At 32.8% G+C, this 115,343-nt stretch carries 99 protein-coding genes and 1 pseudogene (2 of these 100 running past the window's edge); 56 read left to right on the top strand and 44 right to left on the bottom strand.

Annotated elements, in window-relative coordinates:
- The 11 genes from GQR97_RS09025 to GQR97_RS08975 all read right to left on the bottom strand — a co-directional run.
- Positions 1-582 carry the 5' portion of a ThuA domain-containing protein gene (locus GQR97_RS09025; protein WP_158847614.1) on the bottom strand. Its footprint begins 171 nt before the window's first position, so only the first 582 of its 753 coding nucleotides appear in the window; the start codon lies at positions 580-582; the stop codon falls past the left edge of the window.
- 16 nt (positions 583-598) lie between these two features.
- Entirely contained in the window at positions 599-1,873 is a 1,275-nt protein-coding gene (locus GQR97_RS09020; protein WP_158847612.1) for a sugar phosphate isomerase/epimerase family protein, read from the bottom strand.
- 6 nt (positions 1,874-1,879) lie between these two features.
- Complete coding sequence (locus tag GQR97_RS09015) at positions 1,880-2,869, bottom strand: hypothetical protein (RefSeq protein ID WP_158847610.1); 990 nt, start codon at positions 2,867-2,869, stop codon at positions 1,880-1,882.
- Between the two features lie 98 nt (positions 2,870-2,967).
- Positions 2,968-4,644: a glycoside hydrolase family 43 protein gene (locus tag GQR97_RS09010; RefSeq protein WP_158847608.1), complete on the bottom strand. Its 1,677-nt coding sequence runs from the start codon at positions 4,642-4,644 to the stop codon at positions 2,968-2,970.
- An 11-nt stretch (positions 4,645-4,655) separates the two neighbouring features.
- Complete coding sequence (locus GQR97_RS09005) at positions 4,656-5,741, bottom strand: endo-1,4-beta-xylanase (RefSeq protein WP_158847606.1); 1,086 nt, start codon at positions 5,739-5,741, stop codon at positions 4,656-4,658.
- 94 nt (positions 5,742-5,835) lie between these two features.
- Positions 5,836-7,191 carry an endo-1,4-beta-xylanase gene (locus tag GQR97_RS09000; protein ID WP_158847604.1) on the bottom strand — a complete coding sequence of 452 codons (1,356 nt, stop codon included), beginning with the start codon at positions 7,189-7,191 and terminating at the stop codon, positions 5,836-5,838.
- A 37-nt stretch (positions 7,192-7,228) separates the two neighbouring features.
- The gene (locus tag GQR97_RS08995; RefSeq protein ID WP_158847602.1) at positions 7,229-8,476 is read right to left on the bottom strand and encodes a carbohydrate binding domain-containing protein; all 1,248 of its coding nucleotides are present in this window, start codon (positions 8,474-8,476) and stop codon (positions 7,229-7,231) included.
- A gap of 55 nt (positions 8,477-8,531) precedes the next feature.
- The gene (locus GQR97_RS08990) at positions 8,532-10,022 is read right to left on the bottom strand and encodes a RagB/SusD family nutrient uptake outer membrane protein (protein WP_158847600.1); all 1,491 of its coding nucleotides are present in this window, start codon (positions 10,020-10,022) and stop codon (positions 8,532-8,534) included.
- Positions 10,023-10,035: 13 nt separating this feature from the next.
- Positions 10,036-13,032 (bottom strand): SusC/RagA family TonB-linked outer membrane protein, encoded by a 2,997-nt coding sequence (locus GQR97_RS08985; protein ID WP_233267630.1) that lies wholly within the window; start codon positions 13,030-13,032, stop codon positions 10,036-10,038.
- A 23-nt stretch (positions 13,033-13,055) separates the two neighbouring features.
- The gene (locus GQR97_RS08980; protein ID WP_158847598.1) at positions 13,056-15,704 is read right to left on the bottom strand and encodes a glycoside hydrolase family 3 protein; all 2,649 of its coding nucleotides are present in this window, start codon (positions 15,702-15,704) and stop codon (positions 13,056-13,058) included.
- Between the two features lie 559 nt (positions 15,705-16,263).
- On the bottom strand, positions 16,264-20,418 hold the full coding sequence (locus GQR97_RS08975) for a two-component regulator propeller domain-containing protein (RefSeq protein ID WP_158847596.1): 4,155 nt from the start codon (positions 20,416-20,418) through the stop codon (positions 16,264-16,266).
- A gap of 371 nt (positions 20,419-20,789) precedes the next feature.
- On the opposite strand from GQR97_RS08975, the gene GQR97_RS08970 reads away from it, so the two are divergent.
- The gene (locus tag GQR97_RS08970; protein WP_158847594.1) at positions 20,790-21,101 is read left to right on the top strand and encodes a hypothetical protein; all 312 of its coding nucleotides are present in this window, start codon (positions 20,790-20,792) and stop codon (positions 21,099-21,101) included.
- A 104-nt stretch (positions 21,102-21,205) separates the two neighbouring features.
- Here GQR97_RS08970 and GQR97_RS08965 read toward each other — a convergent pair whose 3' ends face one another.
- Positions 21,206-22,555 (bottom strand): exopolysaccharide biosynthesis polyprenyl glycosylphosphotransferase, encoded by a 1,350-nt coding sequence (locus GQR97_RS08965; RefSeq protein ID WP_158847592.1) that lies wholly within the window; start codon positions 22,553-22,555, stop codon positions 21,206-21,208.
- A 681-nt stretch (positions 22,556-23,236) separates the two neighbouring features.
- On the opposite strand from GQR97_RS08965, the gene GQR97_RS08960 reads away from it, so the two are divergent.
- From GQR97_RS08960 to GQR97_RS08945, 4 genes are read left to right on the top strand one after another with little or no spacing between them, the layout of a single operon-like run.
- Complete coding sequence (locus GQR97_RS08960; protein WP_158847583.1) at positions 23,237-23,599, top strand: fructose 1,6-bisphosphatase; 363 nt, start codon at positions 23,237-23,239, stop codon at positions 23,597-23,599.
- A gap of 14 nt (positions 23,600-23,613) precedes the next feature.
- Entirely contained in the window at positions 23,614-24,432 is an 819-nt protein-coding gene (locus tag GQR97_RS08955) for a cell envelope biogenesis protein OmpA (RefSeq protein ID WP_158847581.1), read from the top strand.
- Positions 24,419-24,907, top strand: a complete 489-nt coding sequence (locus GQR97_RS08950) for a Rab family GTPase (RefSeq protein WP_158847579.1) — start codon at positions 24,419-24,421, stop codon at positions 24,905-24,907. The genes GQR97_RS08955 and GQR97_RS08950 overlap by 14 nt, the downstream gene beginning before the upstream one ends.
- Positions 24,908-24,911: 4 nt before the next feature.
- On the top strand, positions 24,912-26,429 hold the full coding sequence (locus GQR97_RS08945) for a hybrid sensor histidine kinase/response regulator (protein WP_158847577.1): 1,518 nt from the start codon (positions 24,912-24,914) through the stop codon (positions 26,427-26,429).
- Positions 26,430-26,489: 60 nt separating this feature from the next.
- Here GQR97_RS08945 and GQR97_RS08940 read toward each other — a convergent pair whose 3' ends face one another.
- The 8 genes from GQR97_RS08940 to GQR97_RS08905 all read right to left on the bottom strand — a co-directional run bounded on the left by GQR97_RS08940 (position 26,490) and on the right by GQR97_RS08905 (position 48,763).
- Positions 26,490-28,511 carry an OmpA family protein gene (locus GQR97_RS08940; RefSeq protein ID WP_158847575.1) on the bottom strand — a complete coding sequence of 674 codons (2,022 nt, stop codon included), beginning with the start codon at positions 28,509-28,511 and terminating at the stop codon, positions 26,490-26,492.
- Positions 28,512-28,522: 11 nt separating this feature from the next.
- Positions 28,523-29,440, bottom strand: coding sequence for a type IX secretion system membrane protein PorP/SprF (locus GQR97_RS08935; protein WP_158847573.1), 918 nt, complete (start codon positions 29,438-29,440; stop codon positions 28,523-28,525).
- 48 nt (positions 29,441-29,488) lie between these two features.
- Entirely contained in the window at positions 29,489-42,994 is a 13,506-nt protein-coding gene (locus tag GQR97_RS08930; protein ID WP_158847571.1) for a PKD domain-containing protein, read from the bottom strand.
- Positions 42,995-43,581: 587 nt separating this feature from the next.
- The gene (locus GQR97_RS08925; protein ID WP_158847569.1) at positions 43,582-44,223 is read right to left on the bottom strand and encodes a response regulator transcription factor; all 642 of its coding nucleotides are present in this window, start codon (positions 44,221-44,223) and stop codon (positions 43,582-43,584) included.
- Positions 44,210-44,962: a sensor histidine kinase gene (locus GQR97_RS08920; protein ID WP_158847567.1), complete on the bottom strand. Its 753-nt coding sequence runs from the start codon at positions 44,960-44,962 to the stop codon at positions 44,210-44,212. The genes GQR97_RS08925 and GQR97_RS08920 overlap by 14 nt, the downstream gene beginning before the upstream one ends.
- Positions 44,935-45,261, bottom strand: a complete 327-nt coding sequence (locus tag GQR97_RS08915; protein ID WP_158847565.1) for a hypothetical protein — start codon at positions 45,259-45,261, stop codon at positions 44,935-44,937. Before GQR97_RS08915 ends, GQR97_RS08920 begins: the two co-directional genes overlap by 28 nt.
- A gap of 349 nt (positions 45,262-45,610) precedes the next feature.
- On the bottom strand, positions 45,611-46,330 hold the full coding sequence (locus GQR97_RS08910; RefSeq protein ID WP_158847563.1) for a hypothetical protein: 720 nt from the start codon (positions 46,328-46,330) through the stop codon (positions 45,611-45,613).
- A gap of 120 nt (positions 46,331-46,450) precedes the next feature.
- On the bottom strand, positions 46,451-48,763 hold the full coding sequence (locus GQR97_RS08905; protein WP_158847561.1) for a hypothetical protein: 2,313 nt from the start codon (positions 48,761-48,763) through the stop codon (positions 46,451-46,453).
- A gap of 132 nt (positions 48,764-48,895) precedes the next feature.
- On the opposite strand from GQR97_RS08905, the gene GQR97_RS08900 reads away from it, so the two are divergent.
- Positions 48,896-49,255, top strand: coding sequence for a hypothetical protein (locus tag GQR97_RS08900; protein WP_158847559.1), 360 nt, complete (start codon positions 48,896-48,898; stop codon positions 49,253-49,255).
- A 72-nt stretch (positions 49,256-49,327) separates the two neighbouring features.
- Here the strand turns inward: GQR97_RS08900 and xylA are convergent, their stop codons facing one another.
- From xylA to GQR97_RS08860, 8 genes are all read right to left on the bottom strand, one after another.
- Positions 49,328-50,644 carry a xylose isomerase gene (gene xylA, locus GQR97_RS08895; protein ID WP_158847557.1) on the bottom strand — a complete coding sequence of 439 codons (1,317 nt, stop codon included), beginning with the start codon at positions 50,642-50,644 and terminating at the stop codon, positions 49,328-49,330.
- A 143-nt stretch (positions 50,645-50,787) separates the two neighbouring features.
- Complete coding sequence (locus GQR97_RS08890; RefSeq protein ID WP_158847555.1) at positions 50,788-52,272, bottom strand: xylulokinase; 1,485 nt, start codon at positions 52,270-52,272, stop codon at positions 50,788-50,790.
- Positions 52,272-53,258: a GntR family transcriptional regulator gene (locus GQR97_RS08885; RefSeq protein ID WP_158847553.1), complete on the bottom strand. Its 987-nt coding sequence runs from the start codon at positions 53,256-53,258 to the stop codon at positions 52,272-52,274. The genes GQR97_RS08890 and GQR97_RS08885 overlap by 1 nt, the downstream gene beginning before the upstream one ends.
- Positions 53,259-53,410: 152 nt before the next feature.
- Positions 53,411-53,680 carry a hypothetical protein gene (locus GQR97_RS08880; RefSeq protein ID WP_158847551.1) on the bottom strand — a complete coding sequence of 90 codons (270 nt, stop codon included), beginning with the start codon at positions 53,678-53,680 and terminating at the stop codon, positions 53,411-53,413.
- Between the two features lie 142 nt (positions 53,681-53,822).
- Complete coding sequence (locus tag GQR97_RS08875; protein WP_158847549.1) at positions 53,823-54,221, bottom strand: rhodanese-like domain-containing protein; 399 nt, start codon at positions 54,219-54,221, stop codon at positions 53,823-53,825.
- A gap of 6 nt (positions 54,222-54,227) precedes the next feature.
- Positions 54,228-54,542, bottom strand: a complete 315-nt coding sequence (locus GQR97_RS08870; protein WP_199269919.1) for a rhodanese-like domain-containing protein — start codon at positions 54,540-54,542, stop codon at positions 54,228-54,230.
- 131 nt (positions 54,543-54,673) lie between these two features.
- A complete protein-coding gene (locus GQR97_RS08865; RefSeq protein ID WP_158847547.1) occupies positions 54,674-55,294 on the bottom strand; it encodes a thioredoxin family protein in 621 nt (206 codons plus the stop codon).
- A 6-nt stretch (positions 55,295-55,300) separates the two neighbouring features.
- Positions 55,301-55,846, bottom strand: a complete 546-nt coding sequence (locus GQR97_RS08860; RefSeq protein WP_158847545.1) for a TlpA family protein disulfide reductase — start codon at positions 55,844-55,846, stop codon at positions 55,301-55,303.
- Positions 55,847-56,501: 655 nt separating this feature from the next.
- Here GQR97_RS08860 and GQR97_RS08855 point away from each other — a divergent pair.
- The 21 genes and pseudogenes from GQR97_RS08855 (at position 56,502) to GQR97_RS08760 (ending at position 74,706) form a co-directional block, all read left to right on the top strand.
- A complete protein-coding gene (locus GQR97_RS08855) occupies positions 56,502-57,908 on the top strand; it encodes an anthranilate synthase component I family protein (RefSeq protein ID WP_158847543.1) in 1,407 nt (468 codons plus the stop codon).
- 201 nt (positions 57,909-58,109) lie between these two features.
- Positions 58,110-58,673, top strand: coding sequence for an anthranilate synthase component II (locus tag GQR97_RS08850; protein ID WP_158847541.1), 564 nt, complete (start codon positions 58,110-58,112; stop codon positions 58,671-58,673).
- 101 nt (positions 58,674-58,774) lie between these two features.
- Positions 58,775-59,767 (top strand): anthranilate phosphoribosyltransferase, encoded by a 993-nt coding sequence (gene trpD / locus GQR97_RS08845; protein WP_158847539.1) that lies wholly within the window; start codon positions 58,775-58,777, stop codon positions 59,765-59,767.
- 15 nt (positions 59,768-59,782) lie between these two features.
- Positions 59,783-60,568: an indole-3-glycerol phosphate synthase TrpC gene (gene trpC, locus GQR97_RS08840; RefSeq protein ID WP_158847537.1), complete on the top strand. Its 786-nt coding sequence runs from the start codon at positions 59,783-59,785 to the stop codon at positions 60,566-60,568.
- A gap of 42 nt (positions 60,569-60,610) precedes the next feature.
- Positions 60,611-61,150: pseudogene (locus GQR97_RS19890) on the top strand (phosphoribosylanthranilate isomerase); the annotation flags it as partial.
- A gap of 105 nt (positions 61,151-61,255) precedes the next feature.
- Positions 61,256-62,437 (top strand): tryptophan synthase subunit beta, encoded by a 1,182-nt coding sequence (gene trpB / locus GQR97_RS19885; protein WP_306799999.1) that lies wholly within the window; start codon positions 61,256-61,258, stop codon positions 62,435-62,437.
- Positions 62,438-62,617: 180 nt separating this feature from the next.
- Positions 62,618-63,382: a tryptophan synthase subunit alpha gene (gene trpA, locus GQR97_RS08830; protein ID WP_158847533.1), complete on the top strand. Its 765-nt coding sequence runs from the start codon at positions 62,618-62,620 to the stop codon at positions 63,380-63,382.
- A gap of 1 nt (position 63,383) precedes the next feature.
- Positions 63,384-63,608, top strand: a complete 225-nt coding sequence (locus tag GQR97_RS08825; RefSeq protein WP_158847531.1) for a hypothetical protein — start codon at positions 63,384-63,386, stop codon at positions 63,606-63,608.
- A gap of 80 nt (positions 63,609-63,688) precedes the next feature.
- Positions 63,689-64,969, top strand: a complete 1,281-nt coding sequence (locus GQR97_RS08820; RefSeq protein ID WP_158847529.1) for an NAD(P)/FAD-dependent oxidoreductase — start codon at positions 63,689-63,691, stop codon at positions 64,967-64,969.
- Positions 64,970-65,080: 111 nt separating this feature from the next.
- Positions 65,081-65,473, top strand: coding sequence for a DUF805 domain-containing protein (locus tag GQR97_RS08815; protein ID WP_158847528.1), 393 nt, complete (start codon positions 65,081-65,083; stop codon positions 65,471-65,473).
- 69 nt (positions 65,474-65,542) lie between these two features.
- Positions 65,543-66,001, top strand: a complete 459-nt coding sequence (locus GQR97_RS08810; protein ID WP_158847526.1) for a tRNA (cytidine(34)-2'-O)-methyltransferase — start codon at positions 65,543-65,545, stop codon at positions 65,999-66,001.
- Between the two features lie 109 nt (positions 66,002-66,110).
- Positions 66,111-66,428, top strand: coding sequence for an EF-hand domain-containing protein (locus GQR97_RS08805; RefSeq protein WP_158847524.1), 318 nt, complete (start codon positions 66,111-66,113; stop codon positions 66,426-66,428).
- 133 nt (positions 66,429-66,561) lie between these two features.
- Positions 66,562-67,326 carry a ParA family protein gene (locus GQR97_RS08800; protein ID WP_158847522.1) on the top strand — a complete coding sequence of 255 codons (765 nt, stop codon included), beginning with the start codon at positions 66,562-66,564 and terminating at the stop codon, positions 67,324-67,326.
- Between the two features lie 2 nt (positions 67,327-67,328).
- Positions 67,329-68,243, top strand: a complete 915-nt coding sequence (locus GQR97_RS08795) for a ParB/RepB/Spo0J family partition protein (protein WP_158847520.1) — start codon at positions 67,329-67,331, stop codon at positions 68,241-68,243.
- Positions 68,233-68,871, top strand: coding sequence for a DUF5683 domain-containing protein (locus GQR97_RS08790; RefSeq protein ID WP_158851685.1), 639 nt, complete (start codon positions 68,233-68,235; stop codon positions 68,869-68,871). Before GQR97_RS08795 ends, GQR97_RS08790 begins: the two co-directional genes overlap by 11 nt.
- A gap of 1 nt (position 68,872) precedes the next feature.
- Complete coding sequence (gene dapB / locus GQR97_RS08785; protein ID WP_158847518.1) at positions 68,873-69,577, top strand: 4-hydroxy-tetrahydrodipicolinate reductase; 705 nt, start codon at positions 68,873-68,875, stop codon at positions 69,575-69,577.
- A gap of 67 nt (positions 69,578-69,644) precedes the next feature.
- A complete protein-coding gene (gene lepB, locus GQR97_RS08780; RefSeq protein ID WP_158847516.1) occupies positions 69,645-71,225 on the top strand; it encodes a signal peptidase I in 1,581 nt (526 codons plus the stop codon).
- A gap of 16 nt (positions 71,226-71,241) precedes the next feature.
- Positions 71,242-72,546 (top strand): ATP-binding protein, encoded by a 1,305-nt coding sequence (locus tag GQR97_RS08775; RefSeq protein WP_158847513.1) that lies wholly within the window; start codon positions 71,242-71,244, stop codon positions 72,544-72,546.
- Positions 72,546-73,775 carry a tetratricopeptide repeat protein gene (locus GQR97_RS08770; RefSeq protein ID WP_158847511.1) on the top strand — a complete coding sequence of 410 codons (1,230 nt, stop codon included), beginning with the start codon at positions 72,546-72,548 and terminating at the stop codon, positions 73,773-73,775. Before GQR97_RS08775 ends, GQR97_RS08770 begins: the two co-directional genes overlap by 1 nt.
- Positions 73,775-74,398: a WbqC family protein gene (locus GQR97_RS08765; RefSeq protein WP_158847509.1), complete on the top strand. Its 624-nt coding sequence runs from the start codon at positions 73,775-73,777 to the stop codon at positions 74,396-74,398. The genes GQR97_RS08770 and GQR97_RS08765 overlap by 1 nt, the downstream gene beginning before the upstream one ends.
- On the top strand, positions 74,398-74,706 hold the full coding sequence (locus GQR97_RS08760; protein ID WP_158847507.1) for a DUF6122 family protein: 309 nt from the start codon (positions 74,398-74,400) through the stop codon (positions 74,704-74,706). The genes GQR97_RS08765 and GQR97_RS08760 overlap by 1 nt, the downstream gene beginning before the upstream one ends.
- Positions 74,707-74,797: 91 nt before the next feature.
- On the opposite strand, the gene GQR97_RS08755 is transcribed toward GQR97_RS08760, so the two are convergent.
- From GQR97_RS08755 to GQR97_RS08720, 8 genes are all read right to left on the bottom strand, one after another.
- Positions 74,798-75,514 carry an endonuclease/exonuclease/phosphatase family protein gene (locus GQR97_RS08755; RefSeq protein WP_249755391.1) on the bottom strand — a complete coding sequence of 239 codons (717 nt, stop codon included), beginning with the start codon at positions 75,512-75,514 and terminating at the stop codon, positions 74,798-74,800.
- A gap of 489 nt (positions 75,515-76,003) precedes the next feature.
- Positions 76,004-76,855: a rhomboid family protein gene (locus GQR97_RS08750; protein WP_158847503.1), complete on the bottom strand. Its 852-nt coding sequence runs from the start codon at positions 76,853-76,855 to the stop codon at positions 76,004-76,006.
- Positions 76,855-77,586: a rhomboid family intramembrane serine protease gene (locus GQR97_RS08745; RefSeq protein ID WP_158847501.1), complete on the bottom strand. Its 732-nt coding sequence runs from the start codon at positions 77,584-77,586 to the stop codon at positions 76,855-76,857. Before GQR97_RS08745 ends, GQR97_RS08750 begins: the two co-directional genes overlap by 1 nt.
- 3 nt (positions 77,587-77,589) lie before the next feature.
- Positions 77,590-79,440, bottom strand: a complete 1,851-nt coding sequence (gene mutL, locus GQR97_RS08740; protein ID WP_158847499.1) for a DNA mismatch repair endonuclease MutL — start codon at positions 79,438-79,440, stop codon at positions 77,590-77,592.
- 4 nt (positions 79,441-79,444) lie between these two features.
- Positions 79,445-79,732 (bottom strand): riboflavin synthase subunit beta, encoded by a 288-nt coding sequence (locus GQR97_RS08735; RefSeq protein WP_158847497.1) that lies wholly within the window; start codon positions 79,730-79,732, stop codon positions 79,445-79,447.
- Positions 79,733-79,761: 29 nt separating this feature from the next.
- The gene (locus GQR97_RS08730; RefSeq protein ID WP_158847495.1) at positions 79,762-79,995 is read right to left on the bottom strand and encodes a hypothetical protein; all 234 of its coding nucleotides are present in this window, start codon (positions 79,993-79,995) and stop codon (positions 79,762-79,764) included.
- A gap of 178 nt (positions 79,996-80,173) precedes the next feature.
- Positions 80,174-80,659 carry a 6,7-dimethyl-8-ribityllumazine synthase gene (gene ribH / locus GQR97_RS08725; RefSeq protein ID WP_158847493.1) on the bottom strand — a complete coding sequence of 162 codons (486 nt, stop codon included), beginning with the start codon at positions 80,657-80,659 and terminating at the stop codon, positions 80,174-80,176.
- 14 nt (positions 80,660-80,673) lie between these two features.
- Positions 80,674-81,444 carry a tetratricopeptide repeat protein gene (locus GQR97_RS08720; RefSeq protein ID WP_158847491.1) on the bottom strand — a complete coding sequence of 257 codons (771 nt, stop codon included), beginning with the start codon at positions 81,442-81,444 and terminating at the stop codon, positions 80,674-80,676.
- Between the two features lie 135 nt (positions 81,445-81,579).
- Between GQR97_RS08720 and recF the strand changes: the two genes are divergently transcribed.
- The 4 genes from recF (at position 81,580) to GQR97_RS08700 (ending at position 83,964) form a co-directional block, all read left to right on the top strand.
- Positions 81,580-82,659 carry a DNA replication/repair protein RecF gene (recF, locus tag GQR97_RS08715; RefSeq protein ID WP_158847489.1) on the top strand — a complete coding sequence of 360 codons (1,080 nt, stop codon included), beginning with the start codon at positions 81,580-81,582 and terminating at the stop codon, positions 82,657-82,659.
- Between the two features lie 373 nt (positions 82,660-83,032).
- Positions 83,033-83,329, top strand: coding sequence for a DUF721 domain-containing protein (locus GQR97_RS08710; protein ID WP_158847487.1), 297 nt, complete (start codon positions 83,033-83,035; stop codon positions 83,327-83,329).
- A gap of 99 nt (positions 83,330-83,428) precedes the next feature.
- Positions 83,429-83,620 (top strand): cold-shock protein, encoded by a 192-nt coding sequence (locus tag GQR97_RS08705; RefSeq protein ID WP_034044451.1) that lies wholly within the window; start codon positions 83,429-83,431, stop codon positions 83,618-83,620.
- A gap of 152 nt (positions 83,621-83,772) precedes the next feature.
- Positions 83,773-83,964 carry a cold-shock protein gene (locus tag GQR97_RS08700; RefSeq protein ID WP_158847485.1) on the top strand — a complete coding sequence of 64 codons (192 nt, stop codon included), beginning with the start codon at positions 83,773-83,775 and terminating at the stop codon, positions 83,962-83,964.
- A gap of 153 nt (positions 83,965-84,117) precedes the next feature.
- Here GQR97_RS08700 and GQR97_RS08695 read toward each other — a convergent pair whose 3' ends face one another.
- Positions 84,118-84,537, bottom strand: coding sequence for a nucleoside-diphosphate kinase (locus GQR97_RS08695; RefSeq protein WP_158847483.1), 420 nt, complete (start codon positions 84,535-84,537; stop codon positions 84,118-84,120).
- A gap of 51 nt (positions 84,538-84,588) precedes the next feature.
- Positions 84,589-85,626 (bottom strand): alkaline phosphatase D family protein, encoded by a 1,038-nt coding sequence (locus GQR97_RS08690; protein ID WP_158847481.1) that lies wholly within the window; start codon positions 85,624-85,626, stop codon positions 84,589-84,591.
- Positions 85,627-85,705: 79 nt separating this feature from the next.
- On the opposite strand from GQR97_RS08690, the gene GQR97_RS08685 reads away from it, so the two are divergent.
- The 5 genes from GQR97_RS08685 to GQR97_RS08665 are packed head-to-tail and all read left to right on the top strand — an operon-like array spanning position 85,706 to position 89,866.
- Positions 85,706-86,725, top strand: coding sequence for a DHH family phosphoesterase (locus tag GQR97_RS08685; protein ID WP_158847479.1), 1,020 nt, complete (start codon positions 85,706-85,708; stop codon positions 86,723-86,725).
- Positions 86,718-87,263: a gliding motility-associated peptidyl-prolyl isomerase GldI gene (gene gldI / locus GQR97_RS08680; RefSeq protein ID WP_158847477.1), complete on the top strand. Its 546-nt coding sequence runs from the start codon at positions 86,718-86,720 to the stop codon at positions 87,261-87,263. The genes GQR97_RS08685 and gldI overlap by 8 nt, the downstream gene beginning before the upstream one ends.
- A 1-nt stretch (position 87,264) precedes the next feature.
- A complete protein-coding gene (locus GQR97_RS08675; RefSeq protein WP_158847475.1) occupies positions 87,265-88,392 on the top strand; it encodes a peptidylprolyl isomerase in 1,128 nt (375 codons plus the stop codon).
- Between the two features lie 54 nt (positions 88,393-88,446).
- Positions 88,447-89,373: a prolipoprotein diacylglyceryl transferase gene (gene lgt, locus GQR97_RS08670; protein ID WP_158847473.1), complete on the top strand. Its 927-nt coding sequence runs from the start codon at positions 88,447-88,449 to the stop codon at positions 89,371-89,373.
- A gap of 1 nt (position 89,374) precedes the next feature.
- Complete coding sequence (locus GQR97_RS08665) at positions 89,375-89,866, top strand: DUF192 domain-containing protein (RefSeq protein ID WP_158847471.1); 492 nt, start codon at positions 89,375-89,377, stop codon at positions 89,864-89,866.
- Positions 89,867-89,959: 93 nt separating this feature from the next.
- On the opposite strand, the gene GQR97_RS08660 is transcribed toward GQR97_RS08665, so the two are convergent.
- Complete coding sequence (locus tag GQR97_RS08660; RefSeq protein ID WP_158847469.1) at positions 89,960-90,541, bottom strand: NUDIX hydrolase; 582 nt, start codon at positions 90,539-90,541, stop codon at positions 89,960-89,962.
- Positions 90,542-90,668: 127 nt separating this feature from the next.
- Here GQR97_RS08660 and pyrE point away from each other — a divergent pair, with 127 nt between their 5' ends.
- Together pyrE and GQR97_RS08650 are read left to right on the top strand one after the other, a co-directional pair.
- The gene (gene pyrE, locus GQR97_RS08655; protein WP_158847467.1) at positions 90,669-91,313 is read left to right on the top strand and encodes an orotate phosphoribosyltransferase; all 645 of its coding nucleotides are present in this window, start codon (positions 90,669-90,671) and stop codon (positions 91,311-91,313) included.
- A gap of 82 nt (positions 91,314-91,395) precedes the next feature.
- The gene (locus GQR97_RS08650; RefSeq protein ID WP_158847465.1) at positions 91,396-91,791 is read left to right on the top strand and encodes an SRPBCC family protein; all 396 of its coding nucleotides are present in this window, start codon (positions 91,396-91,398) and stop codon (positions 91,789-91,791) included.
- On the opposite strand, the gene GQR97_RS08645 is transcribed toward GQR97_RS08650, so the two are convergent.
- A complete protein-coding gene (locus tag GQR97_RS08645) occupies positions 91,788-92,519 on the bottom strand; it encodes a biotin--[acetyl-CoA-carboxylase] ligase (protein ID WP_158847463.1) in 732 nt (243 codons plus the stop codon). The two genes, GQR97_RS08650 and GQR97_RS08645, sit on opposite strands and share 4 nt — an antisense overlap.
- Before the next feature lie 93 nt (positions 92,520-92,612).
- On the opposite strand from GQR97_RS08645, the gene rsfS reads away from it, so the two are divergent.
- The 6 genes from rsfS to GQR97_RS08615 all read left to right on the top strand — a co-directional run bounded on the left by rsfS (position 92,613) and on the right by GQR97_RS08615 (position 97,479).
- Positions 92,613-92,984, top strand: coding sequence for a ribosome silencing factor (gene rsfS, locus GQR97_RS08640; protein ID WP_158847461.1), 372 nt, complete (start codon positions 92,613-92,615; stop codon positions 92,982-92,984).
- Between the two features lie 9 nt (positions 92,985-92,993).
- A complete protein-coding gene (gene ftsH, locus GQR97_RS08635; RefSeq protein ID WP_158847459.1) occupies positions 92,994-94,943 on the top strand; it encodes an ATP-dependent zinc metalloprotease FtsH in 1,950 nt (649 codons plus the stop codon).
- 107 nt (positions 94,944-95,050) lie between these two features.
- The gene (locus GQR97_RS08630; RefSeq protein WP_158847457.1) at positions 95,051-95,659 is read left to right on the top strand and encodes an LUD domain-containing protein; all 609 of its coding nucleotides are present in this window, start codon (positions 95,051-95,053) and stop codon (positions 95,657-95,659) included.
- A gap of 93 nt (positions 95,660-95,752) precedes the next feature.
- Complete coding sequence (locus GQR97_RS08625; protein WP_158847455.1) at positions 95,753-96,574, top strand: phosphatidate cytidylyltransferase; 822 nt, start codon at positions 95,753-95,755, stop codon at positions 96,572-96,574.
- Positions 96,564-97,220, top strand: coding sequence for a phosphatidylserine decarboxylase family protein (locus GQR97_RS08620; RefSeq protein WP_158847453.1), 657 nt, complete (start codon positions 96,564-96,566; stop codon positions 97,218-97,220). The genes GQR97_RS08625 and GQR97_RS08620 overlap by 11 nt, the downstream gene beginning before the upstream one ends.
- On the top strand, positions 97,213-97,479 hold the full coding sequence (locus GQR97_RS08615; protein WP_158847451.1) for an acyl-CoA-binding protein: 267 nt from the start codon (positions 97,213-97,215) through the stop codon (positions 97,477-97,479). The genes GQR97_RS08620 and GQR97_RS08615 overlap by 8 nt, the downstream gene beginning before the upstream one ends.
- Positions 97,480-97,802: 323 nt before the next feature.
- Here GQR97_RS08615 and GQR97_RS08610 read toward each other — a convergent pair whose 3' ends face one another.
- On the bottom strand, positions 97,803-100,439 hold the full coding sequence (locus GQR97_RS08610) for a valine--tRNA ligase (RefSeq protein ID WP_158847449.1): 2,637 nt from the start codon (positions 100,437-100,439) through the stop codon (positions 97,803-97,805).
- 303 nt (positions 100,440-100,742) lie between these two features.
- Here GQR97_RS08610 and GQR97_RS08605 point away from each other — a divergent pair, with 303 nt between their 5' ends.
- On the top strand, positions 100,743-101,159 hold the full coding sequence (locus GQR97_RS08605) for a DUF1573 domain-containing protein (protein WP_158847447.1): 417 nt from the start codon (positions 100,743-100,745) through the stop codon (positions 101,157-101,159).
- 52 nt (positions 101,160-101,211) lie between these two features.
- Here GQR97_RS08605 and GQR97_RS08600 read toward each other — a convergent pair whose 3' ends face one another.
- On the bottom strand, positions 101,212-102,549 hold the full coding sequence (locus GQR97_RS08600) for an aspartyl protease family protein (protein WP_158847445.1): 1,338 nt from the start codon (positions 102,547-102,549) through the stop codon (positions 101,212-101,214).
- Positions 102,550-102,666: 117 nt separating this feature from the next.
- Between GQR97_RS08600 and GQR97_RS08595 the strand changes: the two genes are divergently transcribed.
- The 4 genes from GQR97_RS08595 to GQR97_RS08580 are packed head-to-tail and all read left to right on the top strand — an operon-like array spanning position 102,667 to position 106,262.
- Positions 102,667-103,857: a pyridoxal phosphate-dependent aminotransferase gene (locus GQR97_RS08595; protein WP_158847443.1), complete on the top strand. Its 1,191-nt coding sequence runs from the start codon at positions 102,667-102,669 to the stop codon at positions 103,855-103,857.
- 5 nt (positions 103,858-103,862) lie between these two features.
- A complete protein-coding gene (gene murB, locus GQR97_RS08590) occupies positions 103,863-104,876 on the top strand; it encodes a UDP-N-acetylmuramate dehydrogenase (RefSeq protein ID WP_158847441.1) in 1,014 nt (337 codons plus the stop codon).
- Positions 104,877-104,930: 54 nt separating this feature from the next.
- Complete coding sequence (locus tag GQR97_RS08585; protein WP_158847439.1) at positions 104,931-105,461, top strand: RNA polymerase sigma factor; 531 nt, start codon at positions 104,931-104,933, stop codon at positions 105,459-105,461.
- Between the two features lie 12 nt (positions 105,462-105,473).
- The gene (locus GQR97_RS08580) at positions 105,474-106,262 is read left to right on the top strand and encodes an anti-sigma factor (protein WP_158847437.1); all 789 of its coding nucleotides are present in this window, start codon (positions 105,474-105,476) and stop codon (positions 106,260-106,262) included.
- 132 nt (positions 106,263-106,394) lie between these two features.
- Here the strand turns inward: GQR97_RS08580 and aqpZ are convergent, their stop codons facing one another.
- Complete coding sequence (gene aqpZ, locus GQR97_RS08575) at positions 106,395-107,081, bottom strand: aquaporin Z (RefSeq protein ID WP_158847435.1); 687 nt, start codon at positions 107,079-107,081, stop codon at positions 106,395-106,397.
- Positions 107,082-107,305: 224 nt separating this feature from the next.
- On the opposite strand from aqpZ, the gene GQR97_RS08570 reads away from it, so the two are divergent.
- From GQR97_RS08570 to GQR97_RS08545, 6 genes are read left to right on the top strand one after another with little or no spacing between them, the layout of a single operon-like run.
- On the top strand, positions 107,306-107,509 hold the full coding sequence (locus GQR97_RS08570) for a membrane or secreted protein (RefSeq protein WP_158847433.1): 204 nt from the start codon (positions 107,306-107,308) through the stop codon (positions 107,507-107,509).
- A 6-nt stretch (positions 107,510-107,515) separates the two neighbouring features.
- A complete protein-coding gene (locus GQR97_RS08565; RefSeq protein WP_199269918.1) occupies positions 107,516-108,628 on the top strand; it encodes a glycosyltransferase in 1,113 nt (370 codons plus the stop codon).
- On the top strand, positions 108,619-109,164 hold the full coding sequence (locus tag GQR97_RS08560; RefSeq protein ID WP_158847431.1) for an RNA polymerase sigma factor: 546 nt from the start codon (positions 108,619-108,621) through the stop codon (positions 109,162-109,164). The genes GQR97_RS08565 and GQR97_RS08560 overlap by 10 nt, the downstream gene beginning before the upstream one ends.
- A gap of 55 nt (positions 109,165-109,219) precedes the next feature.
- Complete coding sequence (lipA, locus tag GQR97_RS08555; protein WP_158847429.1) at positions 109,220-110,098, top strand: lipoyl synthase; 879 nt, start codon at positions 109,220-109,222, stop codon at positions 110,096-110,098.
- Positions 110,099-110,100: 2 nt separating this feature from the next.
- Entirely contained in the window at positions 110,101-111,114 is a 1,014-nt protein-coding gene (gap, locus tag GQR97_RS08550) for a type I glyceraldehyde-3-phosphate dehydrogenase (RefSeq protein ID WP_158847427.1), read from the top strand.
- Between the two features lie 30 nt (positions 111,115-111,144).
- Positions 111,145-113,379: an ATP-binding protein gene (locus GQR97_RS08545; protein WP_158847425.1), complete on the top strand. Its 2,235-nt coding sequence runs from the start codon at positions 111,145-111,147 to the stop codon at positions 113,377-113,379.
- Here the strand turns inward: GQR97_RS08545 and lpxK are convergent.
- Positions 113,376-114,380, bottom strand: a complete 1,005-nt coding sequence (lpxK, locus tag GQR97_RS08540; RefSeq protein WP_158847423.1) for a tetraacyldisaccharide 4'-kinase — start codon at positions 114,378-114,380, stop codon at positions 113,376-113,378. The two genes, GQR97_RS08545 and lpxK, sit on opposite strands and share 4 nt — an antisense overlap.
- Before the next feature lie 47 nt (positions 114,381-114,427).
- On the opposite strand from lpxK, the gene GQR97_RS08535 reads away from it, so the two are divergent.
- Positions 114,428-115,343: the 5' portion of a Nif3-like dinuclear metal center hexameric protein gene (locus GQR97_RS08535; protein ID WP_158847421.1), read on the top strand. It continues 179 nt past the right edge of the window; 916 of the gene's 1,095 nt are visible here — the first part of the coding sequence; its start codon is at positions 114,428-114,430; its stop codon lies off the right edge, out of view.

The raw sequence follows: 115,343 nt of genomic DNA, 5'->3' as shown, positions 1-115,343 counted from the left end.
ATAACCTGCAGTAAAATCATAAGAAGCTTCATCAACAGTTAATAGAATATTCAGTTTATCTAAATTCATGTTTTTAAAATTATACCACTCATCACTACGAAGCCATTTACTTGGTAAATGCCATGTTGCTGGAAAATCATTATTCTTGACGTTTACAATTGCGGCTTGTAATTTTGGATGATCCACAAATTTCGCTCCAACAAGACCATCAAACCAGGCATTATCGTTTTCCCCATCTGCCGTTCCGTGTATACCAACAAAGCCTCCGCCTCGTTTCATAAATGCTTTTAAAGCATCCATATGTTTTGTAGTCAAAAAATTGGCATTGGCGTTCATAAATATGACTACATCATATTCTGGTAATTTTTCTATAAGATCATCTGGCCTTTGTGTCCAATCAAATTGAAATTGATTTTCTGCTGCCATGTCTTCAAAAGCTTTAACTGCAACAGGGATGGTATTATAATGCCAAGTATCATGTTGGGTAAACAATAAAACACTAAACTGGTCTTGCGCATTTGTTTTTATCATTGTAAAGAAAAATATAGTTAATAAAAGATACTTCATTGTAAAAGGTTTCATAATCAAACGTTTATTTTTATAATTCATAATAAATATATTCCCAAGCTAAACCGACACTAAACAAAGGTGGAAAGCTATAATCTTCAACTTCAGATAAAATATATTGAACTCCAGATATTTCTTTATAGTTGAAAATATCTTTGAAATCTATTTTACCACTTTCACCTAATTCTTTATAATCTTTCACATGCCAACTAATAAAACGTTTAGGATAGGTTTTAAAATAATGAACAGGATTTACACCACCCACCTGCATCCAATATAAATCAGATTGAAAATAGACATACTCAGGATTGGTGTTTTGAAGAAAATAATCATAAATGGCTACACCTTCTACCTTTAAAAATTCATCAGCATGATTATGATAAACAAACTTAAGTCCGTTCTCTTTACAAAGTTTTCCAACTTTATTATAATAATTACAATACTCTCGAAGTTCTTTGATCGTCTTGATGCCTTTTAATTTACTATTTGAGGTAGATAGATATTCAACACCAGCTTTTTTATGGTCTTGTATCGTTTTATTCCACCATGTATTTATTGCGGTATAATCATTTTTATCTTCCGGATCGAAAAAAGTCATAGAACCCAAAAAATTCATACCTGCTTTTTCAACCATAGTCTTAAATTGCGTTGGACTTTGGCCGTAAAAACCACCGTTTTTATATACAAAGGTTTCAACATAGCTATACCCCATTCTGCCTAACTGAATTAAGGTTTGTTCTGGGTTTTTAAGCATTTCTTTGTGAACAGAAACGAGCTGAATACCAATGTTTTTGTCTTTAGGATTATTTTTAATGTATCTCGTTTTCCATAAACGCTTTTCATTATTATCTAGACCTTCTAAAGTAACATCGGTATAATTGTTAAAACTAAAATTAACTTTCATGGTTTTATTACCATTAAGATCTTTATCCTGCATGGTCCAATTATTTTCTGAAGAAAACTTGCCTTTCCCTATAAAAAAAACACCTTCACCATTATGACCTGCTGCAAAAACAGTATCGGTAACACGATCATAACCAATAATTTCATGAAGTATAGGATTGTATTGATTATTACTATCTTTTTGTAAAACTTCAACCGTGAGCGAATGATTATTGAAATTATTTATACTACTCATTTTTATTTCTGGAAGCTTTGCAATACTATCTGTGCTGGGATTAACAGCACTTACCCACTGACCAGAATATTGTCTTAATCTATCTTTTTGAGAAGAAATACTGTAGTTTTCTTGAGCAAAACTGACAAATGACTTTAAAATTATTATTAAATATAGAACGCTTTTCATTTTTTCTTACTTGTTATTAAGGTGAATAAATATTGGATTCTCCATTTCCGTTTTATATGCCTCCAATACAAATGGATTTTTTTCTATACGAGCATCTTTCCAATCATGCCATTGAAACCCATTTTTGTTAGACCAATATTCCCAATCCCAATTGATGTAGCAAAATGCTTTTATTCCCGGATTATCATTTAACATTTCGAAAAAAGGTTTAAACCATTTATTCCAAGAAATTTCACCATCTAAAACTCCAACGTATCTTGGTGTAGATTCGCCTATCATTACTGGTTTTTTATGAGTATGAGCAGTATCAAAAAAGTTTTTCAATCCAATATTTGAAAATTCTTCTGGACTAAAAACATCAATGCCCCACCAATCCACATATTCATTCCCTGGGTAATATGCCATTAATTTTTCAAGACCTATAAAATTTGCAGAGCCACCACCAGAACACCAAACCGTAGCCGATTTTATGTTTTTTTCCTCAAATGCTTTAGAAATAGTTATGAATACTTTTTTAAAACTCTCAGGTGAATAACCATTCCAATCACCTTCAAACTCGTAACCAATTCTGGTAAAGGATGGCCTATCCAATTTCAAAAGCATCTTATAAAACACTTCCAATTGAGCATCATATTTTCCGTTGGCAACTTCTTTATCCAAACCTGCCCCTGTATCCTTACCACCAGTAAATGCTAAACCTATTTGGGGCATAATCCCTTTTGGCAAGCTATCTAAAACATGTTTTAAATCTTTTCCCCAAGATTCAATCCTTTTTACTGGTGCGGTAATATTAACATAAGTCATATAAATTGCTGGCAACTTGTTTTGCCCAACAGCATTTACATAATCCTTAAAACCATTTTTATCCTGACCTGCTCCGTGATAAATTCCTATTAAGGGTTCGTATTTAGAATTATAATTAAAACGAGGTTTTGCCTCTTGGCTAATTCCATTTTGTAAAAACAACAGAAGAATAATTAAACTTATTTTACGCATAAATAAAGAACTTTTCAATGTTATTATTTTTAAAGCTATTTTCAACAATATTTGAAAACCAACATTATTGGTAGCAATTTGTATTTACAGATTATTTATTAATCTAAATTCTCAATTTCAAACCAATTAAACATAGCTGTATTTTCAGTCTCCATTCCTAATGAGGTGGTGTACATTGCATAAATAGTTCCTACAAATCCACCAGCTTGTTTGGTGCTTAAAAAACGTGCATCTACATCTTGTTGTAAAATTTGATACTCTTGATTTTCTTCAGCATATAAAAAATTATAGTTAGCTCCTTTTGCTTCTATTTTTAATTTTATAGAAGTAGAAGATTGCAATGGTTTTTCTATCAGCAACTTCATACTATTTTCTGCAGATTTAAATAATTGAATTACTGGCTTTCCGTTTACAACAGACTTACACATATAATAAAAATAGGCATTGTTTTGAAACGCAATAATGCCAGCTTTTTCATTTGGTTTTGAAGTATTAAAATTCATTTCTGTGCTAACACTTCCCTTTGAATGTTGTTGTCTGTATCCAATAAAACTAGGATTCTCAGGGCTTGAAACACTTTCTGAACGTGTATTGATTTGTAAACTACCATCTGAGATAGCATACCATTTTTCTCTTGGCGTTCTTAAAAACAACCATTCAAAACCTAATTTTGAATTTTCAAATTCTTCTTTAAACGTATATATTCCGCTATTTTTAAACGATTTTTCTTGTTTTAAAACATTATTTGGCGTTAGATATTTAGATTTAACAATATCGCCTCCTAAATTAAAAACGGGCCATCTGTTTTCCCATTTTATTGGCGCCATAAAAGTTTCTCTTCCCGTATTGTAATGGTTGTCTTCATAGGGTCTGCAACCAAGAAAAACGCCCCACCAATTACCATTTTTATCTTCAATAATATCTGCATGACCCGTTGATGTAATTGGGTTATCTCTATTAACGTCTAAATCTCGTTGCGTTAAAATTGGGTTGTTTTCATAACTTATATAAGGGCCCCAAACATTTTTACTTCTAAACACAACTTCGGAATGATCTTCTGCTGTACCACCTTCTGCAGCCATTAAATAATAAAAACCGTTTCTTTTATAAATATGAGGTCCTTCAATCCAAATTGTTTTTTTAGCAATGTCGGTTCCTCCATTCACCAAAATTTTTGGCTCACCAACTACTTTTTTATTTTCAACATCAAACTCATACATTTTTATGGTTCTATGTCCATTGTACAATGGTTGTTTGTTAGGCGCATCACTATTATAAATTATATATGTTTTTCCGTTATCATCAAAAAACAACGAAGGATCAATGCCTTCAACTTCAGGAATCCAAAACGGATTAGACCAAGGTCCTTCAGGATTTGTAGATGAAACAACAAAATTATTCTCACCTCCTACAATTGTACAAGTGACATAAAAAACACCTTTATTAAACCGAATGGCAGGAGCAAAAACACCTTGAGAAACATCTAGTCCATCTAAGTTTAATTGTTCTGGTCTGTCTAATACATTTCCTATTTGCTCCCAATTCACCAAGTCGTTACTTTTAAAAACAGGAATTCCAGGGAAATAAGAGAAAGTAGAGTTTACCAAATAATAAGAATCTCCTGCTTTACAAATACTTGGGTCTGGATAAAAGCCTTGTAAAATTGGGTTTGAGAATGTATTCACCAGGTTTTCCATTACTTTAATTTTCTCTTTTTTATTTGTACAACCTATTAAAGCAATTACAAATACTAATACAATTGCAAATTTTTTCATACTATAATTTTTTATTCTTTTAAACCTTCTAAAACCCCAAAATAAGCTGGTTTAGGTTGTAAATTATCATCGTATATACAAGGCCAATCTTTTAAATTAAAAAAGCCTTTAATCCATGAGTCTCTATCTGTAAAATCCCAAAACGTAATCCCAAATTGTTGCGCTTTAGGCACTATTTCTTTATACATTTTAATCAGATTTTTATACTTCTCGGCTTGTGCTTGTTTCATTTCATCTGTTAAAACGCTATAATTTTGAATACCTCCTAATCTTTCATCATTATGTGTATTAAAAATAATATCAACTTCAGATAAATGAATTTGTAAACCCGTTGCCGCAGCTTTTTTGAGTGAATTCGCTATAACCTCATTAGGAATATCCATTCTAATATGCATTTGAAAACCTATCCCAGAAATCGGCACTCCTTTGGCTTTAAATTCCTTTACCATATTTAATACAGCGTTTAACTTTACAGTATCTCTTTCAATGTTAAAATCATTATAAAACAATACAGCAGTTGGGTCTGCTTCATGCGCATACCTAAATGCTTTTTCTATATAACTTTTACCTAGTTTTTTATACCAAAGTGATTCTCTATAATTTCCTCCGCTAGATTCAAAAGCTTCATTAACCACATCCCAAGCGGCTACTTTACCTTTGTATCTTTTTACATAAGTTTTTATATACTGTTGCATAAAATCATCTAACCAAACACTATCTTTTTCACCTTTTTCTCTAACCCATTTTGGGGTAGAACTATGCCAAATTAAATTATGCCCAAATAATCTTTGGTTGTGTGTTTTTGCATAGTGTAATATTGTATCAACCGTTTTCCAATTGTACTTGTTTTCAGCAGGCAAAATGGCTTGCATTTTCATATCGCTTGTTGCTGTAATACTGTTGAAATTTTCAATTTCTAATTTTTGAAGTTTAGCATCATTTAATAACCTATTAATATTTATTGCAGTACCAATTGGAAAGGTTGCTGCATTTTTCAATCCTAAAGCTTCCTTTTTTTCTTCGAAATCTTTACACGCGAAAACACTTATAACAACTACTAAAAAGCAAGCGTATTTTATACTGTGTGTGTATTTCATTTTTATTGAGTTTAAAAAAAATGGGTTTAAAATTTAAAAAGACTGATACTCTTTAAAGCTTTAAACCCATCTATAAAATGTTTATATTTATTTACTATAGTCCTTCTAAAAACCCGTAGTAAGCAGGTTTTTTATTATAATCATCGTCAAATAATAATGGCCATTCTGGGTTACCCCAAAAATCTATTAACCAAGATTTATTATCACGAATTCCCCAAACAGTTAACGCAAACTTGTTTTCTGAAGGAATGGCGTTATAGATCTCTACAACTTCTTTGTATTTTGCTTGTTGCAGGCTGCTTCTTTCACTTGTTAATGATGTTAAATTGCCATCAGGGTTTGCTCTAATATCTAATTCAGAAAAATGAACTTTTTTACCTTTAGCTACAATAGCATTTGCCGTTGCTTCAATTTGTGATGCAGAAGGCCCATTATACGAAATATGCATTTGAGCACCTACACCATCGATAAGATCACCAAGACCATCAACGATTGCTAACATTGCTGTTCTTTTTCCTGAACTTGAAGCCATATTATAATCATTATAAAATAATAAAGCATCTGGATCTGCATCTCTAGCAAATTGAAAACATTTTTTAATGTAATCGTTACCCATTTTTTGTTTGAAAATAGAGTTTCTTAATGGATTTCCACTACCATCATCTATAGCTTCATTTACAACATCCCAAGAGCGAACTTTACCTTTATACCTTGTAACAGTTGTAGTAATATAATCTTTCACCATAGTTTCAAATTCAGCATCAGTTCCAGAAAAACCCTCAACCCAAGAAGGTGTCGCATTATGCCAAATTAAAGCGTGCCCATGTACATTTATATCATTTGCAACAGCAAAATCTACAATGGCATCAGCAGCACTAAAATCATAACTACCTTGAGAAGGATACATCACGTTCATCTTCATCTCATATTCTGAAGTTAAATTGTTAAACTGCTCTTTTATAATATCAGTATATTTTCCACCTGCAGAAAGCCAAGAAGATCGAGTAATTGTACCCACAGAAAAAGTAGTCGCCGCATCTTTTAAACTTGTGTTGCTTGTAGAACCACAAAGTCCGTCAGGACAAACTCCATTTTCGTCAACTTTTATAACTTTGCTTTCTACCGTTGTAACGCCATCGTAAATAGCATATAATTTAACAGTATAATCGCCTACTTCGTTATATCTCACCTCATCTAAACCGGCCTCATCAATAACAGTTCCTTCACCTAAACCAAAATCCCAATAACTTTTATATTGAACAGTTCCATTCGTTGTGTTTTCTAATTGTATTACATAAGGATCTGTAGGTGAAACAGTATAACTAAACGAAGCCTGAATTGTTTCTGGCTCTATAAGTTCAGATCCATTAAAATTGTTATCCTCATCATTAGTACATGAGAATGCGAGCAACGTCGTTACAAATAAAAGTATAAGTTTATTTATTTTCATAATATCTATAATATTTAGTTAGCCAAGATTTTTACTCTTATTTTTTATTTACTTTAACATCATCAAGAATAAATGTACCAGCTGAAGTCCCCATATCTAAAGAAATATTAGTCATAGCCTCATTAGCTGTAAAAGTCCAAGTGTATTGTTCCCAATCTTCAGTAATTGTATAGTCTGGTGCGTATTGCGCCGAACCATCTGGTTTTGTTGAATAACGAATAACAGCAGGATCTCCTTTTGCCCATAAAGACACTTCATATTCAGCACCTACTTCTGTTTCAATGGCATCACTTACAAATTGTACGCTCCAAGCATCTCCAGCTGCTGAGTTTGATACTTTAACGGCTCTAGAACCGGATAATACATCGCTAGTTTCTTCAACAATGAAATCTCCTCCATTATATTTTCCCCAATTAGCAAATTCATTACCATCACCATCTTCAAAACCCCCGTTTAAAACTAAGCTAGAATCTGATGGAAGCGGAAGCGCTGCATCACCTTTTACAACTTCGATAACATCTATAACAAATGTTCCTGCAGATTTACCCATATCTAAAGATATATTAGTATTTGCTTCATTAGCCGTAATTGTCCAAGTGTATTGTTGCCAATCTGACGTTAATGTATAATCTGGACCGTATTGAGCTGATCCATCAGGTTTTGTTGAAAAACGGACTACTTCTCCATTACCTTTACCCCAAAATGAAACCGTATACTCTTCACCTATTTCAGTTTCAATAGCATCACTTACAAATTGCACAGTCCAAGGATCTGCATCTGCCGCATTAGATACTTTAACTGCTCTACCGCCTATAAGTGCATCTGTTGTAGAAAATATATTATCGCCTCCATTATAAGCACTCCAATTTGTAAAGTCATCGCCATCTCCTTCAACCAAATATCCATTTAATAATAAATTTTCTGGATTTGTTAAATAACCTTCTGCAACAGGTACAATTACCTCAACCATTTGGGTTGCTTGCAAAGCATTAATAGTGCTAACCATAGTTAATGTTACTAATTTGTTTCCCGATATTTTATATTCATGTTCTACAGGACCTGCTTGATCTGCAACTTTAGCATCTCCAATTTCAAACTCCCAATAGCTATAAAACTCTTCTTTATCTGGTGTTGTGTTTTCAAAATTATAAATACCTGAATTTTCTGCAGATTCTGTTATTGTGAATGTTGGTTGCGTTAGCTCCACCATTACCTCGTCATCGTTTCCGCACGACCAAAAGGCTGTGAACAAACATAATAGACCTAATATTTTATTGTTTTTCATAATTGTATTTTATTATTAAAATTATTCTAATACTCCTAGAGCATTAACTCAAATATTAAAAACCTGGGTTTTGATCTTCTGAATTAATATTAGCATTTGAACTAATCTCGGCATCAGGAATTGGCCATAATTCATTTTTCCCTACTTGAAAATTTGTTCCAGCTAATTCTGTAGCTACAATTCCCCATCTAAGCATATCATCAAAACGAACTTGTTCACCATTAAGCTCTACTTTACGTTCGTGAACAATTGCTTTAAAAACGGCATCTTTAGATAAACTTGCATCTAAATTATCCAAGCCTGCTCTAGTTCTAACTTTATTTATATAACCAATTGCTGTTGTTTGAGACCCCACTTCATTTTCACATTCTGCCATCATTAATAAAACATCTGAATAACGAATTACTTTTACGTTAATTCCAGATTCTCCATTTTCTGAAGGTTGTTTGTAATAATTTTGGTACTTTTTCCAAGCCACTGGTCTAATATTACCTCCGTTTTCAGCAAAATCTGACTCAACAAAAGTATTATCTCCATTGTTATATGTGTCTCCTGCCACGTAAAAACTACCAGCAAATCTTTTATCTCCTGCTTCAAACTCAGCCACTAAATCATCTGATGGATACACGTTAAACCAATCTAAAACGCCATAATCTTGCCCTCTCTTAGTTGCATGAATTGGACCTGTTCCATTAACAGCAGACCACCAGAATTGCTCAGTTCCTAAAGCTATATCGTACTCAACTTCAAAAATTGATTCCACACCATGCTCCGTTTCTTCCATAAAATTATCGAAGTAATTATCTTCAAGAGCGTAACCAGATAATTTATTAAACTCTACTAAAGCTAAATCATAAGATTCTTGATATAAGAATACTTTTCCTAAAAAAGCTTGAGCAGCTCCTTTTGTTGCTCTACCTGGTGTTTCTGCACCTTTATCATATAAATTAGTAGCAGCATATTTTAAATCGTCTATAATTAATTCAATCACTGCTTCTTTTGTACTTCTTGGTTGTCCTTCTGCATTGTCGGTTCCATCACCTAAATAAATAGGAACTCCTCCATAACGATTTACTAAAAGCCAGTAATAATGTGCTCTTAAAAAACGTGCTTCACCAATATATTTCGCTTTTTTAGCAGCAGTTAATGTTCCTTCTGGCAATGCATTAATTTTTTCAGTATTAGCAATTACAAAATTTGCTTTGTTAATTCCTCTATAACATCCATCCCAATAATCTTTAATAGAAGGTAGACTTGAATCGAATGAGAAATCTGCAAAGGTTACTTTATCTCCTTCTTGTTGACCGTTACCGGATTGTTCATGAGACATATTGTCCATCATATAAAACATTAACCTACCATACAATCCAAATGGTTGCAAATTTGCATAAGCTGCATTTACTGATGATTCTACTTGAGACTCATTTGAGAAAAAAGTATCTGGTGATAATTGATTTGGGTTTGATAATTCCAAATCTTCTTCCGAACAAGAATTTGTTAAAAAAATTCCGAATAGTGCTATAACTATTAATATATATTTTTTCATGATTTTTTAATTTTTAAAATGAAACTTGAACTCCTAATAAAAAAGATTTAGGCTGTGGGTATTTACCTCTATCAATTCCAAATTCACCTCCTCCTATTTCAGGATCTAAACCAGAATAATCACTTATAGTTACTAAGTTTTGACCACTAACATACAAACGTAATTTTGAAAAATATTTTTCGAATGTTTCATTTGGAAATGTATAACCTAAGGAAATACTTTTTAATCTGGTGTATGATCCATCTTCAACAAAACGATCAGAAATTCCATTGTTTTGAGGTGCTCCTAAAATTCTAGGCTCTGTCCCTGTTGGGTTTGTTGCAGACCATTTATTATCGTAATAAGATTGGCTTACATTAAATAACCTGTTTGCTCCACCCACTAAATCGTACGTATTTGTATTAAAAACTTCGTTTCCTGAAACTCCTGTAATAAATAAGCTCATATCGAAATTTTTATATTTAGCGTCTAAATTTAAACCGTATGTTAAATCTGGAAATGGATTACCAATAATTGTTCTATCATCAGAATTAATAGCTCCATCACCATTTAAATCTTTAAAGCGAATGTCTCCTGGCTTAACAATAACTTGGTTTGGGTTTGCAGTAAATACAGCCTCTACTTCTTCTTGATTTTGGTAAATTCCGTCAGATACTAAACCGTAAAAATGAAATAATGATTCTCCTACAACTGTACGCGTAACATCTGCTCCACCTAATTTGTAAGGAGATCCTGTAATCTCATCTCTAGCACCTAAACTTAATACTTCATTTTTTGAAGTTCCTAAATTTAAGTTTGCAGACCAAGTAAAGTCTCCATCATAATCATTAAATCCTAATACTAATTCAAAACCTTTAGTTTCAACAGAACCAGCATTTACAGGTAAGCTACCTGCATTAATACCACTTGATAATACAGCAGGTATGTAAATTAATAAATCATTACTTGTATTTTGGTAGTACTCTAAAGAAGCTGTAAATTTTTCATTAAATAAACCTGCGTCTAAACCAACGTTTATAATTTCTTTGGTTTCCCATTGTAAGTCTTGATTTGAACCTCCGTTAGCTGTTACACCAAATGCAACTGCACCACCAATAGGATATTCAAAACCACCTGTTAAAGAAGGTGCATATAAATAATCTCCAATAGCATCACTACCTACAGTACCGTAACTAGCTCTTAATTTTAAGTTACTGAAGTTAGAATCTTCCATAAAAGATTCTTTTGCAATATTCCAACCAGCAGATGCTGAGTAAAAGTTAGCCCAACGTTTGTTTGCTCCAAATCTTGATGAAGCATCACGTCTAAAAGATGCAGATGCAATGTATCTACCATCAAAATTGTAATTAACACGTCCTAAGTATCCAATTTTATTTACTTCTGAAGAACTTGAGCTAACACTTGAATCTTCATTAGAAACTTGATTTACTTCATCTGTAACAGCATTTCTACTACTTGCATTTAGACTTTCGTTTTTTCCTTCATATTTTTCAACCAATGCTAATATTTCAAAATTATGATTATCATTAATTGTTGTTTTATAGGTTAAACTATTATCAAATATGATTGTTTGACCATTACCGCTATTACGTGTAATTGCTGCATAATTTTGTGCGTGTGTAGTACTACCTTCAACACTATCATCACTATATGACGGTATGAAATTACTATTATTGTAAGTGTAATAATCTAAACCTACTTGAGATTTAAATTTTAAACCTTCAATAATTTCTAGTTCTGCATAAACATTTCCAATAATCCCTAATGATTTATTTACTGCGTCACCAAGTTTTTGAACTCTTACTGGGTTTACAGCATCTTGTCCATCTGCTGATGAAGAAGGCCCTTGAAAACCACCTAAGTTACTTGAATTATATACAGACAAATAAGGTGCCGCTTTAATGGCGTGCTCTATAAGTGATCTACCTTCTGCATCTCTTTCCGGATTTTGTTTTCCGAAAGAAAGAGACATAGATTCACCTACTGTAATTTTTCCAAATTTAGCACTACTATTTGCTCTAAAAGAATATCTTTCAAAACCTGTATCAATTAAAGTTCCTTCTTGTTTTAAATATTCAGCAGAAAAAAGATGTGTAGAGTTTTCTGTACCACCAGAGTAACTTAAATTATAATCCTGAATAATACCTACTCTAAAGATTTCATCTTGCCAATCTGTATTGGTTTTGTAAGTAGATAATGGTCTGTTAGGAAACACTCCTAATTCACCTGCGTATTTTAAATAATCTATGGTTTCTAATACATCATATCTTTTTGCTACTGTTTGAAAACCTGTATAGGTATTAAAGTTTAACCTTCCTTTTCCATTTTTACCTTGTTTTGTAGTAACAACCACTACACCATTAGAGCCTTGCGCTCCATAAACCGCAGTAGTAGAAGCATCTTTTAATACAGAAACAGATTCTATATCGTTTGGACTAATACCAGATAGGTTACCAACAATAACACCATCAATGACATATAATGGCGAGTTATTACCTACTGAACCTAACCCTCTAATTAATACTGAAGGTGAAGATCCTGGCACACCACTATTAGCTACAGTTATACCCGCTGCTCTACCTTGCAATGCAGATTCTGCATTTGTTACCGGTATTGAAGACATTGTTTCGGAATCGATTGTTGAAATCGCTCCTGTTACCTCTGCTCTACTTTGAGAACCATAACCAACAACTACAATAGCTGCAAGAGCTTCTACGGATTCTTCTAAAGTAACATTTATGGTACTTTGAGTTCCAATAGTTATCGTTTGAGAAAGCATACCAATATAACTGACAGTTAATTGATCTCCAACGTTAATATTTTGTAAGGTGTAATTACCATCAAAATCTGTCGATACACCAATAGTTGTTCCAACAACAATAAGCGACACTCCCGGCAATGGCACACCGCCTGTATCTGAAACTGTACCACTAATGGTTTTTGTTTGTGAAAAGGCATTTTGCATGCAAAACATGGCAAACAACATACCTAAAAGTTTAAGTTTAATCATATTAAATAGTTTAAGTTATTAAATTAGTTTATTAATAATACTCGTTTTGATAAAACATCTGTTGTTTTGGCACTAGCTACTCCTTTAAAACCAGGTTGCTTCCCTCCAATACTTAATAATAGATTTTCAGTTTCTATTATTTTTTTTCCTTCGGATGTTATTGAGGCATATTTATCTGCATCAATTTTATAATTTACTGTTTTGGTTTCGCCAGCATTTAAATGAATTCTTTTAAAACCTACCAAAGTTCTAATTGGAGATTCGTCTTGTTTATCCTCATGTGTTAGATAAAACTGAACCACTTCGTCTCCATCTACAGCTCCAGTGTTTTTAACATCAACTGCAATTTTAATAGCATCATTAAGTTTTACCTTTTCTGGAATATTTAAATTTTCATATTCAAAACTAGTATAACTTAAACCATGGCCAAATGGAAACAGAGGAGCTCCTTTAAAGTATTTATAGGTTCTGTTTTCCATATTATAATTTTTAAAATCGGGTAAATCTGTAACCGATTTATAAAATGTAATTGGAAGTCTGCCACTTGGATTATAATCTCCAAATAAAACATCTGCTATAGCTTTCCCTCCAAACTCACCTGGATACCATGCTTCTAAAATAGCCGGAACGTTTTCCGCAGCCCAATTAACGGCCAAAGCACTACCATTCATTAAAACAACAATGGTTGGCTTGCCTAAAGCATGAACTTTTTTCATGAGTTCAATTTGGTTTTTTGGAAGTTTTAAGCTTGAACGATCTCCTTTATCAAAACCATCCAACTCTACGGGCATTTCTTCTCCCTCTATCTCAGGAGATAATCCTAGACATAGTAAAACAATTTCCGATTTTTTGGCTGCTTCAATAGCTGGAGTTAATAAATCCTCGTTAAGTTTTGCCCATAGTAAATGGACTTGCGGATCTGATAATCTATTTTGATATTCAATTTTAATAGGGTAAGCTTTACCTTCTTCAAGTTCCATATCAAAATACTCAGTTTTTGGCTCGTAATCTGCAGAAAAATCAGCATATAAAGAATCTCCCATAAATAGTTTTCCGTAACTACTAGCTTTAAGTGCTATTCTATATAAACCTGTTTGTTTGGGGATTATATTACCTGTCCATCGTACCGAAAAAACATCGGATTTAAAATCTTTTATAGGCCGTTTTGGCGTCCAAATAAAATCAATAACACTGTCCGTTTGTGTTAAAACTGGTTCACCTTCAAAATTTGATTTCGTATAATACTCACCTTTCAAACCCGATTTATTTTCACTTTCAAGAACCGAAACTGGTATATGCGTAAATGTTGACCAGCCAGAGGCAATATCACTACCCAAAGCATAATTAACTTCGGTATTTGGCAATTTTTGTCGAATTGCTTTTAGGGGAGTTATATAATTATGAGGTGTACCATGATAATTACCTAACAGAGATTGTACTGCATCGGCATTTGGACCAATTACGGCAATAGATTTAATATTCTTTTTTAAAGGCAAAATATTATTATCATTTTTAAGTAAAACCATGGACTCTCTTGCTATTTTTTCAGATAATTCCAAATGTTTTTCACTAGCCACAACACTATATGGTATTTTTGACCATTTAACGTTTTCAGGGTTATCAAACATTCCTAGTTTAAAACGTGCTATAAACAATCTACTTAAAGCTATGTCTATTTGATTTTCATCTACAAGTTCTTTTAATACAGCTTCATTAAGACTTGGATCAAATACATTACCGCAGTTTAAATCTGTACCATTGTTAATTGCCATAGCACCAGCTTCTGCCGGTGTTTCTACAACACCATGATTTTCAGGTTGCCAAAAATCGTTAATTGCCCAACAATCTGAAACCACATAACCTTTAAACCCCCAATCCTCTCTAAGAATCTTACTTAACAATAAATTATTTCCACAACATGGCTCATCTCTATATCTATTATAAGCACACATAATAGAATGCACCTTGGCTTCTTTTACTGCTGCTTCAAATGCCGGTAAATACGTTTCATATAAATCTTTATTAGATGTTTGATAATTATCTTGATGTCTTGATTTTTCTGGACCACTATGTACTGCAAAATGCTTAGCCGTAGCAACTACCTTTAGGTATTTATCATCATCTCCTTGAAGACCTTTTATGTAATTAACACCAATTCTACTCGTTAAAAATGGGTCTTCACCATAAGTTTCCTGGCCTCTTCCCCAACGTGGATCTCTAAAAATATTAATATTGGGCGTCCAAAATGTTAGTCCTTGAGCAATACCTCGTTTTCCTTCCGAAACAAATCTGTGATGTTTAGCTCTAGCCTCATCGGATACAGCTTCTCCCATTTCTAATATTAACGAAGGATTCCATGTTGCTCCCATACCTATTGCTTGAGGGAACACCGTTGCTTCTCCTGCTCTTGCTACTCCATGTAAACACTCGTTCCACCAATTATATTCCGTGATACCTAATCGATCGATAGCAGGCGCATCAAAACGCATTTGAGAAACCTTTTCTTTAAGAGTCATTTGGTTTATTAAATCATCAACTCTTTCTTCAATTGATAAACTTTCATTCTGAAACTTAAAAGCAAAAGTTTTTTTGCTTGAGCCACAAGACCAAATCAATACTAATGTACCTAGCAGCACAAATAAAAATTGTAATATGTATCTATTATTTACCATTAGTTTTATTCTAAAAACAATTAAAGATTAAAATAAGAAGTAGCAGTAGAAGAGCTATTAGTAGTACTTCTCTTAACAGTTTAGACTTAACACCTTTCTTGTTTTTCGATTTATATTGTTCCATATTATCTTATCATCCTTATCCAAATATAAAAATGACATTACTTAAATGATGCTAAATATGAACAACCTGTGATATAAATGTTGCCAATCTGCTTAATAAAGAGTGTTTACGCAACATTTGACATATAAGAAGCACCATTTGTAATAATTACGAAGAGAATAAAGTAAAGAAACCAAATACTAAATATCGATATATTAATTACTAATAGCGGTTTTACAGATGAATAACGATACACTTAGCTATAACATGAATTGGGATTTGCTCAACAAAACACACCTTTAGCTCACTATATTTTGTTATAATTAATTGAAGAATTTCACTATTTAAGTTGAAAAAACCTCAGGTTAAATCTTAGCCTGAGATTTTAAAACTTACGCAGCTTATTAAATACTGCCAAAAATATTGATAATGTATATACGTTAAAACAAACTTTTACTACGCTTTAACTTCAACTTCTGTTGGAAGAATACCAAAATGAGCCTTAAAACATTTTGTGAAATATGAAGGTGAAGAGAAGCCTACCTTAAAACAAACCTCGCTAATGTTAGCATTTCCTTTTTCAAGAATTTGCTTAGCTCTTTGTAGTCTTACTTTTCTAATAAACTCAGTAACCGTTTGCCCAGTAAGACCTTTTATTTTTCTATACAACCTGCTTCTACTTAAGCTTACATGAGATGCTAAAAGCTCTACACTTAAATCTGTATCACTAATATTAGCATTTATATATTTAAGTACTTTTTGAATAAACTCTTTATCAATTTCTATAGCAGAAGCACTCTCACTTTCCTCTTTACCACTAACATCACCAAAATATTTATCAAAAATAGATTGTCTACTTTTTATTAATTGTATTAACCTTATTTTAAGTAATCGCATATCAAATGGTTTTACCATATAAGCATCTGCACCATAACCAACACCCTCAATACGATCTTCTATTCTTGTTTTTGCAGTTAACATTAAAAGGGGGATATGACTCGTTTTTAAATCACTTTTAATTTTATTACAAAATTCAAACCCATTCATTTCTGGCATTATAACATCGGTTATTATAATATCTGGGCTCGACTCTTTTGCAACCCTTAATCCTTCAACACCATTTTTAGCCACCAAAACTTTAAAAGTGTTTTTTAATTCCCGTTTTAAATAATTTCTTAATTCTGCACTATCCTCAACAATTAATAAGGTTTTTGATTTAGAAAAAGTCTCATATTCTACCTTATCTGTTTTTTCTTCTTCATTGAAATTTAAAAGGAATCTTTTCTTTTTATTCTGCGAAGGTTCTATTACTACTGCACTAGATAATTCGTTTTTGTTAAAATGAGCTTTCCCTTCAGGTAAAAATATTCTAAAAGTTGTGCCTTGCCCTATACTACTTTCTACTTCAATTTTCCCTTTATGCAAAGCCACGAAGCTTTGTACAACTTCCAACCCAATCCCTGTGCCTCCATAATAAGTTTTGTTAAGCCTATCTACTTGGTAAAATCTTTCAAAAATTTTATCTAATTGATCTTTTTCTAACCCAGGACCTGTATCGGAGACTCTAATTTCTATGGTTTTAGTTGGGTTAACCTCATCAACCAGAGGTAATAAAACAAGTTTATCTGTTGATAAAACATCTATACTTATAGCCCCACTATCTGGTGTTACTTTAAATGCATTTGATAATAAGTTGAAAATAATTTTTTCTAACATACTTTGATCTGCCCATATTTGTAAATCGGGAACATCGGCATCTATACTAAGGCATATATTTCTATTGTAAGCTTCCTCTTTAAAATAGCTTACCATATCTTTTGAAAAATCTACGAGATTAAACTGCTCTGCTTTTATATTAACTTTATTCAACTCTAATTTCCTAAAGTCCATTAATTCATTTATTAATCGATAAAGCCTATCTGTATTTTTATAAACTACGTTAAGCCTTTCTTTTACTGTATAAGGAAGATTTAAACTAGCATCTTTTAATACGTCTTGTAATGGATTTATAATTAATGTAAGTGGTGTTCTAAATTCATGAGAGATATTAGTAAAAAATTGAATTTTCTTTTCATTTAATTTATCCTCTTGTACACGCTGCATGCGTTCGTTTATAATAGCTTCCTTCTCCTTAATTCTACTTTGGGTAATTTTGTTTAATAAAAATATTCCAAGAAAAAATAATAGGCAATAAAAAACAACTGCTATTTTAGTTTTCCACCAAGGTGGCAACATCTTAATCTTTAAGGTTAATGGCACCTCGTTCCAAACACCATCATTATTGGCTGCTTTTAATTTAAAAATATAATCACCATAATCTAAATTAGTATAAGTAGCACTTTTTTGATTTCCAACATAGTTCCATGATTCCTCTAAACCTTCTAAATAATAAGCATATTGATTTTTTTCTGGTCTGGTAAAATTTATGCCTGTAAATTCAATAGTAAATACAGATTGTGTATGTTTTAACTCTAAACTTTTAGTTTCAGTTATTACTTTTTGAAGTGGCGAATTTTCATTATTAGGAATAACATCAGAATTAAATAATTTAAACCCTGTTAAATACAATATTGGTACACGTTCATTAAGCACCAATTCTTCTGGATTAAAATAATCTATGCCTTTATAATTCCCAAAATAGAGGGTTCCATCGTCATCCTTTAAAGCAGCATTAAAATTAAAATCATCAGACAATAAACCATCATTAACAGTAAAACTAGTTGTTTGATAATCTTTTGTATTGAATTTTGTTAGCCCAGAATTACCACTAATCCATAAATCACCATTCTGAGATTCCAAAATACTCGCTACATTATCTTCTTTAAAACCATTTAATTCATTAAACCATTTAAACTCATTATTTGTTATATCGTAACGGCAAAGTCCTGCTCCTCGAGTTCCTATCCATAAAAAATTATCAGAACTTTCAAATAAAGAAAGAATATGCCCTGTACTTTTATGATTATTATAAGATTTAAACATTTGTTCTCTAAACGACGTAAGATATAACTCTGCATTATCTCCTTTTTTTAGAACAAAAAGTCCCTCTGTAGTTCCAAGCCAAATACTTCCATTAGAATCAACTAATATTTTTCTAACGTCGCTAGTTGGTATGCTATAATTGGTAAATTGATTTGAATTATAATGCTTTATTTCATTCTCTTTTAAATTATATGAATAAACACCTGCATAGAAAGTTCCTATCCATATATCACCATCAAGCCCCTCACCAAAACTTAATATTGCATTCGATTTTAATTTACCATTTGAACTTTGAATATTGATATTTTCAAATTTTTTAGCACCTTTCCTTAATAGATAAATACCGTTATCCCAACTACCTGCCCATATGTTTTCTTTACTATCTATAAAAAGGGTTTGAATATAATTACTTGTTAATCCCGAAAAATAGTCATCAGCATCTATATTGACATGCCTAATCTTTGATTCCTTTGAATTATAAATATCAATACCCCCACCATCCATGGAAATCCATATATCTCCATTCTTTGATTTAACAAATCCGGTTACAGATCCATTTTGTAGTGTGTTTTTATTATTAGTTAAACTTTCGATGTTTTTAAACTTATCAAACAAATCATCGCTTAAAGCAACACCTGAGTTATAATACCCCATCCAAATTCGCTGATCATTATCAATAAACAATGACCATATTGAATTGGAAAGAATACTTTTTCCATCTTCCTTTTTGTATATATAATTTTTAATTAGGGATCCCGTGTTTGACATATGAAACAAACCATCGTTCTCAGTTCCGACAAGTAAGGAACTATCTGGCAATTGTACGATAGCTAATATTCGCTTATTGCTTATTTCATAACTTGAAAAAGTATTTATACTTATATCTTTAAAAGTATATTTATAAAGCCCTTTGCTATATGTACCAGCCCAAAGAACATCATCATCTAGATGTAAATATTGAACCGGACCCGATAAATCAATCTCTCCAACCCCTTTATCTATCTTAGGTGATATTATTTTATTAGTTTCAGTATCTACTATTCTTAGACCAACGCTAGTGCCAAGAAATATAGTTCCATTTTTACTAGACTTTATACTATTAATAGCAGGAACAACTCCACTTCTATCTGGAATAGAAATAATTTCGAAGGTTTCTAAATTCATTTTTAGCAACCCCAATTGTCCAGTACCAACATAAAGGTTATTATTATTATCTTCGTGAATGCTTAACACCGAGACACTTGTTTCTCCAAAGTTTCCAGCATTAATTCTTTCGAATTGATCTAAATCTCGATTGTAAAGGTTTAAACCATCTTCGGTTCCTATCCATAACCGATTAGATTTATCTATATAAGAAGTAAAAACTAAATTACTACTTAAAGATGTTGAATCATCTACTTTAAATTTATAAGAGGTATAATCAATTCCGTCAAATTTGTACAAACCAGAACCATTTGTGCATATCCAAATAAAACCATAGTGATCTTGTGAAACTGAGTAAATTCCAACTTTGGATATTCCATCTTTGATTTTAACAAAATTAAAATCTCGATCTATATTTTGGCCCCAAAAATTAAGACTAAAAAAGAATAAAATAATAAAAGAATAAAAGGTTCTATTTAAACTCATGTATGCCTGTTTCTATTTACTAAGTTACATTCTTTTTTATTTTAAAATAATTAATTTTAATAAAATAGAATATCACCTAAATTTAAAAGCAAATTAGAGAATGTTAGATTCTAAATTTAACACAAATTAAACAAGGTGTACAACAAATGATGCTATATCGGTGTTAAACCCTCTCGCTTACTCGATACTTAACAATATGGTACAAGAAGAATATTATATAAACCGTTCTAAACCTTACTCCTTTTTATTAAAAGAATAGAATATCGTTTTAATCTTTTTTCCCTTATTCAAATGTTACCACATCCTGAAATAGGCATAAGTTAAACAGTATAGAAACAATGTAGAAAGCAATTTTTAAAATAAAAAGTATATTGAAAAAACCAAAATATTATATAGAAATTAACGGCGTAGTAATTAATTGGCCTGATAATAGTTTAATGATTCTATTTCGCCGGATTTTTTTAACCGATAATGGTATGGACAACTATCTGGTTAATGAGTATACACGAGATCATTTCATCAATAAAAACAATAAACATAAGGGTATTACTTTTAGAACTGAAGGTATCAGTTGTGTTCATGTTTCTTCGCCAGCAATAATATTAGCTAAAGCTCAAGAAACTGCCCTAAGCGGTAAACTAGTTATTAGTGCCTTGTTGATGAGTTTCAAGAACAAACGTTAGATGTAGTGAATTTAAGATTAAGAAACACCAAGAATATTTAAGCATAATGCTTATTACGCACATTAAAAATAAACTAATAATATATCTCTAAATAGAGAGAACAATTAATAAGCTTTCTCTTCTCCACTTAAGGCATTAAAAACAGTTAGATAGATTATTCTTAGATCTAGTTTAAAGGACCACTTTTCCATATAAAAAATATCATAACGTACTCTGTTAACAATATCAGATTTATCTATAATTTCTCCTCGATACCCCTTTACCTGCGCCAAACCTGTAATACCAGGTTTTAAAAAGTGCCTTACCAAGTATTTGTCCACAGTGCTTTGGAACTCCTCCGTATGCAATTTCATATGCGGTCGAGGTCCTACAACACTCATATCCCCTCTAAGCACATTCAAAAACTGAGGCAACTCATCAATACTGGTTTTTCGTAAAATTTTCCCTAATCGAGTAATACGCATATCTCCCTTAGTAGCCATTTTACTATCACTTTCATTAGTCTCGGTCATTGACCTAAATTTATAACATAAAAAAGTCTTCTTATTCACCCCGTCTCGCTTCTGCTTAAAAAATAGAGGACCTTTAGAATCAAATTTTTGTAATATATATACAACCGGCACCAACCAAGAAAGAACAAATAAAATAACTCCAATGGAGAATACAATATCAAATACCCGCTTAACAAAGTTGGCATATTCCAACTCTAAAGGTGATGCTCTTAGGTTTAGCACTGGGACTGTACCGTACAATTCAATGGACATGGCACGCGAGAACATTTCTTTATTATCAGGAATGATTCTAATACGCTTAAAACTATTATCGGCTATTTGCATGAGACTCTTAATTTCTTCTTTTGATAAACTTGAGGCTATACAAAACACTTCACTAATATCATTTTCAAAAATATACTTATAACAGTCTTCAATAGGCCCTAGATAAGTAGGACTTTTAGATATTTTATTATCAAAAAAACCTACATATTCATACTCGTGCTCTGGGTTATCAAAAATGGCACGTACCTTTTTTAGATTTTTATCCCATCCCACTACAATTACTTTAGTATTGTTCACTGTATTAGAAAGATAAATTTTTCTTGCCCAATGAAAGAACATGCGTAAAATTAGTATTTGAGCACAAAAGAACGCATATACTGCAATGAGATACAGTGGACTGTAATCCTTGAACCCAAAGAAAGTAAACGAAGCAAAAAATGCCATCCCATATAACACAAATAGTGTAAAGAAACTTTTGGCTTTAATAGTAAATACTTGTCGTCTTACAGTTGCATAAAAATTTATAGAATGTGTAGTAAGGAACCATGCTAAATTGTAATAAATAATACCTTCTAAACCATTTCCATAAGTTTCCGGTATAAAAAAATAAAAGGTAGCATTTAATGCTACAATATGGAACGGTAACGAAAGAGGGATGCTAAAATAGGATTTCTGCATTTTTCTTGTTTAAACTAATAATTAAAACTCAGGCTATTATTCTATATTTAAACAGTTCGATTTAGTACGAGCAGTCAAATATAGAAAATAATACGCCTCTATCAAAAAAAATGTTCTTTTGAGAAAAATTATTATTTCTTTCTTAATAAAACCACTTATATTCTAACAATTTATTTTTGGTGTTTTAATCTTCTTTAGCCCTAAATGCTTTTCCTTTACACCAAACTCTCCATTACACACCTCAACCTATTAGAGATGAGATTAATTAGCTAAACAAAAACATGCTATTTCTTCGGAAATTGATTAAACAAAACCAATCTTTTAATTCACAAAACTGAGATTAAGAACAATTAAAACAACACGCCCTTAAGTTTTTCAAATCCATAAATAGAACTCCCCTAAGTAATCTTCAAAAAAAATAAATATTAGAGTTCCTTTCAGCATTTTTAACACCCAATAAGAAAGTATTTACTTAAACTAAAAAACCTCATACTTATAGTCATTAAATTAATAATAAGTGATAAATCACTTATTCTTTTAAACATATTACTATCTTACAATTTATACATCAACCCATTATTTCTCTTTAGTTAAGGCATCGGTTATTCTAAAAAAACTCAAAATCCAATAATTTTTATCCATTTTAGATTACTTTTGTATTAATAGCAAACACTCCCGAAAATGAAAGAACACGTAAAAGTAGAGACTGAAGAACATTTGAATGGCAAATCTAAAAATGCCACTTCAAAAATTGATGCCATTAAGGAGCTTATTTTTGGAGATAATATTCAGGCTTACGATTCGGAATTTGAGGCTTTAAAAACTGATATTTTAGCTAAGAAAGAAGAACTTCAAAATTTAATTAGCGCTGTAGAATCTGAACTTTTAAAAAATATTGATTCTCTTAGTACAGATGTAAACATTAGAATTACCGATCTTGAAAACTCCGTAAATGATAAGCTAGAAAATCTTGATAATAAAAAGATTGATCGTAAATTATTAAGTGAGCTTTTTATCAAATTAGGTAAAAATATAAGTGAATAAATATATTTTCTTAAATGAATCAAGATGAAAAATTAAGTATCATTAAAGATATTTTGCTTAATGATGAGCGAGAATTTGCCTCATCTATTGAGAAAAAAATTAAAATACTTGAAGAGACTCTTAATAATCATAAAAACCTATCGACCAAGATAGACCCTATTATTGACGAGAAAATAACAGCATTTATAAACGAAATGCCTGATAGGCTCGGGGCAACAATTACAGAAGCTTTAAAAAAAGAAATTAAAAACTCGCAAGATGCTGTTGTTGAAGCACTTTTTCCAATATTAGGAAAAATGGTTAAGCGTTATGTACAACATGAAATGAAATTACTTTCTGAAAAAATAAATAATCAAGTAAATAATACTTTTTCATTTAAACGTTTTTTTAGAAAAGCAAAATCTAAAGCATCGGGTGTTGATGAATCTGACATAATGATTCAAGAACAAACCAATACAAAAATAGAACAGGTAATTATTATTGAAAAAGGTTCTGGAATTGTATTAGCAGAATTTTCGAAAGATGAAATGGCCGATGAAGATATGGTAGCTGGTATGCTAACCGCTATTAAGAGTTTTGTTGAAGATGCTTTTAAAAAAGAAAGTCAAAATTTGCAATACATAGAATATGATCTTTACCATATTCACCTCCAAAATTTTTCTTCATTTTATATGGCCGTTGTTGTTTCTGGGGCTTATAATATAATATTCAAAGATAAATTGGAAGATAAAATTCTTGAATTCATAAATAAACAAAAGGTACCCAGTATTTTAAACAATAAAATTTTATTAACTAAAAAACTAGAAGATTTCTTTGAAAATGACAGCATCTAAAAAAATTGTATTAATAGGTCATTTTGGCGTTGGTAAAACATCATTAATTAGACGTTTTGTTCAAAATACTTTTTCTGAAGAATATAAAGTTACTATTGGTGTTCATATTTCTAAAAAGACAATTGAAGTAACTGATAAAGAATCTATTTCCCTAATTATTTGGGATTTGGAAGGGCAAGACGACATAAAAAAAACACGTTCTTCTTACTTATTAGGAACTCACGGCTTTATATACGTATTCGATTTATCTAGACCCGTAACTTTTGAAAACCTTGCTGACGAGCTAAATTTTTTAAAAGAAAATTACCCAAACATCCCTATCAAAGTAGTGGGTAACAAAATGGATCTGGTAAACAAAACATATTTAACGCAATACAGCGATACTTTCGACTCTTTAGTCGATTTATTTGTTAGCGCGAAAACTGGTAGTAAAGTTGAAACTCTATTTGCTAAATTAGCTAACGCATTAATTTAGAATCATGTTAGAAGCTTATAAAAAAAAATTTCATAAAAATAATTTTCAATACATTTTAGTCGATGACTCTGGATGCATTCTAGAATCTGATGAGACCATCTTACCCGTTAAAAAAAACGATTTATTACAAAATAGCCATCCTTTTTTTGAAATATTAAGCAGCTTATTGTTAATCGAAAACGAGCGTTTTGATTTTTCTTGCATCAATCTAAATTTTGAAGATCTGCTTTTTATTACAGATGTTACAATACATTCACAAAACAAAAACGAAAACCTCGTAATTATTGAGGACTTAACAAAGCACTACAGTAACTATCAACTTGCTGCTCAAACTAGAAATGAATCTATTATAAACTCTCAAGTATTAGAATTAAAGAACGAATACTTACTAGAAAAAGAAACTTTTAAAAATAACTTTATTGCAAATTTTAGCCACCAGCTTCGAAACCCGATTACGGCTTCTTTAATTTTTAGTAAATTACTTCTAAAAAACAATCAGCTAAACGATGAACAAAAAAATTATTTAGGGATTGTTCTATCTTCAAATAAGGATTTAAAAGATAGAATTGAAAACATTCTAGACATCTCTAAAATACAATCTGGTAAACTTAAGCTAGTTGACAAAGTTTTTAATTTTAAAGAAATATTAAAAGATATTGTTTCGGCATACAAAATTCTCGCATCTAACAAATCTCTTAAGTTTAATATTTCTATTGATGAGCGTCTTCCTGATTACCTTAGAGGGGATTCTGCGAGGTTAAAACAAGTTATAGAAAATCTATTAAGCAATGCCATAACGTTTACTAACCATGGTTCTATAGACTTAAAGGTATCACTTAATTATATTAGAGCCAGAAAAGCTAATATCCAAATTGAAGTTATAGATACAGGTTGTGGTATTCCTCCTAACAAATTAGATTTTATCTTTGAAAGGTTTACAAAAATTGAATCTACAATTGAAAATGAAAACACAGCAGGACTTGGACTTTCAATAACAGAACATATTATTTCTGAAATGAATGGTAATATTACCGTTGAAAGTACTATAAATGAAGGAACCAAATTTAAATGTAATATAAGTATTAACGAGTCCCTTTTTAATGATAGTTTAAAACAGGAATTATTAAAAAATCAATTACCACATTTAGGTGTAAAGCGCAATATACTGCTTGTTGAAGACTCGGAATTAATGCAACTTACCCTCTTGAAAATATTAGCAGCCACTGGAGATTTCTACCTAAATATAATTTCTAAAGGAGAAGAATTGATCCCTAATATAACAAGCCAAGAAGTCGACTTGATATTATTAGCAAATACAATACACGATTATTCGGTTGTAGACTTAGCAACTTCGGTTCGTAATTTATCAAAAGAGCATAAAAAAACACCTATTATCCTTCTATCAACCGAAGCTTTTCAAGAAGATTTAAAACGTTTTAAAAAAGCCGGTATTAACGCTGTTATCACTAAACCTTTTGATGAAAAAAAATTATTAGACAGCATATATAAACATATAAAATAAGAAAAGCGGATATATAAATATATATCCGCTTTTCTTATTTTGAAATATTTTAAAATCAACCTACATCTTCACTATTATAAATTCGGATCTTCTGTTAAGTTGGTGCTCACTTTCGCTACACTTAACTCCATTTTTACAATGATTTATTAATTGTGATTCACCAAATCCTTCTGCGCTTTTAATTCTGCTAGCATTTATACCTTGACCTACTATATAGTCTCTAGTGGATTTTGCTCTTCTATCGGATAAACTTAAATTGTATGCATCACTATTTCTAGCATCTGTATGAGATTCAATTTTTATAACCATTTCAGGGTACTGCGCCATCAATAAAACAATTTTATTCAACTCTATAGAAGCGTCGTTTCTAATAAAGGATTTATCTAAATCGAAATAAATAATTCCTATTTTTATTTTTAAAACACCTTGTTCTTCAACAATTAATTCATTAAGTGTTTCAAGACCTAAAGCAACAACGGTTTCTCCATTTTCGTTTAAAGTTAACACTGGTTTTTCTTTCGTTTCATATCCTGTTTTGGCTGCTACAACATTAAACTTGGTAGCGCAATCTAAAACAGAATTAAACTTATAAGCACCAGCAATATCTGTGGTAGTCGATTCTAACTCTTTACCATCACTAGAAAACAAAGTCATTTTCACGTTTGCAATACGCTCTCCTGTAATTACATTTGATACATAACCTCTAACTAATTGCTCGCATAAAACATCTTCTTTTGGTAAACGAACAAATGAGTAAATATCATCATCACCCTTACCTGTTAATCTGTTTGAACATACAAAGCCTTTGTTTTTTTCTTCATTTACAATAAAACCAAAATCGTCTAACTCACTATTTAATGGCGCTCCTAGATTTACTGGTTTTTGAAAATTAGAATCAATAATTCGACTTTCATAAACATCCAGCCCACCAAGTCCTAAATGTCCATCAGATGCAAAATACAGTGCATTATCTGTTATGTAAGGAAACATTTCTCGTCCTTCAGTATTTATCGTTTCACCTAAATTTCTTGGTTTAGAATAACCGGTATAAGTACTATCTTGTATTTTACTATTTGTTTTTTCATCTAAAATATCTACAACAAAAATATCTGTACCTCCAATAGAACCTGGCATATCCGAAACGAAATATAACAACTTCCCATCGCTACTTACTGTTGGATGACCTACTGAATAATCTTCACTATTAAATGGTAATTCTTTTACGTTTTGCCATGTAGGCAAACTATCTTCATCTTTACGCAACTCCGCACTATAAAGTTTTAAATGGTTTGTGCCTTTATCATCTCTATGCAAACTACCGTTATAATTATTACGAGTAAAATAAATTTTTGTTTCGTCTGGAGAAAAAGCTAAAGTAGCCTCATGATAACGTGTATTTAAATTTTTAGAAAATTCATCAATCAATTTCACATCCGATCCTATAGTATTTATTTTCCCTAAATACATATTTAAAAAAGGCTGTTCATTCCAATGGTAAATTCTAGTGTGATAGTTAGAAGAATCTACAGCAGAGGAATACACTAATTGATCCTTATAATACATAGGCCCAAAATCTGAATACTTCGTATTTGTAGATAAGTTCTTTAAAATGAAACCGGGTTGAATATCCAAAACATCTTCAACTGTCAATAATTTTTGATCTAATAAAACCGATCTATCATCGCTATCTATAGTTCTTTTAGAAAACTCTTTCATCCAGCGTTTTGCTTCTCTATACTTACCTGTTCCCTCTAATGCATGCGCATATCTAAAGATGTATTCTGAATCTACATTTGGATAAAAATTGGATATCAACTTATCATACCATACATAGGCATTTTTCATATCTGTATTAAAAAAGTACGAATCCCCTGCTCGCTTTAAAAGCCTAACATATGTTGAATCATTACTATCTGTAAATTCTTTATCTTTTCTTTCAATTTTATTAAGCTCTAATTCATATAAAACCGAAGCCTCTTTATACCACATTCTATCGAACAATTTGTCAGCTTTTTTAGTTGAACTTTGAGCAAAAGAAATACTTATTGTGAATAAAAATAAAAGTGTAATTGTATTTTTCATGTAGTTCATTTTTAAAAGAATCGTGGCGATTTTAATTGTTTTTCTCTAGATCTAAGTTCGAAACGTAACATAATTTCATGACTTCCAGAGTTAAAGTTTTTTAATCTTGTTGTAGTAGCATCATAAGCATACCCAACCATTAATTTTGGACCTAATTGTAAGCCTAATAAACCACTCACAGAATCGTCCCATCGGTATGCAACTCCAAGTCTTAAAACATCATTAAACATAAAGTTAGCAGATACATCTGCTATAATTGGAGCACCAACTACAAATTTACCTAAAAAGGCGGGTTTAAATTTAACAGTAGGACTTAAATCGAATACCTTTCCTGCTATTAAAAAATAATGCAATCGTTCTGCCGCAACAGCATTTTGAATCCCATCATAATGTTCATCTGTTAAAAAATTTGGTACCGATAAACCAATGTAACTCGTTTCACTATGCCAGTACACACCTGCACCAACTGTTGGTAAAAATTTATTGTTTATATCTTGAAAAACACTTTCCCCTGGTTCTTGTTGGTTTGAATCTGTAAAATTCACATTAAGCATTCTACCTCCTCCTTTAATACCGAAAGATAGTTTACTGTAATTATTTAAGGGAATGGTGTATGAGAAATTCGCATCTAAGTAAAACTCATCTGAAGGTCCTAGTTCATCATTAACCAAAACAACACCTAAACCTACATTTTTACCAACAGGTGATTCTATACTAAACGACTGTGTAGTTGGAGCTCCATCTAAACCAACCCATTGCGTTCTATGTAAACCCGTGGCAGTTAAATGCCCCCGTGAACCTGCATAAGCAGAATTCACGGTTAGCGTGTTAAACATATAATCTGTGTACTGTGGGTCTTGTTGGGCATTGGTTTTATGCAGTGCAATTACCAATACTAGACTTAATACTATTTTCAATTTTAAATTCATTTCTAAATTTTTATATTTTAGGTATAACCCTGTTTTCTAAATCTATTTTTATCTCACTAAATATAACCAACCCGATCTTGGTTCTGAACCATCACCTAGATCTAAAATATAGTAATACGTTCCTACTGGTAATTTCTCGTTCTTATTAACTACAGCTCTTCCGTTAGATATACCATCAAAAGTATTATCATAACCTTCTTTTACATAAACTACATTACCCCATCTATTATATATTTCAAGCTTATTTTCAGGATAATTATTAATACAATCAATGTAGAAGAATTCGTTTTTACCATTTCCGTTAGGAGAAAATTCATTATAAATTTTCAAACATTGTGGAGCGATAGACGCATCAGCAGAATCATTGCTTTCATCTGAATCAATTTGATCTAAGAACTCAAGAGATGCTGTATTTACATAATCATTCACATCTAAGACCTTAACCGTTATTTCTAACGTTTCGGCAACTCCTGCTGCAACTAATGATACGTTCCATAATCCTGTTTCTTCATTGTAGATTCCGGATGAAGCTACATAATCTGTAAACTCGTAACCGCTTGGTAATACATCTATAATTTCTACAGAAGTAGCATCTATACTTCCTAAGTTACTAGCAGTAATAGTAAACACAACTGTTTCACCTATTGAAGGGTTTCCGTTATCAACTACTTTTGTTACCTCAATATCGGCAATTGGTGTATTTATAAATGTACTATCTTCATCATTTTCACTTTGATCACCATCATCATTATCCGGCTCACTGTTTGGATCAAATTGATTACTAGCAGTAATTTCAGCAATATTTAAATACTCACCAGCTTGTAATGTTGGCATATTAACAGTTCCATTATAAGTAATGGTTAAACCTGTTAAAGGCACATTTAAACCACTCCATGTAATCCTGTTACCTATCAATTCACCTCCATTACTTATGTTAGTAATATTGCTATAACCAATTGGCAAGATATCTTCTAAAGCAACTCCAGTTGCATCATCTACTCCTGCGTTATCAATTTGAAGTGTAAACGTTACGACTTCACCAACATTAGCATTCATGTTGTTTACAGATTTAGTTAAACTTAAATCGGCAGTTTCAGTCATTACTAATATACTATCTTCATCATCCTCACTTTGATCACCATCATCGTTATTTGGCGTACTACTTGGATCAATCACATCACTTGCTGTAATTTGAGAAACATTTAAGTATTCACCTGCAGTTCCACTTGGCTCATGAATTATAACATCAATCAGTAATGTTTGGGTACTTCCATTTTGAACTGTACCAACATTCCATAATCCTGTAATTTCATCATAAATACCAGAAGTTGCACTGAAACGAACAAAGTCGAAACCTTGTGGTAATAAGTCCATAACCTCTACTCCTGTTGCTGCATTTGGACCAGCATTGCTAACTGTAATTTGGAATGTAATTTCATCTCCAACATTCGGCATGATTTCATTATCAACCACTGTTTTCTCTAGAGATAAATCTGCCATTGCATCTAATGGAGTAATCAATACATTATCCTCATCATCTTCACTTTGGTCTCCATCATCATTATTTGGTGCAGAATCGTTATCTACAACATTAGAACCTGATATTTGAGCAACGTTTAAGTAATCGCCAGAACCATTAACTAATACATCTATCAATAATGTTTCTGTTGTTCCATTAATTACATTACCAACAGTCCAAACTCCTGTTGCTTCATTATAAGTTCCTGATGTTGAACTGAACAAAATATAATCGAAACCAGAAGGTAATAAATCGGTTACTTCTACTCCTGTTGCATCCTGCGGTCCATCATTAGTTACTGTTATTATAAATGTGATTTCAGATCCCACTAGAGGCATAGTATCTCCATCAACAACATCTTTAGTTAATGATAAATCTGCTATAGATATAACCGGAGTTACAAAGGCATTGTCTTCATCATCTTCACTTTGATCACCATCATCATTATTAGGTACTGAATCGGTATCTAAAATATCCGAAGCTGTTACTTGGGCAATGTTGATATAATCTCCCGTACCATTTACTAATACATCGATTAATAAAGTTTCAGACTCTCCACTTGCAATTCCTCCAACATTCCATAATCCTGTTGTTTCATTGTAAGCTCCAGATGTTGAACTGAATAATACAAAATCGTATCCTGATGGTAATAAATCTGTTATTTCAACTCCTGTTGCATTTTGTGGTCCATCATTACTTACTGTTATTTGGAATGTAATTTCAGAACCTACTAAAGGTGTTACATCTCCATCTACAACTGTTTTCACTAATGATAAATCTGAAACAGATTCTACTGGTGTCACTATTGCGTTATCTTCATCATCCTCACTTTGATCACCATCATCATTATTAGGAACAGAATCAATATCAAATACGTTAGAAGCTATTACTTCTGCAATGTTTAAATAATCTCCCGTACCATTTACTAATACATCAATTAATAAAGTTTCAGATTCACCAGATAACACGGTACCTAGCTCCCATAAACCTGTTGTTTCATTATATGTTCCTGAAGTAGAACTGTACAATACAAAATCGTATCCTGATGGTAATAAATCTGAAACCTGAACTCCAGATGCATCTTGAGGACCATCATTAAACACTCTAACTTCAAAAGTGATTTCTGAACCAACTAATGGCGTTATATCATTATCTACTACAATTTTAGTTAATGATAAATCTGCAACATCTACATAATCTATAGTTACTGTTGACGTATTAGACATATTTCCATCATTATCATCTACAGTATAACTAACTGGAGTAGGATCTTCAACAAAACCTGACTCTGGAGTAAAAGTTAACTCTTCCGTTAAATAATCGTATATCCATGTTCCTTCTCCTGGCACATCAAATCCAATTACATCACCGTCTGCATCTGTTACAATATTAGTTGCTCCTAAAGGTGTTACTAGATTAACCGTTTCTGGATCTAAATTCCCATCAGGATCATTATCATTATCTAAAATATCAACACTAACTACTGAACTTGTAGAATTATTTAAATCCTCATCATTTTCTGTAATTGGAAATTCAATATCATAATCAATAGCTATTGTAGCTGGTGAAACTGTTATTTCTCCCGTATCTACATCTGTTAAATTATATTGAATATCTGTTGGATCGTTTGTAAATCCTGCTTCTGGAGTAAAAGTAACATCTCCAGTTACTTCATCATAAATCCAAACCCCCTCTCCTGGCACTGTAAATCCAATAGTATTTCCATTTGTTCCTAGTATTGGATCTGTTGCTCCTACAGGAACAACCAAATCGAATATAATATCATCTGGATCTGGTGTACTACCATCAGATAATGTATCATCTGCTAACACATTTAATGTTACAGGGTTTCCTGTATTATTACCTGTACTAGAATCATCATTTGCGATTGGAGGAATGTTAGCATATTCAACAACTACTGTTGCAATATTACTTGTATTACCATCATTGTCATCAACAGTATATTCAATAGATGTTGGATCACCGGTAAAACCTATTTCAGGATCAAAACTTAAACTACCTGTATTATTATCATACAACCAAGCCCCTTCTCCTGGAACCGTAAACCCAATTACGTCTCCATCTAAATCTGTAATGATGTTAGTTGCACCAGCAGGTGTTACTAAATTCACACTTGTCGCATCAATATTTCCATCTGCATCTGTATCACCAACTAATATATCTTGTGATACTATTTCTCCAGGAGTATTTCCTGTGCTAGATTCATTATCTGCAACTGGTGGTATTTCATAAATCACAGTTATAGTAGCTGTATCAGATTGTCCTGTATCCGTATCAACTAATTCATAAGGTATTGGTGTAGGACTAACTTCATACCCTATTTCTGGAGTAAAAGTTACATCTCCTGTACTTGGATCATAAGACCAAATACCTTCTCCTGTTACATCAAGAGTTGTTTGAACACCTAGAGTACTAGGGTCTAAATCTACAGTAACATCACTTACATCTGGCGTAGTTCCATCAGACAGTAAATCGTTCGTTAAAACATTAATAACTGTTGGGTCTCCAATATCAGTTGCTATATTATTAATATCATCTTCAGCTACTGGTGGTGTTACAGCATATTCTATATTAATGTTTGCTGGATCTGTACTTTCATTTCCATCTTCATCAAATATAGTATACTCAATATCTGTTGGATCTCCTGTGAATCCATCTATTGGATCGAAACTAATCTCTCCTGTCGTTTCATCATAACTCCAAACTCCTTCGCCTGGTACTTCAAATCCTATAATATCACCATCTGTTGATGTTACAATATTAGTTGCTCCTACTGGTGCTGTTAAACTTACCGTAGTTGGATCTAAATTATTATCGCCATCCGTATCGTTATCTACAATATCAATGGTTACTGTACTTCCTGATGTATTTCCTGTACTACTATCATCTACTGCTACTGGTCGATCTTCGTAAGTAATCGTTACTGTTGCTGGTGTTGTACTTACTTCACCCGTATCTACATCTGTAATGTTATAAGTAATTGGTAATGGATCCCCTTCGAATGTTCCATTTGGTGTGAACTCTAAAACGCCTGTGGTTTCATTGTATAACCATGTCCCTTCAGTGGTTGTAAATCCAATCGTATTACCATTCGTTCCTGTTACTGGTGATGTTGCCCCTATTGGAGTATCTAAATCTAATGTAACATCTGATGGTGCTGGTGTGCTTCCATCGGATAATAAATCATCGGCTAAAACATCAATAGAAACTGCTGTTCCTAAGGCATTATCTAAATCTTCATTATCATTTGCTATTGGTGGTGTTACAGCATATTCTATATTAATGTTTGCTGGATCTGTACTTTCATTTCCATCTTCATCAAATATAGTATACTCAATATCTGTTGGATCTCCGGTGAATCCATCTATTGGATCGAAACTAATCTCTCCTGTCGTTTCATCATAACTCCAAACTCCTTCGCCTGGCACTTCAAATCCTATAATATCACCATCTGTTGATGTTACAATGTTGGTTGCTCCTACTGGTGCTGTTAAGCTTACCGTAGTTGGATCTAAATTATTATCGCCATCCGTATCGTTATCTACAATATCAATGGTTACTGTACTTCCTGATGTATTTCCTGTACTACTATCATCTACTGCTACTGGTCGATCTTCGTAAGTAATCGTTACTGTTGCTGGTGTTGTACTTACTTCACCCGTATCTACATCTGTAATGTTATAAGTAATTGGTAATGGGTCTCCTTCGAATGTTCCATTTGGTGTGAACTCTAAAACGCCTGTGGTTTCATTGTATAACCATGTCCCTTCAGTGGTTGTAAACCCTATTGGGTTTCCACTTGTCCCCGTTACCGGAGACGTTGCGCCTGCTGGTACAACTAATTCGAATGTTACATCTGTTGGTGATGGTGTGCTTCCATCGGATAATAAATCATCGGCTAAAACATCAATAGAAACTGCTGTTCCTAAGGCATTATCTAAATCTTCATTATCATTGGCTATTGGTGGTGTTACGGTGTATTCTATATTGATACTTGCTGGATCTGTACTTTCATTTCCATCTTCATCAAATATAGTATACTCAATATCTGTTGGATCTCCTGTGAATCCATCTATTGGATCGAAACTAATCTCTCCTGTCGTTTCATCATAACTCCAAACTCCTTCGCCTGGTACTTCAAATCCTATAATATCACCATCTGTTGATGTTACAATATTAGTTGCTCCTACTGGTGCTGTTAAACTTACCGTAGTTGGATCTAAATTATTATCGCCATCCGTATCGTTATCTACAATATCAATGGTTACTGTACTTCCTGATGTATTTCCTGTACTACTATCATCTACTGCTACTGGTCGATCTTCGTAAGTAATCGTTACTGTTGCTGGTGTTGTACTTACTTCACCCGTATCTACATCTGTAATATTATAATCTACTGGTAATGGATCACCTTCGAATGTTCCATTTGGTGTGAACTCTAAAACGCCTGTGGTTTCATTGTATAACCATGTCCCTTCAGTGGTTGTAAACCCTATTGGGTTTCCACTTGTCCCCGTTACCGGAGACGTTGCGCCTGCTGGTACAACTAATTCGAATGTTACATCTGTTGGTGATGGTGTGCTTCCATCGGATAATAAATCATCGGCTAAAACATCAATAGAAACTGCTGTTCCTAAGGCATTATCTAAATCTTCATTATCATTGGCTATTGGTGGTGTTACGGTGTATTCTATATTGATACTTGCTGGATCTGTACTTTCATTTCCATCTTCATCAAATATAGTATACTCAATATCTGTTGGATCTCCTGTGAATCCATCTATTGGATCGAAACTAATCTCTCCTGTCGTTTCATCATAACTCCAAACTCCTTCGCCTGGTACTTCAAATCCTATAATATCACCATCTGTTGATGTTACAATATTAGTTGCTCCTACTGGTGCTGTTAAACTTACCGTAGTTGGATCTAAATTATTATCGCCATCCGTATCGTTATCTACAATATCAATGGTTACTGTACTTCCTGATGTATTTCCTGTACTACTATCATCTACTGCTACTGGTCGATCTTCGTAAGTAATCGTTACTGTTGCTGGTGTTGTACTTACTTCACCCGTATCTACATCTGTAATATTATAATCTACTGGTAATGGATCACCTTCGAATGTTCCATTTGGTGTGAACTCTAAAACGCCTGTGGTTTCATTGTATAACCATGTCCCTTCAGTGGTTGTAAATCCAATCGTATTACCATTCGTTCCTGTTACTGGTGATGTAGCCCCTATTGGAGTATCTAAATCTAATGTAACATCTGATGGTGCTGGTGTGCTTCCGTCTGATAATAAATCATCGGCTAAAACATCAATAGAAACTGCTGTTCCTAAGACATTATCTAAATCTTCATTATCATTTGCTATTGGTGGTGTTACGGTGTATTCTATATTGATGCTTGCTGGATCTGTACTTTCATTTCCATCTTCATCAAATATAGTATACTCAATATCTGTTGGGTCTCCTGTGAATCCATCAATTGGATCGAAACTAATCTCTCCTGTCGTTTCATCATAACTCCAAACTCCTTCGCCTGGCACTTCAAATCCTATAATATCACCATCTGTTGATGTTACAATGTTGGTTGCTCCTACTGGTGCTGTTAAGCTTACCGTAGTTGGATCTAAATTATTATCGCCATCCGTATCGTTATCTACAATATCAATGGTTACTGTACTTCCTGATGTATTTCCTGTACTACTATCATCTACTGCTACTGGTCGATCTTCGTAAGTAATCGTTACTGTTGCTGGTGTTGTACTTACTTCACCCGTATCTACATCTGTAATGTTATAAGTAATTGGTAATGGATCCCCTTCGAATGTTCCATTTGGTGTGAACTCTAAAACGCCTGTGGTTTCATTGTATAACCATGTCCCTTCAGTGGTTGTAAATCCAATCGTATTACCATTCGTTCCTGTTACTGGTGATGTTGCCCCTATTGGAGTATCTAAATCTAATGTAACATCTGATGGTGCTGGTGTGCTTCCATCGGATAATAAATCATCGGCTAAAACATCAATAGAAACTGCTGTTCCTAAAGCATTATCTAAATCTTCATTATCATTGGCTATTGGAGCTACAACTGTATATTCTACTGTTATTGTAGCAACATTTGATGTATCGCCATCTTCATCATCAATAGTATATGAAATTGGATCAGGATCCCCAGTATAACCTGGAATTGGATTAAAACTCACTTCCCCTGTAACTTCATCGTAAAGCCAAACACCTTGTCCTTCTACGGTAAAGCCAATTAAATCACCATTTAAATCTGTAATAGGATCGATTATTGTAAGTCCCGGATTGGTAGGTACTATTAAGTTTACACTCATAGCATCTATTGTTCCATCAGAATCTGTATCTCCTGTTATTATATTCTGAATAACGGTTGCTCCTGAAGTATTCCCAGAACTTATTTCATTATCAGCAACTGGAGGAATATTTACTTCTATTGTAAATGTAGCATCATCTTGATCATCTTCAGTTAATACATCATTATCTGGAGTACTATTTGGATCGAATAAATCACTCGCTGTAATTTGAGCTACATTAGTATAGTCTCCTGAAGCATTAACAATCGCATCATAAGTAAGCGTTCTTGACAAGCCATTCCCTAAAGCTAAATCACTCCAAACAATAGACTTATTTCCGACGATATAAACACCAGAATCCGATATTGTTCCAGCAACTAAATCATATCCACTTGGTAATAAATCTTCAATATCAACTCCTGTAGCATCTCCACCACCTGCATTTTCTAATAAAATAGTAAATGTAACTGGATCTCCTACTGAACCAGAAAGAGGTGAAACTGATTTGGTAATTTGAAGATCGGCAGTTTCTAAATTAACTTCTGCATTATCTTCGTCATCTTCACTTTGATTTCCATCGTCATTGTTTGGTGTACTGTTAGGATCGTTTTGATCACTAGCAATTACTTGAGATGTATTTAAGTACTCATCCGTTGTTCCGGTTGGCGCATTAACTAAAGCTGTTATTTTTAAAACAGCATTAGTAGATGCCGCTATAGATGCTATAGTCCAAACTCCTGTACTAGAATTATAATTACCCGAAGCATCATCACTTTGATACGTGTAACCACTCGGTAATTGATCTAGAACCTCAACATTTGTAGCTGTATCTCCACCTCCATTTGTTACCGTAATCGTAAATTCTACCGGATCTCCTACACTAGCATCTGTTGGTGAAACCACTTTGCTCACAGATAAATCTGCAGACTGTATTGTTATTGTTTCTGTATCCTCATCATCATCATCACCATTTCCATTTCCATCTTCATCCACTGAAGCATCTGTTGTTGGATCACTATCTGGATCGAAATTATCACTCGCTATAATTTGTGCTGTATTCACATAAGGACCAGAAGCATTAACTGTAACATTAAAAGTTAGAGGTAATGTCGCTCCGTTTGCAATATCTAAATTAGACCATGTTATAGTTTGTGTTCCTAAATCGAAAGAACCACCATTGGAAACCGTTCCTGGTACTATAGAATAACCTAATGGTAAAATATCTTCAACACTAACACCTGTTGCATCAGAGTTTGCTCCACTAGTATCATTATTAAAAACAGAAACAGTAAACGTTATAATATCTCCTGCATTTACATTTGAAGTTGATACTGCTTTAGTTAGTTCTAAATCCGAAATTGGAGTAATAATAATAGTCACCTCATCTTCAGCGTGACTACATGTTCCGCTAACAATAGACCATCTAAAAACATAAGTTCCAACGGCTGTTCCTGCTACTAATGTATTCGCATCGTTTTCGTCTATAAAACTAACAGTAGAAGGACCTGAAACCTGAGTCCAAGTTCCTTCGCCAACACCTGCTGGCGTTGCCCCTAAAGTTACTGATGAAAATTCTGGTAAAGATTGATCTGGACCAGCATTAGCAGATATTGGATCTGAGTGTATAACAATTTCCATAGTATCAACAGAGGTACAACCTCCACCAACGGCGGTCCAAGTAAACTGATATGTCCCTGCAGATAATCCAAACACTAAACTATTTGGATTATTTTCTGCAGCAATTGTTGCCGGAGCTCCTCCTGTTTGTGTCCAAGTTCCTGTACCAACAGCTAAATCTGTAGCTGCAAGGAAAGCTTGAGAATTATCACAATACTCTTGATCTGGACCTGCAACTGCTTGAGAAGGCGGTGCTCCTGTATATGTTAAAGTAACGGTATCAGATTGTGGCCCACAATCCCCTGATGTAAATGGTCCACTTGTTACTGTCCATGTTAACACATAAACATCGTCAAGCCCATCACTACCAGCATCATCTGGAATGTTCGATAATGTTGTTTTAGGGTTATTAGGGCTATCTATCACTACTAAACCTCCCGATGGATCGTCTCCTGGGCTTGCAAAAGTCCAGACCCCAATCCCTACGGTTGGTGCTGTTGCATCTAACTGAGTATCTTGCTGACATGCAGGATTTTGATCTGCTCCAGCCTCTATTGGAGTTGGAGCTTCAAAAACTTCAATTCTAACAATATCTGCATTATCTGCACAAAACGTTGTAGCAAAATTTAATTCTACTATATAAAGACCAGGAACTGTTAACCCCGTAATATTTGTTGTTGTTGTATTATTTGGAGTATCAATAACAGCTACAGAACTACTAGGTTGTGATAAAAATCTCCACTGCGATGTTACATCTGAAGGTATTGCTAAATTACCCGCTGTTAAAGTTGCTGAAGGATTTGTAATACATACATCTTGATCCGCACCTGCATCTGCATCCTCACTTGGACCATCACTAACTGTTACTGTTACTTGAGATGAATTATTACATGATAACCCAGCACCTGTATAATCCGTAGTATAATCAAATACATAAACAAAACCTGGATCGACAGGAGCATTTGCGGTATTACTATTACTTGGTGATTGTGTTGGTGTATATAAAGCTATTTGTGCTGGAGTAGCTGCTATTCCATCTACAAAAACTAAACTCCATGTACCTGTTGTACCAGGAGTAGCCTCAAGAAAAGCACTGTTAACCATACAAAGGTCTTGGTCTGTTCCTGCCGTTGCAGGTCCATAAACATCAATTGTTATATCATCTGAAGAACTTGGACAAAATGTTGAGCTTCCAACAATTGTCCATCTAAACACATAAGAACCCGTGATTAGATTTGTTACACTTATTGAATTACTCCCTGGATTATCTATAGTAGGTGTATTTGGTCCTGAAACCACAGTCCAACTTCCGCTTTCAGAATTTGGATTACCCAAAGGTTCTGCAAAAATAGTTGTGTTTGTTGCCGCACAAATTATTTGAGTTGCATCTGGTATAACTGCTTCTGTTGGAGGAATACCTACTTCAATAGTAACTTGATCTGGTGTAGCAGAGGCTGTACAACCTCCAAAATCAATAACCCATTCAAAAACATAAGTTCCGTCTAATAAGTCTGAAAATGTTGCTTTAGGACTATTAATATCATCAACAGTATATCCACCTAATCCAGAAACTAAAGCCCATGTTCCTTGCCCTCCATCTGGCGCGGAGTCTGCATCCATAATAAAAGATAGAGAAGTACCTAAACATAATTCCAATTGGTCTGGACCAGCATATACAGTTGTGCTAGAATCTGCAACAACTACTAGCACCGTATCCGATGTTGAAAGACAAGCATTAGGTACTGGTGCTGTATAAGCGATTTCCCATTGAAATTCGTACTCACCATCTATCAAGCCTGTAACTTCAGAAGTTTCGCTATTTGGGGATGTAAAAGAAACTGCGCTTGGACCTGTAATCTGTGTCCAAGTTCCCATTTCATCAATATCGGGTGTATTTCCTGCTAAGTTCGCTATTGTTGTAACACCTTGCCCAAAGCAAAAATCTGCTCCTGCATCTGCAACTGTTGGCGATTCATCGCTAGTAGTTGTTATAGTTACAGTATCAGTTGCAGCTTCACCACAGTATGCGAATTCATTTAATAGAGACCATGTTAAAATATAATCTGTTGATGCTAATGAAAACCCTGTAGCTATAGTCTTTGGGTCGTTCTCATCTTCAAAAACAACATTAGGATCTGTAGATGACCATGTTCCTGTTTGACTCGCTAATGCTGGATCTGCATCTAATTGTACTGGCGCATTATAACAAACGGTTTGATCACCTCCAGCTTCAACCGGATCATTATCTATAGGCGATACAAAAACACTAGTGTCTGACACTGCTGGTGGCGTACAATTTGGTCCAGCGGTTACTGTATATCTAAATACATATTCTCCAGGAATAAGATTTAAAAGACCTGGTGTTTGAGCATAAATATCTGAAATATCTGCTGTACTTGGACCAGATATCTGAGACCAAACCGAAGTCTCTCCTACATTAATAGTACTACCTGCAAGCGTTCCATCTGTTTGCCCGCATGTAAATGTTTGAGGCGACCCTGCAGCAGCACCAGATATAGCTCTTGAAATAATTATATTTATGGCATCGTTAGCAACATCACAACCTTGTAAAAGGTTTCCACTTCTTCGCCTTCTAAAGTTTACCGTATATGTACCAGGAACATCAAAAGAAGTTATACCAGGAACACCAAAAACTTGTATAGTAGTTGTACCACTATCTTCACTTCCTAAATTTGTATAATTTGTTGGAAATGTTATCCCAGAAGCTCCTGGACCACTAACAATACTATATTCTGATACGTTTCCACTTGTAGAAGTATACGGAACAGATATTTCAGTCTCCCCACAATCCCCAACAATATCGTTTCCAGAATTCGCGCTTATACTAATAGTATCTACATTATATATAACTCTAACAAAATCTGTAGATGTACAACTAGTCACTGAGTTTGTAATAGTATAGCTAAATTGATAACTACCTGGAGATGTAAGTCCTGTAATTTGTGTTGTAGAGCTCGTAGGATCCACAATAGTTACAGTTCCTCCCGATGTTTTTTCCCACAATACAGTTTCATTTGTAAAGTCGGGTGAATTACCTACTAAAGTTGTTTCAGTAATTGATGCATCACAAAAACGTTGATCATCATTAGAAATAGTAGCTTGTGTAACATCTTGAGTCGCTTCCGGTACAGTTACTGTAACTGTATCACTGCCTGAAACACAAGGTCCAACAACATCCCATCTAAAAACATATACACCTTCTACTAAACCAGAAACACCTGTATTATTAGTATTTGGACTACTTATTGTAGGGTTTGAAGGCCCAGTAACAAATAACCAAGTACCTACTTGACCATTTATATTATTACCAGCAAAACTACCATCTAAATTAGTACTTTGGCTTACTGTATAACAATTAGATAATGTTTGATCTGCACCAGCATCAACTGGCTCTTCTCCTCCATAATTAGTTATTGTAATTTCATCATAAGACTCACAAGATTGTCCTGGAGCATAATCATCTCCCGAAATAGTCCATCTTAAAACCGTAGTTCCTGCGCTACCGTCAGCTAAAGAAATTGTAGATGTTGCTGAAGTAGGCTGATTAATAGTAACACCTGCACCATTACTTCCACTTACAGACCAAGCACCCATTTCTCCCGAATTAGTTGGAGCATTAGCATTTATAATTAACGCCCCCGAACTATCTGGACAAGAAGCCACATCTGAACCAGCATCTGCAACCGTAATAGATTCTACCGTAATAGAAACTGTTTGAGACGGTGTATCTCCATTAGGACAAACTGCAGAGAGCTGAAACTCATAAGTGTTTCCTCCTGAGAAACCCGTAATTATAGGATTATCTATTGAAGGGTCGCTTATTATTACTGAAGGCCCACCAATTTGCATCCATGTTGGCCCATCGGCATATGCATCTGGTGAGTTTCCATCTAACTGAAAAACATCATTAGCACAAATTGTTCGATCAACACCAGCATTTATGGTACATGATTGCGCGTGCAATGAGCTAATTCCTAAGAACAAAGTAAAAGCAAAAAAAATAAACAACTTTAAATTATTTATTTTCTTAAGTAGGTAAAAATTATCCATTTAAAAAGTATTATAATTATGTGTTAGTAATTGAAAAGAATAAAATAAATCTCTAATATTAATTAAGAGTGAAATTTTGTAGGATTTACATTAACAAATGTAAAAAAACAACTAAACTTTTAACGTTTTTTTAAGACAAATTTTATAATCAGTAATTATCTAAAATAAAAAAATCGCCAATTTTTTAACAAAAAAAAACAGATGAAATAAAAAAAATAGACAAAAAGCATGAATTACCGATAAAAAGAACTCGTCTACATAAAAAGAGAGTGAAAAATTACAAAAAAAGTAAGAAGAACAATTTAAAATTTGCAATTTACATTTATTCATCTCTCAAAAAAAAACATGAGATTAACACAAAAATCGTTTCATTTAAAAAAAAACATATCAAAAAAAAAACATAATACATTAAAATTGAAATAAGAATATTAAAAAATTTGAAAATATCGTTTTTACAGATTTGAAGAGTTTATTGTATTTATCTTTTAAAGATCCAAATTAATTAAATGGAGACTAACTCGCTAAATAATAAAAACCACCACAACATTTTTTTTCAAGAAATAACTATAAATATCGGAACACGTGTTTTATAAATACACAATCTTATTCTTAATAGCATAAAGCACTAAACCTATTTTATTTTTAACTTGTAGTTTCTGAAATAAAGTATCACGATAGCCATCAATTGTTTTGGGACTTAAAAACATTTTTTCAGCAATTTCTCTATAAGTTAATTCTGAACAAACAAGTTTAATAAATTCTAATTCTCTTTCTTTTAATTTACAAACCGTACCTCGTTCATCATTTAAAGAATTCACTAAAATATTCGACACCTCTTTTGTATGATAATACCCTGTACTAATAACTTCTTTTAGCGCCACTTCTAAAACTTCTTTTTCAACGTCTTTAAGCAAATAACCTTTGGCTCCTGCTTTTAACATTTTTATAATGGTTTCATCTGTTCCTTCAACCGAAAGAGCAATTACCTTTATTTGAGGGTATTCGTTTTTAATAATTTCCGTAGTTTCTATACCATTTAGAATAGGCATATTTACATCCATTAATACAATATCCGGAATATTATTAGGGAATTTTAATTTATCCAATAGCTCCTGCCCGTTATTACATTGATAAGGCACTTCAAATCTACTAAAGGCATTCACCAAACCAGCAATTGCCTGAGACAACAAAATATGATCTTCAACAATGACTACCTTATATGGATTCATGAGTTATAGTAATAGTTAATTGTGTACCTTGGTTTGGTTTCGAAAAAATACTAACACCTGCATTTACTAATTTTGCTCTATTTTTTATGTTGGACAATCCAATTCCTGAAAAATTATTTGATTTTTCTGAATCGAAACCTTTACCATCATCTTTAGCAATTATTAAGAGCTCCTTGTCCTTAAAATTAACCATTACACTCAAATGCCTTGCTTTTGCATGTTTCATTGTATTGGAAAAAAATTCTTGCAAGATTCTAAACAGCACAATTTCCGTTTTTTCCTCCATTAATCTTTCTTCACCTAAAACTTCTATTGAAGCTTTAATAAAGTTAAGCCTATTAAACCTCTCAATTTCCTGAGTAATCGCTTCTGTAAACCGCATTAACTTTAATGCCTCAGGATTTATCTGTTTTGATAACGACCTCAACTCGATCAACCCTTTGTTTAAAGTTTCTTTTACATCTTCAATATTTTTAGGATCTTGAAGTTGTATTTTTGCCAATGTTAATAATTGACCAATGTTATCATGTAATTCCCAACTTATATTTCTAAACGTTTCTTCTCTTATTTCTATTTGAGTTTTAGCTATTTCTTGTTCAAATTGCTTTTCTATTTCCTTTTGCTTTAACAATAAATGATTTTTTCTTCTATGAAAAACAACAAATAAAGCCACAAGTATTAAGCATAAAAACACTAATGTAAAAACGGCTACTAATATTGCTTGTCCTTCTCGCCCCATATAAAACCTAAAATAAAACAAAAATTCATGACGATGCTTAAGATACTACTTATTTCTAAAACATTCTGTAAATCAACCAATTCGAAAAGATAATTTCTAACTACTCGAATAGGAATGTTTCCGGCTAGGTAAAGCAAATACCCAACACTAATCCAAAACATGAGGTTTGTTTTTATAAAAAGAACTTCATTAGTATTTAATATTTCTGAAAAATAAAAAACAATACTTGTTATAAGAAGCACCGATGCTATTAAATAAGGAATGGTTTGTATTTGATACAAATAGTTTTGAAAAAACATATTTATAAAAAAACTTAGTACATAAATAGCTAAAAATAATTTAGTCCATTTTTTATGACTCTTTATTTTTAAACAACTATTAAACAATAAAAATAAGAATGAAAAATTTATAAAATGAAAAATATTATAGATAATATAGTTTGTTGAAAACCCCATTCTACCTAACAGAAACCCAAAAAACTCATTGAAAGCGGTGTACCATAATATTATTAAAAAATATTTTAAGAACTCATGCTTGTATTTATAAAAATACAAGGTTCCTATAATAGCAACAAGAAGCTCTATATACTTTATAGAACTTCTTATTGTTATAAATGAGATCTCTAAAAACATACTCATCTATTAATTATTAATCAAGTTTATATGGAGGCGGAATCATTTCTCCTTCATTATAAATAGTACTTGTTTCTACGGCTCGCGCAGTAAACAAACTAGCACTGAAGTTTACACCTGCTTTTTGAAAATTCTGTGCTTTTTTATAATACATTTCAAGTCGTTTTTTCTTATTAAAATCAATCATCAGCTCATCAACAATTTCAAATTGTCCCGCTAAAGGATTACTAGAATCTGATTTTATAATGAATGGTAAATGGTTCATGCTTTTATGTTTTTTTTCGCCTAAGTCAACACCAACCGTTGGAATCATGAAAACAGTTTGCTGTTTAGGATGCTTAATAGATTTTCCGCTCTTAAACTTCTTAGAATTAGGATAGGCGGCAAAATATATTCTAAGACCAGAAACATCTTGTTTTGGGTTAGCTTTTTGAATAGATTCGATGTATTGTAAATAAGCTTTTATCTCATCTAATGAATACCAAATAAACTTCGTGTCTTCAAAATCATTGTCTTTGTATTTCTCCTGAAGCGTCCCTTCGATAATCTTAGTTCTATTTTCGTTAAATTCAGCAAACATTTCCTTTCCTTGAGCTGAAGATATTAGATGATTTTGAAGTAAAACATCTCGAGATTTAGAGTTTTCCATGCTTTTTTCACCTTTTAATTGGCCGCAAGAAAAAAGAAAAGTACATAGCAATAAGGGAATAATTAAAAATGGATTAAAAGTTTTCATATAACATTGATTTTGTGTGATTTCAAAGTTAAAAACTATAACATTCCTACATAAGAGGAAAAACACCCTTTTTCAAATAAATATGTTTTAAACAAAACTTCCAAACACTAAAACAAACCTCTATTCAACACATTTAAGCTTATCCATAAAAAACTCTTTATAACTAATATTTTCAATTTCTCGAAAACCTTTAGTCCCTCTTAGCTTAATTGATTTTATTGGCGATTTTTCAAGATTTAAAATTTGCGAATTAGTCAAATCTGCTTTAAACAAAAACTCACCACACTCCATATTCCAAGAGTGATATAAAGTAATAACTCTATTGTTTTCTAACTGAACCGCTACCTTAGAACGACTATGAGATAGATAACTAACGCAACCCAAATCTATAGATGAATTGATAAATACCGATACCTTTTTACCGTACTTAAACAATTCGATATTTAAGTTTTCACTTATAGTGTAAGCCTTTGTTTTTATTGTCGCTTTTTTAGTAAAATCATCATATTCATCTAATATATAATGACAACTATTACGAAATTGCATTCTTTCAGAATTCTCATTTTCGGTAATAAGCCTAACATCTTGATCATTAATTGCATTAACTCTAGCTATTGAATCTCTAATCCTATTCGCCTCCAGTTCAACGGCCTGTTTAATAGCTTCAGCATGATTATCAGATAACTGCTGCTTCTCTTCAGCTTCTTTTAAAGCTACGGCATGCTCACTTTTTAAACGCTCAATATGTGCCGCATTCACTTTATTTATCGAATCGCTCACTCGAGCAGTTTCAATTTCCTTCTCTTGCTTTAGAGCTTGATTTTGCTCAACCTCCAAACGTTCTTTTTTCAAAGCTTCAGCTTCCGCCTTTTCTAGTGCCTCTTTTAATCGATTAGCTTCTAACTCGGTCGCTCTTTTTTGCGCTTTCGCGCTTTCTCTTTCAATTTCTAATCGTTTATTCTCATTAACCTCAGCTTTATTAAGAGAATCTTTTACACGCTTAGTCTCCAATTCAAATGCACGTTCTTGAGCTTTAGCTCTTTCCTTTTCAAAAATTAAACGTTTTTCATCAGCTGCTTTCTTTAAAGCCAAATCCTCCAAACGCTTATTCTCATCTACCTTTGCTTGAAAAGCCGAATCTTTTAAGCGTATTCGCTCTAACTCTACTTCTCGCTTTAAAGCAGCCACTCGCTCGTTCTCTAAACGCTGTAACCTAACTTCTTCTACTTTAACCAAAGAATCATTAACACGTTTAGATTCAAGTTCTTCTGCTCTTTTCTTGATTGCAGCTTGTTCTTTTTCAAACTCCAACTTCTTTTTCTCAATGGCTTTTACTTTAGCGATTGAATCACTTATACGCTTAGCTTCCAACTTTTCAGCTTCCTTTAAGGCTAAAGCTTTTGTTCGCTCCAACTCTAAACGTTTATCATCTGCTTCTTTGATTTTTATAATTGAATCCTTTACACGTTCTCTCTTTTGCTCTGCGGCTTTATTCAAAGCTTTTATTTGATCCATTTCAAAATCTAATCGCTTTTTCTCAGCAACTTCAGCCTTAGTTATAGAATCGTTAACACGCTTAACTTCTAATTCGGCTGCTTTTTCCAAAGCCTTTTCTTGTGCCTTTTCAAACTCTAATCGTTCTTTCTCTTCTTTTTTTACCCGAGAAATAGAATCTTTTATACGCTCAACTTCTAGTTGAGCTTCTAGTTTTAAAGTCGAAATTCGCTCTTTTTCTAGCCGTTCTTTTTCTACCTTTTCTACTTTTAAAACAGAATCTTTAACACGCTCTGCTTCTCGCTCTACCGCTAATTTTAATTCTTGAGCTTTTATATTATTAAAACGTAATCGCTCAACTTCCTTTGCTTTAGCTATTGAATCTTTTACACGCTTAGCCTCAAGTTCCTCAGCTTGCTTTAAAGCCTGTGCACGCATAAACTGCAACTGTTTTTCTTGAGCAGCTTTAGCTTGTGAAATAGAATCGGCAACTCGTAATTTCTCTAAATTTTCAGCCTTTCTTTTAGCAATAGAATCATTAATTATTTGTTGTCTTTTTTCGTCAGAGAGCACTTCGCCATACTTAATAAGCTCCCGCATTTTCTTCTTTCGAGTGTTTTCCAACTCAATTGCTTTTTTACTTTCCTTTTCTTGAAAATCGAAATATAAATCGGACATTTTTTCGTTAACCAACAAATCGATATCCTTAACAACACCTTCCCATTCCTTGTATTTAACTTTATAATTATCTCTTCCTAAAAAGCCAATAACCACACATTTTTCATCTATACTAAATGCTGCTAAAGGTCCCGATAATTGATTTGAACTCTTGTTCAAATTTTTATATAAATTACCATCTTCTAAAAACTTAGTAGGTATACTAATTTCTTGAGCAAACAAAGTCACAGAGAACAATAAAAAGTAAATGTATTTAATCAAAATTTTATTTTTAAATGAAATTAATTTTCGTAAGAATTTAATCATGTAATAATGCTCCAATTTAAACATTTCTAGAATAGTATGGCCCTTTTTAAAGAAATTCACGCCTAGAATTCGATAACTTTGCTGAATATGACTATAAACGACATTATCGGAAAATATACTATTGAAGGCTTTAATCAAGATGAAGAAAAAACACCTTATCGCGGCAAGCTTAATCTTTCAATTAACAAAAATAGTAGAATTAAGGCCGATTGGATAATTGGAAACTCGCAAAAACAAACTGGAACAGGCTTTTTTAAAAACAATATCTTAGTTATTAATTTTAATTATGAAGGTGAAGATTTAAAGGTCTATAAAGGCGTAGTAGTTTACAAATGCTTAACCAATGATTTATTAGAAGGTTTTTGGTCAGAAAAACACGGAAACCCACTATTTCTAGGAGAAGAACGTTGTTTTAAAATAAATAACAATGATAAGCTATTAAATTAATTTGAAATAAAAGAGCCCGAAAACCTATTGATTTCCGAGCTCTTTTTAATGATAATAAAACCTCTAGAGGGATTATATATATTGGTTAATAATATTCTCAAACATTTCTTGCTTACCGCTTTTTAACTGCAACTCACCATTTTCTTGAGCAATTTTATATAAATCTTGTAAGTTTAATTTACCGTTTTCAAAATCTTTACCTTTTCCTCCATCGAAAGAACTGTAACGCTCTGTTCTTAATTTATCGTAAGCTGAAGATGTAATGATTCTGTCTGCTGTTAACAACGCTCTAGCAAAGGTATCTGCGCCTCCAATGTGTGCATGAAAAACATCGTCTAAATCGGTTGAATTTCTTCTAATTTTAGCATCGAAATTAACACCTCCACCTTGTAAGCCACCTGCTTTCATAAATACAAGCATAGCCTCGGTAGTTTCTTGAATATTATTTGGGAATTGATCGGTATCCCAACCATTTTGGTAATCACCACGGTTAGCATCTAAACTACCTAACATGCCTGCTTTTGCCGCCGTTTCAATTTCGTGTTGAAATGTATGTTGCGCTAATGTTGCATGATTTACTTCAATATTTATTTTGAAATCTTTATCTAAACCGTATTCTCTTAAGAAACCGATAGCTGTAGCTGAATCGAAATCGTATTGGTGTTTTGATGGCTCCATTGGCTTTGGCTCAATAAAGAAGTTCCCTTTAAAACCTTGCGCTCTTGCATAATCTCTAGCCATGGATAAAAACTGCCCCATGTGGTCTAGTTCACGCCCCATATCTGTATTTAATAAAGACATGTAACCTTCACGACCTCCCCAGAATACATAATTTTCACCACCTAATTTAATGGTAGCATCTAAAGCTAGTTTTATTTGTCCGCCTGCTCTAGCAACCACATCGAAATCTGGGTTAGTAGAAGCTCCGTTCATGTAACGTGGATTTGAAAAACAGTTTGCTGTTCCCCAAAGTAATTTTACACCACTTTCGGCTTGTTTACCTTTTATATAATCGGTAATAGTTTCTAAACGTTGTTCCGACTCTGCGAATGTTGCGCCTTCTTGAACTAAATCGAAATCGTGAAAACAGAAATAATCAAAGCCCATTTTTCCAATAAATTCGAAAGCAGCATCTGCTTTATCTTTTGCTGCTTGAATTGGATCTGAAGCTTTATCCCACTCAAAACTTTGTGTTCCCGGTCCAAATGGATCCGATCCTTGTCCGCAGAATGTATGCCAGTAAGCAATAGAAAATTTAAACCATTCTTTCATGGTTTTTCCAGCAACCACTTGGTCTGGATTGTAATATTTGAATGCTAATGGATTATCGGAATCTTTGCCTTCAAACGCAATGTTGTTAATGCCTTTAAAATACTCTTTAGTAGCCATAATTTTTAATTATTAGTTGATATTATTTTTTACTTTACAATGTTTGTTTGCGTTAGGGATTGAACGGTTTGTTTAAGCTCCCCGACCTTTTGGGAGGGAGCGAGTAGTGAAAGCCCGACCCTTGTGGTAACGCCCACATTTTATTATTTATTTAAAACGAGTTCTAGTTCTTTTTTCCAATTGTTATATGCTTCTATATATGGTGTTTTGTCTTTAAACGGCATAAACGTCATGACATGATCGTTGTCCATTATACTTTTTCCGAAAGCTTCGAAATCGCCTTTATATAAATTAGCAGCACGGGCAGCGCCTATGGCTCCTGTGGTATTATAAATTTCAATTTCTTGCTCAATGAGTGTTGCTACGGTGTTTGCAAAAATCTCGGAACGGAATAAATTATCATTTCCCGCACGAATAACACTGGCTTTAATGCCATCGGATTTCAAGATTTCCATGCCATAAAGGAATGAAAACGCAATGCCTTCGAGCGCAGCACGACACAAATGCGCTTTGTTGTGATTGTTTAGGTTTATGTTTACCAAACGCGTACCAATGCGTTGGTTGTTTAACATACGCTCGGCGCCATTTCCGAAAGGTAAAATACATACACCTCCAGATCCTATTGGGATTTCTGATGCCAAATTATTCATTTCCTCGTAAGAGCTTACATCAAGATTATTTAGCAACCAACGGTATTGAATACCAGCACCATTAATATTTAATAATTTACCTATATTTTTATTTTCTTTTGTATAATTTACGTGCGCAAAATTGTTTACTCGCGTGCTTTCCTTTCCCGAAAGACTATCTGTTAAAGCATATACAACACCCGAAGTTCCACCAGTTGCAGCAACTTCTCCTGGATTGAAAACATTAAGCGATAATGCATTATTTGGTTGATCGCCGGCGCGGTAATAAATTGGGGTTCCAGCAGCGAGTCCGCTTTCATTTTCACCTTGCTCATCAACCACAGATTGGTTACCAAAAGTATCTACTATATCGGGAACTAAATCTGCACTTATACCGTAATATTCTAAAAGAAAATCGGCTACGCTATCATTTTTAAAATCCCAGAATATGCCTTCGGAAAGTCCCGAAATTGTTGTATTCATTTTATTCGAAAACTTATACGCTACATAATCGCCAGGTAGCATAAATTTATGAATTTCACTATAAATATCGGGCTCATTATCTTTTACCCATTTTAATTTTGAAGCCGTAAAATTAGCTGGTGAGTTTAACAGATGCTCAGCGCACTTCGCCTCACCTATTTCAGCGAAAGCTTTATGTCCAATTTCTACCGAACGACTATCGCACCAAATGATGCTTTTACGCAGTGGCTTTCCATTTTTATCGACCACAACTAACCCATGCATTTGGTAAGCTATACCAATACCTTTTATTTGAGAGCGGTTTATGCTATATTGTTTTTTTAACGTTCTAATAGCATTGCAAATATGAAACCACCAGTCGTTTGGATCTTGCTCTGCCCAACCATTTTGTTGAGCAAACATACCCATCTCTTCTTTGGGTTCTTGTACAACGCCTAAGCTTTTACCTGTTTCTACATCTACTAATGCTACTTTTATTGACGAACTGCCAATGTCTATTCCTAAATTATAATTCATTATAATGAGTCTCTTAAAATTAGTTTGGTTGGTATATATTCTTGAATAACCTTGTCTTCGCTTACAAACTCGGCTGCTTTGGCGCCTAATTGTTTAAAATCTGTTGAAATAACTGAAATCCCTTTATAAATGAATTGTTTCATTGGGGTTTCATTGTAAGATAAAAACCCGACATCGGTGCCTGGTTCAAAATTACTGGAGCGGCATTGTTCTAAAAAGATACCGAGAATTCTATCGCTTACGCTGATGTAGGCCTCGCCTTTTTTGATATTAAAATCTTTAGAATCTGTAATAATTTCAAAACTGAAACCTTCCTCTTTGCAGTATGCTTTAAAATAATCTACCGTTTCTGCTGGGTGATGTGTAAATGTGGGATACACTAACACTAATTTTCTGTATTTCTTAAATGCCTGATTTGCTTCTTTTAAAGTATCATAAAAAGATTTTCCAAAATCTTGAAACACAAAATTATTATGCTTGTTTGCGTGAATATTCCAATCGATTAACAATAATTTACTATCATCAATATCTTTTAAAACTTCGGCAACTTCTTTGTTATCAAAAGTCATCACTACATACTTATAATACTTCCCTTTACTATTATTAATTATGGTTTTAAAATTATCAATATTATAATGATGAAACTGAATATCTGTAATAACATTTTCGGGCAAATTATTTACAAACGCGTGATATAACACTTCTTTATAAGCCTTAAAGGTATCTAAAAGCAAAAGCACTTTTCTAGTTTCGTTGGCTACGTAATAGCCTTTATTTGGCACAGATTCTATAACGCCATGTTCTTTTAAAATAGAATAGGCTTTAAAAACAGTATCGCGAGAAAGTTTATGAGATTTGCATACCGAATTAACTGATGGTAACGCATCACCACTAGCCAACCTATTGTTTGCCAACTCGTTATTTATAGCATTAACAAGCTGCTGATACTTAGGTGTTTCGCTGTTTATGTTGATTTTAAAATCCATATTTATAAACCGTACTGGTCTGGTCCGGTATGCAAATATAAAATTTATTTTTATGAATCCCTATATTTACTTAGAAAATATCTTTTTAGGGCACAAAAAAACCATGTACATTCGTAAATATACATGGTTTTAAAAAATATTTAACGAGCTTTTTAGCCCACTTTTTGATTCTTCTTATCTTTTCCGAGCATCATTAACTCTGCTCGATTTTCTTCTTTTCGTTCATTAAACAAACGTACGCGCTCCAATAAAGCATCCTGCTTTTCTATTCGTGCCTTTCGCCTTATTTCTTGAGCTTCTTTTTGCTTCTGACTTTCTTCTTTTTGTTTTGCCTTTTCTTTTAAAACAGACAAATATGAATAGCCATACATGCTTAAAAAAAGCAAAGCTATTATACCGATAATAACATAACCGTTTTCCATTGAATTCTATGAGGGATTAATTAGAATAAAAAAATCAATTGGTTAGACTGAATTTTAATTTATAAAGTTAAAAAAAACAGTGCCTAATTAAGAATAAAAAAGACAATCAGTAAATAAAAACAGATAAACGTAAAAATAAATTTTATTTTAGCTCAGTATCAAAACCATTAGCCTTCCAATTTAAAATTCCACCCTCCAACTCATAAACTTTAAGGAATCCTAATTTTTTAAAAACAGCAATACTTTTACCGCTTCTTCGTCCTGATTTACAGTAAATTATTAGTGGCTCTTCCCTATTCAATACTTCCAAAGATTTCGAAAAATTATCTGATAAAAAGTTAATATTTTCAGCTCCCGAAATATGACTTATTTTAAATTCTTTAGGAGTCCTTACGTCTAGCATTCGGATACCGTTTTGTTCTTTTAAAATCACATTAAGCTCCTCTGGAGTAATTTCGGTAACAATATCATCCTTTTGTGCTTTACAATTAAATAAAGTAGCACAAAAAAAGATGATTATAAAAATTGAAATTGATTTCATATATTATTATAAATCTACAACATCTCCAGCCCAATCTAACATGCCTCCTTCTAAATTATAGGCGTTTTCAAACCCCATTTGTTCCATTATTGCACAAGCCTGCCCACTACGATTTCCAGAACGGCAATACACATAAAAGTTTTTGCTCTTGTCTAATTTTTCGATTTCGCTTACAAACTCTTGCCCTTTGTATATATCGATATGTTTAGCTCCTGGAATAATACCTTCCGCTACTTCTGCATCTGTTCTTACATCTAAAATTACAGCGTTATCGTCCTTAGCTAGTTGCTCTGTCCACTCTTCTTGTGATAAATCTTCCATTATTATGTTGTTATTTTTTGTTTTATTATTTTAATGAAAACAAATTTAATATTTCTAAAGTGATAGACGAAAAAAAACCCAAAGTATTACACTCCAGATTTTTTTACTACCTATTCTATATTACTGATTCATTATACTTTAATACCACAGCCAATAGCTCTAGTTTCAGTTGTTTTCACTTCTTTTCCATCAAGCAAAGCATCTACTGCATTTTCAACATATTTAGTTGTAACTGCCGTAGCATCTTTATAATTATCATCGATTGCTCCAATATACTTTACCTCATTACCTTTACTTGTTTTCTCTAAAACAAAAACATGAGGTGTTTTAGTTGCTCCAAATTTTGGATATATTTTTTGATCCTTATCAATTAAATAAGGAAATGTAAAGCCTTTTTCTACTGCGCGTTTTTTCATAGCCTCTAAGTTATCATCTGGCTTAATATCTGTATTATTCGGCATTATTGCAATTACAGGGTAACCTAACTTCGCATATTTTTTATCGAGTTCTACAATACGATCTTCATACATTACAGCATAAGGGCAGGTATTACAAGTAAATGTTACTATAAAACCTTTAGCTTCTTTATAATCTGATAGCGAAACCATGTTTCCATCAATATTTTTTAACGAAAAATCTTCAGCCACGTCACCAATTCCATAACCATCACTAACAGTTTCAGTCTTTACAGTAAATGCGCTTACACAAAGTACAACCATAATTACCGATATTATTTTCATTGTTTTTTTCATAACTATTTAATTTAAGAATTGCTTTAACTCATGCTCTAACTCTTCGTAAGTAAACGATTTCTCATAAAACTTACGCTTTCCATTTTTATAAATAATAGTTGCTGGTATTGCTCCAGACCATGTTTCATCTACCTGCGGAATCCAAGAATTACTATCAACATCATCCAAAGCAACAACTTTAGATTTCAGTTTTTCCTTCAAAATAAAAGGCTTCAATTTAGATTCATATAAATGTGGGAAATCTAAACTCACCAATGTAATATCTACGTTCTCATTTGCGTATTCAGACTTCAACTTCTCAAAATAGGGCAATTCTTTCACACAGGGCGCACACCAAGTGGCCCAAAAGTTAATAACATGAATCTTATCATCAGTCCTATTCAAAAACTTCTTTAAACCATTAAAATCATAGACTTCCAAAGCTATATCATTTTTCATAAAAGCATCAATTTCTTTTACTTCAGGAGCACTACTAATTAAATTGGTTTGTTTATTTTTATTCCCACAACCAAAAACAAAAAGTAAGGTTGCCATAAATAAGTATCGTTTCATAATCATAAAATTAATTAATACTATTTTGTTTCTTCTCCTGTTTAACAAACTTTTATATAAAAACGCAGCGTTATTCGGAATTTTATATACATTTGTATGTACAGCAGTTGTTTTCGGCTCGTAAACAAGTAAGATTTTTTTACAATCGAACTCAAACTATCATTAAATAAAAGTCAACTTTTAGTTGTAATTATATAAAACAAAACACTAGCAATAATAGAAAATAAATTAGTGGCTCACTTAACCACCAACGAAAAAGCTGAATTAACTTCACTTTTACGCAAATTACGGTTAATAGCAAGTAGGTTTCCCTAAACCAATAGTAACCAACCAAGACTGTTGTACTTGTTATAGCAGTCTTTTTTAAAGAGGAATCCCTAACAAATTAGTCCTAATTCTTCTTTATTCGTAAAAAAAGCACAAAGTTTTGTATAATACTTTTTCAATCTTTATATTTGAACCAGTTAAAACAATAACAATGAACATATTTTTAAATAATACATGGTGGTGGAGCTTTCGAAACTAAAATTCGTGAAGTAAAACCCAAGTATATTTAAAACTTAAAATATCCAAAAGGCTTGTCATTCACGACAAGCCTTTTTTTTATTAAAAAAGTTTACATTTTCGGTGTTTGCCGAAATATTAAAAACATTAAATGGAAAAATTTAGTCTATACACCCACCACAAAAAAATATTAACAGATACTATAACACCTGTATCTGTTTACTATAAAATACGCGATAAATACCCAAACAGTATTTTGCTAGAAAGTGGTGATTACCACCGTAATCACAAAAACTTCTCGTATATCTGTTTCAACCCAATCGCATCTATAAAGGTAGAAAACGAAGTTATTTCGCAAACCTTTCCCGATGGGAGCACCACGTCTTTAAACATAACAAAAGATATAAACGTAGCGAACGAAATCCATGATTTCACAAAACGTTTCGATCCCCAATCCGACGAAGATTTCAAATTCATTAACAACGGTATATTTGGTTACACTGCTTACGATGCTGTTCGGTATTTCGAGGATGTTCAAATTAGCAAAAAAGACGATTCTGTAGTAATACCAGATATTTACTATGCTGTTTATAAAAATATTATCGCCATAAACCACTATAAAAACGAAGCTTATATTTTTGCACACTGCTTTAACGATGCCGAAAACAACATACACGACATCGACCAGCTAATAAACGTGCAAAATTTCGCATCTTATAATTTCAAATCTAAAGGCGAAATAAAATCTAATTTAACCGATGACGAATTTAAAGCTCAAGTAGATTTAGCTCAAAAACATTGTGCTCGAGGCGATGTTTTTCAACTCGTACTTTCTCGTCGTTTTTCACAAGAATTCACAGGAGACGATTTTAATATTTATCGCGCCTTACGTAGCATAAATCCATCACCATATCTATTTTATTTCGATTATGGAGATTTTAAAATATTTGGTAGTTCACCCGAAGCCCAACTTGTTGTAACAAATGGTCTGGCCGAAATTCACCCTATTGCAGGAACATTTAAACGAACAGGCGATGAGGAACAAGACGAAATTCTTGCCGAACAATTAAAAAATGACGATAAAGAAAACGCAGAACACGTTATGCTTGTCGACCTAGCCCGAAACGATTTAAGTCGTCACGGCAGCCAAGTAAAAGTAGAAACCTATCGTGAAGTGCAGTTTTTCTCGCACGTAATTCACCTAGTAAGTAAAGTAACAGGCCATAAACACAAAAGCACCTCAACGATGCAAGTTGTGGCAGATACTTTTCCTGCAGGAACATTAAGTGGCGCACCAAAACACCGTGCTATGCAACTTATTGAACAATACGAAAAAACAAGTCGCGGCTATTACGGTGGCGCAATCGGGTTCATGGATTTCGAAGGCAATTTTAATCACGCCATCATGATCCGTACCTTTTTAAGTAAAGATTACAAATTAAACTGGCAAGCAGGCGCCGGAATGGTATCAAAATCTAATGCCGAAAACGAATTGCAAGAAGTATTTCATAAACTCGGTGCATTAACAAAAGCCATAAAAGTAGCCGAAGACATATAAATAAATTGGGCGTTACCCGAAAAGGGTCGGGCTTTCGGCAGTCGCTTTTTTGTGTTGCATAGGTGCAACAACACAAAAAGAGCTTCAACAAAGCCTCAATCCCTAACGCGGAGCAATCCACGGAAAAAGTAGCAGTAAAGCAACACCTACTCGAATAACAAAATAAATAAAATTCAGATTCATCTGAAAAAAAATAAACTTATGAAAGTACTAGTCATAGACAATTACGACAGTTTTACATACAATCTAGTTCATTACCTAGAAGATTTAAATTGCGATGTTACCGTAGTCCGAAACGACAAACTTACCCTTGACGATGTTGAACCATACCATAAAATAGTATTATCTCCAGGCCCAGGAATTCCAGACGAAGCAGGATTACTAAAAGCCATTATAGAAAGATATGCTCCAACAAAAAGTATTCTTGGCGTATGCTTAGGCCAACAAGCCATAGGTGAAGTTTTCGGAGGCTCATTAATAAACCTAGATGAAGTTTATCATGGTGTAGCAACAAACGTTACCATAACCGTAGACGATGAAATCCTTTTTAAAGGCTTAGATAAAAACATAGAAGTCGGGCGCTATCACTCATGGGTAGTAAACCCGAATTTACCAGAAAGTTTAGAAGCAACATCGGTAGATATTAACGGACAAATCATGTCTCTTCGCCATAAAACATACGATGTTCGTGGCGTACAATATCACCCAGAATCGGTATTAACTCCAAACGGAAAAGCAATTTTAAAAAATTGGATTGAGAATTAAAAAAAAACAGTATTCAGTTTTCAATCTCAGTAAAACAGTGCTTACTCCAATGAAAACAAAATAACCAACAACAATTCTCGCTTTACGGAAATAAAAAAGAAATGAAACATTTATTAAACAGACTAATAAACCACGAAACACTTTCAACCGAAGAGGCAAAACAAGTCTTGGTAAACATATCAAACGATATGTATAATCCTAGCCAAATAACCTGTTTTTTATCGGTTTTCATGATGCGCAGTATTACTATAGAAGAGCTAAAAGGCTTTAGAGACGCGCTTCTAGAACTGTGCTTACCTATAAATCTTACCGATTTTAATGCTATCGATATTGTAGGAACTGGCGGAGACGGTAAAAACACCTTCAACATTTCTACCCTATCGGCTTTTATAACCGCAGGTGCTGGTGTTCATGTTTCTAAACATGGAAATTACGGTGTATCATCAACTTCTGGCTCATCGAATGTTATGGAACATTTAGGTGTGAAATTTTCTAATAATGAAGATTTTTTAAAACGCGCTTTAGACCAAGCAGGAATATGTATTTTACACGCACCATTGTTTCACCCAGCAATGAAAAACGTTGCTCCTATTCGAAAAGAACTAGGTGTTAAAACTTTTTTCAATATGTTAGGGCCTTTGGTTAATCCGTCCTTTCCAAAAAACCATGTTCTAGGGGTTTTTAATTTAGAAGTTTTAAGGCTTTATAGTTTCTTATTTCAAAATACAGAACACAATTATAATATCGTTTATGCTTTAGATGGCTACGATGAAATTTCATTAACAGGAAAAGCAAAAATTATTTCTAATCATACCGAAAAACTTTTTTCACCTGAAGATTTAGGCGTTTCAAAAATTAAACAAAACGCTATTTTTGGTGGAGATACCATAAAAGATGCAGCAAATATATTTGTCGAAATTATTAGTGGAAAAGGAACAGAAGCTCAAAACAATGTTGTTTGTGCCAATGCAGGATTAGCCATTGCCACTTCAAAACAAATTTCACATCAAGAAGGTTTTCAAATAGCAAAAGAATCTCTGTTTTCAGGAAAAGCAAAAATGAGTTTAGATAAATTAGTAGCATTAAGCAAGTAAAACAGTATACTGAAAATGAATATTTTAGACAAAATAGTAATCGATAAAAGAAATGAAGTCGCCTTAAGAAAGCAACTTATTCCCGTTTCGCAATTGGAGCAATCTGTTTTATTTGAACGCGCAACGGTTTCTTTAGCCAATAACTTACGAAATAGCAAAACTGGTATTATCGCTGAACACAAAAGACGTTCACCTTCAAAATCTGTAATTAACAACACTCTCAATGTTCAAGATGTGGCTTCGGGTTACGAAAATGCAGGTGTTTGTGGCATGTCCGTTTTAACCGATGGAAAATATTTTGGCGGAAGTTTAGACGATTTATTAACTGCTCGTGCAAGTTGTAATTTACCGCTTCTACGTAAAGAGTTCATCATAGACACTTATCAAATATTGGAAGCCAAAGCTTATGGCGCCGATGTAATTTTACTTATCGCTGCTGTTTTAACCCGAGAAGAAATTAAACAATATTCGGAATTTGCAAAAAGCTTAAACCTCGATGTTCTTTTAGAAGTGCATAACGAGGCCGAATTGCAAAAATCTATTATGCCAAGCTTAGATATGCTTGGTGTGAATAATAGAAATTTAAAAACCTTCGAAGTAAGTTTAGAAACTAGTAAATTATTAAGCACACAAATACCAAACGATTTTGTAAAAGTCTCCGAAAGTGGCATTAGTAACATTGAAGCCATTAAAGAGCTTAAACCTTTTGGATATCAAGGATTTTTAATAGGTGAAAACTTTATGAAAACCGATAATCCTGGTGCAAGTGCTACTGAATTTATTAACCAATTGAATAAATAAAATTTCACTAAATTTATTTTAAAACCACATAAATTGAGCATCATGAAACTGAAAGTTTGCGGAATGAAATATCAAGATAATATGACCGAGGTCGCAGCTTTACAGCCAGACTATTTAGGTTTTATATTCTACGGTAAATCGTCTAGAAATTTCAATACATCCATTCCAAAAATATCTAGCACCATAAAAAAGACAGGTGTTTTTGTTAATGAAGACTTGCAAGTTGTTATTGAAAAAATAAAAACATTCGACTTACAAACTGTTCAATTACACGGTGAAGAATCTCCAGAATATTGTGCTACTTTAAAAGGCGAAGTACTCGAGATCATTAAAGTATTCTCTATTAAAAACGAATTCAATTTCGAAGTATTAAAACCCTACGAAAATGTCTGCGATTACTTTTTATTTGATACCAAAGGAAAACACCCAGGCGGAAATGGCTATACCTTCAATTGGAATGTTTTAAACCAATACCCATCAACAAAACCATTCTTTTTAAGTGGAGGCATTGGTGTTGATCAAACAGAAGATATTAAAAAATTCCGGAATAGTAAAGCTTCAAAATACTGCTACGCATTAGATGTAAACAGTAAATTTGAAATAGAACCCGGATTAAAAAACATAACATTATTACAAGAATTTAAAACAAACCTTAGCACAATTTTATACCATAAAAAAGAACAGGTTATGAATTATAACGTAAACGAAAAAGGCTATTACGGTGAATTTGGTGGCGCTTTCATCCCAGAAATGCTTTACCCAAATGTGGAAGAATTACGCCAAAACTATTTAAAAATAATGGCGGAGCCGGACTTTAAAAAAGAGTTCGATCAACTTTTAAAAGATTATGTTGGCCGTCCATCGCCTCTGTATTTTGCAAAACGCCTTTCAGAAAAATATAACACAAAAATATATTTAAAGCGTGAAGATTTAAACCACACTGGCGCTCATAAAATCAACAATACTATCGGGCAAATCCTTATGGCTAAACGCCTTGGAAAAACTCGAATTATAGCAGAAACAGGTGCAGGGCAACATGGTGTTGCTACAGCTACCGTTTGTGCATTAATGGGTTTAGAATGTATTGTTTACATGGGCGAAATCGATATTGCACGCCAAGCTCCAAACGTAGCGAGAATGAAAATGTTAGGAGCTACTGTAGTACCTGCGCTTTCAGGAAGCCGTACGCTAAAAGATGCTACAAACGAAGCCATTCGTGATTGGATTAACAATCCTGTAAACACACATTACATTATTGGCTCGGCTATTGGCCCGCATCCTTATCCTGATATGGTTACGAGATTCCAATCGATAATTTCTGAAGAAATAAAATGGCAATTAAAAGAACAAATTGGTCGTGAAAACCCCGATTATGTTGTAGCCTGTATTGGTGGAGGAAGCAATGCCGCAGGAACATATTACCACTATCTACACGAACCTGATGTAAAAATTATTTCGGTAGAAGCTGCTGGTTTAGGAGTAGATTCTGGTGAAAGTGCTGCCACTTCGGTTTTAGGACACGAAGGTGTTATTCACGGTTGTAAAACATTGCTGATGCAAACCAAAGACGGACAAATCACAGAGCCCTACTCTATTTCGGCTGGGCTGGATTATCCTGGCGTTGGACCTATGCATGCGCACTTATGCAAAACAGGGCGTGCAGAATTTATGTCGATTACCGACGACCAAGCTATGAATGCTGGTTTAGATTTATGTAAACTGGAAGGTATTATTCCTGCCATTGAAAGCTCGCATGCTTTAGCTATTTTTGAAGAAAGAACCTTTAAACCAGACGATGTGGTTGTGGTGAGTCTTTCTGGTCGTGGTGATAAAGATTTACAGAATTATATTGAATATTTTAAAATATAAAATAACAGGGAATACCGCGTTAGGGATTGAACGGCATGTTTGAGCTCCCCGACTTTTTAGGAAGGAGCGAGTAGTGAAAGCCCAACCCTTGTGGTAACGCAAAAAAACAAAAAAAGCAAAAACATATTCAATCGTAGTAAAATAGGATTTACTCGAGGGAATGAAAAAAATATTCTTATTATGAATAGAATAAACCAAAAATTACAAGAAGATAAAAAGTTATTATCGATCTATTTTACAGCTGGTTACCCAAGTTTAACAGATACCGTTTCTATTATTGAAGATTTAGAAAAAAACGGGGTAGATATGATAGAAATTGGACTTCCATTTAGTGATCCGCTAGCCGATGGCCCTACTATTCAAGCAAGTTCAACTAAGGCTTTACAGAATGGCATGACGACTGAAGTGCTTTTTGATCAATTAAAAAATGTTAGAAAAACCGTTTCTATTCCGTTAATAATTATGGGATATTTCAACCCCATGCTACAATATGGTGTGGAGGCATTCTGTAAAAAATGTCAAGAAATTGGTGTTGATGGTTTGATAATTCCAGATTTACCAGTGGATGTTTATCATGAGGAATATCAAACTATTTTTGAAAAATACGGATTAATAAACGTGTTTCTAATTACACCACAAACATCGGTGGAGCGTATTAATTTTATAGATTCTATCTCGAATGGGTTTATCTACATGGTAAGTAGCGCTAGTGTTACAGGAAGTAATTCTGGTTTTGGAGACGAGCAAACAAGCTATTTTAAACGTATTGCCGATATGAATTTAAAAAACCCACAGGTTATTGGGTTTGGAATTTCGGATAATGAAACTTTTACTCAAGCTACAGAATATGCGAAAGGTGCCATTATTGGTAGTGCTTTTATAAAACATATTACAAATAGCGGAATAAACAAAACAGATGCATTTGTAAAATCTATACTTAGCTAACATGAAACTGCTTAACGACTGGAAACTTATTTGCTTACTTTGCTTAACGCTAGGTTTGGCCCCCTTTTTTCCAGAACCTCATATTATCGGCAAACTTAAATGGATATCTGGTGGAGCAACTGGAATGCAATTTAAGGACTGGTTTGATGTTTTGTTACATGGTTTTCCTTTTGTACTTTTATTACGCATTGTTATTATAAAAATATTTCAAACAAAAACAAACTAAGTTCTAACCAAACAACTAGATAAGCACGTGCTAATATTATAAATTAATAAAAATTTATTCTTGCCTAAAAATAAGATAATATGAAAACAGAAAAAGTTGTAATTGTTGGTGCCGGTTTTGCTGGATTACGTCTTGCTCAAGACTTGATTAACCATCCAAACTACGAGGTTTATTTAATTGATAAACAAAATTACCACCAATTTCAGCCATTAATGTATCAGGTGGCAACTGCACGTCTGGAGCCCGCTAGTATTTCTTTTCCGTTGCGAAAAGTTTTTCAAAAGGCTAAAAACGTTAAAATAAGAATTACCGAAGTTTCTGAAATTAATTTCGACAAACAATTTGTTGCTACACCTATCGGAAACTTTGATTACAACCATTTAGTAATTGCTATTGGTTGTACCACAAACTATTTTGGCAATAAGAATCTACAAGATTTTGCTTACCCCATGAAAACTATTCCTGAAGCGATACAGCTTAGAAATAGAATTTTACAAACTTTTGAAAATGCTTTAAACACTACAGATCCAGACAAATTACAAACTTTATTAAATTTTGTAATTGTTGGTGGCGGCCCAACTGGAGTAGAATTAGCAGGTGCTTTGGCCGAGATGAAAGAAAACATTTTACCTAAAGATTATCCCGATAAGGATTTCTCGAAACTTACCATCTATTTACTAGAAGGCAGTCCACATACACTAAGCCCAATGAGTAAAGGCTCACAAAAAATGTCGCAAAAATACTTGGAAGAATTAGGTGTTTCTGTAGTTACAAATACCTTTGTAAAAGATTACGACGGTACTATTGTAACATTAAATACGGGTGAAAAAATAAACTCGAAAAACGTAATTTGGGCAGCCGGTGTAACAGGAAACGTTATTAAAGGTTTCCCTGAAAGCTGCATAACGCGTGGTAACCGCCTTATTGTTAATCGGCAAAATGAGGTAGTGGGTTTAAAACATGTTTATGCTTTAGGTGACATTTCGTATATGGAAACACCAAAACACCCTAAAGGGCATGCACAAGTTGCTAGTGTAGCCTTGCAACAAGCTTCACTTTTAGCCGAAAACTTGAAGAAAATAATTAAAAACAAACCTGTAAAAGATTATGAATACATAGATAAAGGCTCCATGGCAACTATTGGAAAACGGAAGGCTGTGGTAGATTTGCCTAAATTCAGTTTTCAAGGACGTTTGGCTTGGTTTACATGGATGTTTATCCACTTAATGCTTATTTTAAGTATAAAAAACAAGCTCCTTATTTTCATGAATTGGATGATTAGTTATTTTAACAACGATAGTACTTTGCGAATTATAATGAAACCTGTAATTGTTAAAGTAAAAACTAAAAAAGAAGATTAATTTTAATATCAGTTTCATAAAACTAACGTCTATTATAGAATAAAATACCCAATAATGATAAAAAAATTTTATATTTGGCTCATTATAACCCCAAATTAAAACACTTTATCTATGAAATGGTATTTAAAAGTAGTACGAGACAATTACGCAAATTTTTCAGGACGAGCGAGACGAAAGGAATATTGGATGTTCTTTTTATTGAATATGATTTTCATTTATGCGTTAGCCTTTATTTCTGGAGCTCTTGTAGCCGTAACCGAATCTTCAGCATTTATGATTATTTATGCTGCATATGCTTTTGGAGTCTTAATCCCTTCAATTGCTGTATCAGTTCGAAGAATGCATGACGTTGGCAAAAGTGGTTGGTATCTTTTAATTCCTATTTATAGCTTTATACTTGCTGTTACAGAAGGAGATAAAGGTTCTAACCAATATGGTGAAGATCCAAAAGCCGAAAACGCTGTAGAAATAGAAGAAATAGGTAAACCTCAAGTTGAGGCATAATATTTCAACTTAATACATATTAACAAAACCTATTCTATTAGTAGAATAGGTTTTTTATTTACTATAATTATGCCTTTAAACATTGTTTTAATAGAACCAGAAATACCGAATAACACAGGAAACATTGGTCGTTTAGCGCTAGGTTCAGGTTCGCATTTACACTTAGTAAAACCGTTTGGTTTTGAAATTAGCGATTCCCGCTTAAAACGTGCTGGACTAGATTATTGGAAACATCTTTCGATAACCTACTACGAAAACATTGAGGACTTCTTCAAAATAAATAAAGATAAAAAAATGGCTTTTCTTTCCAGCCATGGCGAAAAAAATCATTGGGATATTCCTTTTGAAGATGAATTGTTTTTAATCTTCGGAAAAGAATCGGTTGGGTTACCAAAATCCGTAATTGAAACCTATTCTGAACAACTTTATAAAATACCGCTTTACAGCGAGCATGTTCGGAGTTTAAATTTAGCCAATGCCGTAAGTATTGTTACTTATGCAGGATTAAGCAAGTTAAACTCTAAATAAATCCATCAGGAAATTGAATTCAAAAAAAAATAAAAATATTTTTTCATCTATTAAACCTATTTTTAAAAAAAGTGTCTAAACATAAAGTTTAACTATAAAACTAATATAAATGACATCAAAAAATTTAAAATTCGGTTTAGTTATTGTAGCATTATGTGCTGTTTCTATTACTAATGCTCAAGACAAAAAGAAGCCAGATCCAGAGAAAATGTTTGCTTCTTACGATACCGACGAGGACAAACTTATAAGCTTAGATGAGTTTAAATCAAAAAAACGTAAGAAAGAAATGGAAGCAGCCGTTTTAGAAAAACGCTTTGCTAAAATTGATACAGATAGCAATGGTACGTTAACTTTAGATGAATTTAAAGCAGGAATGGCAAAAGGAAAAGGCCAAGGAAACAACAAGAAAAAGAAAAAAGCTGAGTAATATTAGCTATCATTTTATAATTGAAAGACAGCCAAATAAGCTGTCTTTTTTTTTATAAATTAATTATAACATGCTACATTTTTATTCCTAATAAATAATCGTATTTTTACAGCTAATAAAACCAAATCATTTAATGGGTAAAATCATTGCAGTTGCTAACCAAAAAGGAGGCGTTGGAAAAACCACCACGTCAGTAAACCTTGCGGCATCACTAGGCGTATTAGAAAAAAAAGTATTACTTATAGATGCAGATCCTCAGGCAAACGCCAGTTCCGGAATTGGTATAGATGTAGATAGTGTAGAAATTGGAACCTACCAACTTTTAGAACATTCTAGCACTGCAAGAGAAGCTATACGCAAGACAGACACACCAAATCTAGACATTATCCCGGCACATATTGACTTAGTTGCTATTGAAATAGAACTTGTTGATAAGGAAGAACGCGAATACATGTTAAAAAAATCGTTACAAGAAATTAAAGACGATTACGATTATATATTAATTGATTGTGCACCATCATTAGGTCTATTAACTTTAAATGCATTAACAGCTGCCGACTCGGTTCTCATTCCAATTCAATGTGAATATTTTGCGCTAGAAGGTTTAGGGAAATTATTAAACACGATAAAAAGTGTTCAAAAAATACACAACCCAGAATTAGACATTGAAGGTTTACTACTAACGATGTACGATTCTCGTTTACGATTATCAAATCAAGTAGTTGAAGAAGTACAAAAACACTTTAACGATATGGTTTTTAAAACCATTATTCAACGTAATGTGCGTTTAAGTGAAGCTCCAAGTTATGGAGAAAGCATTATTAATTATGACGCAAGCAGCAAAGGAGCAACAAATTACCTGAGTTTAGCTAGAGAAATTATTACTAAAAACGCTTAATTATGGCGAAGGCAACAAAAAAACAAGCTTTAGGAAGAGGTTTATCGGCTCTTTTAAATGACCCGAGTAACGATATAAAATCAGCTGAAGACAAGAATGCAGATAAAGTTATTGGAAATATTGTTGATTTAGATATCGATTTTATAGAAGTTAACCCGTTTCAACCGCGAAGTAATTTTAGCGAAGAAAGCTTACGAGAATTAGCTTCTTCTATAAAAGAGTTGGGCATTATCCAACCTATAACTGTTAGAAAATTAGGCTTAAATAAATATCAACTCGTTTCTGGTGAACGTCGATATAGAGCCACTAAATTATTAGGTTTAGAAACCATTACGTCTTACGTAAGAATTGCGAACGACCAAGAATCGCTAGAAATGGCTTTGGTTGAAAACATTCAACGTCAGGATTTAGATCCTATTGAAATAGCACTTTCATACCAACGCTTAATAGATGAAATAAATCTAACTCAAGAGCAAATGAGTGATCGTGTTGGAAAAAAACGTTCTACTATTGCTAATTATTTACGTTTACTAAAATTAGACCCCATTATCCAAACAGGCATGCGGGACAGCTTTATTTCTATGGGTCATGGCCGTGCTTTAATTACTGTTGAAGATCAATCGATTCAATTAGATATTTACGAAAAAATCTTGACGAATAAATTATCGGTTAGAGACACCGAAGTTTTAGTTCGTAATTACAACAATGGCGAAACATTAGAAACACCTGTAAAAAAGGAAACAAATAGTGCCATGCCAAATTTTGTTAAAACAGGCATTAGCTCGTTTTCGGAATACTTTGGACATAAAATAGACGTTAAAGTCTCTAAGAACGGAAAAGGAAAAATTACAATTCCATTCCATTCCGAAGAAGATTTTAACCGTATTAAAAAATTAGTAGAAGGTGATTCAAAATAAATTTCTAATAACAAGTCTATGCACTTTTCTATGCTGCGTTTCTTTATTTGCTCAAGATAAAGCTCCAAAGGAAGATCCTCTTCCGAAGGAAAAAACAAAAGAACTGCCTAAAGAATTTGTGATAGACTCTGTTCTACAAATAACAGAAGCTTACGATCCTTTAAGACCTGCAAAAGCAGCATTTTACTCAGCCATTCTGCCAGGTTTAGGACAAGCTTACAATAAAAAATATTGGAAAATCCCTATTGTATATGCTGCATTAGGAACGGGAGTTTATTTTTACATAAATAACAGTAATGAATACACGAGATATCGCGATGCCTATAAAAGTCGTTTAGCCGGATTTGAAACTGATGAATTTTATTACGATTCCTCTGGAACAAAACTAGACGAACCACGTGTAAGTACAGATAGATTAGAAACAGCACAAGAATTCTACCGAAAAAACAAAGAAATTTCACTTCTTGTAACTATTGGTCTGTATGCTTTAAATATAATAGAAGCCAATGTAGATGCACATTTACTGCAGTATAACGTAGATGAAAATTTATCTTTGGCACCACACTACCAATTCAATGAGGTCGACGCAACTAGCAACCTTGGATTAACTTTAAATTTTAAATTTTAATATGAATATTGCTTTACTCGGATACGGGAGAATGGGTCAGACCATAGAACAAATTGCTGTTAAACGTGGCCATAACATTGTTTTAAAGGTTGATAAAAACGACAAAGATTACGATATCACTAAAGCAGATGTAGCCATAGATTTCAGTATTCCAGATGTGGCTTTCAACAATATTCAAAACTGCATAAACAACAATGTCCCTGTTATTTCGGGTACAACGGGTTGGTTAGCTAATTATGATAACGCTGTGGCGCTATGCGAAGAAAAAAAGGGAGCTTTTATCTATGCCTCAAACTTCAGCTTAGGTGTAAATATCTTTTTTGAATTAAATAAAACACTAGCTAAAATGATGCGTGCTTTAGAACAATACAATGTTTCTATGGAAGAAATTCATCATACAAAAAAATTAGATGCGCCTAGTGGCACAGCTATTTCTTTAGCCAAAGATATTATATCTAATAGCGATAAATATGAAGGTTGGAAACTTGATGAACAAGTAGAAAAAAACATTCCTATTGTTGCAAAACGAATTGGAGATGTTCCAGGGACACACTCTGTTACTTACGAAAGCGAAGTGGATACTGTAACAATAGAGCATATAGCTCACAATCGCCAAGGTTTTGCCTTAGGCGCTGTAATTGCTGCAGAATGGATTGTTGGAAAAACAGGGATTTTCACAATGAACGATGTGTTAAACATTGGTTAAAAAACAAAATTAATGTAACGCAAAACCCCGTTTGGCTACTTACATCAATAAATAAAATATTAGGATTATGACGTTAATGCAGTGGTTTATATTCATTTTGATAACTCAGGTTATTCATGGATTAGGAACTTGGAAATTATATATTAAAGCCGGCCGCCAAGCCTGGGAAGCCTTTATCCCTGTTTATAATGGAGTGGTTTTAATGAAAATAATTAATCGCCCTGTTTGGTGGGTTATTCTTCTTTTTCTTCCCATTGTAAACATGATTATGTTTCCTGTTGTATGGGTAGAAACAGCTCGTAGTTTTGGAAAAAACACAACTTTAGATACTGTTTTAGCTGTTATTACATTAGGTTTTTACAACTATTACCTTAATTATGTTGCCGATGTAACTTATATTAGAGAACGTAGTTTACATCCAAAATCGGCAACTGGAGATTGGGTTAGCTCAATTCTATTTGCAATTGTTGCAGCAACTATTGTACATACGTATTTTATTCAGCCATTTACAATTCCTTCTTCATCTTTAGAAAAATCGCTATTAGTTGGTGATTTCTTATTTGTAAGCAAGTTTCATTACGGCGCTAGGGTACCAATGACAACCATTGGAGCTCCTATGGTTCATGATACTATTCCTGGCTTAAAAAAGAAATCATATTTATTTAACGATAGGTTTGAAGAACGCAAAACGTCTTTAATCAATAAATTACAACTTCCCTACTTACGTTTTCCTGGTTTCGAAAACATAGAGAGAAATGATATTGTGGTTTTCAATCAACCCGCAGATACGCTGTTGGATATGAACGATTTTACACCAGATAGAAATTATTACAAACCCATCGACAAAAAAACTAACCTAGTAAAACGTTGTGTTGGTATTGCTGGAGATAGTTTAGAAGTTCGCGATGGTTATGTTTATATTAATGGAAAGAAAAACGAATTACCAGATCGCGCACATTTACAGTTTAGCTATTTGGTTCAACCAAAAACGAACCAATTCAACCCGGCATATTTAAAAGAACGTTACGATATTACTGATGGTTTTGGAATAATAAACGATAAGAACACATACTACTTTTCAGCTATTTCCGATGAAGCTTTATCTCAGTTTAAAAATCATCCTAATGTTGCTAGTATAACGCCTAATAAAGCCGTAAAAGGTGTTCCAGATGCTAATATTTTCCCTCAAGATCCAAATTACGACTGGAATGTAGATTTCTTCGGACCTTTATATATTCCAGAAGAAGGAAAAACAATCGATATCAACTTAGATGTTTTACCTCTGTACAAACGCGTTATTAGCGAGTATGAAGGTAATGATGTAAAAGTAAAAGGAAACCAAATTTTAATAAATGGCGAGGTCGCTAAAACCTATACATTCAAACAAAATTATTACTGGATGATGGGTGATAACCGCCATAACTCTATTGATGCGAGACGATGGGGCTTTGTACCTTTCGATCACGTTGTTGGTAAACCAGTATTTATTTGGATGAGTTGGGATGGATCTAGCCCACGCTGGGAGCGTTTCTTTACAACAGTTAGCGGTAGCGGAAAGGCGACTTCATTTTTTATCCCGTTCCTAATTCTGTTAGCAGGATATTTCGGATTTACAAAATGGAAAAAACGAAAAGCAGACAATAGCTAATTATTGACTTACGCTTATGGATAACACACTATTAGAAAGTCTACTTAAAGCCTTAGAATTTTCGCCAGAAAATATTGAATTGCGTTTTCAAATAGCAAAACTATATTCCGATGGCTTAAATTATGAAGAGGCAGAAAAGCACCTATTATTTATCTTAGATAAACAACCAACAGATGCTCACAAATTTCTATTAGCAGAATGCTATTATAAACAGAAAAAATACAATTTAACAGAAGTTATACTTGAGGAGCTTATTGAAAACAACGAAGCCCCTAATTACTTAGAACTTCAATGTTTTTGTTATATAGATCAAAACCAAACGGAAGATGCGCTAGCTACGTACCAGCGTATTCTTGAAATTGATAAAACGTTTAGAAATGAAGAGTTCGAAAATTTATTTCGCGTTCCTGTCCAAGACTTTGATGACGATTTTTTCGATGAAGATGGTATTTCATTCTTAAAAAAACCCGATATTAATTTTGACAATGTTGGGGGGATGGAAAAAGTAAAGGAGGAAATTGATTTAAAAATAATCAAACCCCTTTTACATAAAGATTTATACAAAGCATATGGTAAAAAAATTGGTGGAGGTATTTTACTTTACGGCCCACCAGGTTGTGGAAAAACTCATATTGCACGAGCCACAGCTGGCCAAATTAACGCCAACTTTATAAATATAGGTATTAATGACATTTTGGATATGTGGCTAGGTAGCTCTGAAAGGAACTTACACGAAATATTCGAAACAGCCAGAGCCAATACGCCTTGTGTCATTTTTATAGATGAAATCGATGCTTTAGGCGCTAACAGAAATGACGTTAATAAAACGGCAGGAAGAACCGTTATCAATCAATTTCTATCGGAACTTGATGGTATTGATTCAGACAACGAAGGTATTCTTGTTTTAGGAGCAACTAATGCACCTTGGTATATAGATCCTGCATTTAGAAGACCAGGACGTTTTGATAGAATCATTTTTGTAGCACCACCAGACGAAGCTGCACGAGAATCTATCTTTAAAATTGAGTTGAAAGACAAACCAACAGAAAACATTAAATTACAAGATTTAGCTAAAAAAAGTAAAGAATTTTCTGGAGCTGATATTAAAGCGAGTATTGATATTGCTATTGAGCAAAAATTAGTAGAATCATTTAAAGATGGTATTCCAAAACCATTAACAACTAAAGATATTTTAAAAGCTTTTGGCAAAATGAAAGCATCTACCCGAGAATGGTTTAATTCTGCTAAAAACTACGCCTTATACTCCAACGATTCTGGTTTATACGATGATATTTTGGTCTATTTAAAGATGAAAAAATAATGGATAGCCCAAATCTAGAACGTGGTATTCAACTTTTTGAAATTGGCAGATATCAAGATGCTATCCCCTATTTTCAAACAGCTCTAACCGAAGATGTTAATAACAGTAATGCTAAATATTTTCTAGCACAGTCTTTTTTTTTAACCAAAGATTTAGACAAAGCTTTAATTTTAGCTTTAGACCTTCGATCAGAAATCCCGAATTGGTCTAATGTTTATTTTTTATTATCACAAATTTATTTACATCAAGATAAAATAAAAGAGGCAGAAGAAAATATTGATAAATCGATAGAATTGGAGCCTCATGATGAACATGCTTTCGGACAAAAAGCATACATTCAAATAACGAAAAAGAATTTTGAAGCCGCTTTAAATTTTGCTAATGAAGGATTAAGGATTAATCCAAAAAGTAATTTCTGTTTAAATGCACGAACTACGGCGTTAACTAAATTAAACAGAAAGGAAGAAGCAAAATCCACTATTGAAAATCTATTAGAAGATGACCCAGAAGACGCGCACTCACACGCTAACGTTGGCTGGAGTTATCTTGAACATAACGACACAAAAAAAGCTTTAACCCATTTTAAAGAAGCGTTATCGCTGAATCCTAATTTAGATTATGCGCGATCGGGAATGGTTACCGCAATAAAATCCAAAAACAAGGTTTACAAACTCTATTTGCGTTATTCATTTTGGATGAATAAACAATCGGGTAAAAACCAATGGATTTTTATTATTGGAATTTACATTGCCTATAAACTTTCAGCCAAATTAATTTCTGTTTCTGGTTATACCTTTTTACTTATCCCTTTAATTATCGCTTATCTTTTGTTTGCTTTAGGCAGCTGGATTATGGAACCACTATCCAACATGTTGCTTATTTTAGATAAATACGGTAAATATTTACTCGATAAAAATGAAAAGCTAAGCGGTCAAATATTTTTTGGATTACTTGTTGGAGCATTAATTATGTTTCTTTGTAATGTATTTACAAAAAACGACTATTTCACTATGCTTAGTTTAACATGTTTAGCAGCTGTATTGCCATTAACACGTGGCGTTTTAGCAAATACCGAAAAATCAAAAATAATCAATCTAATTTATGGCGGTATCATGTTAGCAGCAGCCGTAGTAATGTCTTTAATTGGAAGCTCTATAGCAAGTATTGGTATTACAGTTGGTGTTATGTTTATTGCGTACACTTGGTTAAGCAATTTTTTCACAAAATAATGAGTATTTTAATTCACCCTACATATTTTCCGAGTATTGCGCATTTTGTTGTTATTGCAAATGCCGATGATTTGGTATTTGAAATGGATGATAATTTTTTAAAACAAACTTATAGGAACCGTACTTATATTTATGCAGCTAATGGAAAACTAACTTTAAACATTCCGGTAATTCATTCTCAAAAAAACAGACAAAAGTATCGCGATGTCAAGATTTTCAATGAAGAGAATTGGCAGAGTTTACACTGGAAATCTTTACTTTCCGCTTACAGGACATCACCATTTTTCGAATATTATGAAGATGAACTTCTCCCCTTATTTGAAATGAAAACCGATTTTATTTTAGATTTTAATTTGAAGTGTTTTGAAGTTATTACTGAATGTTTACAACTAGACATTAACACCTCTAAAACGGAAACATACCAAACAGATGTTAATGATACTAAAGATTTTAGGTTTTTAGTAAACGCTAAAAAAGAACAACCTCAAAACTTCGAAAAATACACACAGGTTTTTAGTAACAAACATGGTTTTATTTCTAATTTAAGTATTCTTGATTTACTATTTAATGAAGGTCCGAATGCTCTAAACTATTTAGAATCTCAAACTATTACACCTCAATAATGCTACAATCTATCGCACATTATGGTTGTCATTTTCTACTTCCGCTAGCAGTGGCACTTATTTGGTTTAAACCGAATTGGAAAACGGCATATTTTATAATGATTTGTGGTATGTTAATCGATTTAGATCATTTGCTAGCTACCCCCGTTTTCGATCCAAATAGATGTAGTATAAACTACCACCCGTTGCATACATATTATGCGCTTGCCGTTTATATTCTTTTATTGTTCTTTAAGAAAACACGTCTGGTTGGTTTGGGATTAGTTATACACATTATAGCCGATGTGGTAGATTGTTCTTTTATGTAAGCTTAATACTTAACTAGTATTACTAAAGTATTTCTTTTATTCAAGAGAAATCATAAAAACCGTTATGAAGCTCCATTTATATATTGAACAACTATTCTAGACTCAAGGTTGTACTTAATGGGAAATGATCGGAAAAGTGCTCGTTATAACTTTTATAGCCATTTACAGAAAAGGCTTTATCTGCAAAAATAAAATCAATACGCATCGGAAAAAGGAAAAAATCGTGCGTACGTCCGAAACCATTTCCGCCTTCCTTAAAAGTATCGTTTAAATCACCTCTAATTTTTCTATATACATACGAGAAAGCCGTATTATTAAAATCCCCACAAATAATCATTTTATATTTACAGTTCTTTTTATGTGCCAAAAACAATTCTGCTTGATTCTGTTGCGTTTTAAATGCAGTACCTATACGTAATAAAAGGCGTTCGGAATCTTCTTTTTTCAAGCTCTCTATCTTCGTGTTTATTCTTAAAGATTCTAGATGGATGTTGTAAATTCTAATGGTGTCTTTGCCTTTTACCACATCGGCAAATATAGCATTGTTTGCTGTGTTGGGAAATTCAACAGATCCTGAATTTATTATTGGAAACTTTGAGAAAATTGCTTGTCCGTGTTTAAATTTTTTACCCGATAATTTTTCGAATTTATATTTAAAATTAGATAAATTAACATTTTTATGCGGGTGATATTCCTGAATACTTAATATATCTGGAGCTTCTGCTTTTATAAAATCTACAATATTAGTTTCAATGTGATCTTCAGGAATCCACTTATAAAGATTGAAAAGCCGAACATTATAATTCATGACTTTGAAATTCTGTACCGACTCGATGTTTTTAGATGACGAAAACTTATATAAAGACCCAAAAGTTATATAAGCTATAATTAACACTAAAAGCGAGATTAGAAATTGCTTTTTTAAACGAATTAACCAATATATAAAGAATATAACATTGATGATAATTAAAAATGAAACCCCTAAATTTATTACTGATAAAAACGAAAATGTTTTGGGTGGTAAATAAGGAAAAACCATTGAAAGCAACAACAACATCGCCACAATACTGTTGACGATATATATTATTTTATTAATGAAACTTAAATTTTTCATTTTGCTTTATTTATCCTTGTAAACATACACTTTTAATTGCTTTGTTACTACCATTACCAGAAGTTCTCCCGCGTTAGGGATTGAACGGTTTGTTTGAAATCCTTTTTGTTTTCCTTCAAAACAAAAAGATTGAGTAGTGAAAGCCCGACCCTTTTCGGGTAACGCCCAAATGTTTATAATGAACTATTTACCTGCTCGAAAAAGTAATTCTTTTTCTTCGGCTGTTAAACTATCATAACCGCTTTTACTGATTTTATCTAAAATAACATCAATTTTTTTCTGGTTATTAAATTCACTATAATCCGATTTTTTATAACCACCTACTTTACTTTTATTTTTATGAACGGTTTTTAAAGGTCCTTTTTTAGAGGATGAAGATTTAAACATATTTGTAATAGCATTGGCAAAACGCTCGAATCCGCTACCAATATCATTGCCTTTAACCAATTGCGTGGCATAGAAATAGCCCAATAAAGCACCTCCAATATGTGCTAAATTCCCGCCAGCATTTACGCCAAACAGACCCACAATATCTAAAACAACAATGGCCGCACCAATATACCAAAGCTTAAGATTGAACGTAAATACACGAACATCTTGGTTGGGCATATAAGCACACATAAAAATTAACAAGGCACGAACAGCAGCCGATGCTCCCACCAAACTTGAGTTTACTCCAAAAAAACTAGGCAACAAGGCATAGCCGATAAGAAACATAGCGCCACCAGAAATTGCTCCTAAAAAATATATATTTAATGCTGTTTTTGGACTAAAAAGATTTAAAAACATGCGCCCAATAACGTAGAGCCAAAGCATATTAAACAACAGATGAATAAAATCGTAATGCACAAAGGCATAACTAACTATTGTCCATGGATTTACTAAAGCGTTGAAAAAATCACTAGGTAATTCGAACCAACTTAATGCCGATCTAAAAATTAAACCTACTAGAAAAATAACGACGTTTACCGCAATTATTTTTTCTAATATATTAAGTCGCGTTAACTTATATTTTATGTCTGTAGTTAAACTCATTAGTTCCAACGGTTATTATTAAACTGTGTTTTTTTCCAAAAATACATAATTAAAAAGCCTGTGATTGCTCCTCCAACGTGCGCCAAATATCCAACATTACTATTTGCCATTAATGGTGTACCTGTTAAAATTGCCGAAAGTAAATCCGCACCAATCATACCTACAGCTAAATACTTAAGTTTTATAGGAATTGGTGGAAATAACAACATAATTTCTGCATTTGGAAACACATAAGCACTTGCAGCAAGCACTCCCATAATTGCGCCCGAAGCACCAAAAGTGATGGTTCGATATATATCATTAAAGTCTTGCCCAATATCAACAAATATTTTTCCTTCTTTGAAAACTTGGATAACTTGAGATGAAGAATATCCAAGATCTAATGCTTGCCTTTCCATTAATAGATATCGAATATATTGTTCACCCATTTGCAATGCCAAAGCCCCTAATCCAGCAGATATATATAAAAACAAGAATTTATTCCTTCCTATGGCTGACTCTAACATAGAACCAAAGAAATATAGCATCAGCATATTAAAAAACAAATGCTGAAATCCTCCATGAATAAACATGTGCGTAATTATTTGCCATGGCTGAAAGGCTTCATTTTTCGGAAAATGCATGGCAAATAAATCGAAAAATAAAACACCGTTCCCTATAAACAAGGTCCCTATAAACATAATCACGTTTATGATTATTAAGTGTTTAACAGTTTCTGAAATTCGCATCATAATTTATATAAATTTTTTATCTAATTCGTCAACACTCATGGTTACAAATGTTGTTCTATTAGTAGGCGAAACATTAGGCGCTTTACAAGCAAACAGCTTATTTACTAAATGTTCCTGTTCATCTTTCTGTAATGACTGCCCTGTTTTTATGGCTAAACTTTTTGCCATAGATTTTGCTAATAAATCGGTTGCCGAGAAGTTACTGTCTGGTACTTCGTTTTCTACATCACTAATTAGTTGTTCTAAAATAATAGAAACTTCGCTTTCTGGAACGCCAACGGGAACCCCTATAATCTCAATAGACTCCTCTTTAACGTTTGAAAACACAAAACCGGTATGTTCTAAATCTTCTTTCAATTGAATAATAACAGCTATTTCTTGATTTGAAAAATGTAAATCTAACGGGAATAATAATTGCTGACTTAGCGCTCCTTTTATAGTAAGATGTTGAAGATAATCTTCATACAAAATTCGTTGATGGGCACGATGTTGATCGATAACCAACATACCCGATTTTATAGTACTAACAATATATTTATTATGTAATTGATACGTGGTATGCGTTCTCTCGATATCTTTATCGAACATGGAAACTGTAGACTCTTCAGTTTCAAAATGCACTTCACTAAAATCGTGTTGCGTTTTTGTGCCTTTAGATTCTAAGCCAACGTATAAACTCTCCCAACTTTCGGTTGGTTCTTTTTTATAAGAAACGGTTCTAGGTTTAATTGGAGCTTCATCTTGAAATGGATTAAAACTCCTATCCACCTCAATACTTGGTGTATTTGTTCTAGTCGCTTCTTTTTTAAGTCCGTATGGTGTATCTAGATTTGCGTCACGGTCAAAATCTAAAACTGGCGCGATATTAAACTGGCCTAGACTATGCTTAACTGCCGAACGAAGAATGGCATAAAGTGTATGCTCATCATCAAACTTTATTTCCGTTTTTGTTGGATGAATATTAATATCTATGGTTTGCGGATCTACAGTTAGGTTTAAAAAATAACTTGCATGTGTTCCACTTTTAAGTAAACCATCATAAGCCGAAGCTATAGCATGATTTAAATAAGCGCTTTTTATAAATCTATCATTTACAAAAAAGTATTGCTCTCCTCTAGTTTTTTTAGCAAATTCCGGTTTGCCAACAAATCCAGATATTTTAAGCACCTCTGTTTCTTCTTCTACAGGTACTAATTTTTCATTAGTTTTTGTTCCGAAGATATTTACAATACGTTGTCTGTAATTACTAATTGGTAAATTGAAAGCTTCATTTCCGTTATTATAAAAAGCAAAAGCAATCCCTGGATGCGCTAATGCTACACGGTGAAACTCATCAATAATATGACGTAATTCTACATTATCCGATTTTAAAAAATTTCGTCTGGCAGGAATATTAAAAAATAGATTTTTAACAGAAACCGAAGTTCCTTGTGGCGTAACTACCACATCTTGATCGGTTACTTTACTCCCCTCTATAATTATGGTATTCCCAACATCATCTTGAGGTTGCTTGGTTTTCAATTCTACATGCGCAATAGCCGCTATACTTGCCAAAGCCTCTCCACGAAAGCCTTTGGTATGTAGTTGAAATAAATCTTCCGCACTTCGGATTTTAGATGTTGCATGACGCTCAAAACTTAATCGGGCATCGGTAGTACTCATTCCTTTACCGTTATCGATAACCTGAACCAATGTTTTTCCGGCGTCTTTTATTATGAGTTTAATAGAGTCCGCTCCTGCATCAATTGCATTTTCAAGCAATTCTTTGACTACAGATGCTGGACGTTGAACAACTTCTCCAGCAGCAATTTGGTTTGCGACGTGGTCGGGTAAAAGCTGTATAATGTCTGCCATATAATTATTTAGAAAAGAATATAGATAAATCGAAATCGATGATGAATAAAAATATAACTAACAAAATGCCCACAATAATTAAAACGCGACGGTTAGCTTCATGATCTCTGTTGTGCTTTAATTCGTTTAAAGCATTATTTAATTTTGACTTAAAATTTTTATTTGCACCAACAGTTGTTCTGTATTCATCGAACTTATGTTTAATTTCAAAAGGGTTTCCTTCGCCTTTATCATCAAAATAACGCGGTGTATAACTAAATTTCTTGTTTTTTTTTGCCTTTAAGATTCCCATAATTCGCGAGTTTTTTTAAGTAATTTGTATTACATATACTTTTTTTCTAGTAAATACATACAAATCAATAATAATACCAAAAATAAAAGTAAGGTTTTTACTGGCATAGTACCACGTACTTTACGCTTAACTTCACGATTTTCTTTCCATTTAGAAATATAATCTTTGGTATTAGAATCATCATTTAAACTAGAATCTGTTCTGTTTTCTTTTGAAAAACGAGACTGATAATCAAAGGTTCTATGTTTACGCTGTTTAAACAAAATCTAGTAGTGTTATCTTCCAAAAATACTTAAAAATAGGGAGAAACTGGGCTTTGAAATGCTAAAAATATCTAAAATTTAGACAGTAAAATCGGTAAACCTAACCCAATTAAAATATCAAATTCCAAAGGATATAATAAAACATCTTTGGAATTTTCAATAAATTTTAAAGCTGGCCTTAACTATTTTTACGTAATTCTGCCATTTTAATCGCCGCAATAGCAGCTTCAGTACCTTTATTACCGTGTTTGCCACCAGAACGATCTATAGATTGTTGCATGATGTTATCGGTAAGTACACAGAAAATAACCGGAGTTTCTTTCTGTACGTTTAAATCTTTAATACCTTGAGTTACACCTTCACAAACAAAATCGAAATGCTTGGTTTCGCCTTGTATTACACAGCCAATTGCTATAACGGCATTTACCATTTGCTCCTGCATTTTTTTACATCCGTAAATTAGCTCAAAACTTCCTGGCACATCCCAGCGCACAATATTGTCTGGCTCTACACCATTTTCTATCAAAGCATCATATGCGCCTTTATACAAACCTTCGGTAATGGTATCATTCCATTCAGAAACAACAATCCCAAATCGAAAATCTTTCGCATTTGGGATTGTTGTTTTATCGTAATCCGATAAATTTTTATTTACTGTTGCCATATATGGTAAAACTATTACTTGTTAGCCAACACCTGCGCTTTTCCGATAAACACATCTACAGTAGATGCTTCGGTAGCGTTTGGATATTTTTCTTTAATTTGAGTAAAGTAAGACAACGCTTTATCAGCTTTTCCTAAATCTAGAGCGATAGCACCTGCCTTGTATAAATACATTGGTGTGGTATATTCGTTATCTCTCATGTTAGCAGCCTCTTCATAATACCCTAAAGCATCCTCTTTTTGGTTTAATTGCACAAAGGCATCACCAATATTTCCTTTTGCTAAAGGTGCTAAAACTTCATCATCACTATCAAAATCACTTAAATGCTCAACCGCATTCTTATAATCTTTCAATCTTAAATACGCTGTTCCAGCATAATAGCTTGCTAAGTTAGCTGCTTCTGTACCGCTATACTCTTCAATAATATCTAACATTCCAAATTTACCTTCACCACCATTTAAGGCTAGATTATAAAGTGAATCTTTAGCCACACCTGTTACAGCTTGGTCAAAATATTTTTGAGCTTGGAACATATCGTTCATTGCATTTTCTTGCTTCGGACTAGCAACAAATTCTTTGTATGCTAAAGACCCTAAAACAACTAATGCAACAACACCAATAATGATAAAAATATATTTTTGGTTTTTTGCTACAAAGTCTTCCGTTTTCGAAGCTGTTTCATCAAGGGTGTTAAAAACTTCAGCCGTTGTTGATCCTTCTTCAATATCGTGTTCCTTTTCAACTTTTGTTTTTGGTTTGTAACCTCTCTTATTATATGTAGCCATGTTCTATATTCTATTAATGTGGCGCAAAAATATAATTTTCTTCAGAACTAAAAGGGTATTTATTTGATATTTTTCAATAATTTGCACTTCTTTTCAAGACTTCACCCTCTTTATGCGCTTTAAGTTGCTATTTATATGATTTTAAAATCACTTTCGTTACTCAATTATAAAAATTTTGATAGCAAAACATTTGCTTTCAATGAGAAAATTAACTGCATTGTTGGAAATAATGGCATCGGAAAGACCAATGTACTCGATGCTATTTATCATTTATCCTTCGGAAAAAGTTATTTTAATCCAGTCGCAACTCAAAATATTAAGCATAACGAAGAGTTTTTTGTAGTGAATGGTGACTATGAAAAAGATGAAAAACCAGAAAAAGTAATAGTCAGTTTAAAACGCGGACAAAAAAAAGTAATTAAACGTAATGGTAAAGCTTATGATAAATTTAGCGAACACATTGGTTTTTTACCTTTAGTTATTATTTCGCCAGCCGATAGAGATTTAATTACGGAAGGCAGTACCACACGTCGAAAATTTATTGACAGTGTGATTTCGCAAAGTGATAATAGCTATTTGAGTTCTTTAATTAATTATAATAAAATTTTAGCGCAACGTAATGCATTGTTGAAGTATTTTGCATTAAACCACACTTTTAACAAAGATACGCTAGACGTTTATAACAGCCAATTAACAGACTTTGGAACTAAAATTTTCGAAAAACGTGATGCCTTTTTAAAAGAATTCATCCCCATTTTTAAATCTAGATACGAAGCCATTAGTAATGGTAATGAAAACGTTGATTTAAATTACCATAGTGATTTATTTGAAAGTGATTTAAATACTCTTTTAAATAAGGTTATTAATAAAGACAAGGCATTGCAATACACAAGCGTTGGTATACATAAGGATGATTTACATTTTAATATTTCCGGACATCCAATAAAGAAATTTGGAAGTCAAGGTCAGCAAAAATCATTCTTAATTGCTTTAAAATTGGCACAATTCGATTTTATAAAAGCGCAAAGCGGCGTAAACCCAATATTATTATTAGATGATATTTTTGATAAACTAGATGAACAACGTGTATCTCAAATAATTAAATTGGTTGATGATGAGAATTTTGGACAACTTTTTATAAGTGATACACATGCCGAACGCACCGAAAACGCTGTAAAACAAGTACATCAGTCATATGAGATTTTTAAATTATAATAGGGATGCATTTAGAATGTTATTATCAAAGTTTTAGATGAACCCACTATTGAAGAAATAAAAGCCAACGATTATCAAATTGATATATTAATCCACAATCTACCGACAGACGTTTTGTAATTACATTTATACTTCGCGCGTCTGCGGAAGTAAAACAAAAAAATCTTGAAGTTTTTGAAACTCATCGAGATTCCTTAATTAAAAAAACAACATTTTTAACAGAGATAGAATCGTTTAAAAACTATAATTTTGGTACTTTTAAAGTTGAGGCCATTAGAAATTATTTTTAGCGGTTGGCTTCAAAAAAAAGAACACGTAAAAACACCGTTCAATTTCAACATATAAGCTACAGAACTCTCACATATTTAACCTCATGGCAAAACGCATTAACGACAACTTAAGTATACAAGACGCATTAAAGGAATTTGTAACAACAAACAGATTAGAAAAAGGTTTAGATAAAGTTAATGTTGCCGATGCTTGGGCAAAACTTATGGGTAACGGCGTAAACAACTACACGAGTTCTGTTGCTCTGGAACGCGAAACACTATATATAGAACTAAGTTCTAGTGTACTTCGAGAAGAATTAAGTTATGGTAAACAAAAAATAATTAACATGCTAAATGAAGAGTTAGGCAAGGATATTATTAAAAAACTGGTTTTAAGATAATTAGACTAACCAAAATATATTAAAATTTTTAATATATTTTGGTTATTTATTATTTTTTACATTATCTTTGGCACTTAATTATTTATAATACACATTAAAATGAGTAAAGGTACCGTAAAATTCTTCAACGATTCTAAAGGTTTTGGATTTATCACAGAAGATGACAACAACAAAGAACATTTCGTACACATTTCAGGACTTATCGATGAAATTCGTGAAGGTGATGCAGTTGAATTCGATCTACAAGAAGGTAGAAAAGGATTAAACGCCGTAAACGTAAAAGTAATCTAAGATTTATACTTTAACAATTACAACTTTAAAAGTCTGTCAATTTATTTTGACAGACTTTTTTGCTTTAAAAACTTACACTAACCTATTTGCCTAAATAATTTGTGGCATCACTTTTGTATTACATATATTAATAATTTAATATTTATAATACAATGAGTAAAGGAACAGTAAAATTCTTCAACGATTCTAAAGGATTCGGATTTATAACAGAAGAAGGTTCAAACAACGAACATTTTGTTCACATTTCTGGATTAATCGATGAAATTCGCGAAGGCGACTTAGTAGAATTCGATTTACAGGAAGGCAAAAAAGGATTAAACGCCGTAAACGTAAAAGTAATTTAGTATATACTAGTAAACTTTTTTAAAACAAAAATCCCGCAACAAATGTTGCGGGATTTTTTATATAATATATTTTCAGAATTAAGGTTCCCAATTAATAGGAACCACTTTCAAAAAAAAAAAAACTTAAAGGTAAGCCTTTAAATAATTTCCTAATTAAAACTGCTCTCTTCCAGCGAAATGAAACTCACCTTCAATAAATGCGTTTTCATCACTATCACTACCATGTACAGCATTTTCACCCATAGATGTTGCATACATTTTACGAATAGTACCTTCTGCAGCATCAGCAGGATTTGTAGCCCCAATTAAAGTTCTAAAATCGTTCACTGCGTTTTCTTTTTCTAAAATAGCAGCAACTATTGGACCTCTTGTCATAAACTCAACTAATTCTCCAAAAAATGGACGTTCGTTATGTACAGCATAAAATGCTTCAGCGTCAGCTTTTGTCATTTGTGTTAATTTCATAGCTACAATTCTAAATCCTGAAGCTGAAATCTTTTCTAATATTGCACCAATGTGTCCGTTTTCAACAGCGTCTGGCTTAAGCATTGTAAATGTTCTATTTGTTGCCATTTTTATTTTTTTAAATTTCTGCAAAAATACATTTTTATATTTATTTACACCTTAATAGGTTTGTAAAAGTTTTTGTTGCAAAATATTGTTTACACCTCGCATTTCCATCAGTATTGTTTTTCTTTCAAAATTAAATTTCAAAACTCCAAAGCTTAATTCTGGAACCACTTTTAATATGCGATTTTTATTTGCCTCCGAAGTAAAACCACTGTATACATGAGTTAAGCCGCTAGATGTAAAATCGATTAAAGGAAAAGAGACACCTTTAATTTTGGTTTTTGAAAATTCAGAAATATGCCGATCTCCCGAAAGAACAACAACTCCATTTGCTTTAGAATCTTTTATCAATAATTTTAACCTATCCACTTCATGAGGGAAATTACCCCAAGTCTCAAAACCGTGCTCGGCAGATAGAACCTGAATACTACTCACAATAATATTAAAATCAGCTTCAGAAGATTTCAATTCACCCTCTAACCAACTCCATTGTTGCTCACCTAGAATAGTCCCTTCACCATAAACACTTGGCTCATATCTTTTTTTAGAACCTCTAGCTTTGGTTAAAGCTGATCTAAAATAACGCGTATCTAAAACAATCACTTTTATTTTTCCTTTAGGTGTATTTATAACTTGAGAACTATAAACACCTTCTTGATCTCGGCGTTTATCATTTTCAGAAACCCCTAAAAAATCTAAAAATAATTGTTCACTCCCCCTTTTTGCATGAAACTCCACACCTCCATCATTTAAACCATAATCGTGATCGTCCCAAGTACCTGTGATTAGGGTCGTTTCTTTTAACTTTTTATAGCCTTCATTAGCTAGTAATTTATCATATTCCGCTTTTAATTTTACCATGTTATCTGTATCGGCATATACAATATCACCTCCCCAAATCCACAAATCTGGTTTATTTTTCACAATTTCAACCCAAAGTTTATTTTCTAAATCCTGCTTATTACAAGAGCCAAAAGCAATAGTAGCATCATATACCATTTCTTTCTCCTTTTCAGCTTTAATTAGAGTCGTTTTACAAGACATAAAACAAAACATCATTATAAAGACACTAAATATTAATCTATTTTTCATGTAATTCACCGTTAATTTTTACATAAAAGTACTGTATTCTATTTTAAGTCTATATTATTAAATTGTATCTTCGTTTCCTATGAAAAAAGAAGACATTACCAATATAAAACAACTATTATCTAGTCCTAAAAAAATAGTTATTGTTCCGCATAAAAACCCTGATGGCGATGCTATTGGATCAACTTTAGCACTTTACCATTATCTTTTAAAAGGAAATCATAACGCAACGGTTATTGTACCTAATGACTATCCTACTTTTTTAAAATGGATTCCGGGTAATGACATGATTTCTGTTTACGACCACCAAACTAAAACTTGCGACAGTTTAATAGAATCTGCAGATATTATTTTTACTTTAGATTTTAATGCGTTCCATAGAACAGGCAATATGGAAAAGGTACTTTCTGAAAGTAAAGCTTTAAAAATCATGATTGATCATCACCAATCTCCAGACGACTATGCCACTTACACTTATAGCGATACAACCATGAGTTCTACCTGCGAAATGGTATATAACTTTATAAACATGCTAAGTGATGCAGAATTAGTTGATGCCAATATTGCTACTTGTATTTATGTTGGAATCATGACAGATACGGGCTCGTTTAGATTCCGTTCAACTACGAATAAAACACACGACATTATTGCTAAGCTTATTGAAAAAGGAGCAGATAACACCAATATTCATAATAACATTTACGATACAAATAGTTATGAAAGCTTACAATTATTAGGTTGTGCGCTTAGTAACCTAAAAGTTGTTCCCGAATCGAGAGCAGCTTATATTACGCTATCTCAAGAGGAACTTAATCGTTTTAATTATAAAAAAGGAGATACAGAAGGTATTGTAAATTATGCTTTATCACTAAACGGAGTTGTACTTGCGGCCATTTTTATCGAGGATAAGCAAGAAGGGATTATTAAAATCTCTTTACGTTCTAAAGGAAGTTTTTCGGTAAACGAAATGTCTCGTGCGCACTTTCATGGAGGAGGGCACACCAATGCTGCGGGAGGAAAAAGCGATTTATCCCTAACAGAAACCGTTGATAAATTTATTAGTATATTACCTAGTTATAACGATGCATTAAACAATGAATAAATTAATTACCACAGCCCTACTTGTGCTTCTCGTTTTTAGCTGTAAAAGCCCAGAAGCAAGACGACCAGTTTCTACAAAATCTGGATCTTATATAGACGCCTCTATTGCTCTAAATAAAAAACGTTTTGCCAAAGAAAAAGCGGTTATTGAAAAAATAATGGAAGCTGACACCGATGAATACTTAGCATCGGATACTGGCTTTTGGTATAAATACCAAACAAAAGCAGAAAACGATAGCTTAAGCACTCCAAATTTTGGTGATATTATTAACTACGATTATAATATTAAAACTCTAAATGGTAATGAAATTTATTCTAAAGCAGATTTAAAAACACAGAATTACGCTATGGATAAGCAAGAACTTTTTACAGGTTTACGCCATGGCTTAAAGCTTATGAAAATTGGTGAAACAGTTACCTTTATTTTTCCATCCGATCGTGCTTACGGTTACTATGGTGATGAAAATAAAATTGGACCAAACACACCTCTAATTTGTGAAGTTACTGTCAACTCTATTACCCCAAATCAAAGCAACTAATATGTATTTATTTAAAAACGTTTTAAAACTCGTTCTGTTTACATTAGTATTAAACCTAACATCTTGCAAAGCGCAGTATCCCGACTTAGAAGACGGTATGTATGCTGAATTCGTTACCACAAAAGGTGTTATGGTTGCCAAATTAAGTTACGAAAAAACGCCGCTAACAGTTGCTAATTTTGTTTCCCTAGCCGAAGGTGAAAACACAATGGTCGATAAAGCTTTCAAGAAAAAGAAATTTTACAATGGACTAATTTTTCACCGCGTTATAGATGGATTTATGATACAAGGTGGCGACCCGACAGGAACAGGTTCTGGCGATGCTGGATACAAGTTTATGGATGAGTTTTCTCCAGATTTAAAACACGACAAACCAGGTATTTTATCCATGGCAAATTCTGGCCGAAACACCAACGGGTCTCAGTTTTTTATAACAGAAATCCCAAAACCCAACTTAGACAACAAACATAGTGTTTTTGGCGAATTAGTATTAGGTTTAGATGTTCAAGATAGTATTTCGAACGTAGAAGTTGACAGAAATGATAGACCAATTGAAGATGTGGTTATCGAAGAATTAAACATTATAAGAAAAGGAAAAGCTGCTAAAAACTTCGATGCGCCTAAGGTTTTTATAAATTCTTTAGCCGAAGCTGAAAGATTAGAAAAAGAAAAGGTAGCTAAAGCAGCGGCTATTTTGAAAGCAACTCAAGATAAATTTAAAGCCTTAAAAGAAAAAGCAATTACACTTCCTTCAGGATTAAAATATATTATTACAGAAAAAGGTACTGGAGAAAAATTGCCAGAAACTGCCGAGCTATTAACCCATTATGCCGTCTATTTTGAAAACGGAAAGATACTAGAAACGAGTAAACTAGAAATAGCCGAAGCGTTAGATATTGTAAACGAACGTCGTAAAGAACAAGACGGCTACCAACCTATTACCGCTGAAATAGGGCCAGACGCAAGAATGATTGCAGGCTTTAAAGAAGGCTTACAACAATTAAGTGTTGGTGATAAAGCCACTTTATTTATACCGTACCACTTGGCTTACGGAGAATCTGGTACTAGAGGTATTCCTGGAAAAACAAATATTGTTTTTGAAGTTGAAATTTTAGAACTTCTTAAATAAACATAATACAAAAACAGTCTGAAACACTTAATTTCGCACTGAAAAACAAAACCTATGCAATTATTAAAATTTGATTGGAACCCTATAACAGGAATCGATATAATCGGGAATTTTAAAATCCATTTTTACAGCCTTATGTGGGTTACTGCCTTTGTTATTGGCTGGTATATTATGAAAAGGATTTTTACAAAAGAAAAAGTATCATTAGAATATTTAGACCCTTTATTTATTTACACTGTGCTTTCTACCATGATTGGCGCGCGTTTAGGTCACGTTATATTTTATCAATCGGAATTATTATCTGAAGATTTTTTCAGTGTTTTTCTACCTGTTAAATTTAAAGGAGGCTTTGAGTTTACAGGATTTCAGGGTTTAGCCAGTCATGGTGCCGCTATCGGAATTATTATTGGGATGTATTTATACAGACGAAAATATAACTACAAATCGATTTTATGGATTTTAGACCGCATTGTAATTCCAGTAGCTTCTGGAGCAATTTTTATTAGAATTGGAAACTTTATAAATTCTGAAATTATAGGAAAAATCACAGATTCGAATTTTGGTGTTCGTTTCATTCAAGATCAGTATTACAAAAATGAAATCATGCAACGCACAGGAATCAAAGATGTGCAAAAAGCCTACAACGCCGTTACTGATAACCCTAAATTTCAAAACCTGTTAGATGCTGTTCCATATAGACATCCTGCACAATTATACGAATCGTTTTGTTATATTTTTGTGTTTTTAATTCTGTTATATTTCTATGTAAAAACAGAAAAAAGAAATCAAACAGGCTTTTTATTCGGCTTATTTTTAGTTTTACTTTGGACTGTTAGATTCTTTGTTGAATTTGTAAAAGAAGCACAAGTTGATGTTCGTTCTACCTGGGCATTAAACACAGGGCAATGGTTAAGTATTCCGTTTGTACTGATAGGATTGTATTTTATGTTTGTTTACAAACCAAAAAACGCAGTAAAATAAGATGGTTTTAAAACGATTTGGTTTCATTTTAGTACTAAGTATATCTTTATTATCACTTTCAAATTGTAAAGATGATAATAAGGTAATTACTCAAACCGAAGTTCATTTCACAAAAGAAGGTGAATTAACGATTACTAAAGCAGATAACTCCAAAGTAGTTTTAGATATTGAAATTGCTGATACCGATTTTGATGTTCAAACGGGTTTGATGTACCGAAATTCTATGAAAATGAATCAAGGTATGTTATTTATCTTTGAAGATGTAACGGAGCGTTATTTCTATATGAAGAATACAAAAATACCATTAGATCTTATTTATATTGATGAAAATAAAAGCATTGTGAGTTTTCAGAAAAATGCTAAACCATTTGATGAGACATCACTTCCATCAAATGCACCTGCTAAATACGTTTTAGAAGTAAATGTGGGCTTGGTGGATATCTGGAACCTTTCTGTTGGCGATTCTATTGTTTTTAGTGAAGTTTCTAATTAAAAAATCACCAGATATCTCTTAATTACAAAATAAAAAAAGCATAAGGTTTAAAATCTTATGCTTTTTTTATTTCATTTTCTTTACTTCTTCAACCTAAAACAATAACTTAATATTAGCATAAGAATTCTCTAATGCTTTTGCCGTTTTCTTTTTACCCAACCATTTTACTTTAGTGATGCCTTCCTTTTTTTGAGGTTTAAGCTCACCCTTAAAACTTGTTTTCATCTCAAACCAATAAGTTACTTTTATTCTATAGCGGCCGTTTCGTTTAAAAATATGATATGTAGTTTCTAAAGGTTTCACAATTTCCAAACCTTCTACTTTCGTCTCTTCTTCAACTTCACGAATAGCTGTTTCTTCAATGGTTTCATTGCCTTCTGCTTTTCCTTTAGGCAAATCCCATTTATCATTTCTATAGATAAATAACACTTTTCCTTCATCATTATAAACTTTTCCGCCACCAGCAATTACGTTTGGTAACTTCTTTAAAAACTTAGAAAGCAGCTTACTTTCGTTTTTATGTGTAAGCCTTACTTCCTGTAAATTTGTACGGTTTAACTTCCTGATAGCTCGATAAAGACCTACCCGTTTTAGCTTATATGTTTTATACCCTTCACCTTTTTCGGTGTTCGTTGTTAATGTTATCGGCTTGTTATTTACAAAAATCTTGTGCATGGTTAGGTTTGATTTAATGATATGGTAAAAATATCATTTTTACTTACAATCTGCTTATTGTAGAAAAAAAAATTTTATTCCATTTACAACTTCAGAATAAAAGCAAATTTATCCGTAATTTTACAGCATGATATTCAACAAAGACACCGCTAAAAAAACTGCCGAAGTTTTATTGCAAGTTCATGCCATAAAACTAAGCCCGAAAGAACCTTTCACTTGGGCTTCCGGCTGGAAATCACCAATTTATTGCGATAACCGTATTATTCTATCGTATCCACCAATACGTAATTACGTTCGCGAAACCATGGCTAAACATATTGAAAACCAATATGGAAAACCAGATGCTATTGCCGGAGTAGCCACAGGCGCTATTGGCATTGGTATGTTGGTTGCCGAATATTTAGGGCTTCCATTTATTTATGTTAGGCCAGATGCAAAAGGACACGGCCGTAAAAATCAAATTGAAGGCTTTATTGAAGGCGGACAAAATGTTGTTGTGGTCGAAGATTTAATAAGTACCGGAAAAAGTAGCTTAAATGCTGTAAAAGCTCTAAAAGAAGCTAAAGTAAATGTAAAAGGCATGGTTGCTATTTTTACTTACGGGTTTGATGTAGCTACCAAAAATTTTGAAGAAGCAGGTATTACCTTAAATACCCTAAGTAATTATGAAAATTTACTAGAACAAGCTCTAGATACCAACTACATTTCTCAAAAAGAATTAAAAACCTTATCCGAATGGAATTCCAACCCTAGTGAATGGAACGCTATTTGATATAAAATACGTATGTTATAAAACTGTAAGTTGTTTAGAGACGACCAATTTTATCGCTTAACGAAACACAAATTACAATACAATGAATTTAGAATCCCCAAAAGTTAACGTTACTAAATCTCCTCAAGAAGTCTTTAACTTTTTAGAAGATATTAAAAATTTTGAAACTTTAATGCCTGAAAACATAAGCAAATTTGAAGTTATAGATAATAATAAATTCCTTTTTGCTTTAAAAGGAATGCCTGAAATTATTTTAAAAAAGAAAGAAGTTATTCCTCCAAATAAAATTATTTTAGGTGCCGCAGGCGGAAAATTAGATTTTTCTTTAATTGGAAACATTGTTGAAACTGCTGATGGTAATAGCGAAGTACAATTACAATTTTCGGGAGATTTTAACCCAATGATGGCCATGATGATTAAAGGCCCAATCACAAAATTTATTGAGACGTTGGCTTCTAATATGCCAAAATCTATTTAATATAGCAGTGAAATTTCTTTTAAATCGAATGTTTTTATAATTTCATCTTCTAGCAAAACTTCAAGTTTTCCATCAGAAGAAATTCCAGTTATAAAACCAGAAAACATTAAACCTTCAGCATCTTTAAATGTTGAAGGTTTATCTTTTCGAAACAAATTGGTTTCATACTCGTCCTTCAAAACCTTCAAATTACCAGCTTCTAAAATTCCGAAGTAATATTTCAAATTTAAAATTAACGCCACTAACACTTCATCTAAAACAAAAAATTTACCAGATATTGATTTTAAAGATGATGCTTTTGGTAGATTTTCGAAATCGGTTTGATTAACATTTAAGCCAATTCCTATTATTGAGCCTTGTAACTGACTTTGTTTTATGACATTTTCAATTAAAACTCCGCAAACTTTTTTATTTTCTGACAAAATGTCGTTAGGCCATTTCACACTTAATTTAGGAATAGCCAATTCCTTCAAAGTTTTTAAAGCCGCTAAAGCCGTAACCATACTAATATAAAAGCACTGCTCCATCTCAAGAAACGAAACATCCTTAAACACACTAAACGTAAGGTTTTTGGACGTACTAGACTCCCAGACTGTCCCCATTTGCCCACGGCCTTTGGTTTGTTTTTTTGTTGAAACAACAGTAAAATCATCCACTTTCCCTTTGCTAATTAGTTCGCGTAAATAGCTATTTGTGGAATTGGTGGCATCAAGTTTGATTATTCGCATATGGAAGTTATTGCAGTACTATAAAATCTTATGATTATTTTAAACCATAAAGAACTAAAAAAATAATAACTTTGCACAAATTAAATAAAATTAATGGCGAAACAAAATATAAACTCAGACCAATTAATATCTGTAATAATCAGTGGAATTGAAGAAGTTAAAGGAAAAGAAATAAATATACTAGATTTACGAGAAATTGAAAACACGGTTTGTGACTACTTTATAGTTTGCGAGGGGACTTCAAATACACAAGTAAGCGCTATAGTAAATTCTGTTCAGAAAAAAGTAAGCAAAGAACTTAAAGATCATCCATGGCACACTGAAGGCTTAGATAATGCCGAATGGGTGTTAATGGATTATGTAAATGTTGTAGTACATGTTTTTCAGAAACAAATTAGAGAATACTACGATATTGAAAGCCTTTGGGGAGATGCGAAAATGACAGCTATAGAAACGAGTTACTAAAAAAAAGACATGGCAAAAGATAAAAAAAACGTAAAAGAAAAGAAGCCTAAATTCAGTCCCTATTGGATTTACGGAATTATAATCGCTCTATTTTTAGGGTTTCAACTGTTTAGTGGCGCAAATTATCAAGAAGGTAATATTACTACACCATCAGATTTTTTTAAATACTTAAAAGATGGAGATGTAGCACGTGTTGATATTATAAAAAACACACGAGTTGCAAAAGTATATTTAACCAAAGAAGCTCAAGAAAAGGAAATTCATAAAAATTCTACACCAGAAACTTTTATTCCTTCGGCAACTAAATTACCTAATTACAAATTTGAATTTGGTGACTTACAAAATTTTGAAAATGAATTAAACACAGCTACAGCCACTTTAGCAACAAAACCTGTTGTAAAGTTTGATACAGAAACTAACGACTGGAGTAATTTATTAATGGGGATTTTACCATTTATTTTACTTATTGGTGTTTGGGTATTCATTATGCGTAGAATGTCTGGTGGCGCCGGTGGTGGAGCAGGCGGACAAATTTTCAACATAGGAAAATCTAAAGCAAAACTTTTTGACGAGAACACAGAAGTTAAAACAACTTTTAAAGATGTGGCTGGTTTAGAAGGTGCTAAAGAAGAAGTACAAGAAATTGTAGACTTCCTTAAATTCCCTGAGAAATATACAACTCTTGGTGGAAAAATACCAAAAGGAGCATTGCTAGTTGGCCCTCCTGGAACAGGTAAAACCTTATTAGCTAAAGCCGTTGCCGGTGAAGCTAAAGTGCCATTTTTCTCTTTATCGGGTTCAGATTTTGTTGAAATGTTTGTTGGTGTAGGTGCATCTCGTGTTCGAGATTTATTTAAACAAGCCAAAGAAAAATCGCCTTCAATTATTTTTATAGATGAAATTGATGCTATTGGTCGTGCCAGAGGTAAAAATGCCATGTCAGGAAGTAATGATGAGCGTGAAAATACTTTGAACCAGTTATTAACTGAGATGGATGGTTTTGGTACCAATACAAACGTAATTGTTATTGCTGCAACCAACAGAGCCGATATTTTAGATAAAGCTTTAATGCGTGCTGGACGTTTTGATAGACAAATTTTTGTTGATTTACCAGATGTTCGTGAACGTAAAGAGATTTTTGAAGTACACTTGCGTCCTTTGAAAAAAGAACCAGGATTAGATTTAGATTTCTTATCGAAACAAACACCAGGATTCTCTGGAGCAGATATAGCTAACGTTTGTAACGAAGCTGCTTTAATTGCTGCCAGAAATGGTAAAAAAGCAGTTGACAAACAAGACTTTTTAGATGCTGTTGATAGAATTATTGGCGGTCTAGAAAAGAAAAACAAAATAATTACACCTAGCGAAAAACGCGCTGTAGCATTCCACGAAGCCGGTCACGCTACTGTAAGTTGGATGTTAGAACATGCTGCACCTTTAGTAAAAGTTACTATTGTGCCTCGTGGTCGTTCTTTAGGTGCTGCTTGGTATTTACCAGAAGAACGTTTAATTGTTCGTCCAGAACAAATGCTAGACGAAATGTGTGCTGCTCTTGGTGGTCGTGCTGCAGAAAAAGTTATTTTCAATCAAATATCTACTGGTGCTTTAAGTGATTTAGAAAAAGTTACAAAACAGGCTAGAGCCATGGTTACTATCTATGGTCTTAGTGAAAAAATTGGAAACTTAACATATTACGATTCTGGTCAAAGCGAATATGGTTTTACTAAACCTTATAGTGAGCAAACAGCAGAATTAATTGATAATGAAATTTCAGATATTATTGAAAAACAATATCAACGTGCTATAGCTTTACTCGAAGAAAATAAAGATAAACTTACAGAACTTGCAGAAGTTCTTCTTGAAAAAGAGGTTATTTTCAAAGATAATTTAGAAAAAATATTTGGAGAACGTACTTTTCTTAAAGAAGAACCGATAAGTAGACCTGATATTATTTCCTAAAAAACTGTTAACCTTAAACAAAAATCTTAAATTAATCGTATGGTTAATTTAAGATTTTTTATATTTGATAATTCTCTCAAAAAAAACAGTTAATAGCACCCAGCTAAATGAGTCTTTTTAGAAAATTTTTTGGTTTAAAAGCTGACAAAAAAACCGAGGATATAAAATCCGCGGATCGAGGCAGATATATGCCTGAAGTAAAGTTGCCAATAGACGAAAGGTTTACTATAAACTTTAAAGCTAATGGCGGTAAATTTCTGTATTGTGAAAATTTATCGGAAGTTTTTCAAAATCTTCAAAACATAGTTGAAGAAAATGCCTGGGATTCTAAGAAAGTATTGCTTCTTGATCCAAACTTAAAAGACAAGTTTAAAAATTCGTCTTTAAAATCGACAAGAGTGATAAGTGAATCCACCTATTTTTTAACTACTTGTGAAAACCTGATTGCTAACGATGGTTCTTTACTAATTTCATCCAATCAAATCTTTGAGAAGAAACTTAACGAACTACCTTTAAACTTTGTTGTATTTGGTACCACAAGCCAAATGGTAGAAAATATTGGCGAAGGTTTACGAGGTATTAAATCTAAAAATCGTCAAAAAATCCCTACTAATATTACTACAATTAAACAGTTTAAGACTCAGGATGACAAAGATTTTTTAACCTATGGTAGCAGTGCTAAAAACTTATACCTATTACTTCTAGAAGATTTATAAGCTAAATCGTCTATGATTAAAATCTTAATTGCACAAAAGAGAACTGTTATGTATATTACATGTGTTGTTATAAAAAACCATAATTAAAAGCACATGAAAGAAACCATTACCCGATCATTTTCAGGCTTGCTTTATGTTGTAATACTTATTACTTGTTTATGGTTTGAGCAATCTATAACCGTACTTCTATTTGTTTTTGGACTAATTAGTATGAATGAATTCTTAAAATTGATTCAGCTGAAAAGTAAAATTCCATATTTTATATTTATTTTTATTTTTGGATTAATAGCCTACTTTAAACATTTTCAAGTTAAACATGTTGCCGCAGACGAATTCATTCGGATATTTACAGTACTCACCATTTTCGTTTTACTGTTTTTAATACGAGATTTATTTTCAAGAAAAACCATTCCACTATTTATCTCAAAACGTTTTTTACTCACCACGTTTTATATCACAAGTGGGTTTTCATTCTTATTTTTAATTGCTCATTATTTTAAAAGCTACAATCCTAATATTTTATTAGGCTCCTTTATTTTAGTTTGGGTAAACGATACTTTCGCCTATTTGGTCGGGAAAAACTTTGGAAAACAGAAGCTTTTCGAAAAAATATCACCTAAAAAAACAGTAGAAGGCTTTTTAGGAGGCCTCTTTTTTGCCTGTATAGCAAGTTTTTTTATTGCAAGTTGCACAAAAACCTTAAACTCGACGCATTGGCTTATGTTAAGTATAATTGTAAGTGTTACAGGTACTTTGGGCGATTTAATAGAGTCTAAATTTAAGCGCCAAGCTAAAGTAAAAGATAGTGGAACCATAATGCCTGGGCATGGTGGCCTATTAGATCGATTAGATAGTATTATATTTGCAGCACCTTTTATATATTTGTTTTTAAGAATTTTGCACTATGTTTCATAAAGAAGGAAATAAAATTATAGTTATCACACTAATTTTAGTCGTGGCACTATTTCTATTAATTGATAATTTTATAGCTATCTCATGGCTTAGAATTGCATTAATGATTACTGTATTAGCTTTTTTAATAATAGTACTTCAATTTTTTAGAAACCCAAAGCGTAAAACAGTAGCAGACCCAAAAACAGTAGTTTCTCCTGTAGATGGTAAAGTTGTAGTTATAGAAGAAGTTTTTGAAAAAGAATTTTTTAAAGAAAAACGATTACAAGTCAGCGTTTTTATGTCTCCAATAAATGTACATGTAACACGTTATCCTATTGCTGGAAATATTATTTTTAGTAAATATCATCCCGGTAAATTTTTAGTAGCATGGCACCCAAAAGCGAGTGAAGAAAATGAACGTACAACAGTAGTTGTTGAAAACGAGACCTACGGAAAGGTATTGTACAGACAAATTGCTGGAGCTTTAGCTAAACGTATTGTAAACTACGCAAAAGTAGACGATAAAGCCATACAAGGCGCCGATTCTGGTTTTATTAAATTTGGTTCAAGAGTTGATTTATTCTTACCTTTGGACACTAAAATTAAAGTAGAACTTAATCAAGTTGTTCGCGGAGGCGAAAGTATTATTGCAGAAATTAATGATTAGCAAAGACTTAGAAATACTGTTTGAAGACGCCGTAAGTCGGGTAAATGCGCATACAGAGCCATTTCCTGCAGATACGTTATTAAAACTATACGCCTATTACAAAAAAGCAACAAACGATTATAGTCGCCCAAAAAGTAAGAAACCTATTATCAATGCTTTTAAAACTAATGCTTTATTTCAGGTGAAGAATATTAGCGAGAGTGAAGCTATGGAAACTTATATTGAACTTGTAGATAACTACTTTTTATATCGCGAGTAAATCGTTTTTTCATTTTACTTCTGAAGAAATTTCGTCAAGGCAATTTAATTTCTTATAAATGGTTTAATTATTCTAGAATTTTAATAATCAGGATATTTTTTCCTAAATCATTACAACTATTTCTTTTCACACCTTGCCTCTAACCATTTAAAACATTTGAAATAAAATTTTAGAGTTTTAAACAAACCTTGTACACTACTTACTCCTTTTTTTCAAAAAACACTCTAAAACACCTTTAACCTATCCTAATATATTAAAACAAAAAAGAGTATTTTGACCGAAATCAAAACACCCTTTTTAAATAAATCTATTACTCTATAATATTATGCCAAACTTGCTAAACTCGCTTTTAACGTTTCAATTTTAGCTAAAGCATCGGCTTCTTTTTTACGTTCATTAGCTATAACTTGTTCTGGAGCACCGGCTACAAAACGTTCGTTAGAAAGTTTTTTCTGTACAGATTTAAGAAAACCTTCAGTATAGCTTAACTCTTCAGTAAGTTTCTTTATTTCAGCTTCCACATCAATCGCACCATCCATTGGAATAAAATACTCGTTAGATTTTACTCTAAACGTTAATGCACCTTCCACTGGCTCTTTTACATACTCTAAAGTCTCTAAATTACCAAGCTTTGCAATAACCTCATCAAATGTAGTATCTGAGTTTTCATTATTAATTACAGAAAAACTAATAGCATCTTTAAAAGCTATATTTTTTTCTTTTCTAATAGTACGAATTCCAGAAATAACTTCTGAAGCAAATTCAAACTGAGCAATCAACTCCGTATTAATAGGTTTAGCTTCTGGCCATTTTGAAACTATTAAAGCCTCATCTGGTGTTCTTTCAGAAATATATTGCCAGATATCTTCCGTTAAGAAAGGCATAAATGGGTGTAATATTTTTAAATTATCTTCAAAAGCAGCCATTACTTTATGGTAAGTCGTTGCATCAATTGGTTGTTGGTATGCCGGCTTTACAATTTCTAATAACCATCCGCAGAAATCATCATAAATTAATTTATAAATCGCCATTAAAGCATCGCTTAAACGGTATTTACTAAAGTGATCTTCAATTTCAACTAAAGCAGAACTAAATTTAGCTTCATACCATTCTAATGCAATTTTACTAGAGTTTGGTTGCTTAATACTATCACTAACTTCCCAAAGGTTGGTTAAATTAAAAGCATTCCATATTTTATTCCCGAAACCTTTCCCTTGTTGACAAAGAGTTTCATCAAACATTAAATCGTTTCCGGCTGCAGAACTTAACAAAAGTCCAACACGAACACCATCGGCACTGTATTGCTCAATAAGTTTTAAAGCATCTGGAGAGTTCCCTAAACTTTTACTCATTTTTCGGCGTTGCTTATCACGAACTAGACCTGTTAAGTATACATTATTAAACGGTTTTTCATCTTTATATTCGTAACCTGCAATAATCATTCTTGCAACCCAAAAGAATAAAATATCTGGACCTGTAACCAAATCGTTGGTTGGGTAATAATATTTTATCTCTTCGTTTTCAGGGTTTCTAATACCATCGAAAACAGACATTGGCCATAACCAAGACGAAAACCAAGTATCTAACGCATCGGTATCTTGACGTAAATCGGCAGTTGTTAAAGCTGCGTTATTCGTTACTTTTTGCGCTTTTTCTAATGCTGATTCTATATTTTCAGCAACTACAAAATCTTCTTTTCCATCTCCGTAGAAATAGGCTGGAATTTGTTGTCCCCAAAGTAACTGACGTGAAATATTCCAATCGCGAATATTTTCCAACCAGTGACGGTAAGTGTTTTCAAATTTCTTTGGAAATAACTTTATCTCAGCATTCTCACCTAAAACAGCTTCAATAGCAGGTTTTACCAACTCTTCCATTTTAAGAAACCATTGATCACTTAAACGCGGTTCGATTACAGCTTTTGTTCTTTCAGAAGTTCCTACTTTATTAATATGTATTTCTGTTTTAATTAAAACACCTAAAGTTTCAAGTTCTTTTGCAACAGTTTTTCTGGCTACAAAACGGTCTTGACCTTCAAATTGTAAACCAAAACTGTTTAAAGAAGCATCTTCATTAAAAATATCAATTACTTCTAAATTGTGCTTATCACCTAAAACCTTATCATTTTCATCGTGTGCAGGCGTTACTTTTAAACAACCTGTACCAAATTCTAAATCGACATATTCATCTTCAATTATAGGAATTACTCTTCCACAAATTGGAACAATCGCTTTTTTTCCACGTAAGTGAACAAAACGTTCATCATTAGGATTAATACAAATAGCAGAATCGCCAAAAATAGTTTCTGGTCTTGTAGTTGCAATGGTTAAAACATCGTCACTACCTTCTATTTTATAATTGATATAGTATAAATTTCCTTGACGCTCTTCATGAATAACCTCTTCATCAGATAAAGTTGTTTTAGCCTCAGGATCCCAATTTACCATACGGTAACCACGATAGATAAGTCCTTTTTCATGTAAATCGATAAAAACTTTTATTACTGCTTGAGACATATCGTCGTCCATAGTAAACTTTGTTCTATCCCAATCGCAAGAGCAACCTAGTTTTTTTAACTGCTCTAGAATTACACCTCCATATTCATGAGTCCATTCCCAAGCGTGTTCTAAAAACTCTTCTCTTGTTAAATCGTTTTTATCAATACCTTGTTCCTTTAATTTAGCAACAACCTTTGCCTCTGTAGCAATAGATGCATGATCGGTTCCAGGAACCCAACACGCATTTTTACCCAATAAACGAGCACGACGTATTAAAACATCTTGGATAGTATTGTTTAGCATATGCCCCATGTGCAAGACGCCAGTAACGTTTGGCGGAGGGATTACAATGGTGTAAGGTTCTCTTTCATCTGGTGTTGAATGAAAATAATTATTTTTCATCCAGTAATCGTACCACTTACTTTCTACCTGACTTGCATCATATTTTGATGGAATTTGCATACTTTGGAATAGTTTTTGAATATTGAATTGCAAAAGTACTTATATTTCTTTTTCTGTGAAAGCAATAAGCCGTATTGAAAATTTTAAAACAATACACTTTAGCATTTTTAAATGAATTCACTAAAACGTTGTAAGTACTCTCAACCAAGTTGAATATGTTAATAAACATGTAATACATCTATTATTTTTGCAGATGATGGAAAAAGTGAGTATGTTTGACTTGATTTTAAAATTATTGACAATAAAATATCCTAAGTTTTTAGGATGATAATTGTAACCTATAGAATATTAAATAAAAAAATCATGAAACAAATTATTACAATTTTATTTATCGGATTAGTAAGTTTTTCGGTAAATGCACAAGCTAAAATTGAGTTTAAATCGGATACAGTCGATTATGGTACTATCCAAAAAGGATCTAATGGTGTTCGCGAATTTGAATTCACCAATACAGGAAATGAGCCATTAATTGTATCTAAAGTATCATCTAGTTGTGGTTGTACTATACCTAAAAAACCAGACGCTCCTATTATGCCAGGAAAAACGGGTGTAATTGAAGTAAAGTACGACACGAACCGAGTTAACCCAATTAGAAAAACAATTACTGTAATTTCTAATGCAGAGACTCCAACTGTTGCCTTAAAAATTAAAGGTCTAGTTGTAGATTCTAAAACTCAAAGTGTGTTAGAAAAAAAAGATAAGAGTATTGTTCAACAATAAACTCTAGAATAATTTTAAAAAAGGCTTAAAATCTCAAGATTTTAAGCCTTTTTTATTTCAAAACATCTACCAATTTAAAATTATAAGTTAAAACGGTTCCTGCCCGTTCTATTTTAAGTTTTATGCGTTTACCGTGATCATCGTAAAATAACTCTATTAACTTTTGTAAAGTAAACTGATAAGCTGGCTTATTATTTATACTTAAAATATTATCCCCTATCTGCAATCCAGCTTTATGCGCTGGTGAATCTGCTCGTAATTCGACAATAACATAAGCTGGTTTTATACTCATTCTATAACTTGGACTAATCACAACTTTAGTGTTATCATTATCCATAGTTTTATTCTTTATTTTATTTTTAGAAATAAAGTTTTCAGCCTCTTTTATTATTCGCACACCATTATGTTCTAATTCAATTCCGCTTTTATTATATTTAAATGATTCTTTGAAGAATCTATTTTTTTTGAGTGTTACGTTAGCTTTTCGATAATTAAAAACCAGATTGAAACGCTTCAAAATATTCCCAGAAACACTACCATGACGCTCTTTATGATTTAAAGCCTGCCCGATTGATACAGAGTCTGGAAAAGCTACATTAGGGGTTTTAATTGTGAATTTATTTAAATGAAACGCCTTAATTCTAGAACGCTTACCATAAACACTTCCGCTTAAACCATGGCCTAAAAAATCATAAAAAGAGGGATTACTTGATGTAATATTATCTGCTTCATTTTCAAACAACCAAAGCGCATCACTTCCACCTGAATCTATAAGCATTTTCACAGGAATACGGCTTTCATCTATTTCAACTTCGGCATTGAGATAAGGTTTGTTTTTATAAAACTCTAACCTTAACATCTCACAGTTTCTGCATAATTTATTATTATAATCTGCTTGATTAATAAGTTTTAAAAAACCTTTTGCATAATTAATTTCGACAACTAGGTCTTTAAACAAATCGTAACCAATAATACCATGTACAGGTACTCCTAATTTGGGGCTGAAGTTTAAATTAGAATCGCGAATGGCATATAAATCCTGATTAATATTAATAGCCTCTCCAATTTTAAAAATATTATTTTTTGACCGCAACGCTTCAATAGATTCTCCTTCGCCTAATCCTTTTAAATATATTTTTTGAGGGTTTTTAATTTTTAAAGAATCCGAAATATTCAGAAAATTAAAAACTATTGGCTTACTTACGCCTGTGTCAACCAAAAAAGACAAGGTAACTCCGTTAATTTCAACAGGAATAATTATTAAATTATGAATAAGCTTAAACTTTATTTTATCCTTGCCTTTTTTATTGTTTATAATAAATTGCCCTTGTGAATGGCAAAGACCACTCGCTAAAACCAATAAAATCATAACAAAAAGAGCCTTTTTCATATAAAATAAAACTAATCCCTAACAATTTACTAAACATTATAAGAACTAAACTATTTAAGCCCCGTTTTAAAAAATATATAGGATAATTTTTGCAACTTTGCATGTAAAGCCATACATATGCCAACAATATCCAAAAAAGGGCTCTTAATGCCTGAGTCTCCAATCCGTAAATTAGTTCCTTATGCAGAAGATGCTATTAAAAAAGGAAAATATATCTACCATTTAAACATTGGTCAACCAGATATTAAAACTCCCGAAGTCGCTCTAAACGCTGTTAAGAACAATACAATTGAAACTCTTGCATATTCAAGGTCTCAAGGTTCGGACACCTATAGAGAAAAACTTGCAAACTATTATGCTAAACATCAAATTAATGTAACCCTAGACGATATAGTTGTAACCACAGGCGCTAGTGAAGCATTACAGTTTTTATTTAGTAGCGTTATCAATCCTGACGATGAAGTTATCATTCCAGAACCATTTTACGCAAATTATACTGCATTCTCAATTGCTGCTGGCGTAAAAGTTGTACCTGCAGTTTGCAAAATAGATGATAATTTCGCATTACCCACAATTGCTGCTTTCGAAAAATTAATTACTCCGAAAACAAAAGCGATTTTAATATGCAATCCAGGCAATCCAACAGGATATTTATATTCGAAAGAAGAAATTAACCAATTGGCAAGTATAGCAATTAAGCATGATTTATACTTAATTGCCGATGAAGTTTACCGAGAATTTGTTTATGATGGCCATACACATTATTCTGTTTTACAAGAAAAAGGTGTAGATGAGCATGCCATAATAATAGATTCAGTTTCTAAACGCTACAGTATGTGCGGTGCTCGTGTAGGCTGTTTAGTCTCGAAAAACAAAGCAGTTATGCAAACGGTTTTAAAATTTGCTCAAGCAAGATTAAGCCCACCAACTTATGCGCAAATTGCAAGTGAGGCTGCTTTGGAAACGCCACAAAGTTATTTTGATGACGTTATTGAGGAATATGTTGAAAGAAGAAATACTTTAATTAATGAATTACAAAAAATAGAAGGCTTAAAAGTAGCGAAACCTAATGGTGCTTTTTACTGTATAGTTGAATTACCAATAAAAGATTCCGATCATTTTGCTAAATGGCTTTTAGAGTCTTTTGATTTAGACGGTGAAACGGTTATGGTTGCTCCTGCGGCCGGATTTTACTCAACTCCAGGTGTTGGTCTAAACCAAATTCGTATTGCTTACGTACTTAAGAAGGAAAGCTTAATAAAAGCTGTCAATATTTTAAAACAAGCTTTAAAAGTTTATAAAGACTAGTGCAAGTGCAAATACTTAACAACATATCCTTAAAACCATATAACACATTTGGTATTGATGCCGTTGCAAAACATTTTACATCGGTATCATCTATTAATGATTTAAAACAAGTTTTAGAATTAGATAGATTTCCAAACAAACTTATTCTTGGTGGCGGAAGCAACATGTTACTCACCAAAGATTATGAAGGTTTAGCGCTTCATATTAATTTAAAAGGAATTGAAATAATTTCTGAAGATGAAAACAGCGCAATTGTAAAAGCTCAAGCTGGCGAGAACTGGCATGAGTTTGTACTATGGTGTTTAGAGCATAATTTTGGAGGTCTTGAAAACTTATCGTTAATTCCTGGAAATGTTGGCACTACACCTATTCAAAACATAGGTGCTTACGGTGTTGAAATAAAAGACACTTTTGAATCTTGCGAAGCCATCAATTTAAAAAGTCTTGAATTTGAAAATTTCACAAAAGAAGAATGTAATTTCGGGTATCGTAACTCCACATTTAAACAAAAAAATAAGGATAAATATATTGTTACAAGCGTTTGCTTTAAACTCTCAAAAAAGAACCATAAACTTAACATAAATTACGGCACTATTGCTAACGAACTTCAAGAAAACGGTATTAAAAACCCCACTATTCAAGATATTTCAAAAGCTGTAATTGCTATTCGCGAAAGCAAACTACCAAATCCAAAAGATATTGGAAACAGTGGTAGCTTTTTTAAAAACCCAATTATTCAAAAATCGGAATTTGATAAATTAATTGAAAACTTCCCGGATATGCCTAGTTATACCATTTCGGATAATGAAGTAAAAGTTCCGGCAGGTTGGTTAATTGAAAAATCTGGTTTCAAAGGAAAACAATTTGGCAATTATGGCGTTCATAAAAAGCAAGCTTTGGTTTTAGTAAATTACGGAGATGCAAAAGGCTCGGATATTTTTAAACTCTCAAAACTCATTCAAAAAACGGTGAAACGACTTTTTAATATTTCAATTGAAGCCGAAGTAAATATCTTATAATAAAAAGACAATCTTAACTTTGGTATATTTGCATATCATAAAACCAACTTTACATTGATTTCAGCTATAGAAAAAGACATAGTTTATTTATTAGAACGTGGTGATAAAAAAGCTATTACGCTATTGTATGAGAACTATGCGGACTCTCTATATGGTGTAATTCAGAAAATTATTAGCGACGAGGATACCGCCCAAGATGTTCTACAAGAAACTTTTGTAAAAATTTGGCGCTATGCTAAAAAGTACGATTCGAGTAAAGCCAAGCTATTCACATGGCTTTATCGTATAGCATACAACACAGCAATAGATAAAGTAAGGTCTCTAAAAAATAAAACGAACAAAGAAGTCCAGATAGAAACTTCAACCGTATATAAAATAACTACCAACCAACTAAACGATGATGTTTTAGATATTCAAAAACATCTAAGTACTTTAGAAGAAAAATATCAAATTGTAATAAACGCCCTCTTTTTTGAAGGCATGACCCAACAAGAAGCTAGTGATGAACTAGACATTCCGTTAGGGACTATAAAATCGAGATTAAAAATTGGATTACGTGAATTGAAAAAAATTTACAATCCTTAAATTATTAACGTCATGAATGAAAAAATAACTGCTTTTTTAAATTCTGGCCTATTAGAAAAATATCTAATTGGTGACACAACTTCTGCGGAAACAGAACAAGTCGAGTCTTTTATTTCAAAATACCCAGATGTACAGAATGCCTACAACAGTTTGCAACATAACCTAGAAATTGTTACAAAAACAAATGCTGTAGAAGCGCCTAAATTTATTTTAGATAATATTTTAGCCGAACTAGACGAGAAACCTGTTGTAAATCTAAATGCAAAAAAGAAATACAAATCATGGTACAAATACACTATTGCGGCTAGTTTTGTTGCGTTTATTTTTGCTGGAACATCTTTTTCCTTTTACAATCAAAACATAAAGCTTTCTAAGGAAAATCAAGTTGTTGTAGATGAAATCTTTGACTTAAGAAGCGATATTGAGCAAAACAACATCATGCTCGATAATGTTATGAGACAACTTCTAAAACTTAATAATCCTGAAACTGAAAAGTATATTATATCGGGTAATGCACGTGCAAAAGATTTAAAAACGGTGGCTTATATAAATCCTAAAGAAAAAACTTCTATGATTGATGTAGTATCCCTACCTAAATTACCAGAAGAACAATGCTACCAAATATGGGCAGATTTACAAGGACAAATGGTAAGCTTAGGTATTTTAAACGAAACCGACCGTAAACTAATGAATTTACCTTATGCTGAAAACGCATTAGCTTTAAATATAACTATTGAACCAAAGGGTGGAAACACCGTTGCTTCTGTTGAAAACTCTGTTGCAGAAATTACTTTACATTAAAAGTACTTTTGAGCAGCACGTAAACTAAACTAAATTTAAAAGCCTCATTTACAAATAAATGAGGCTTTCTTCTTGCTATTAATAAACGTCTTATACAATTCTACACGAATTGCTAATAGGGTTTATTCTTTTCTATTCTTTATCGAATAATGCTTTATGTATAAATCCAGCAACAATAGCACCAGCAATTGGAGCTACCCAAAACAACCAAAGTTGTCCAGTAAACTCGCCACCAGCAAATAAGGCTTGACTAGTAGAACGAGCAGGATTAACAGATGTATTAGTAATTGGAATACTTATTAAGTGAATTACGGTTAAGCCTAAACCAATAGCTATTGGTGCAAAACCTTTGGGTGCTCTAGAATTTGTACTTCCTAAAATAATTAGGAGGAAAAACATAGTTAATAGAAATTCTGCTATTAAAGCAGCCGTCATAGAATAACCGCCAGGAGACAAATTACCATAACCATTTGCAGCAAAACCGCCTACAGTTTCAAAATCTGCTTTATTACTAACAATTAAATATAATGCTCCAGCCGCAGCAACCGCACCAATTAATTGAGAAGCAACATAGCCTATCAAATCTTTAGCATCAAACTTTCCTCCAGCCCATAAACCAATAGAAACAGCAGGATTAAAATGTCCGCCAGAAATATGTCCAACAGCAAAAGCCATAGTTAAAACCGTAAGACCAAATGCGAAAGCTACACCGAAAAAACCAATTCCTAGTTCTGGGTAACCCGCAGCAAAAATAGCACTACCACAGCCTCCAAAAACAAGCCAAAACGTTCCAAAAAACTCTGCAAATAATTTCTTCATAATTAATAATTTTAATTGGTTAAATAACACCTAATGTGCTGTCTATTTTAACTTTAGACACTAAAACATCTAATAGGTCACAATTCCTTAATTATCAGTTCTTTTATTACATGTTAAAATCATATCTTTGCAGCCAATTATATTGTTAGCTTGAAAAGCGACATGTTTTTGTTATTTTATAAAACTTTTTTCGACTCATTTAAGAACCAAAATCACATTTTATTATGAAACTTTTACTAATAACTATTGTCTTGTTAGGAGTTGGTGTTGCTGGAATTGCCATTAAAATATGGGCAAAAAAAGACGGTAAATTTGCAGGTACTTGCGCAAGCCAAAACCCAATGCTTAATAAAGATGGAGAAGCCTGTGGGTTTTGTGGAAAAACACCAGACCAATATGCCGATTGTAACGAACCTCAACATTCTTAAATTTTAATGATTATACTTGATGTGCTACTCTACGCATTTATTGTCGTAGTCTTTATTCAAGTGGTTTATTATCTTTTTATTTTTGGAAACTTTGCTTTTCTAAAACAAAAAAAACCATCTTCCAAAAACTTTGCTGTTTCTGTAATTATTTGCGCTAAAAACGAAGCTGAAAATTTAAAAACGTTCATTCCTTCTATAATAAATCAAGATTATCCCGAGTTTGAAATTGTTTTAATCAATGACGGATCGTATGATGAAACTCTAGATGTTCTTGAAAATTTTGCAAAAAAACATAACAATATAAAAATTGTTGATGTAAAAAGTATTGAAGCCTTTTGGGGTAATAAAAAATACGCTTTAACGCTAGGTATAAAAGCATCAAAACACGATTATCTTTTATTTACAGATGCCGATTGCGAGCCCGTTTCTAAGCATTGGATTAAGGAAATGAGCGCATATTTCAGTAATGAAAAATCAATTATTCTAGGTTACGGTGGCTATTCAAAAATTAAATATTCGTTTTTAAATAAACTTATTCGTTTTGAAACGGTTATGACAGCCGTTCAATATTTTTCATTTGCAAAATTAGGAATGCCTTATATGGGTGTTGGCAGAAATTTAGCTTATACGAAAAACGAGTTCTTTAAAGCCAATGGTTTTATAAAACATATAAAGGTACGCTCTGGCGACGACGATTTGTTTATAAACCAAGTGGCAAACTCTAAAAACACTGCCATTAATTTTTCAAATAACAGTTTTACCACCTCGATACCAAAATCTAATTTTAAGGCTTGGTATAAACAAAAAAGACGTCACGTTTCAACAGCGCACTTATACAAATCGAAACATAAATTTTTACTAGGATTGTTTTATTTGTCAAACGTGTTATTTTGGGTATTGACAATAACACTATTAACAATCGCATATAGCTGGCCTATTGTTTTAAGCTTATTTTTACTTCGATTAAGTATTCAATATCTAATTATTGGTTTTTCGTCGAAAAAATTAAAGGAAATAGATATTTTACTATTACTTCCTATCTTAGAAATTTCTCTTATCATTTCACAATTTGCCATTTTTATTAATAACTTAATCTCAAAACCTAATTTTTGGAAATAAACGAAGCCATAAAACGAGCAAAGTCTAACGACCAGAAAGCCTTTAATTTTTTATTAAATTTATATTGGGATGATGTTTATGGTTTTCAGTTAAAACGTATTCAAAATGAAAATGATGCTGAAGATGTTACTATTCAAACTTTCTCGAGAGCTTTTGATAAAATTGAAACTTTCGATGAAAAGTACACCTTTAAAACGTGGTTAATTGCAATTTCTAAAAACCTTCATATCGATTTACTTCGGAAAGAAAAAAACTCAATCACCCAAGTTATTTCTAACTCGGATAAAAAAGCTTTTCAAGTTTTAGACGAGTCTCCTTCTCCAGAAGACATCCTTATTACCGAGCAACATCTAGCCAAGTTACTTCGTGATATTAAAAAGCTAAAACCCCATTATCAAGAAATTATAAATCTGCGCTATTTTCAAGAGTTAAGCTACAAAGAAATATCGAAACAACTAAACGAACCCATGAATAATATAAAAGTTAAACTTTTACGAGCAAAAAAACTACTTGCCGAGATTATTCAAGATAAGTAAACAGGACTGCTTTTTATAGAATACTTCGTATATTTGCTTTCTACATTTTATAGATATGAATAGCGAAACGATTTCAAATATACTACCAGAACGTCAAGCCAAACCAAAATGGCTTCGCGTTAAACTACCTACCGGAAAAAAATACACAGAATTACGTGGTTTAGTTGATAAATACAGCTTAAACACCATTTGCACCTCTGGAAGTTGCCCTAACATGGGCGAATGCTGGGGAGAAGGAACTGCAACCTTTATGATTTTAGGTAATGTTTGCACGCGCTCTTGCGGGTTTTGTGGCGTTAAAACCGGCCGACCAGAAACTGTAGATTGGGATGAACCTGAAAAAGTAGCACGCTCTATAAATTTAATGAAAATTAAACATGCGGTTTTAACTAGTGTAGATCGCGATGATTTAAAAGATATGGGAAGCATAATGTGGAGTGAAACCGTAAAGGCAGTCCGTAGAATGAATCCTGAAACGACTCTAGAAACTTTAATTCCAGATTTTCAAGGTATAGAACAACATCTTGATAGAATTATTGATGTTGCTCCAGAAGTAGTATCGCATAACATAGAAACGGTTAGACGATTAAGTAGAGAAGTACGTATACAAGCCAAATACGACAGAAGTATGGACGTTTTAAAATATTTAAAACAACAAGGGCAGCGTAGAACAAAATCTGGTATTATGCTTGGTTTAGGAGAGCAACGTGAAGAAGTTATTGAAACTTTACACGATTTAAAAGCTCATGACGTAGACGTTGTTACTATTGGCCAATACTTACAACCGAGTAAAAAACACTTACCAGTAAAACAGTTTATAAATCCAGATCAATTTAAAGAATACGAAGAAATTGGATTGGAGTTAGGCTTCCGTCATGTTGAAAGTAGCGCACTTGTAAGATCTTCTTACAAAGCTCAAAAACACATTAACTAAACATGATTCACATTGCAATAAATGGCTTTGGTAGGATAGGACGTCGTGTTTTTAGATTGCTTCAAAGTCATGACAATATAAAAGTTGTTGCCATAAATGATTTAGCCGATACTAAAACACTAAGTCATTTACTAAAATACGATAGTGTTCATGGGCGTTTTAATGGTACAGTTTCTTCAGATGAAAATCATATTATAGTAAATAACGAAAAGGTAGCGCTCTTAAACGAAAACCATCCGAAAAACATTAATTGGGAACCTTTTAATGTTGATTTCGTTATTGAATCTACCGGAAAGTTTAAAACAATTCCAGAATTAGAACTTCATATTAAAAACGGAGCAAAGCAAGTTATTTTAAGTGTTCCACCTATTGAAGATGATATAAAAACCATTGTACTCGGTGTTAATGGAGATAGTATTGATGGCACCGAAACTATAATATCAAATGCATCGTGTACAACAAATAATGCCGCACCAATGATTGATATTATCAATAAACTCTGCGGTATTGATCAGGCATATATTACAACAGTTCACTCCTACACCACCGACCAAAGTTTGCATGACCAACCACATCGTGATTTAAGGAGATCACGTGCTGCTAGCCAATCTATTGTTCCAACAACTACTGGAGCAGCAAAAGCATTAACTAAAATATTTCCAGAACTAGCCAACGTTATTGGTGGTTGTGGTATTCGGGTTCCAGTTATTAATGGATCGCTAACCGATATTACTTTAAATGTAAAACGAACAGTTACTATTGAAGAAATTAATTCTGCCTTTAAGGAAGCCGCTAACACAAATTATAAAGGGGTTTTAGAATATACAGAAGATCCTATTGTATCTATTGATATTGTAGGTAATACACACTCTTGTATTTTTGATTCGCAAATGACTTCCGTTATTGGCAATATGGTAAAAATAATTGGTTGGTATGATAATGAAACGGGCTACTCTTCAAGAATAATTGACTTAATATGTAATTTATCAGCAAAAAAGTGTACTTTGTCGGAGTAAAAAATTATATTTGTTAGTAACCGTATATTTATGTTCAAAATAAAACCCTCATTAATCGCTCTATTAGTGCTGTTTAGTGTTTTAGGCTGGTCTCAACAAACTATAGAGAACGACCCTGAACTTATTCAAAATAATATAGATCACTATATAAAACAAGCACAGTTAGCATTAGAGGCCGATGATAACTATGAAGCTCTGAGAAACCTAGACGATGCCTTAGCTTTAGCCCAAAAGACGGAAAAACAAGAAAGCAAAGGGCTTATTTATTCTTTTAAAGGTCGTCTACAACTTATTATAGACCAACCTGATAAAGCGATAGCTTCGCTTAACAAATCTATAGAAATACAGCGCTTAACAAAAGACGACGCGAACTTGGCACGCTCTTTTAAAACTTTAGGTGAAGTTTTTATTAGTAAGAAAGATTACTACCAAGCACTTGATTATTTTATTTCAGCAAAAACTTTATTTCAACAAGTAGAATTAGAAAATAAACTAGCAGAAACCTTACTTTTAGAGGGTAAAACTTATATGCTTTTAAATAATTATAAAAAAGCACGAACAACCCTTGAGCAAGCATTAGCCCTATCCAGAAAAAACAACTTTTTAAGCACAGAAAGTGAAAGCTTAATAAATCAAGGTATAGTTTATAGTGAGTTAAGAGATTATAAACATGGCTTACAAGCTACCGCAGAAGGGCTAAAAATAGCAAAAGCTAATAACTTTGTAAACCTTAAAAACTTAGCATACAAAGTACTTAGTGACATTTCTTATTCCTTAAATGATTTTAAAAAATCTCGAGATTATTTAATAGCACACACAGAACTTTCGGATTCCATTCGTGGTTTAAAAATTGATTTAGAAAAAAACCAATTCAATCTACCTTTACTCAATAATATGAGTGCAGAGCTAGAACAGGTTAATAAAAAACTAGAAAAAAAAGAAGCTGAAAGTACTATAAACACGTTAATTTCAGTTTTAAGTGTTGCTTTAATTACCATTCTTTCACTTCTAACCTTATCACTGTATAAAAACAATAATATTCGTTTAAAAACGAATAACATGCTACACAAAAAAAACGGAGAACTTATTCTTGCTAAAGAAAAAGCCGAGTTAGCATCCAAAACTAAAGCAAACTTCTTATCTACTGTAACGCACGAGCTTAGAACTCCACTATACGCCGTAACTGGTTTAAGTAACATGTTATTAGAAGAAAACCCAAAACCAGAACAAATACAGCATTTAAAATCGCTTAAATTCTCAGGAGATTACTTATTAACCTTTATAAACGACATCCTTCAAATTAATAAAATTGAAGCTAATAAAGTCGATTTAGAACCAGAACCATTCAACTTAAATAAAAAAATAAACAATATTGTTTTAGCATTAACAAACTCTGCCGAAGACAATAATGTTAATCTTCATTTTGAATACGATAAAGATTTACCAGAAAACTTTATTGCCGATCAATTAAAAATATCACAAATCCTTATTAACCTTGTAGGTAACTCTATAAAATTCACCAAAGATGGAGATATTTGGATTCGTGTTTATAAAATAGACCAGGTCGATAAAATTTATACCCTACGCTTTGAAGTAGAAGATAATGGTATTGGAATTACTCAAGAAAAACAAGACCATATGTTCGAGAGTTTCTCACAAGGCTCTATTCAAATTAATAGAAAATATGGAGGAACAGGTTTAGGCTTATCTATTGTTAAAGGTTTAATTGAAATTTTAAAAGGACAAATCTATTTAAAAAGTGAAATAGGAAAAGGCACAACCTTTTATTTTGAAATCCCTATTGAATTTAGCGCTATAAAAGAAGCCCAGGAAGTAAAAGCCGACTATTTTGAAGGCAACAAGGAGGAGCTCGATTTAAAAAATGTGAGAATATTGGTTGTTGAGGATAACAAAATTAACCAAATGATTACCAAAAAAATCCTTACTAAAATGGAGCTTCAATGTGAAATTACCGATAACGGCGAAGATGCTGTAGAAAAGATAAAAGCGAATGATTATAACATTATTTTAATGGATATTCACATGCCAGGTATTAGCGGTATTGAGGCTACCAAAAGAATAAGAATGTTTGATAAAGACTTAACTATTTTTGCACTTACAGCGGTTACTATTGAAGATAAAATGCATGAATTTGACGAAGCTGGTTTTACAGATATTATACCAAAACCTTTTAAGCAAGATGAGTTTGAGAAAAAACTCTACAATGCTTTAGCTTCTAAAAAGAACATTTCAACAACTTCTTAAACGTCTAAATATCTTTTTATTACACAACTAAATTCCTTTTCATTATCGATAGAAATTGTAATAGGTAAATAAAACAATTTGTTTTTTAAAACCTCATAATCTTTAAGACGCATAAAATCTTTTTCTGTAGTAACTATTAATTCTTTTTTACTTAATTCTGCAATATCATCAGGTGTGAAATTATGATGATCTCTAAAGTTTAAATGCTCAAACTTTAAGTTTTTAAGTTCAAGAAAATCAATTAATGGTTTAGGATTTGCAATTCCTGTAACTAACGTAAACACCTCTAATTCTTTAATCTCTAGAGTTTTTTCCGAAGAAATTAATCTATTAGAATATGCAATAGAGCTAAAAAATACCTGCTGGTTTTCATTAGAATTAATAAGCTTTAAGAACTTAGCCTTATCACTATCCAATAGATTATCGGGACATTTAGTTACCACAACAATGTTTGCACGTTTGGCTCCAGATCTTGGCTCACGCAAATTCCCCGTTGGCAAAACTACATCATGAAAATACGGATTAGCGTAGGTTGTCAATAAAATATTAAATCCAGCTTTCACCTTCCTATGTTGGTAAGCATCATCCAACAAAATAACTTCAGGAGCATTTGTTAAACTTCTCAATTGATCGATACCATTTTGTCTATCGGCATCGACAGCAACTAAAACATCATCTTTAAATTTATTATAAAACTGAAAAGGCTCGTCTCCTATTGTTTCCGCGGAAGCGTTTATATCACCCAATTGGAAACCTTCCGTTTTACGTTTATAACCACGACTTAGTGTAGCAACTTTATAATCCTTTTTCAATAACCCAATTAAATATTCAATCATTGGTGTTTTGCCAGTGCCACCTGTACTTAAATTACCCACACAAATAACAGGAAAAGCGTACGATTTAGATTTTTTAATACCGAAATCGAATAATTTATTACGCAACCAAGTCGCTAAATAATAAAAAGGCATTATAGGAAACAATATGTATCTCAAAATTTTCATTACCACGAAAGTAATTATTTTATCTTTGATGTAAAATTTATTTCATTATGATCATTCAAGACGTCATAAATCACTTAGAGCAATTGGCTCCGTTAGCTTATGCCGAAGATTTTGACAACGTAGGCCTTTTGGTTGGCGATAAAAACTCAAAATTAACAGGTGTTTTAGTAACTTTAGACACCTTAGAAACTGTGGTAGACGAAGCTATCGCAGAAAAATGCAACCTCATTATAAGCTTCCACCCCATTATTTTTAAAGGATTAAAAAAAATAACAGGGAAAAACTATGTGGAACGTGTGGTTTTAAAAGCCATTAAAAACGACATTGCTATTTACAGCATGCATACCGCTTTAGATAATGCCCAACAAGGTGTAAACTATATGATATGCGAGCAGTTACAACTTAAAAACCAACGCATTTTAATACCGCAAAGCGAAACTATAAAAAAATTAAGCACTTACGCTCCCAAAAACGAAGCTGAAGAACTACGCAGTGCCTTATTTAAAGCAGGAGCTGGCAGTATTGGCAATTACAACAACTGTAGTTTTAATGTAGAAGGCTTCGGTACCTTTAATGGTAACGAAAACTCAAATCCTACTATTGGAGTAAAAGGAAAAACTCATATTGAGGAAGAAACAAAAATCACAGTAACTTTTGCCAAACATTTGGAATCTAAAATAATTGAGACTCTTTTTAAAACTCACACATACGAAGAAGTAGCCTACGAAATAACCACTTTAGAAAACAAAAATCAGAATATTGGCATGGGCATGATTGGCGAATTCACTGAAGCCGTGGACGAAACTATTTTTTTAAATCATCTTAAAACAAAAATGAATACCGGATTTATTCGTCATTCCGCATTTTTAAACAAAAAAATTAAAAAAGTAGCCGTTTTAGGTGGTTCTGGAAGCTTTGCTATTAACAACGCTAAAGCTGCTGGTGCTGATGCCTTTGTAACCG

Source organism: Algibacter sp. L1A34 (genome assembly GCF_009796805.1).
Taxonomy (GTDB): domain Bacteria; phylum Bacteroidota; class Bacteroidia; order Flavobacteriales; family Flavobacteriaceae; genus Algibacter.
This window is presented reverse-complemented; position numbering and strand designations above follow the sequence as displayed.

Coding starts and splice junctions, on each gene's coding strand:
- lpxK (WP_158847423.1), bottom strand. CDS start 114,380: ATGAAAATTTTGAGATACATATTGTTTCCTATAATGCCTTTTTATTAT.
- lgt (WP_158847473.1), top strand. CDS start 88,447: ATGCAATTATTAAAATTTGATTGGAACCCTATAACAGGAATCGATATA.
- GQR97_RS08940 (WP_158847575.1), bottom strand. CDS start 28,511: ATGAAAAATACAATTACACTTTTATTTTTATTCACAATAAGTATTTCT.
- GQR97_RS08885 (WP_158847553.1), bottom strand. CDS start 53,258: ATGGATTTTAAAATCAACATAAACAGCGAAACACCTAAGTATCAGCAG.
- trpC (WP_158847537.1), top strand. CDS start 59,783: ATGAATATTTTAGACAAAATAGTAATCGATAAAAGAAATGAAGTCGCC.
- GQR97_RS08975 (WP_158847596.1), bottom strand. CDS start 20,418: ATGAGTTTAAATAGAACCTTTTATTCTTTTATTATTTTATTCTTTTTT.
- GQR97_RS08750 (WP_158847503.1), bottom strand. CDS start 76,855: ATGAGTTTAACTACAGACATAAAATATAAGTTAACGCGACTTAATATA.
- GQR97_RS08705 (WP_034044451.1), top strand. CDS start 83,429: ATGAGTAAAGGTACCGTAAAATTCTTCAACGATTCTAAAGGTTTTGGA.
- GQR97_RS09010 (WP_158847608.1), bottom strand. CDS start 4,644: ATGAAAAAATTTGCAATTGTATTAGTATTTGTAATTGCTTTAATAGGT.
- GQR97_RS08880 (WP_158847551.1), bottom strand. CDS start 53,680: ATGGAAAACGGTTATGTTATTATCGGTATAATAGCTTTGCTTTTTTTA.
- GQR97_RS08850 (WP_158847541.1), top strand. CDS start 58,110: ATGAAAGTACTAGTCATAGACAATTACGACAGTTTTACATACAATCTA.
- GQR97_RS08710 (WP_158847487.1), top strand. CDS start 83,033: ATGGCAAAACGCATTAACGACAACTTAAGTATACAAGACGCATTAAAG.
- GQR97_RS08630 (WP_158847457.1), top strand. CDS start 95,051: ATGAGTCTTTTTAGAAAATTTTTTGGTTTAAAAGCTGACAAAAAAACC.
- GQR97_RS08960 (WP_158847583.1), top strand. CDS start 23,237: ATGAAAGAACACGTAAAAGTAGAGACTGAAGAACATTTGAATGGCAAA.
- GQR97_RS08810 (WP_158847526.1), top strand. CDS start 65,543: ATGCCTTTAAACATTGTTTTAATAGAACCAGAAATACCGAATAACACA.
- gap (WP_158847427.1), top strand. CDS start 110,101: ATGATTCACATTGCAATAAATGGCTTTGGTAGGATAGGACGTCGTGTT.
- GQR97_RS08755 (WP_249755391.1), bottom strand. CDS start 75,514: ATGAATTATAATGTTCGGCTTTTCAATCTTTATAAGTGGATTCCTGAA.
- GQR97_RS08620 (WP_158847453.1), top strand. CDS start 96,564: ATGTTTCATAAAGAAGGAAATAAAATTATAGTTATCACACTAATTTTA.
- pyrE (WP_158847467.1), top strand. CDS start 90,669: ATGATATTCAACAAAGACACCGCTAAAAAAACTGCCGAAGTTTTATTG.
- GQR97_RS08815 (WP_158847528.1), top strand. CDS start 65,081: ATGAAATGGTATTTAAAAGTAGTACGAGACAATTACGCAAATTTTTCA.
- GQR97_RS08735 (WP_158847497.1), bottom strand. CDS start 79,732: ATGGGAATCTTAAAGGCAAAAAAAAACAAGAAATTTAGTTATACACCG.
- GQR97_RS08695 (WP_158847483.1), bottom strand. CDS start 84,537: ATGGCAACAAATAGAACATTTACAATGCTTAAGCCAGACGCTGTTGAA.
- recF (WP_158847489.1), top strand. CDS start 81,580: ATGATTTTAAAATCACTTTCGTTACTCAATTATAAAAATTTTGATAGC.
- GQR97_RS08800 (WP_158847522.1), top strand. CDS start 66,562: ATGGGTAAAATCATTGCAGTTGCTAACCAAAAAGGAGGCGTTGGAAAA.
- lipA (WP_158847429.1), top strand. CDS start 109,220: ATGAATAGCGAAACGATTTCAAATATACTACCAGAACGTCAAGCCAAA.
- GQR97_RS08930 (WP_158847571.1), bottom strand. CDS start 42,994: ATGGATAATTTTTACCTACTTAAGAAAATAAATAATTTAAAGTTGTTT.
- GQR97_RS08760 (WP_158847507.1), top strand. CDS start 74,398: ATGCTACAATCTATCGCACATTATGGTTGTCATTTTCTACTTCCGCTA.
- GQR97_RS09015 (WP_158847610.1), bottom strand. CDS start 2,869: ATGCGTAAAATAAGTTTAATTATTCTTCTGTTGTTTTTACAAAATGGA.
- GQR97_RS08615 (WP_158847451.1), top strand. CDS start 97,213: ATGATTAGCAAAGACTTAGAAATACTGTTTGAAGACGCCGTAAGTCGG.
- GQR97_RS08600 (WP_158847445.1), bottom strand. CDS start 102,549: ATGAAAAAGGCTCTTTTTGTTATGATTTTATTGGTTTTAGCGAGTGGT.
- GQR97_RS08890 (WP_158847555.1), bottom strand. CDS start 52,272: ATGAATTATAATTTAGGAATAGACATTGGCAGTTCGTCAATAAAAGTA.
- GQR97_RS08935 (WP_158847573.1), bottom strand. CDS start 29,440: ATGAATTTAAAATTGAAAATAGTATTAAGTCTAGTATTGGTAATTGCA.
- GQR97_RS08865 (WP_158847547.1), bottom strand. CDS start 55,294: ATGAAAAAAACAATGAAAATAATATCGGTAATTATGGTTGTACTTTGT.
- GQR97_RS08700 (WP_158847485.1), top strand. CDS start 83,773: ATGAGTAAAGGAACAGTAAAATTCTTCAACGATTCTAAAGGATTCGGA.
- trpB (WP_306799999.1), top strand. CDS start 61,256: ATGAATTATAACGTAAACGAAAAAGGCTATTACGGTGAATTTGGTGGC.
- GQR97_RS08765 (WP_158847509.1), top strand. CDS start 73,775: ATGAGTATTTTAATTCACCCTACATATTTTCCGAGTATTGCGCATTTT.
- GQR97_RS08875 (WP_158847549.1), bottom strand. CDS start 54,221: ATGAAATCAATTTCAATTTTTATAATCATCTTTTTTTGTGCTACTTTA.
- GQR97_RS08805 (WP_158847524.1), top strand. CDS start 66,111: ATGACATCAAAAAATTTAAAATTCGGTTTAGTTATTGTAGCATTATGT.
- GQR97_RS08955 (WP_158847581.1), top strand. CDS start 23,614: ATGAATCAAGATGAAAAATTAAGTATCATTAAAGATATTTTGCTTAAT.
- GQR97_RS08625 (WP_158847455.1), top strand. CDS start 95,753: ATGAAAGAAACCATTACCCGATCATTTTCAGGCTTGCTTTATGTTGTA.
- GQR97_RS08770 (WP_158847511.1), top strand. CDS start 72,546: ATGGATAGCCCAAATCTAGAACGTGGTATTCAACTTTTTGAAATTGGC.
- GQR97_RS08980 (WP_158847598.1), bottom strand. CDS start 15,704: ATGGTAAATAATAGATACATATTACAATTTTTATTTGTGCTGCTAGGT.
- lepB (WP_158847516.1), top strand. CDS start 69,645: ATGACGTTAATGCAGTGGTTTATATTCATTTTGATAACTCAGGTTATT.
- GQR97_RS08595 (WP_158847443.1), top strand. CDS start 102,667: ATGCCAACAATATCCAAAAAAGGGCTCTTAATGCCTGAGTCTCCAATC.
- GQR97_RS08720 (WP_158847491.1), bottom strand. CDS start 81,444: ATGGCTACATATAATAAGAGAGGTTACAAACCAAAAACAAAAGTTGAA.
- GQR97_RS08860 (WP_158847545.1), bottom strand. CDS start 55,846: ATGAAACGATACTTATTTATGGCAACCTTACTTTTTGTTTTTGGTTGT.
- GQR97_RS09000 (WP_158847604.1), bottom strand. CDS start 7,191: ATGAAAATAAATAAACTTATACTTTTATTTGTAACGACGTTGCTCGCA.
- mutL (WP_158847499.1), bottom strand. CDS start 79,440: ATGGCAGACATTATACAGCTTTTACCCGACCACGTCGCAAACCAAATT.
- GQR97_RS08870 (WP_199269919.1), bottom strand. CDS start 54,542: ATGGAAGATTTATCACAAGAAGAGTGGACAGAGCAACTAGCTAAGGAC.
- GQR97_RS08685 (WP_158847479.1), top strand. CDS start 85,706: ATGAAAAAAGAAGACATTACCAATATAAAACAACTATTATCTAGTCCT.
- GQR97_RS08995 (WP_158847602.1), bottom strand. CDS start 8,476: ATGAAAAACAATAAAATATTAGGTCTATTATGTTTGTTCACAGCCTTT.
- GQR97_RS08665 (WP_158847471.1), top strand. CDS start 89,375: ATGGTTTTAAAACGATTTGGTTTCATTTTAGTACTAAGTATATCTTTA.
- dapB (WP_158847518.1), top strand. CDS start 68,873: ATGAATATTGCTTTACTCGGATACGGGAGAATGGGTCAGACCATAGAA.
- GQR97_RS08660 (WP_158847469.1), bottom strand. CDS start 90,541: ATGCACAAGATTTTTGTAAATAACAAGCCGATAACATTAACAACGAAC.
- GQR97_RS08900 (WP_158847559.1), top strand. CDS start 48,896: ATGACTATAAACGACATTATCGGAAAATATACTATTGAAGGCTTTAAT.
- GQR97_RS08985 (WP_233267630.1), bottom strand. CDS start 13,032: ATGATTAAACTTAAACTTTTAGGTATGTTGTTTGCCATGTTTTGCATG.
- GQR97_RS08915 (WP_158847565.1), bottom strand. CDS start 45,261: ATGTTTTTTCAAAACTATTTGTATCAAATACAAACCATTCCTTATTTA.
- GQR97_RS08950 (WP_158847579.1), top strand. CDS start 24,419: ATGACAGCATCTAAAAAAATTGTATTAATAGGTCATTTTGGCGTTGGT.
- GQR97_RS08605 (WP_158847447.1), top strand. CDS start 100,743: ATGAAACAAATTATTACAATTTTATTTATCGGATTAGTAAGTTTTTCG.
- GQR97_RS08745 (WP_158847501.1), bottom strand. CDS start 77,586: ATGATGCGAATTTCAGAAACTGTTAAACACTTAATAATCATAAACGTG.
- aqpZ (WP_158847435.1), bottom strand. CDS start 107,081: ATGAAGAAATTATTTGCAGAGTTTTTTGGAACGTTTTGGCTTGTTTTT.
- gldI (WP_158847477.1), top strand. CDS start 86,718: ATGAATAAATTAATTACCACAGCCCTACTTGTGCTTCTCGTTTTTAGC.
- GQR97_RS08580 (WP_158847437.1), top strand. CDS start 105,474: ATGAATGAAAAAATAACTGCTTTTTTAAATTCTGGCCTATTAGAAAAA.
- GQR97_RS08965 (WP_158847592.1), bottom strand. CDS start 22,555: ATGCAGAAATCCTATTTTAGCATCCCTCTTTCGTTACCGTTCCATATT.
- GQR97_RS08990 (WP_158847600.1), bottom strand. CDS start 10,022: ATGAAAAAATATATATTAATAGTTATAGCACTATTCGGAATTTTTTTA.
- trpA (WP_158847533.1), top strand. CDS start 62,618: ATGAATAGAATAAACCAAAAATTACAAGAAGATAAAAAGTTATTATCG.
- GQR97_RS08645 (WP_158847463.1), bottom strand. CDS start 92,519: ATGCGAATAATCAAACTTGATGCCACCAATTCCACAAATAGCTATTTA.
- GQR97_RS08650 (WP_158847465.1), top strand. CDS start 91,396: ATGAATTTAGAATCCCCAAAAGTTAACGTTACTAAATCTCCTCAAGAA.
- GQR97_RS08910 (WP_158847563.1), bottom strand. CDS start 46,330: ATGAAAACTTTTAATCCATTTTTAATTATTCCCTTATTGCTATGTACT.
- GQR97_RS08825 (WP_158847531.1), top strand. CDS start 63,384: ATGAAACTGCTTAACGACTGGAAACTTATTTGCTTACTTTGCTTAACG.
- GQR97_RS08775 (WP_158847513.1), top strand. CDS start 71,242: ATGGATAACACACTATTAGAAAGTCTACTTAAAGCCTTAGAATTTTCG.
- GQR97_RS08920 (WP_158847567.1), bottom strand. CDS start 44,962: ATGGGGCGAGAAGGACAAGCAATATTAGTAGCCGTTTTTACATTAGTG.
- GQR97_RS08925 (WP_158847569.1), bottom strand. CDS start 44,223: ATGAATCCATATAAGGTAGTCATTGTTGAAGATCATATTTTGTTGTCT.
- GQR97_RS08570 (WP_158847433.1), top strand. CDS start 107,306: ATGAAACTTTTACTAATAACTATTGTCTTGTTAGGAGTTGGTGTTGCT.
- rsfS (WP_158847461.1), top strand. CDS start 92,613: ATGGCGAAACAAAATATAAACTCAGACCAATTAATATCTGTAATAATC.
- trpD (WP_158847539.1), top strand. CDS start 58,775: ATGAAACATTTATTAAACAGACTAATAAACCACGAAACACTTTCAACC.
- ftsH (WP_158847459.1), top strand. CDS start 92,994: ATGGCAAAAGATAAAAAAAACGTAAAAGAAAAGAAGCCTAAATTCAGT.
- GQR97_RS09005 (WP_158847606.1), bottom strand. CDS start 5,741: ATGAAATACACACACAGTATAAAATACGCTTGCTTTTTAGTAGTTGTT.
- GQR97_RS08945 (WP_158847577.1), top strand. CDS start 24,912: ATGTTAGAAGCTTATAAAAAAAAATTTCATAAAAATAATTTTCAATAC.
- GQR97_RS08675 (WP_158847475.1), top strand. CDS start 87,265: ATGTATTTATTTAAAAACGTTTTAAAACTCGTTCTGTTTACATTAGTA.
- GQR97_RS08855 (WP_158847543.1), top strand. CDS start 56,502: ATGGAAAAATTTAGTCTATACACCCACCACAAAAAAATATTAACAGAT.
- GQR97_RS08795 (WP_158847520.1), top strand. CDS start 67,329: ATGGCGAAGGCAACAAAAAAACAAGCTTTAGGAAGAGGTTTATCGGCT.
- GQR97_RS08610 (WP_158847449.1), bottom strand. CDS start 100,439: ATGCAAATTCCATCAAAATATGATGCAAGTCAGGTAGAAAGTAAGTGG.
- GQR97_RS08545 (WP_158847425.1), top strand. CDS start 111,145: ATGTTCAAAATAAAACCCTCATTAATCGCTCTATTAGTGCTGTTTAGT.
- ribH (WP_158847493.1), bottom strand. CDS start 80,659: ATGGCAACAGTAAATAAAAATTTATCGGATTACGATAAAACAACAATC.
- GQR97_RS08565 (WP_199269918.1), top strand. CDS start 107,516: ATGATTATACTTGATGTGCTACTCTACGCATTTATTGTCGTAGTCTTT.
- xylA (WP_158847557.1), bottom strand. CDS start 50,644: ATGGCTACTAAAGAGTATTTTAAAGGCATTAACAACATTGCGTTTGAA.
- GQR97_RS08820 (WP_158847529.1), top strand. CDS start 63,689: ATGAAAACAGAAAAAGTTGTAATTGTTGGTGCCGGTTTTGCTGGATTA.
- GQR97_RS08690 (WP_158847481.1), bottom strand. CDS start 85,626: ATGAAAAATAGATTAATATTTAGTGTCTTTATAATGATGTTTTGTTTT.
- GQR97_RS09020 (WP_158847612.1), bottom strand. CDS start 1,873: ATGAAAAGCGTTCTATATTTAATAATAATTTTAAAGTCATTTGTCAGT.